Source organism: Epilithonimonas sp. JDS (assembly GCF_021261315.1).
Taxonomy (GTDB): Bacteria; Bacteroidota; Bacteroidia; order Flavobacteriales; family Weeksellaceae; genus Epilithonimonas.
In genome coordinates this window covers 1-115,343 of sequence record NZ_JAJSAX010000005.1, presented here as the reverse complement: position 1 = coordinate 115,343, position 115,343 = coordinate 1, and the positions used below count along the sequence as shown (strand labels likewise).

The 115,343-nt window shown below is 36.8% G+C and carries 114 protein-coding genes (1 of these 114 running past the window's edge); 64 read left to right on the top strand and 50 right to left on the bottom strand.

What is annotated here, in order from left to right; translation table 11 throughout:
• Positions 1-791 carry the 3' portion of a hypothetical protein gene (locus tag LUD75_RS14345; RefSeq protein ID WP_232706478.1) on the top strand. 265 nt of this gene lie to the left of the window's left edge, so the window shows 791 of its 1,056 coding nt (coding positions 266-1,056); the start codon falls outside the window, past its left edge; it ends in the stop codon at positions 789-791.
• Positions 792-813: 22 nt separating this feature from the next.
• Here LUD75_RS14345 and dgt read toward each other — a convergent pair whose 3' ends face one another.
• Entirely contained in the window at positions 814-2,172 is a 1,359-nt protein-coding gene (gene dgt, locus LUD75_RS14340) for a dGTP triphosphohydrolase (RefSeq protein ID WP_232706476.1), read from the bottom strand.
• Between the two features lie 71 nt (positions 2,173-2,243).
• Here dgt and LUD75_RS14335 point away from each other — a divergent pair, with 71 nt between their 5' ends.
• From LUD75_RS14335 to LUD75_RS14275, 13 genes are all read left to right on the top strand, one after another.
• A complete protein-coding gene (locus LUD75_RS14335; protein WP_232706474.1) occupies positions 2,244-2,978 on the top strand; it encodes a DNA-formamidopyrimidine glycosylase family protein in 735 nt (244 codons plus the stop codon).
• A 98-nt stretch (positions 2,979-3,076) separates the two neighbouring features.
• The gene (locus LUD75_RS14330; RefSeq protein WP_232706473.1) at positions 3,077-3,994 is read left to right on the top strand and encodes a T9SS type A sorting domain-containing protein; all 918 of its coding nucleotides are present in this window, start codon (positions 3,077-3,079) and stop codon (positions 3,992-3,994) included.
• A 91-nt stretch (positions 3,995-4,085) separates the two neighbouring features.
• A complete protein-coding gene (locus LUD75_RS14325; protein ID WP_232706471.1) occupies positions 4,086-4,754 on the top strand; it encodes a DUF2461 domain-containing protein in 669 nt (222 codons plus the stop codon).
• Positions 4,755-4,784: 30 nt separating this feature from the next.
• Positions 4,785-5,639, top strand: coding sequence for an AraC family transcriptional regulator (locus LUD75_RS14320; protein ID WP_232706470.1), 855 nt, complete (start codon positions 4,785-4,787; stop codon positions 5,637-5,639).
• A gap of 87 nt (positions 5,640-5,726) precedes the next feature.
• Positions 5,727-6,485 (top strand): alpha/beta hydrolase, encoded by a 759-nt coding sequence (locus LUD75_RS14315; protein ID WP_232706468.1) that lies wholly within the window; start codon positions 5,727-5,729, stop codon positions 6,483-6,485.
• A 566-nt stretch (positions 6,486-7,051) separates the two neighbouring features.
• Positions 7,052-7,834 carry an abortive infection family protein gene (locus LUD75_RS14310; RefSeq protein ID WP_232706467.1) on the top strand — a complete coding sequence of 261 codons (783 nt, stop codon included), beginning with the start codon at positions 7,052-7,054 and terminating at the stop codon, positions 7,832-7,834.
• Between the two features lie 57 nt (positions 7,835-7,891).
• The gene (locus tag LUD75_RS14305; RefSeq protein ID WP_232706466.1) at positions 7,892-8,911 is read left to right on the top strand and encodes a CHAT domain-containing protein; all 1,020 of its coding nucleotides are present in this window, start codon (positions 7,892-7,894) and stop codon (positions 8,909-8,911) included.
• A gap of 82 nt (positions 8,912-8,993) precedes the next feature.
• On the top strand, positions 8,994-9,647 hold the full coding sequence (locus LUD75_RS14300) for a DUF1080 domain-containing protein (RefSeq protein WP_232706465.1): 654 nt from the start codon (positions 8,994-8,996) through the stop codon (positions 9,645-9,647).
• 51 nt (positions 9,648-9,698) lie between these two features.
• A complete protein-coding gene (locus LUD75_RS14295; protein ID WP_232706464.1) occupies positions 9,699-9,995 on the top strand; it encodes a hypothetical protein in 297 nt (98 codons plus the stop codon).
• 105 nt (positions 9,996-10,100) lie between these two features.
• Entirely contained in the window at positions 10,101-10,847 is a 747-nt protein-coding gene (locus LUD75_RS14290; RefSeq protein WP_232706463.1) for a hypothetical protein, read from the top strand.
• Between the two features lie 173 nt (positions 10,848-11,020).
• Positions 11,021-11,785: a hypothetical protein gene (locus LUD75_RS14285; RefSeq protein WP_232706462.1), complete on the top strand. Its 765-nt coding sequence runs from the start codon at positions 11,021-11,023 to the stop codon at positions 11,783-11,785.
• A gap of 18 nt (positions 11,786-11,803) precedes the next feature.
• Positions 11,804-12,535 carry a hypothetical protein gene (locus LUD75_RS14280; protein WP_232706461.1) on the top strand — a complete coding sequence of 244 codons (732 nt, stop codon included), beginning with the start codon at positions 11,804-11,806 and terminating at the stop codon, positions 12,533-12,535.
• Positions 12,536-12,543: 8 nt separating this feature from the next.
• On the top strand, positions 12,544-13,107 hold the full coding sequence (locus LUD75_RS14275) for a hypothetical protein (protein ID WP_232706460.1): 564 nt from the start codon (positions 12,544-12,546) through the stop codon (positions 13,105-13,107).
• Between the two features lie 61 nt (positions 13,108-13,168).
• Here LUD75_RS14275 and LUD75_RS14270 read toward each other — a convergent pair whose 3' ends face one another.
• Entirely contained in the window at positions 13,169-13,942 is a 774-nt protein-coding gene (locus LUD75_RS14270; RefSeq protein WP_232706458.1) for a glycosyltransferase, read from the bottom strand.
• A gap of 204 nt (positions 13,943-14,146) precedes the next feature.
• Here LUD75_RS14270 and LUD75_RS14265 point away from each other — a divergent pair, with 204 nt between their 5' ends.
• From LUD75_RS14265 to LUD75_RS14205, 13 genes are all read left to right on the top strand, one after another.
• The gene (locus tag LUD75_RS14265; RefSeq protein WP_232706456.1) at positions 14,147-15,484 is read left to right on the top strand and encodes an alpha-amylase family glycosyl hydrolase; all 1,338 of its coding nucleotides are present in this window, start codon (positions 14,147-14,149) and stop codon (positions 15,482-15,484) included.
• Between the two features lie 64 nt (positions 15,485-15,548).
• The gene (locus LUD75_RS14260; RefSeq protein ID WP_232706454.1) at positions 15,549-16,079 is read left to right on the top strand and encodes a hypothetical protein; all 531 of its coding nucleotides are present in this window, start codon (positions 15,549-15,551) and stop codon (positions 16,077-16,079) included.
• Positions 16,080-16,099: 20 nt separating this feature from the next.
• Entirely contained in the window at positions 16,100-16,558 is a 459-nt protein-coding gene (locus LUD75_RS14255; protein WP_232706453.1) for a hypothetical protein, read from the top strand.
• Positions 16,559-16,608: 50 nt separating this feature from the next.
• On the top strand, positions 16,609-17,376 hold the full coding sequence (locus LUD75_RS14250) for a hypothetical protein (RefSeq protein ID WP_232706451.1): 768 nt from the start codon (positions 16,609-16,611) through the stop codon (positions 17,374-17,376).
• Positions 17,377-17,464: 88 nt separating this feature from the next.
• Positions 17,465-18,064, top strand: a complete 600-nt coding sequence (locus LUD75_RS14245) for a DUF6624 domain-containing protein (RefSeq protein ID WP_232706450.1) — start codon at positions 17,465-17,467, stop codon at positions 18,062-18,064.
• Positions 18,065-18,071: 7 nt separating this feature from the next.
• Entirely contained in the window at positions 18,072-18,623 is a 552-nt protein-coding gene (locus LUD75_RS14240; protein WP_232706449.1) for a hypothetical protein, read from the top strand.
• A 4-nt stretch (positions 18,624-18,627) separates the two neighbouring features.
• Complete coding sequence (locus LUD75_RS14235; protein WP_232706448.1) at positions 18,628-19,209, top strand: TIGR00730 family Rossman fold protein; 582 nt, start codon at positions 18,628-18,630, stop codon at positions 19,207-19,209.
• A 12-nt stretch (positions 19,210-19,221) separates the two neighbouring features.
• The gene (locus tag LUD75_RS14230; protein ID WP_232706447.1) at positions 19,222-19,785 is read left to right on the top strand and encodes a Crp/Fnr family transcriptional regulator; all 564 of its coding nucleotides are present in this window, start codon (positions 19,222-19,224) and stop codon (positions 19,783-19,785) included.
• A gap of 124 nt (positions 19,786-19,909) precedes the next feature.
• Positions 19,910-20,587: a type 1 glutamine amidotransferase domain-containing protein gene (locus LUD75_RS14225; RefSeq protein WP_232706446.1), complete on the top strand. Its 678-nt coding sequence runs from the start codon at positions 19,910-19,912 to the stop codon at positions 20,585-20,587.
• Positions 20,588-20,589: 2 nt separating this feature from the next.
• Positions 20,590-20,898, top strand: coding sequence for a putative quinol monooxygenase (locus LUD75_RS14220; RefSeq protein WP_232706445.1), 309 nt, complete (start codon positions 20,590-20,592; stop codon positions 20,896-20,898).
• Between the two features lie 119 nt (positions 20,899-21,017).
• Positions 21,018-21,272, top strand: coding sequence for a hypothetical protein (locus LUD75_RS14215; protein WP_232706444.1), 255 nt, complete (start codon positions 21,018-21,020; stop codon positions 21,270-21,272).
• 341 nt (positions 21,273-21,613) lie between these two features.
• The gene (locus LUD75_RS14210) at positions 21,614-22,201 is read left to right on the top strand and encodes a YdeI/OmpD-associated family protein (protein ID WP_232706443.1); all 588 of its coding nucleotides are present in this window, start codon (positions 21,614-21,616) and stop codon (positions 22,199-22,201) included.
• Between the two features lie 260 nt (positions 22,202-22,461).
• Positions 22,462-23,058: a Crp/Fnr family transcriptional regulator gene (locus LUD75_RS14205; protein ID WP_232706441.1), complete on the top strand. Its 597-nt coding sequence runs from the start codon at positions 22,462-22,464 to the stop codon at positions 23,056-23,058.
• 5 nt (positions 23,059-23,063) lie between these two features.
• Here the strand turns inward: LUD75_RS14205 and LUD75_RS14200 are convergent, their stop codons facing one another.
• Entirely contained in the window at positions 23,064-23,660 is a 597-nt protein-coding gene (locus LUD75_RS14200; protein ID WP_232706439.1) for a Crp/Fnr family transcriptional regulator, read from the bottom strand.
• 229 nt (positions 23,661-23,889) lie between these two features.
• Here LUD75_RS14200 and LUD75_RS14195 point away from each other — a divergent pair, with 229 nt between their 5' ends.
• From LUD75_RS14195 to LUD75_RS14185, 3 genes are all read left to right on the top strand, one after another.
• Complete coding sequence (locus LUD75_RS14195; RefSeq protein ID WP_232706437.1) at positions 23,890-24,270, top strand: response regulator; 381 nt, start codon at positions 23,890-23,892, stop codon at positions 24,268-24,270.
• A 106-nt stretch (positions 24,271-24,376) separates the two neighbouring features.
• The gene (locus tag LUD75_RS14190; protein WP_232706435.1) at positions 24,377-25,219 is read left to right on the top strand and encodes a transporter; all 843 of its coding nucleotides are present in this window, start codon (positions 24,377-24,379) and stop codon (positions 25,217-25,219) included.
• 200 nt (positions 25,220-25,419) lie between these two features.
• A complete protein-coding gene (locus LUD75_RS14185; RefSeq protein WP_232706433.1) occupies positions 25,420-27,402 on the top strand; it encodes an AAA family ATPase in 1,983 nt (660 codons plus the stop codon).
• Between the two features lie 788 nt (positions 27,403-28,190).
• Here LUD75_RS14185 and LUD75_RS14180 read toward each other — a convergent pair.
• The 12 genes from LUD75_RS14180 to LUD75_RS14125 all read right to left on the bottom strand — a co-directional run bounded on the left by LUD75_RS14180 (position 28,191) and on the right by LUD75_RS14125 (position 41,853).
• Entirely contained in the window at positions 28,191-28,640 is a 450-nt protein-coding gene (locus tag LUD75_RS14180; RefSeq protein WP_232706431.1) for a PA2169 family four-helix-bundle protein, read from the bottom strand.
• A gap of 220 nt (positions 28,641-28,860) precedes the next feature.
• Positions 28,861-29,547 (bottom strand): YetF domain-containing protein, encoded by a 687-nt coding sequence (locus LUD75_RS14175; RefSeq protein ID WP_232706430.1) that lies wholly within the window; start codon positions 29,545-29,547, stop codon positions 28,861-28,863.
• Between the two features lie 152 nt (positions 29,548-29,699).
• A complete protein-coding gene (locus tag LUD75_RS14170) occupies positions 29,700-31,136 on the bottom strand; it encodes an OmpA family protein (RefSeq protein ID WP_232706428.1) in 1,437 nt (478 codons plus the stop codon).
• A gap of 325 nt (positions 31,137-31,461) precedes the next feature.
• Positions 31,462-34,320, bottom strand: a complete 2,859-nt coding sequence (gene gcvP / locus LUD75_RS14165) for an aminomethyl-transferring glycine dehydrogenase (RefSeq protein ID WP_232706427.1) — start codon at positions 34,318-34,320, stop codon at positions 31,462-31,464.
• A gap of 134 nt (positions 34,321-34,454) precedes the next feature.
• Positions 34,455-36,215, bottom strand: a complete 1,761-nt coding sequence (locus LUD75_RS14160; protein WP_232706425.1) for a long-chain fatty acid--CoA ligase — start codon at positions 36,213-36,215, stop codon at positions 34,455-34,457.
• Positions 36,215-37,225 carry an NAD-dependent epimerase/dehydratase family protein gene (locus LUD75_RS14155; protein ID WP_232706424.1) on the bottom strand — a complete coding sequence of 337 codons (1,011 nt, stop codon included), beginning with the start codon at positions 37,223-37,225 and terminating at the stop codon, positions 36,215-36,217. The genes LUD75_RS14160 and LUD75_RS14155 overlap by 1 nt, the downstream gene beginning before the upstream one ends.
• Positions 37,222-37,476, bottom strand: coding sequence for a hypothetical protein (locus tag LUD75_RS14150; protein ID WP_232706423.1), 255 nt, complete (start codon positions 37,474-37,476; stop codon positions 37,222-37,224). Before LUD75_RS14150 ends, LUD75_RS14155 begins: the two co-directional genes overlap by 4 nt.
• 71 nt (positions 37,477-37,547) lie before the next feature.
• Positions 37,548-38,489 carry an alpha/beta hydrolase gene (locus LUD75_RS14145; RefSeq protein WP_232706422.1) on the bottom strand — a complete coding sequence of 314 codons (942 nt, stop codon included), beginning with the start codon at positions 38,487-38,489 and terminating at the stop codon, positions 37,548-37,550.
• 79 nt (positions 38,490-38,568) lie between these two features.
• Entirely contained in the window at positions 38,569-39,339 is a 771-nt protein-coding gene (locus LUD75_RS14140; protein WP_232706421.1) for an alpha/beta fold hydrolase, read from the bottom strand.
• Between the two features lies 1 nt (position 39,340).
• A complete protein-coding gene (locus LUD75_RS14135) occupies positions 39,341-39,778 on the bottom strand; it encodes a hypothetical protein (protein ID WP_232706420.1) in 438 nt (145 codons plus the stop codon).
• Between the two features lie 64 nt (positions 39,779-39,842).
• The gene (locus LUD75_RS14130; protein ID WP_232706419.1) at positions 39,843-40,562 is read right to left on the bottom strand and encodes a pyridoxine 5'-phosphate synthase; all 720 of its coding nucleotides are present in this window, start codon (positions 40,560-40,562) and stop codon (positions 39,843-39,845) included.
• Between the two features lie 37 nt (positions 40,563-40,599).
• Positions 40,600-41,853, bottom strand: a complete 1,254-nt coding sequence (locus LUD75_RS14125) for a mechanosensitive ion channel domain-containing protein (RefSeq protein WP_232706418.1) — start codon at positions 41,851-41,853, stop codon at positions 40,600-40,602.
• 82 nt (positions 41,854-41,935) lie between these two features.
• Between LUD75_RS14125 and LUD75_RS14120 the strand changes: the two genes are divergently transcribed.
• Together LUD75_RS14120 and LUD75_RS14115 are read left to right on the top strand one after the other, a co-directional pair.
• Entirely contained in the window at positions 41,936-42,421 is a 486-nt protein-coding gene (locus LUD75_RS14120) for a DUF456 domain-containing protein (protein ID WP_232706417.1), read from the top strand.
• A gap of 8 nt (positions 42,422-42,429) precedes the next feature.
• Complete coding sequence (locus tag LUD75_RS14115) at positions 42,430-42,852, top strand: hypothetical protein (RefSeq protein ID WP_232706415.1); 423 nt, start codon at positions 42,430-42,432, stop codon at positions 42,850-42,852.
• 34 nt (positions 42,853-42,886) lie between these two features.
• Here LUD75_RS14115 and LUD75_RS14110 read toward each other — a convergent pair whose 3' ends face one another.
• Complete coding sequence (locus LUD75_RS14110; protein ID WP_232706414.1) at positions 42,887-43,531, bottom strand: uracil-DNA glycosylase; 645 nt, start codon at positions 43,529-43,531, stop codon at positions 42,887-42,889.
• A 155-nt stretch (positions 43,532-43,686) separates the two neighbouring features.
• Here LUD75_RS14110 and LUD75_RS14105 point away from each other — a divergent pair, with 155 nt between their 5' ends.
• The 7 genes from LUD75_RS14105 to LUD75_RS14075 all read left to right on the top strand — a co-directional run bounded on the left by LUD75_RS14105 (position 43,687) and on the right by LUD75_RS14075 (position 51,333).
• Complete coding sequence (locus LUD75_RS14105) at positions 43,687-44,799, top strand: lactonase family protein (protein WP_232706413.1); 1,113 nt, start codon at positions 43,687-43,689, stop codon at positions 44,797-44,799.
• A 65-nt stretch (positions 44,800-44,864) separates the two neighbouring features.
• On the top strand, positions 44,865-47,168 hold the full coding sequence (locus LUD75_RS14100; RefSeq protein WP_232706411.1) for a DUF5686 family protein: 2,304 nt from the start codon (positions 44,865-44,867) through the stop codon (positions 47,166-47,168).
• Between the two features lie 64 nt (positions 47,169-47,232).
• Positions 47,233-48,357, top strand: a complete 1,125-nt coding sequence (locus tag LUD75_RS14095; protein WP_232706410.1) for a lactonase family protein — start codon at positions 47,233-47,235, stop codon at positions 48,355-48,357.
• A 180-nt stretch (positions 48,358-48,537) separates the two neighbouring features.
• The gene (rsmA, locus tag LUD75_RS14090; protein WP_232706408.1) at positions 48,538-49,311 is read left to right on the top strand and encodes a 16S rRNA (adenine(1518)-N(6)/adenine(1519)-N(6))-dimethyltransferase RsmA; all 774 of its coding nucleotides are present in this window, start codon (positions 48,538-48,540) and stop codon (positions 49,309-49,311) included.
• A gap of 16 nt (positions 49,312-49,327) precedes the next feature.
• A complete protein-coding gene (locus LUD75_RS14085) occupies positions 49,328-49,804 on the top strand; it encodes a hypothetical protein (RefSeq protein WP_232706406.1) in 477 nt (158 codons plus the stop codon).
• A 166-nt stretch (positions 49,805-49,970) separates the two neighbouring features.
• Complete coding sequence (gene idi, locus LUD75_RS14080) at positions 49,971-50,480, top strand: isopentenyl-diphosphate Delta-isomerase (RefSeq protein ID WP_232706405.1); 510 nt, start codon at positions 49,971-49,973, stop codon at positions 50,478-50,480.
• Between the two features lie 199 nt (positions 50,481-50,679).
• Positions 50,680-51,333 (top strand): NAD(P)H-binding protein, encoded by a 654-nt coding sequence (locus LUD75_RS14075; RefSeq protein WP_034964387.1) that lies wholly within the window; start codon positions 50,680-50,682, stop codon positions 51,331-51,333.
• A 34-nt stretch (positions 51,334-51,367) separates the two neighbouring features.
• On the opposite strand, the gene galE is transcribed toward LUD75_RS14075, so the two are convergent.
• The 3 genes from galE to LUD75_RS14060 are packed head-to-tail and all read right to left on the bottom strand — an operon-like array spanning position 51,368 to position 53,955.
• Positions 51,368-52,387: a UDP-glucose 4-epimerase GalE gene (gene galE, locus LUD75_RS14070; protein WP_232706404.1), complete on the bottom strand. Its 1,020-nt coding sequence runs from the start codon at positions 52,385-52,387 to the stop codon at positions 51,368-51,370.
• A gap of 15 nt (positions 52,388-52,402) precedes the next feature.
• Positions 52,403-52,828 carry a hypothetical protein gene (locus LUD75_RS14065; protein ID WP_232706402.1) on the bottom strand — a complete coding sequence of 142 codons (426 nt, stop codon included), beginning with the start codon at positions 52,826-52,828 and terminating at the stop codon, positions 52,403-52,405.
• The gene (locus LUD75_RS14060; protein WP_232706401.1) at positions 52,828-53,955 is read right to left on the bottom strand and encodes a DegT/DnrJ/EryC1/StrS family aminotransferase; all 1,128 of its coding nucleotides are present in this window, start codon (positions 53,953-53,955) and stop codon (positions 52,828-52,830) included. The genes LUD75_RS14065 and LUD75_RS14060 overlap by 1 nt, the downstream gene beginning before the upstream one ends.
• A gap of 143 nt (positions 53,956-54,098) precedes the next feature.
• Here LUD75_RS14060 and LUD75_RS14055 point away from each other — a divergent pair, with 143 nt between their 5' ends.
• Positions 54,099-55,706 (top strand): S8/S53 family peptidase, encoded by a 1,608-nt coding sequence (locus LUD75_RS14055; protein WP_232706400.1) that lies wholly within the window; start codon positions 54,099-54,101, stop codon positions 55,704-55,706.
• Between the two features lie 494 nt (positions 55,707-56,200).
• On the top strand, positions 56,201-56,572 hold the full coding sequence (locus LUD75_RS14050) for a prevent-host-death protein (protein ID WP_232706399.1): 372 nt from the start codon (positions 56,201-56,203) through the stop codon (positions 56,570-56,572).
• 37 nt (positions 56,573-56,609) lie between these two features.
• On the opposite strand, the gene LUD75_RS14045 is transcribed toward LUD75_RS14050, so the two are convergent.
• The 3 genes from LUD75_RS14045 to LUD75_RS14035 all read right to left on the bottom strand — a co-directional run bounded on the left by LUD75_RS14045 (position 56,610) and on the right by LUD75_RS14035 (position 57,847).
• A complete protein-coding gene (locus LUD75_RS14045; RefSeq protein WP_232706398.1) occupies positions 56,610-57,020 on the bottom strand; it encodes a hypothetical protein in 411 nt (136 codons plus the stop codon).
• Between the two features lie 65 nt (positions 57,021-57,085).
• Entirely contained in the window at positions 57,086-57,349 is a 264-nt protein-coding gene (locus tag LUD75_RS14040) for an SWEET family sugar transporter (RefSeq protein ID WP_232706397.1), read from the bottom strand.
• Positions 57,350-57,439: 90 nt separating this feature from the next.
• The gene (locus tag LUD75_RS14035; RefSeq protein WP_232706396.1) at positions 57,440-57,847 is read right to left on the bottom strand and encodes a hypothetical protein; all 408 of its coding nucleotides are present in this window, start codon (positions 57,845-57,847) and stop codon (positions 57,440-57,442) included.
• Between the two features lie 570 nt (positions 57,848-58,417).
• Here LUD75_RS14035 and LUD75_RS14030 point away from each other — a divergent pair.
• The 3 genes from LUD75_RS14030 (at position 58,418) to LUD75_RS14020 (ending at position 61,300) form a co-directional block, all read left to right on the top strand.
• The gene (locus LUD75_RS14030; RefSeq protein ID WP_232706395.1) at positions 58,418-59,488 is read left to right on the top strand and encodes a type I restriction endonuclease; all 1,071 of its coding nucleotides are present in this window, start codon (positions 58,418-58,420) and stop codon (positions 59,486-59,488) included.
• Between the two features lie 67 nt (positions 59,489-59,555).
• Positions 59,556-60,404: a TIR domain-containing protein gene (locus LUD75_RS14025; RefSeq protein ID WP_232706394.1), complete on the top strand. Its 849-nt coding sequence runs from the start codon at positions 59,556-59,558 to the stop codon at positions 60,402-60,404.
• 167 nt (positions 60,405-60,571) lie between these two features.
• The gene (locus LUD75_RS14020) at positions 60,572-61,300 is read left to right on the top strand and encodes a hypothetical protein (protein ID WP_232706393.1); all 729 of its coding nucleotides are present in this window, start codon (positions 60,572-60,574) and stop codon (positions 61,298-61,300) included.
• A gap of 505 nt (positions 61,301-61,805) precedes the next feature.
• Here LUD75_RS14020 and LUD75_RS14015 read toward each other — a convergent pair.
• The 3 genes from LUD75_RS14015 to ssb all read right to left on the bottom strand — a co-directional run bounded on the left by LUD75_RS14015 (position 61,806) and on the right by ssb (position 65,306).
• Entirely contained in the window at positions 61,806-64,352 is a 2,547-nt protein-coding gene (locus LUD75_RS14015; RefSeq protein WP_232706391.1) for a phosphoenolpyruvate carboxylase, read from the bottom strand.
• Between the two features lie 113 nt (positions 64,353-64,465).
• Entirely contained in the window at positions 64,466-64,906 is a 441-nt protein-coding gene (locus LUD75_RS14010; RefSeq protein ID WP_232706390.1) for an HRDC domain-containing protein, read from the bottom strand.
• 67 nt (positions 64,907-64,973) lie between these two features.
• Positions 64,974-65,306 carry a single-stranded DNA-binding protein gene (ssb, locus tag LUD75_RS14005; protein ID WP_232706388.1) on the bottom strand — a complete coding sequence of 111 codons (333 nt, stop codon included), beginning with the start codon at positions 65,304-65,306 and terminating at the stop codon, positions 64,974-64,976.
• Positions 65,307-65,489: 183 nt separating this feature from the next.
• On the opposite strand from ssb, the gene LUD75_RS14000 reads away from it, so the two are divergent.
• The 5 genes from LUD75_RS14000 to LUD75_RS13980 all read left to right on the top strand — a co-directional run bounded on the left by LUD75_RS14000 (position 65,490) and on the right by LUD75_RS13980 (position 68,664).
• Positions 65,490-66,014 carry a hypothetical protein gene (locus LUD75_RS14000; protein ID WP_232706387.1) on the top strand — a complete coding sequence of 175 codons (525 nt, stop codon included), beginning with the start codon at positions 65,490-65,492 and terminating at the stop codon, positions 66,012-66,014.
• A 22-nt stretch (positions 66,015-66,036) separates the two neighbouring features.
• A complete protein-coding gene (locus LUD75_RS13995; RefSeq protein ID WP_232706386.1) occupies positions 66,037-66,786 on the top strand; it encodes a hypothetical protein in 750 nt (249 codons plus the stop codon).
• Positions 66,787-66,807: 21 nt separating this feature from the next.
• The gene (locus tag LUD75_RS13990; protein WP_232706384.1) at positions 66,808-67,161 is read left to right on the top strand and encodes a DUF2116 family Zn-ribbon domain-containing protein; all 354 of its coding nucleotides are present in this window, start codon (positions 66,808-66,810) and stop codon (positions 67,159-67,161) included.
• 3 nt (positions 67,162-67,164) lie between these two features.
• Positions 67,165-68,250: an MBL fold metallo-hydrolase gene (locus LUD75_RS13985; RefSeq protein ID WP_232706383.1), complete on the top strand. Its 1,086-nt coding sequence runs from the start codon at positions 67,165-67,167 to the stop codon at positions 68,248-68,250.
• 75 nt (positions 68,251-68,325) lie between these two features.
• Complete coding sequence (locus tag LUD75_RS13980) at positions 68,326-68,664, top strand: hypothetical protein (protein ID WP_232706382.1); 339 nt, start codon at positions 68,326-68,328, stop codon at positions 68,662-68,664.
• A 71-nt stretch (positions 68,665-68,735) separates the two neighbouring features.
• Here LUD75_RS13980 and LUD75_RS13975 read toward each other — a convergent pair whose 3' ends face one another.
• From LUD75_RS13975 to gldD, 4 genes are all read right to left on the bottom strand, one after another.
• Positions 68,736-70,076: a peptidylprolyl isomerase gene (locus LUD75_RS13975; protein ID WP_232706381.1), complete on the bottom strand. Its 1,341-nt coding sequence runs from the start codon at positions 70,074-70,076 to the stop codon at positions 68,736-68,738.
• A gap of 104 nt (positions 70,077-70,180) precedes the next feature.
• Entirely contained in the window at positions 70,181-72,016 is a 1,836-nt protein-coding gene (locus LUD75_RS13970; RefSeq protein WP_232706380.1) for a hypothetical protein, read from the bottom strand.
• Positions 72,017-72,069: 53 nt separating this feature from the next.
• Positions 72,070-72,990 carry a PfkB family carbohydrate kinase gene (locus LUD75_RS13965; RefSeq protein ID WP_232706378.1) on the bottom strand — a complete coding sequence of 307 codons (921 nt, stop codon included), beginning with the start codon at positions 72,988-72,990 and terminating at the stop codon, positions 72,070-72,072.
• A gap of 97 nt (positions 72,991-73,087) precedes the next feature.
• On the bottom strand, positions 73,088-73,648 hold the full coding sequence (gldD, locus tag LUD75_RS13960) for a gliding motility lipoprotein GldD (protein WP_232706376.1): 561 nt from the start codon (positions 73,646-73,648) through the stop codon (positions 73,088-73,090).
• A 460-nt stretch (positions 73,649-74,108) separates the two neighbouring features.
• On the opposite strand from gldD, the gene LUD75_RS13955 reads away from it, so the two are divergent.
• The 3 genes from LUD75_RS13955 (at position 74,109) to LUD75_RS13945 (ending at position 76,645) form a co-directional block, all read left to right on the top strand.
• The gene (locus LUD75_RS13955) at positions 74,109-74,975 is read left to right on the top strand and encodes an RNA polymerase sigma factor RpoD/SigA (RefSeq protein ID WP_027383822.1); all 867 of its coding nucleotides are present in this window, start codon (positions 74,109-74,111) and stop codon (positions 74,973-74,975) included.
• A gap of 66 nt (positions 74,976-75,041) precedes the next feature.
• Complete coding sequence (locus LUD75_RS13950; protein WP_232706375.1) at positions 75,042-75,533, top strand: hypothetical protein; 492 nt, start codon at positions 75,042-75,044, stop codon at positions 75,531-75,533.
• A complete protein-coding gene (locus LUD75_RS13945; RefSeq protein WP_232706374.1) occupies positions 75,533-76,645 on the top strand; it encodes an FAD-dependent monooxygenase in 1,113 nt (370 codons plus the stop codon). The genes LUD75_RS13950 and LUD75_RS13945 overlap by 1 nt, the downstream gene beginning before the upstream one ends.
• Positions 76,646-76,648: 3 nt before the next feature.
• Here the strand turns inward: LUD75_RS13945 and LUD75_RS13940 are convergent, their stop codons facing one another.
• The 6 genes from LUD75_RS13940 to LUD75_RS13915 form a co-directional block, all read right to left on the bottom strand.
• Complete coding sequence (locus tag LUD75_RS13940; protein WP_232706372.1) at positions 76,649-77,191, bottom strand: DUF1003 domain-containing protein; 543 nt, start codon at positions 77,189-77,191, stop codon at positions 76,649-76,651.
• 10 nt (positions 77,192-77,201) lie between these two features.
• A complete protein-coding gene (locus LUD75_RS13935; protein WP_232706371.1) occupies positions 77,202-77,816 on the bottom strand; it encodes a hypothetical protein in 615 nt (204 codons plus the stop codon).
• 56 nt (positions 77,817-77,872) lie between these two features.
• Complete coding sequence (locus LUD75_RS13930; protein WP_232706370.1) at positions 77,873-78,775, bottom strand: TIGR01777 family oxidoreductase; 903 nt, start codon at positions 78,773-78,775, stop codon at positions 77,873-77,875.
• A 92-nt stretch (positions 78,776-78,867) separates the two neighbouring features.
• Entirely contained in the window at positions 78,868-79,692 is an 825-nt protein-coding gene (locus LUD75_RS13925; protein WP_232706369.1) for a S1-like domain-containing RNA-binding protein, read from the bottom strand.
• A gap of 145 nt (positions 79,693-79,837) precedes the next feature.
• A complete protein-coding gene (locus LUD75_RS13920) occupies positions 79,838-80,662 on the bottom strand; it encodes a hypothetical protein (RefSeq protein ID WP_232706368.1) in 825 nt (274 codons plus the stop codon).
• A gap of 187 nt (positions 80,663-80,849) precedes the next feature.
• Positions 80,850-81,065 carry a hypothetical protein gene (locus LUD75_RS13915; RefSeq protein WP_232706367.1) on the bottom strand — a complete coding sequence of 72 codons (216 nt, stop codon included), beginning with the start codon at positions 81,063-81,065 and terminating at the stop codon, positions 80,850-80,852.
• Between the two features lie 283 nt (positions 81,066-81,348).
• Here LUD75_RS13915 and LUD75_RS13910 point away from each other — a divergent pair, with 283 nt between their 5' ends.
• Positions 81,349-83,124: an AraC family transcriptional regulator gene (locus LUD75_RS13910; protein ID WP_232706366.1), complete on the top strand. Its 1,776-nt coding sequence runs from the start codon at positions 81,349-81,351 to the stop codon at positions 83,122-83,124.
• Here LUD75_RS13910 and hisS read toward each other — a convergent pair.
• Positions 83,116-84,465 (bottom strand): histidine--tRNA ligase, encoded by a 1,350-nt coding sequence (gene hisS, locus LUD75_RS13905; protein WP_232706365.1) that lies wholly within the window; start codon positions 84,463-84,465, stop codon positions 83,116-83,118. The two genes, LUD75_RS13910 and hisS, sit on opposite strands and share 9 nt — an antisense overlap.
• A 195-nt stretch (positions 84,466-84,660) precedes the next feature.
• On the opposite strand from hisS, the gene LUD75_RS13900 reads away from it, so the two are divergent.
• Positions 84,661-85,296 carry a hemolysin III family protein gene (locus LUD75_RS13900; RefSeq protein ID WP_232706364.1) on the top strand — a complete coding sequence of 212 codons (636 nt, stop codon included), beginning with the start codon at positions 84,661-84,663 and terminating at the stop codon, positions 85,294-85,296.
• Between the two features lie 64 nt (positions 85,297-85,360).
• Here the strand turns inward: LUD75_RS13900 and LUD75_RS19180 are convergent, their stop codons facing one another.
• Entirely contained in the window at positions 85,361-86,179 is an 819-nt protein-coding gene (locus LUD75_RS19180) for a choice-of-anchor J domain-containing protein (RefSeq protein ID WP_317207325.1), read from the bottom strand.
• 187 nt (positions 86,180-86,366) lie between these two features.
• On the opposite strand from LUD75_RS19180, the gene pruA reads away from it, so the two are divergent.
• A complete protein-coding gene (gene pruA, locus LUD75_RS13890; protein ID WP_232706362.1) occupies positions 86,367-87,992 on the top strand; it encodes an L-glutamate gamma-semialdehyde dehydrogenase in 1,626 nt (541 codons plus the stop codon).
• Positions 87,993-88,076: 84 nt separating this feature from the next.
• Entirely contained in the window at positions 88,077-88,682 is a 606-nt protein-coding gene (pncA, locus tag LUD75_RS13885; RefSeq protein WP_232706361.1) for a bifunctional nicotinamidase/pyrazinamidase, read from the top strand.
• 115 nt (positions 88,683-88,797) lie between these two features.
• Here the strand turns inward: pncA and LUD75_RS13880 are convergent, their stop codons facing one another.
• Positions 88,798-89,313 (bottom strand): YetF domain-containing protein, encoded by a 516-nt coding sequence (locus LUD75_RS13880; protein ID WP_232706359.1) that lies wholly within the window; start codon positions 89,311-89,313, stop codon positions 88,798-88,800.
• A gap of 160 nt (positions 89,314-89,473) precedes the next feature.
• Between LUD75_RS13880 and LUD75_RS13875 the strand changes: the two genes are divergently transcribed.
• The 3 genes from LUD75_RS13875 to LUD75_RS13865 are packed head-to-tail and all read left to right on the top strand — an operon-like array spanning position 89,474 to position 91,595.
• Positions 89,474-90,514, top strand: a complete 1,041-nt coding sequence (locus LUD75_RS13875) for a hypothetical protein (RefSeq protein WP_232706357.1) — start codon at positions 89,474-89,476, stop codon at positions 90,512-90,514.
• A gap of 42 nt (positions 90,515-90,556) precedes the next feature.
• A complete protein-coding gene (locus LUD75_RS13870) occupies positions 90,557-90,997 on the top strand; it encodes a nuclear transport factor 2 family protein (RefSeq protein WP_232706355.1) in 441 nt (146 codons plus the stop codon).
• Between the two features lie 13 nt (positions 90,998-91,010).
• Positions 91,011-91,595 carry a hypothetical protein gene (locus tag LUD75_RS13865; RefSeq protein WP_232706354.1) on the top strand — a complete coding sequence of 195 codons (585 nt, stop codon included), beginning with the start codon at positions 91,011-91,013 and terminating at the stop codon, positions 91,593-91,595.
• A gap of 39 nt (positions 91,596-91,634) precedes the next feature.
• Here the strand turns inward: LUD75_RS13865 and LUD75_RS13860 are convergent, their stop codons facing one another.
• The 5 genes from LUD75_RS13860 to LUD75_RS13840 form a co-directional block, all read right to left on the bottom strand.
• Complete coding sequence (locus LUD75_RS13860) at positions 91,635-92,804, bottom strand: proline dehydrogenase family protein (protein WP_232706353.1); 1,170 nt, start codon at positions 92,802-92,804, stop codon at positions 91,635-91,637.
• A 466-nt stretch (positions 92,805-93,270) separates the two neighbouring features.
• Positions 93,271-94,788: a bifunctional phosphoribosylaminoimidazolecarboxamide formyltransferase/IMP cyclohydrolase gene (purH, locus tag LUD75_RS13855; protein ID WP_232706352.1), complete on the bottom strand. Its 1,518-nt coding sequence runs from the start codon at positions 94,786-94,788 to the stop codon at positions 93,271-93,273.
• A 209-nt stretch (positions 94,789-94,997) separates the two neighbouring features.
• Entirely contained in the window at positions 94,998-95,561 is a 564-nt protein-coding gene (purN, locus tag LUD75_RS13850) for a phosphoribosylglycinamide formyltransferase (RefSeq protein WP_232706351.1), read from the bottom strand.
• 75 nt (positions 95,562-95,636) lie between these two features.
• A complete protein-coding gene (purM, locus tag LUD75_RS13845) occupies positions 95,637-96,629 on the bottom strand; it encodes a phosphoribosylformylglycinamidine cyclo-ligase (RefSeq protein ID WP_232706350.1) in 993 nt (330 codons plus the stop codon).
• Positions 96,630-96,989: 360 nt separating this feature from the next.
• The gene (locus LUD75_RS13840) at positions 96,990-97,526 is read right to left on the bottom strand and encodes an NAD(P)H-dependent oxidoreductase (protein WP_232706349.1); all 537 of its coding nucleotides are present in this window, start codon (positions 97,524-97,526) and stop codon (positions 96,990-96,992) included.
• Positions 97,527-97,750: 224 nt separating this feature from the next.
• Between LUD75_RS13840 and LUD75_RS13835 the strand changes: the two genes are divergently transcribed.
• Both LUD75_RS13835 and LUD75_RS13830 read left to right on the top strand, forming a co-directional pair.
• Positions 97,751-98,134, top strand: coding sequence for a hypothetical protein (locus LUD75_RS13835; protein ID WP_232706348.1), 384 nt, complete (start codon positions 97,751-97,753; stop codon positions 98,132-98,134).
• Between the two features lie 219 nt (positions 98,135-98,353).
• Entirely contained in the window at positions 98,354-100,615 is a 2,262-nt protein-coding gene (locus LUD75_RS13830) for a glycoside hydrolase family 3 C-terminal domain-containing protein (protein WP_232706347.1), read from the top strand.
• A 327-nt stretch (positions 100,616-100,942) separates the two neighbouring features.
• On the opposite strand, the gene LUD75_RS13825 is transcribed toward LUD75_RS13830, so the two are convergent.
• The 3 genes from LUD75_RS13825 to LUD75_RS13815 form a co-directional block, all read right to left on the bottom strand.
• Complete coding sequence (locus LUD75_RS13825; protein WP_232706346.1) at positions 100,943-102,700, bottom strand: endonuclease; 1,758 nt, start codon at positions 102,698-102,700, stop codon at positions 100,943-100,945.
• A gap of 12 nt (positions 102,701-102,712) precedes the next feature.
• Positions 102,713-103,261 (bottom strand): tRNA methyl transferase PRC-barrel domain-containing protein, encoded by a 549-nt coding sequence (locus tag LUD75_RS13820; protein ID WP_232706345.1) that lies wholly within the window; start codon positions 103,259-103,261, stop codon positions 102,713-102,715.
• A gap of 533 nt (positions 103,262-103,794) precedes the next feature.
• Positions 103,795-104,343 (bottom strand): type 1 glutamine amidotransferase domain-containing protein, encoded by a 549-nt coding sequence (locus tag LUD75_RS13815; RefSeq protein ID WP_232706344.1) that lies wholly within the window; start codon positions 104,341-104,343, stop codon positions 103,795-103,797.
• 235 nt (positions 104,344-104,578) lie between these two features.
• Here LUD75_RS13815 and LUD75_RS13810 point away from each other — a divergent pair, with 235 nt between their 5' ends.
• From LUD75_RS13810 to LUD75_RS13800, 3 genes are all read left to right on the top strand, one after another.
• Positions 104,579-104,932 (top strand): hypothetical protein, encoded by a 354-nt coding sequence (locus LUD75_RS13810; protein ID WP_232706343.1) that lies wholly within the window; start codon positions 104,579-104,581, stop codon positions 104,930-104,932.
• 367 nt (positions 104,933-105,299) lie between these two features.
• Positions 105,300-105,608 carry a hypothetical protein gene (locus LUD75_RS13805; protein WP_232706342.1) on the top strand — a complete coding sequence of 103 codons (309 nt, stop codon included), beginning with the start codon at positions 105,300-105,302 and terminating at the stop codon, positions 105,606-105,608.
• A gap of 365 nt (positions 105,609-105,973) precedes the next feature.
• Entirely contained in the window at positions 105,974-106,618 is a 645-nt protein-coding gene (locus LUD75_RS13800; RefSeq protein ID WP_262908214.1) for a DUF6266 family protein, read from the top strand.
• Positions 106,619-107,200: 582 nt separating this feature from the next.
• On the opposite strand, the gene LUD75_RS13795 is transcribed toward LUD75_RS13800, so the two are convergent.
• The 4 genes from LUD75_RS13795 to LUD75_RS13780 all read right to left on the bottom strand — a co-directional run bounded on the left by LUD75_RS13795 (position 107,201) and on the right by LUD75_RS13780 (position 115,251).
• Positions 107,201-108,475: an McrC family protein gene (locus tag LUD75_RS13795; RefSeq protein WP_232706340.1), complete on the bottom strand. Its 1,275-nt coding sequence runs from the start codon at positions 108,473-108,475 to the stop codon at positions 107,201-107,203.
• Positions 108,468-111,344, bottom strand: a complete 2,877-nt coding sequence (locus LUD75_RS13790; RefSeq protein WP_232706339.1) for an AAA family ATPase — start codon at positions 111,342-111,344, stop codon at positions 108,468-108,470. Before LUD75_RS13790 ends, LUD75_RS13795 begins: the two co-directional genes overlap by 8 nt.
• Before the next feature lie 15 nt (positions 111,345-111,359).
• A complete protein-coding gene (locus LUD75_RS13785; protein WP_232706337.1) occupies positions 111,360-114,218 on the bottom strand; it encodes a type I restriction endonuclease subunit R in 2,859 nt (952 codons plus the stop codon).
• Between the two features lie 106 nt (positions 114,219-114,324).
• Positions 114,325-115,251: a site-specific integrase gene (locus tag LUD75_RS13780; RefSeq protein WP_232706334.1), complete on the bottom strand. Its 927-nt coding sequence runs from the start codon at positions 115,249-115,251 to the stop codon at positions 114,325-114,327.
• Positions 115,252-115,343 lie beyond the last annotated feature (92 nt).

The window sequence follows — 115,343 nt, the reverse complement described above, 5'->3', positions numbered from 1 at the left end:
ATGGCTTAGCGATCAGTCCAATAGGCTTTTGGCTGATGATCCACGAAAATAATAAAACAATTCCTTATTTTATCGGTATTGCTCAAGATCAATTCATTCATATCAAAATACCATCAAAAGTTCCGATGATTAAAAATGATAAGCTTCAACTTGAATGCTCTATCATTATGCAGACTCGGCTAGGAAGTCGTCCTGTAATCTCCAACGAAGACCTGCCAGCTTATAAAGTACTGAAAGACAATTTATTACTATCAATCGATCTTGATTTGATTAAGAAAGATTCTGACGGTGACGGTTACAATGATCTATTTGAGAAATATATTGGCCTAAATCCCAAATCAAAAGATTCTGACAATGATGGAATTAATGATAACGAAGACTTTAATCCTTTGTACAAATCAATCAATAATGAATACACGACTGCTTTTAACAAGACTATAAACGGTGGTTATATTCACAAATTCGAAAATGCAAAAACTGTGATCGAACCAATCTTTGTCAAAGAATTTCAGGTTGATCCAGATTCTGATCCTTTCAAATTTGATATTTACACTGTAGAAAATAATGTTCTTAAAAATATTGACCCAAAAACAAAAAGGATATTAATATTTAATAGGAATTATGAAAAAACCAATTTCAATATCACACATAGCACTTATAAAGACATTAAAAAGACTAATGATAATGAATTTAAGATCATATCTGCATTCGAAAGCGGAAGTTCAAGTTCTAATATAAGCAAAGAAGGCAATGATTGGATATTACATTTGATAAGTGCTGCCGTGTATTAACTTTATTTAGAAAAGAATTCTTTTACATCGTCATTCCAATATCAATTCCTTTGATTTTCCTATAGAGATCAGTGGCGAAATTATCCGTCATTCCGGTTACAAAATCCAAAACGCCCAGTGTTTTCTGATAGATTGTCGCATCATCATAGATAAATTGTTGAGGAATGAGTTTCAAAGCCATTTTATCATAAGATTTACGCTCATCTTTTGTTTTGATAATGGATGGAACAAAATGATTCAGAAGTTCGTACATCACATTGTAGCCCGCATTTTCTATCTCAATAACAGCTTTGTGGTTGTAGATTTTTTCTATGGAAAAACGCTCGATTTCGGTCAGTGAAGAACTTTCTGTTTTGAAGATATCCAAAATACCTTTGTCCAGACTTCCATCCAGGATTTTATCGAAATTAGCTTTATAAAGTTCAATGGTTTTATTGATGAGAGAATTGATGACTTTCGCTCTCAGATATGAGATTCTTTCGTTTTTATTGGTAATGATTTTCAGCTTGTCTCCTACTCTTTTGATATCGTCGGGATTTACGGATTTAATCAAATCAAGGAAGAGATTTTCACAGTCATCAGTGTTCACAATTCCCAGTCTGTGCGCATCTTCCATATCGATGATGTTGTAGCAGATGTCGTCGGCCGCTTCTACAAGCCACACGAATGGATGTCTTTTAAAAATCACAGGTTCTTCATTCTCCAAAATCATTCCTGTAGATTTGGCGATATCCAGAAACTGCTGCTTTTCGTTTTGAAAGAATCCAAACTTTTTACGATTGATCACCCCTTTTTTCTTGGCAATTGATTCACAAGGATATTTCGCAATGCTCGCCAAAGTGGTGTAAGTCAGCTGTGCGCCACCTTGGTCTTTCCCTTGCTGCTGATGCGTGAGAACTCTGATGGCATTGGCGTTTCCTTCAAAATTTAACAAGTCACCCCACTCTTTTTCACTGAATTTGGATTTTAACTGATTTTCATTCTTCTCAAAATAACTCGCAATCGCATCTTCTCCGGAATGTCCGAAAGCCGGATTCCCGATGTCGTGGCAAAGACACGCCGACGCAATTACATTGTGCAACTGGTGCTGATAAAAATCCTTAGACAAATCATTAATATCACTTTTGTAATGTTCAGAAACAAATTCGCCGGCAAGACTTCCCAAACTGCGCCCTACAGAAGCTACTTCCAAAGAATGCGTCAATCTGTTATGCACAAAAACACTTCCCGGCAAAGGGAAAACCTGCGTCTTGTTTTGAAGTCTTCGGAAAGCTGAGGAGAAAATAATGCGGTCAAAATCTCTCTGAAAATCTGTTCGCGAAACCACATTTTGCTGATGATTTCCCGTGCGCTGATTGGTAAAAATTGAATTAAGATCCATATTGGTTTCAAAAATAAGTCATTTTTATTTTTAACGGAATAATATTTGAGTTTTTATGGAAAAAAGTCATTATGCCAGAAGGTCCAACGATTGTTTTGATGAAAGAAGATCTCCGGAAATATGTTGGAGAAAAAGTCGTTTCTGCAGCCGGAAAAGCAAAGATCGATAAAGATGAACTTGTAGGAAAAATCCTTAAAGAAATCAGGCTCTACGGCAAACAAACCTATTTGATTTTTGATGACGTAAGTGTCAGAATTCATCTGCTGATGTTCGGATCTTACGAAGTAGATGAACAGACTAAACCGGATAAATCCCTGCAGTTGGGTTTAACATTCAAAAAAGGAAAAATGTTTTTCTACACCTGCTCTGTCAAAATGATTGATAATGAGATCTTGAAAACCATAGACTGGACTGCCGATGTGATGAGTGATGACTGGGATCCGAAAAATGCCAAAAAGAAAATGAAAGCAGAGCCGGCAATGATGGTTTGCGATGCGCTGATGGATCAGGATCTTTTCTCCGGCGTCGGGAATATTATCAAAAATGAAGTGCTTTTCAGAATCGGTGTTCATCCGGAAAGTCTGGTTTCAAATCTCCCAACGAAGAAATTAAATGATTTATTAAAAGAAGCCAGAAACTACAGCTTCGATTTTCTGAAATGGAAAAGAACAGATGAGTTGAAGAAACACTGGCAGATCTATTACAAAAAAAAATGTCCCAAATGCGGCGAAGATGTCATCCGGAAAGATACAGGAAAAGGAAAACGCTCCAGTTTCTTCTGCGAAAAAGATCAGAAATTATATTGATTCTTAAACTTTCTCATTCTTAAATGATTGCGGATCATTAACTTTTCAAAGGTTTGATTTCAATTTAAATTTACTTATCATTGGCAAAATTTTACTTTATGAAGAATAAATACTTATTGATTTTATCTCTGGTTTCATCGTTTGCCTTTGCTCAGAACACTATTTCCTTTGAAAGTTCGGAGGCTTACAATCTTGGAACTGTTCAGGGACAAAACGGCTGGGAAGTAACGCTTAACAATGATGAACAGCCAATCGCCAATCAAACAATCTCAAACGAGCAAGCTTCTGCAGGAACACAATCTCTTAAAATAAGTGTAGATCCTGCGGAAGATTTTGGATGGTTCCCAATTTTCGGAGCGGCAAAATTGTTTGACAATCCTTACAATTACCAGACTACTACGGTAGAATTTGATGTTTTCATCACAGAATTGGAAGGTTCTACTTTTGAGTTCGGGACTTTTGGAATTGTGGAGACAGACGAGTTTATGCCGATTTCCATCTATTCTTTTAATTATACAGGAAATCTTGAAGTTGTTAAAAATGAAGATTATGATTACGAAAATGCAGATTTCACTTGGGAAGCTAATAGATGGTACAAACTGAAAACTGTAACTTCAGAAAGCAAAATCGATTTCTATATTGATGGCGTTCTGATTCATTCGATGGAGAATTTTGCTAAAACTAATATTACAGGAATCAACTTTGTTCACGACAATTTCGGAGGCAGTGCGTACATCGACAATCTGAAGATCAATGATGAAGTGATGGCAGTAAGTGAGGTGACAAAAGGTTATATCAAGCTTTATCCAAATCCAGTGAAAGATGTTTTGAAACTTAATCTTCCAAATGGCGAAAAAGTTGCCAACATCGAAGTTTACAATACAGTTGGACAAAAGGTAGCTGACTTCAAAAATGTGGAGGAAGTTAACCTGAGCCAATTGAAATCTGGTAATTACATTATCAATCTGAAAAATACAGCAGGCAAAACTTACAGTTCTAAAATTATTAAACAGTAAGATTACAAATATCAAATCCCATTCATTGAGCGGGATTTTTTTATGGAATTAACCTTAGAATTAAATATCTTTATCCTAAATTATCAAAGCAATGCCAGCAACAGTTAACAAAGAAACCCTCAACTTTCTCTCAACCCTTGAAATCAATAACAACAGAGAATGGTTTAATGAAAACAAACAACTTTATCTGGATGCCAAAGCGAATGTTGAAAATGTCGTGAATGAAATCATCTCCGAAGTTGCAGAATTTGATGCAAGTGTTGAGCGATTAGAAGCTAAGAACTGTATCTTCAGAATTTATAAAGACACCCGATTTTCAAAAGATAAAACGCCTTATAAAACCAATCTCGGTGCTTCACTCGTAGAGAAAGGTCCAAAAACGCTGAACCACGCCGGCTATTACATTCATTTTGAACCAGGGAAATCTTTTCTTGCAGGCGGTGTTTATAAGACCGAACCCAAGAACCTGAAAGCCATCCGCGAAGCCATCAGTTCTGATGGTGAAACATTCCTCAAAATCCTCAATAAAAAATCCTTCAAAGACATTTTGGAATTACAGGGAACCAAACTTGTGAAAGTCCCGCAAGGCTTTGATAAGGAAGATCAAATGGGCGATTATCTGAAGTTCAAGCAGTTTACCGTTTTCCATCCTTTGTCTGATGCTGATGTTTTGGATAAGAACTTTGTAAAGAATACCGTGAAGGTTCTGAAAGAGATCTATCCATTCAATTCGTTTTTGAATGAAGCGATTGGGAGATAGTTTTACAATTAACAATAATATAGATCCAGAATGAAAACAGACTATAAAATAATTGAGTTATTCGGTAAAACTTTGATTCAGAAGTTGGTGTTGGAGGCGCCATTCAAGGTGGATATTAAAGTGGCTGAGCAAGCTTGTTTCTTTTTCGTTAAGGAAGGCGAATTTGAATATAAAGTTGATGATGAGAAAGTCAATATCCCTACCAATTATGCTTTATTTTTAAACTGCGTCAACTTTGGAAAACAACTGCACAATTCTGGTTCGGGCAGTAACTGCGAAATCGTGATTGTGACTTTCCATCCTGAGATTTTGAAGAAAATCTACGACCGGGAATTGCCTGTCATCCTTCAAAAACCTAAAGTTGCAATTTCTAATAAATCAAGCGAGAAGATTAACAATGATTTTCTGATCCAAAAATACATTGAAGGTCTGTTGTTCTATTTTGAAAATCCAACGCTTGTGAATGAAGATATTCTGATCCTGAAATTAAAGGAGATTGTGCTCCTGCTTTCGCAAACACAAAATGCCGAAGCCATACAGGTCATCCTTTCGCAATTGTTTTCGCCGGCAACTTACACTTTCAAACAAATCATAGAGGCACACTTGTATTCACAGTCCTCGATTGAAGAATTGGCGAGCGAGAATAATCTAAGTCTGTCATCATTCAAAAGGGAGTTTGCCAAATTGTACAACGATACGCCTGCCAATTACATCAAAACCAAAAAACTGGAGAAAGCTGCCGAATTGCTGTTGGTTTCCAATGAGCGCATCAGCGATATTGCTTTTGATTGCGGCTTCAATGATCTTGCTAATTTCACCAAGAGTTTCGGAGAAAAATACCACACTACGCCAACCAATTACCGTTTGAACCAAATTGCCAAGTAATTGGACGAATCCACAAAAGCTTTCACATTTATCAGTCGCATCTTTGTACTGTCAATAACGACAAACAATTTAATACCAAAAATTAAGATGAAACTATTAAAATCAATGATTGCTTTTGTAATCCTGTTTGTAGCAGCAAACGTAAATGCTCAAAACAAAAACAACTCTCAGAAGCCAACCATCATTTTCGTACACGGTCTGTTTGCAGACGGCTCCAGCTGGAGTGAAGTGATCCCTACTCTGTTATCAAGTGGTTATGATGTGATTTCCGTACAAAATCCTACATCATCCTTAGCAGAAGATGTCGCTTACACAAAAAGAGCAATTGACAAAGCTGCGGGTCCTGTGATATTGGTCGGACATTCTTGGGGTGGATTCGTGATTACCGAAGCAGGTAACGATCCCAAAGTGAAAGGTTTGGTTTATGTAGCAGCGTTAGCGCCTGACAAGGGTGAAACACTTCCTGGCTTGTCTGCAACAGCACCAGCCACAGAATTGGGGAAATATTTTGCTCAAAGTAATGGCTATATGACATTAACCAGAGAAGGCGTGCAAAGAGTATTTGCCGAAGATCTGTCTCCAAGTCAGCAGGATGTAGTCTATGCTACACAGAATGCTGCCAACGGAAAAGTGTTCGCAGATACGGTGACTGAGGCTGCCTGGAAGACAAAACCAAGCTGGTTTGTAGTAGCAAAAAGCGACAAATCCCTACACCCGGACTTACAGCGTTTCTTTGTCAAAAGAATGAAAGCAAAAAGCATTGAAGTAGATGCCAGCCACGTGGTAATGATCTCTAAACCGAAAGAAGTATTGAAACTGATATTGGAGGCAGCGAATAGTAAATAGTATGATGCTACCATAAGATAGATTACTCATAACACCTTAAATAAATTCAATAAAAAAGCCATCCGTTTTGGGTGGCTTTTGTCATTTTGACAGTTATTTTTGGAGGCTATCTGTATAGGGTCGGTATACGCATTGTATACGCAAAGCTTGGTTTTAGTTTTTTAGGATTTGGGGCATTTCTGTCATATTGGCAGGATGGTCGATTGCTGTTAAATTGGTAGGTTTTGCCTTCTCTTTGGCTGAATACGATAAGATCTCCTATTTTTCCGCTAAGGCCATGGGTGATGATGGATGATGTTGTTTTTGCTTTCTGCCATCTTTGTGTTTTTCATGTTGATATTATTGAGTTTCTAAAATAAATATTTTATTGATGTATGATCAGATTTTTGAGCAATTAATTTTGCAAAAGATATGTTAAATTAATTTCCATTTTCTTAATAAGTGAAGATTAGATCAGATTAAAGCTTACTAGTTTGAAAATCAATACTGTTGAAAAGTATTTCTTTTTTAATTGAGTTATATTTTAGATATTTGAAATAAATCAGGAGCTAAATTTCTAGACAATTATGGAAGAGTTAATATCCCCAAAATATCAAATTGAGTTGATGAAAAATGTTGAAGAGAAAATATGGGAGCATTTCAAATCATATAAAACAGTTTTAGCATATATTAAAAAATGGCATCAGTCTGAAGACGGGTATAATTTCAACAATTGGGAAAATTTTAATATAGTTTTATATAACAATGGAAATATTGATTTACAATCAACTTTAGCATCTATGAATGGTTCAGATTTGCTAAAAGTAGCTATTGATATGGGAGTTGATACACCCGATTTTATTCCATCAATTCCAACTTTTAAGAATGCTATAAAAGAAGAATATGAAAATGTTTATGAAACTTTTATCAAGGCAATAAAAAATATTGAGTCTGATCCTAGTCTAGCAATTGGTCTTGCAAATTCAGCTTTTGAGAGTTTGATAAAAGAAATTATTAAAGATGACAGGATTAGTGTAAAATTAAGTGGAAACGAAACACTTTTTAAATTAGTACAAATTATACTTAAAGAATTTAAAATTAGTGATCAAAATTTTCCTATTGAAATTAAGACTATAAACACTTCTCTAATTGCAATAAGTCAATCTATTGAAAAAATGAGAAGTGAAAAAACAATATTTCACGGTAAAGTGAAAGAAGATTTATTAATAGAAGATTCTATGTATGTTTATTTAACGATAAACGCATTTACAAGCGTTGGATTATTTTTGAATTCTTTCTATAAAAAGAAGTTCCCGAAGATTGAAGTTGAGGATGATCGAAATAATGATTATGATGATTTACCTTTCTAAACTTTAATTGGTTAAGATTACAATCCATTATAACAAGAAATTACAAAATAAATAATAATGATGATAAAGATTCCGAAGAATCGCGCTATTGAATTACTGGAGGCAAGATTGAATGATTTAAATAATCCGAAAACAGATCTAATTGCCTTAAAGAGTAGAATAAAAATGGATGTTGAATCAATATTTGGATTTACAAGTACGCAAGCAATGTCTATAATTGGTTTAAGCACTTTACATTTTGATGATCCGGTTAAGATTACTAAGATAAAAACAACATTTCAGCAAACATTAGAGAGTTTTATAGCATTCATTAACGATTTTAATATTATTGATCAAGAAAAGATCGTAATATCTGAAGAGAAATTCAAAGAATTATATACTGATTTACTAGATAGATGGAATTCTTTAGTTCCTGATTACAATAAACTTCTAGAAGATTATCAAGTTTTACATAAAAAATATGATATTTCTTTATCAGAAATCAAAATTTTAGAAGATAAATTAGATGAAAAACCAATTTTATTAGATGTTATAAAAATTTTATTTCTTGGAGCAAGTCCAATTGACGAAGTTAGATTAAGAATCGATCAGGAAGTAAGAGATATAGAGGCTCGTCTCAAAATGGCAACATTAAGAGATAGCTTCGATCTTAAATCTGAATGGGCTGTAACTGCTCAAACTTTACAACAAGCAATGTTAGAAAGACAGCCAAACATTGTTCATTTCTCAGGACATGGAGATATTGATGGAATTGCAATTGAGGATACTTTAGGTAATTCAAAACTCTTAGATAATGATGCATTAGGAAGTTTATTTGAATTATTTTCTGACAAAGTGGAATGTGTATTTTTAAATTCTTGCTATTCTGAATCGCAAGCATCAGAAATTGCAAAACACATTCCGTATGTTATAGGCATGAGAAGTTCAGTACCTGATGAAGCTGCTATTGCATTTTCTACGGGATTTTATTCTGCTTTAGGTGCTGGAAAAGATTTTCATTTTGCATATAAAATGGGTGTTGTAAGTATTAAACTTGAAGGTGTTACTGGAAGTGACATTCCTGTTTTCATAGGATAATATAAAATTCAATTACTCTTAAAATGTCATACAGTTCAGATACAATTCCTTTATTATCCATACAATCATATAAACTAACTCCATGCTAAAAAAAATAACTCTAATCCTCGCCTTCCTCCTCCTCCTATCCGCCTGCACCACCCAGCAAAAAACCTGGACAGAGAATGACTGGTATGCCTACATCAAAACAAGTTCTGAAAAACTGGAGCCTGCCAAAATATACGAATTCTCGGATGGCATCATAAGAATGCACGGCGAAAATGTGGGCTATCTGATGTCTAAAAAAAGCTATTCCAACTTCGAACTGACGCTGGACTACCGATGGAATCTGGATGAGCAATACAAAGGAAAAGGTAAGAAAAACAGCGGCGTGATGTACAATATTCCGACCGACTCGCCGGACAAGGTTTGGCCAAAAGGGATCCAGTTTCAGATCAAAGAGAATACGACCGGGGATTTTGTCTTTCTGGATCAGGTGACGGCAAAAGTCAATGGCAAATTGGTAGAGCCCGGCGCAAGCGTGACGTCTCCCAAATTCCTGGAGAACGAAAAACCTTACGGCGAATGGAATTCTATTGTCATCAAATCTCTCAACGGCAAGATCACCCAATATCTAAACGGAAAGCTGGTGAACGAAGCGACAGAAGCTACTTCTGTGGAAGGCAGAATCTCTTTAAACTATGAAGGTTCTGCGATTGATTTCAGGAATGTGAAAGTGAAACAGATTCGGAAATAACGATAAGGCAAGGGTTGTAAAGGAAAGCCATCAAAAGTTAATAAAATAATTATGAAAAAATACAGTATTCTTTTTCTGTTGACAATCCTGATTTTTGGAGCGCTTAACTTTTTAACAACTAAGGATCAAAGACCCGTTGATGGTAATTATTTTCTGGGTTTTCCATTGACTTTTCATACAGAATCCAGTGGAATGGTTTATCCGGCTCCCAAAAGCGCAGAGGATCTGGTAAGAACAAATTATCTGTTTTTGGTGATTGATGTTTTATTTGCGTTTGTGATAAGTTATATTCTGTGGACACTTTACCAACGATTTGGAAATAGAAAGCGAAGTGGAAATGAAGTGTAGAAACAGGTTGCTTCGAAGATTTTCGAAATAAAGATGGATTAATATTTGCTGCCCTATTTTTTAAAAATATGATGGCAATTTGCACATCAACCAAAACATAAAGGAATGAAATCAAAATCTGCCATTGCAATTCTCTGCATTATCTGTCTAATCTTTTCCTGTAAAAAAAACAAAACCACAACCCGAACTAAAACTGCAATTGACTCAACTTATAAAATTATTATTGACACTGTGAATCAGCAGCCGGAAGCTCATATTTCTGATGATTCTGGAGATACAGAATTTCCCGCTATTGGGAAAAGCGTTGAAGATTTCATTCCAAAAAATTACGAGACGGATCTGGAAACAGAAGGCGATCTGAATCTTGACGGATTGACGGATAAAGTCATTATTCTCATAAAAACTAAGGACAGTACGGCTCAGAGAACAGCAATCGTTCTCCTAAAACAAAAGAATAACAGTTATGCACTAGACGCAAAATCCATCGGTATTGTTGAACCCAAATACAGAGAAGACGGCTTTCTGAATTACGATTATGAAGATATTAAAATTGAAAAAAATGGTCAGCTCGTCATCACACAACAGGCATTAGGTCCGCTTGGAAACATAGAAAGCATTTACAAATACGTTGGCAATGATCTTGTCCTGAGTCATATTTCGACTTTTAATATGGGAGCAGGCGGTCAGATTGAATTAAATTTAGATCTGATAAAAGGCATCGCTGAACAAACCGATATCGACACAATGGATGAAAATATGCCCAGCGAAACTCACCGGAAACCGTACAAACCCAGAAAAATTCTTTTTGAAAACAGTGATCCTAGAGCCATTATTAACGAAACCTTCAGGTAACTAAAATACAAGAATGTAGAGAGCGTTTATTAGTGGTTGGCAGCAAAGTTGATACCTCTTTATTAAAAGCAAAAATATCACGAAATTGTTCCGATAACTGTATATAGTGTCAATATCCATATTATAATTATTAACAGCATTCCGGAATAAGTCACTCAAAACTGCTACTACATATGAGAAAAATTACTATAATTTCTTTTCTTACCTTACAGAATTTGCTTTATTCTCAGGAAAAAATCAACCTGTCACACGTTATCAAGTCATCTGATTTTATAGAGGTTAGTCTGGAATTGGACAACAAACCAAATGATAAATTTCATCTGATAAAAATTGAGACCATCACAGCCAATTCCAATCAAAGTGAAATTATGAAAAATAATCAGCAGGCTGACAATATTTACCGGCGTGCCAATGTTTTAACAAGATTTGAAATACCTTCTAAAGACGTGAAATCAATTACTCTTAAAGGGACTCTGAAATATTTTAGACCTACAGAAAAAAATAAATCCTACCTGAAAATAGGAAAAGTGGGAGCCATAAAGAAGAACATTAATCTCATCTCATCAAACGATATGACTTACTTTGGCATTGTCGACAATTCACTGGTGGAAAAGACTTTTCCCGATTTGAAATTACGATCCGGCAGTAATGGGGAATTAAAACCAGTTGATTACAAAACATACGACCTGATGTACGCCTACAGAAATAGTAGAACTCAAGATATTACACCTATTGTGAACGATGAGCTGGAATTCGGTTTTAATACTTTGACTTTGAATGACAAAAAAACAGGTACGATCTACAAACTTGTGAAATTAAAACGAGAAATGTCACAATCAGAAAAAGATGCTGTTAATATCGATTTGTTGATAGAAAATGAAAACGCAGTTACGAAAATTCCTTTTGAATTTAAAAATGTGAAAATTAGAGAATTATAAACTTAATACCGTCAACATATGAAAAAGTATATTAACCTTCTGTTCACTCTGTTTCTGATAACATTTACCAGTTGTGACGGACAGGTAAAACCTATTGGAGAAGCCCCTTTGGATTTGGAAAAATTTAGTTTTACAACAAAATTGTCAGATCTCATTCCTGAAAAGTACAAAAGCAAAACCTACGAAAACGTTTATGAAATAGAGATTAATGGCGACAGACGTAAAACAATAATGTTTCAAAAAGACAGTACTTTTTCTCATCAATTTACAAGTGAACGAAAAGCCATTGGCCTGGAATACAGACAGGGAAATTGGGGAATGGATGATCGAATTGGTGTTTTCAAAAAGCAATATTTCCAAAAAGTAAATCTGGCGACGACATTCGACGGTAAAATCAAAGCGCTGGGATGTGTTGCAGATGAGCTCACAAAAAGCCAAGCCGAAAATCTGTTAAAAATGCTGACAGCCGAATTCGGAGCTTCCAAAACGATGAAAAGCAGCTGGAACGACAAACTGACCATCCACGAATGGACTAAAAAAGACCGCATTATCCGCTATGTGACATCATTTACCAATGAGGAAAATACAATGAAAATCGTCATTGATAAGAATGAAGGCACTATTTCTAACGGCCCAAAAGAACCGCATTATCTCGGTTATCTATTCATTGTCAATGCCGCTTTGAAGTCTGAAGTTTTGGGCAAAATGAACACCGGAGATTTTGTTTACCTCAGTAATGATTCAGAATAAAAAAAACAATGACCAAAACAATAACTGCGCTTTTGATTTCCAGCCTCACGTTTATCAGCTGTCAAAAGGAAAAAACTCAAAAATTTAACGGTTCTAATTTAGCTGAACCGGCGAAGGACACTACTCAACTATCAAATCAGAAACAGGCTCCGAAAGCAAATGACCATATTATCATCTCAAAAAAGCACAAGCCAAACACAATTTCTTTAGATTTGGACGGTGATGGATTGATGGATATTGTGAATATCGTTCAGGATCTTGAAAATCAGAAATACGGATTGGAAATTCTATTCGGAAACAAAAAAATGGATATTCTTGGAGTGGGAAAAGACATTGCAGGACAGGGAATAGATGATATTGAGTGGGTTGGCATCTTTGAAGTAGCACCAAAAAATGAAGTCTATTACAACAACGTCAGCGACGATGGCGAAATCCTTTCAGAAGATCAGGTAAAAGAATCAGACAAGATTAAACTTCCGAATGATGGTATTTTCATTCATAATGCAGAATCCTGCGGCGGCGGCGTGATTTATCTCAAGAATGGAAAATATGAATGGATTCAGCAGGAATAATTCGGATTTTCATTAAGATTAAATTTAAGAAAGGAGTGAATTAATTTTCACTCCTTTCTTACTAATTGGATGCTAGATATTCTTTGATTTTATCTTTTGGAATCAAATCCAGAATGTCATTCACATCAATGATTTTATGTTCATTGATAATACTCTCAACGGATTTTTCCGCACCTGGCTGATTGACTAATCTTTCCAATAGTCCGTAAATATTAACCATTTTCTTGTGTGTATTTTCTTCATCACCTCCAAACCACGAACCGCTGAAATGATGGCTCACATAATTCTTCGGCAGATCCTGAGAAAAATAAACTGATGGATAAAGCGTGACGCCGTGTTTCAATTTTTGAATCGTGTCGCTGTATCGGTCTGCGCCATATTCTTTCTCCAGCATTTCAGAGAAAATATCAGTGTTGATGCGTTCTACAAAACCGTCCTGCTTCTGGTAATAATCCACAAAATCTTTTGACAGCTGGTGATTTGGCTCAGCCATCCAGAAAGCTGAGTAAGGAACACCTTTTACTTCGAAACCGCAAATTGCCTGCTCATTCAGAAATTCATCCAACGGAAGTTTCAGCTCCATATCCGTATCCATATAGATTCCACCGTGATCGTACATTACTTTTGACCGCACATAATCCGAAACAAAAGCCCATTTTTTCTGAGCAAAAGCTTCTTTTACATAATTGTTGTCTTCCAGCGGCGAGTTGCTCTCGTTCCACTCTACCAACTCAAAATCGGGATGGATCTTTTTCCAGGAATCAATGCAGTGCGTTGCCAATTGATTTTTAGGTTGTCCGCCAAACCAGCAGTAGTGTATTTTTTTAGGAATCATATTAGAATATTTTTAATTTATATGGCAGAGAATGTAGTACCAATCGCTATTTTCCTTGCAAACATCAAACCTTTATTGAAGATTTCAGAAAAAAAATCTAACATCATCATTTTAAGAATTTGGAAAGTTTAATATTTCATTGGAAGTAAATTAAATAATAGGTATGATATTCGTTGCGATTTTCATTAATGATCAAATCAACTTATGGAAGAGCAAACTGACAAGCGATACGAGCCGAAAGCATACGTGCAGATTACAACGCCGGAATGGGTGAAAAATGCAACACTTTACGAACTGAATGTGCGTCAGTTTTCTGAAGAAGGAAATTTCAAAGCTGTGGAAAAGCAACTTCCCAGACTTAAGAAGATGGGCATTGATATCATCTGGCTGATGCCGATCCAGCCAATTGGAGAGCTGCATCGGAAAGGAACGCTTGGAAGTTATTATTCGGTCAAAGATTATTTGGGAATCAATGCAGAATTTGGAACGGAGGAAGATTTCAGAAGTCTTGTCACAGCCATTCACGATTTTGGAATGTACGTAATTTTGGATTGGGTTGCCAATCATACTAGCTGGGACAATGCGATGGTAAATGATCATCCCGATTGGTATATGAAATCCAGGAAAGGAACTTTTCAGTCCACAAGATGGCGCGATTACGACGACATTATTGAGCTGGATTATAGAAATGCCGAATTGCGAAAGTATATGACCGATGCGATGAAATTCTGGATCGAAAAGTACGATATTGATGGTTACCGCTGCGACATTGCGAGTTTTGTCCCGATTGATTTCTGGGAAAATGTAAGAGCTGAACTGGATGTCATTAAACCAATTTTCATGCTGGCAGAAGCAGAAGATAAGGAACTTCACAGAAAGGCTTTTGACTCCACTTACAACTGGACACTTTGGAATATTCTGCACCTGATCGCTACTAATAATTTGAGTGTAAAAACGCTGACAGAAGCTTACATTGCAGAGCACGTCTCTATTTTTCCGAAAGCAGGAATTAGAATGAACTTCATTGATAATCACGACAAAAATTCCTGGGAAGGCAACCAGTACAGCAACTTTGGAGAAGCATTGAAAGCAGTCACCATCTTTACTTTTTTGATGGACGGAATTCCATTAGTCTACAGCGGACAAGAAGTAGGACTCGACCGCTCGCTGGAATTTTTTGAGAAAGATCCGATTGAATGGAAATCCCACGAAAACGAAGCTCTCTACACTACCCTTTTTGAATTAAAACACAACAACCAGGCACTTTGGAATGGCAGTTACGGCGGCGAAATGGTGAGGCTGATGAATGACAAAATGGATCAGGCAATTTCTTTCGTTCGGGAAAAGAACGGCGACAAGGTTTTAACTTTTATCAATCTAAGCAAAGAATCGATCCTTGTGCAATTTGATACGTCTTATGACACCGGGATTTATATGAATCTGTTTACAGATCAGCTGCAGACGGTTTCCGAAACTTTGATTCTGACATTGCAGCCGTGGGAATATTTGGTTTTGCATCAGACAACCTCAAAGCCTGAATAACAACTAACTACATCTAAAATATTGGCAGTAATGTTGCTGATTTAACTTTAAAATCATCAAAACTATGAAAAACGTATTTATTATCTTCCTTTTGATGCTCAGTTGCTTGGCATTCGGACAAAAGAAAAAGACTAAAAAACCAGCCATTACCAAATCGCCAACGCTACTTCCGCCACCAAGGGTAGACAGATCCGAAAATCTTTCTTCAGAAGATTCTAAAAAATGCTTTGTTTATAAAACTGAGGAACAAAAGGACTCCTCCGTTTATGTGACGGAAAATCTTCTGGAATACAACTTGTCAGGAAGCAATGCACGCTTTATAATCACAACCTATAATTATGATGCTTCAAAAAAAAGTCAGACCGAAAAAGATTCTCAAATCTACGCACAGTCACAAAGGCTGCGTTACATTGACGGCACATACACAATTCAAAAAAATACACTGAACTTCATCCCGGATAAGGCAGAAAATTACCAAAACAGAACGTTTAAATTGATATACAAACCTAATACGCAAAAAGTTCAGTCTTTAAAAGATGAAGCGAACCTTCAGTATAAAAAAGGAGAATGTTCTGAGCCTATGATAAGCCTTTGAAGTCAGTAGATTATCAGCGAATGAAAAAATTAATATTTAGGTATTGGATCGTTAATGCACTGATTGCTTTTGCATTATTTATCATTTACAGAGTCGTCATTTCTACTTCGGACAGTGGTGATGAAAGTTTTTTTGAATGGTTTTTAGCGATTTTAGAAATTCTGTTGAGTTTAGGGTTTTCGCTTGTTTTGCTTGGCGGAATGCTGCTTTCTTCCTTGCTTCTTTTCCTTAATCTTTTCGAAAAAGTCAGGAATAATTTTTATCTCTCGATGCTGACATTTCTGGGAATACCTATGATTGGGATTATCTATATCATTTGGATGATTTTTATGACTGTTGATTGGTCTGGTGAAAATTCAATTGGTTTCTTAACAACTTTTTTGATTTTTGCAGCTGTTTATTCCCTATTCAATTTGATACAGTTTTTAAGGTTCAGAAAAAGGATTTCTTCTGCTTTACCTAATTCAATGGATGTTTAGCGACTACTTAACTTTTTGCTGTTAAACAAATCAAAATGCCAAATCATATTATGAAAAAAACAATCATTCTATTCTCCTTGATTTGCAGCATTTTTATTTTTTCTCAAATTACTAAAAATTACAATGTTGATGGTATTACCAGAAAAGTGATCATTTATATTTCGGACAAAAAATCTGGTAAGTTACCTGTCGTTTTTGTTTTTCACGGTCACGGTGGAAATGCTGATTGTGCCAGCAGGAGAATCAATATTCAGGATTATTACAAAGATGCAGTTGTTATTTTTATGGAAGGATTACCCGGAAGAAAAGTTCCCGGAATTGCTCCAAACGGAACGATGAATGGCTGGCAGATTTTTACAGATGATCTGGAACGCCGCGATGTCAAATTCTTTGATAAAGTTTTTACTGAAATTCATGCCGATTTTAAGATAGATGATAGCAAGATCTATTTAGTTGGACATTCCAATGGTGCTAGATTTGTGAATGTACTTTGGAAAGAAAGAGGCAATAAAATTACAGCGATATGTTCTGCATCAGCACAAGGCGGCAATCTGATTTCGGGTGCAATTCCGATCTCTGTCTGGATGTATATAGGTAAAAATGACAAAATAGTTTCTTTTGACAGTCAGAAAAATTCCGTTCCAATAGTGAAAGCAAATCTCGGAATTACCACTGACGGAAAAATTGATCATGACAAAACGATTTTTGAAGGTACAAACCAAACTGAATTGGTGTTGCAGCAAAGTAGCGCCGGACACGAATTCCCAAAACAGTCCTTACCGGAAATTGTGGCATTTTTCAAAAGACATTCTAAATAATCAAAGCTGCGTTCGCCTTCCTCTTTTTTCATTAATTTAGCATTTCTGTTTTTTTATTTTAAATTTCATGTCATCAATTTTCGAACCTATGAATCACCAGGACATTCCGGAACTCATCATCACACTGCAAAATGCGGATCTTGAACTTCGTAAAAAACTGATTTCAGAAGGAAAATTGGGCGAAGGCTACAATAGTGAAATGGAAGCACTTCACAATCACAACGCAGACAAGCTAAATGAAATTATCGACATCATTGGATTTCCAACTGTTGAGAAATTAGGCAGTGCAGCCGCTTATGCAGCCTGGCTTGTGATTCAGCATTCCATCGGGAATCCTGAGTTTATGAAGAAGTGTGCACAGCTTTTGGAAATTGAAGTGAAAAACAAAAAGGCAGATTTTAGAAATCTTGCTTACCTGAAAGACCGGATTGCAACTTTTGAAAACCAGCCACAACTTTACGGAACTCAGTATGACTGGGACGAAAATGGAGAACTCAGCCCAAACGATTTTGATGATGTTGAAAAAGTCAATCAGCGAAGAAAATCTATCGGACTTAATACAGTTGAAGAACAAACGGAAATCATTCGCGCTCAGGCAAAAAATGAAAATCATTTGCCGCCAAAAGATTTGATTCTGAGAAAAAAGGAAATGGAAGATTGGAAAAAATCAACAGGCTGGATCAAATAAAGAACAAATGAAAACATTCATTTCAATCGTCTTATTTTTTCTGTCATTATCCATATCTGCACAGAATGCTGATGACGAAAAAGTCTATGCCAAGGAAAACATTTCAATTTCCCTTCAGAAAAGCAAAGACCTTGGAGAAGACGTTCCCAATTATCATTTGGTGATTGCTAAAAATAAGAAGATAATTTTTGAAGATTCGGTTTACAGCAAAGTTGGCGAAATGGAATTGCGGGATTTCAACGGCGATGGCATCAAGGATATTCTGATTCAAAACATTTCAGACGTTCGCAGCAACTGGACGTATTTCCTCTACCTTTACGACAGAAAAAGTAAGAACTTTACGAAAATTAAGGATTTCGAAACCATCAAAAATCCGGAATATAATAAAGAGTACAGACTCATCGAAAGCTACACTGTTTCGGGACGGGATTATATTCAGTTTTATAAATTTGTGGGAAACACAGTTAAAAATTTGGGAGAAACCGTGTATGATGATCATTCTGACAATGATGACTATGATGACCAGTATCAAAAAGTATTAGAAAAAATATCAAAATAAATTAATGAAAAGAGTAACAGTATTTTGCGGATCAAGCTTCGGAACCGACGATATTTTTAGAACACAAGCGTATTCACTGGGAAAAACTTTGGCTGCACAAAATATAGGATTGGTTTATGGCGGTGCAAATGTCGGTTTAATGGGCGCAGTTGCAGACGGCGTTTTGGAAAAGGGCGGCGAGGTGATCGGCGTTTTACCCAACTTTTTAAAATCGAAAGAAATTGCCCACGACCATCTTACAGAATTGATTTTGGTAGAAACAATGCACGAACGCAAAACCAAAATGAATGATCTTTGCGATGGCGTGATCGCTTTGCCAGGCGGTTTCGGAACATTGGAAGAGTTTTTCGAAATGTTGACATGGGCTCAGCTGGGTCTTCACAAAAAGCCAATTGCGATTCTGAATATCGACGGATTTTATGATGACTTAATTACATTCATCCAAACTACAGTGGACAAAGGTTTTCTTAAAAAAGTAAATCAGGATATGCTGATTGTGAGCGATAATATTGACGATTTGCTGGATCAAATGAAAAATTATCAGGCGCCAACGGTTGGAAAATGGATTACAAAAGAAAAACTTTAGAAAAGAAATCCAATGAAAAAACTGCGTCTACATCTCGAAGAAATTATCTCATTAACAGACGATGAATTTGAATTCATCAAACCATTTTTCACACCTAAAAGAACTTTGAAAAATCAATTTCTGATTAATGAAGGCGATGATGTTCAGTATGAGTTTCTGGTTTTGTCAGGTATTTTCAAAGTTTTTTATCTGGATGAACAAGGCAAGGAATTCATCCTGCAATTTGCCAAAGAAAACTGGTGGATGTCGGATTATCAGGCGTTTTTCCAATCCAAAAAAGCAACAATGTACATTGAATGTATTGAGGCCGGCGAAGTCTTAGTTTCGACATTGGAATCGAGGGAAAAACTAGCGTCGGAACTTCATAAGATGGAACATTTTTACAGAATGAAACTCACCAACGGCTACATTGCACTCCAGCAGAGAGTCAAACTTCTTCTGTCCAGCACGCCGCAACAGCGCTATGAGGAATTTTCAAAACTCTATCCTGACTTATTGCAGCGGATTCCAAAAAAGCTGATTGCAGAATATCTCGGTGTCAGCCGCGAAACGCTGAGCAGACTTTATTCAAAATAAACCAAAGTGTGATTACGATCACACTTTTTTTGTGACTTGGTTCCTTCTCTTCGGAGGTGTGTGGAGACTACTTTTGTCTTATCAATTTTAAATCATAATCAATAACAAATTAAAATTATAAGATATGAAAAAGAAAATCTTAATCATCGTTTCAAACGCCAATTCCATTGGTCCAAACAATAGAAGAACCGGAACATTTTTGCCGGAAGTCGCGCATCCTTATGCCGAATTTGAGAACGCAGGATTCCAGACGGACTTTGCATCATTGACTGGTGACACGCCTTATCTTGACGGATTGGATCTTGCAGGCGATCCCGAGAATCTGAAATTCCTGACGGGCGACGGCTGGGCAGAAATGCAGAAAGCAACAAAACTAAGCGATGTGGACACCAGCGTTTACGATGCCATTTTCACGCCGGGCGGATTGGCACCAATGGTAGATATGCCGGACGATGAATTACTGAAAAAAGTGATTGCAGAAACTTACGAGCGCGGTGCGGTTGTAGGCGCGGTTTGCCACGGTCCGGTTTCATTATTAAATGTCAAACTTAGCAACGGTGAGTATTTGATTAAAGAAAAGAATATCACTTCGTTTACTACGGAAGAAGAAGCAAATTACGCCATTGCGGATGTTCCTTTTGATCTTCAAACGGCATTGTCGGAGCAAGGTGCAATCTTCCACGCAGAAACGCCCTGGACGGATCACAGCATTGCAGACGGAAATCTGGTGACAGGACAAAATCCAGCTTCTGCGAAAAGTGTTGGCGACAAAATAGTTTCTTTACTAAACAAGACTCATTAATTATGGAAAATCAAGCAAAACCTATTTTCATTTTTGCCAAATGGCATGTGAAAAATGGCGAATTACAGACCGTTTTGGGACTTATTCCATCACTAATTGAGAAGAGTAAAAGTGAAGATGGCAATCTGTTTTACAACATTTATCAGGATAATTCTGAACCCAATACCTTAATCCTGCACGAAAGTTACCGCGATATGGCAAGTGTGGAATTTCACAAGAATTCTACACATTATCAGGAAATTGCAGCTACGCAGATCATTCCTCTTTTGGAAAACAGAGAAGTAATTTTAGCTTCCGAATTAAGTTTTTGATAAACTAAAAATGCAATTATACTAAGGCTGGAGTGAAAACTTCAGCTTTTTTTATTATATTAGCTATGAATAAATCTCTTAGAAACTCTCACAGGTTTCTAAAACTAAACACAGCAAAAATGATTAAAGAAAATAAAAAACTGAAAGAGTTGACTTTTGTCGAACTCAAGATGAGACAAAAAAAGTATACGACTGTTGTCAGTATCCTGAGCATCTTTACAATGCTGACCTTAGCATTACTCATCTACTTTGCAATCAAAAGCAACAACTACACTTTTCTGATGCTTTGCGGCGGATCCTCCTTTGCACTTCTACTTTGCGCAGTTATTCTGAAAAAGGTAGAATCTGAGATAATGGCCAGAGAAATAGAATAATTTTAAAAGCAGCCAAAAGATAATTTTTGGGTTCATCGTTTGTAATTTAGAATACGACAGCAGGAATTAGATTAGCAAAAAGATTTCAAATCCTAAATAAATTAATTTAGGGATTGTCGTTTTGGCAAAATGTTTGATATTAAAAAATCAAATAAACCTAATTCATAGTTTATTAGATTTATTGATAAGGAGGGCAGTAATGTCCTCTTTCCCAGACAATCCTACATCAATTATATTTAACCGAAGAAGAGAAGCAGCTCAAATTTGTTTCTCTTCTTTTTTTGTGCACAAAATGTTTTTTATAATTAATTATATTTACAAAAAACAACTACCTTTTTCCAATGACTTCCAAACCCACAAAATCTCTAGAAACCTTCTACCCCGAAACTCCCGAACAGTGGCGCGACTGGCTCAGAGAAAATCACAGCCGTGATAATGGAATTTGGGTCATTCAGTACAAAAAAAAATCCGGCAAACCTTCCATCAGCTGGAGCGATGCGGTGGATGAAGCGCTTTGTTTCGGATGGATAGACAGTCTGAAGAAAAAATTGGATGATGAAAGTTCCATTCAATATTTTGGGAAACGTAAACCCAAAAGCACTTGGTCTAAAATCAACAAGCAGAAAATAGAAAAACTGACCTCAGAAAACCGAATGTCACAGGCTGGTTTAGACATCATTAAACTAGCCAAAGAAAATGGATCTTGGGAAATCCTGGACAGTGTGGAAGAATTGCATATTCCGGAAGATTTGGCTCTAGAACTTGCAAATAGAAAAAACGCTGCCGAATTTTTCCAAAGCCTGAGCAAGTCCGTCAAGAAAATGATGCTGCAATGGATTGTCCTCGCCAAAAGACCCGAAACCAGACAAAAAAGAATCATCGAAATCGCAGAAGCTGCAGAGAAAAAGCTGAAACCAAAGCAATTTTAAAATATTCAATTTTTTATCATTCTGAAACACAAAACTCGCTGCCCGTGAGGTTTTTCCGATTACAACTTGTATCACAATTCTCCTTCCTTCATTATGACCCAAATCATACTGTAAATAGTAAGTTCTAATTATTTTTGACCTGAAAAATTATACTATGAATACGTTATCCTGCCCTCTAATCTCTGTTTTTGATTTCGCTTTTTCTAATGCGGAATTATTGTAAAACTTAACAAAAAACAAGAGATTATTTAGAGAGAAATATGAATATTGACGAACAGATTTTAAAATCTTCGGGCGGAAAAGTGAAGGACTACAATGCCGGCGATTTTATTTTTACCGAAGGAAGTTTACCCAACTATTACTACCAGATCATCGAAGGCGAAGTGAAGCTGAATAACCTGACAGAAGATGGCAAAGAATCCATCCAGAATATTGCAGCAAAAGGACAGAGCATCGGCGAATTCCTGCTTTTTATCAACAAAAAATATCCGGCCAATGCGGTCGCTATTTCGCCATGCAAAATACTGAGGATTTCGAAAATCAAATTTCTGAAAATGCTGGAGGACAATGCAGATCTCAAAGCCAATATGATTAAAAATCTGGCGGACTCACTGTTTTCAAAATTTGTAATGCGCCAGATTATTTCCATCAAAAATCCAGCAACAAAACTGAAAGTCTTAATGGATTACCTTAAAAGCTCACAATCCGAAACTGCCGCTTTTTCCTTTCAGATTCCGCTTACCAGACAGCAGATGGCAAGCCTCACCGGATTGCGTGTGGAAACAACGATCCGAACTCTGAAGATTATGGAAAAAGAAAATATTGTCAAAATCAAAAACCGTAAGATCTTTTACTGATCAAATTAATAGTAGATCTTTCCCTTTACAATTTTCAGGATGCCTTCTTTCTCAAAAGTTTTGATATTCCTGATCACAGTTTCTACTCTCAAGCCGGTCATTGCAGCAATCTGTTGACGTGTGAGAGGTGTGTAATAAGAATATGGTTTCTGATCCTGGCTGAAACTTTTGTGATAATCCAAAACCCCTTTTATTCTTACATTTGCATACAGGGATGAGTTGTTTTCCAGCATAATGTACTTTTGATAAAGCCTCTCTGCAAGGAAATTATTGACATCTCTTGCCACTTTTGGATGATCGTCCAGCATCTGAATGAATTTTTCTTTCGACAGTCTCAAAACCATTGCATCCTCAAAAACAACCGCATTCACAGGGAAAGTATGATCTATAAACAGCAGCATTTCGCAGACACTCAGCCCTTCGCTCAGGATAGCAAAGATCAATTCCTTGCCCTGCTCATTGTAATGGTTTAGCTTGATACTTCCGGAAATAATCTGATAATAATTCTTTGGCGTCTCGAATTCACTGAAGATGGTATCGCCTTTTTTGTAATGTTCTGTGGTTGCGCCGTAAGATTCAAGAAGCGCTTCTGGTATCAGCATAATTTGAAATTCATAGTTTGACACACCGAATTTACACAAACTATTTGTACATCGAAAATATAATAGGACATAACAACAGCATTTAATATAGATTAGGATTTTCGCATCGTGAAACCGTTATGATCCTAATCATAAACATTCTTCTACATTATTTTTAATTTTGAATATTGTTAAAATACGGCTTTACCATCTTTAAATAAAGGGAATTAACAAAACAAAAATAGCGTATATGAATAAAAAGAAAATTTTGATCTTTGATGATGATACTGCTACACTTGAGGTCGTTTCTATCATATTTCAGGAGATTGGATATGAAGTGGAGATTGCGGAGACGGCAGATCATATTCTATCTGTGGTCAGCATTTTCTTACCGGATCTGATTCTGATGGACATCAACATCCCAATGATTGGCGGCATAGAAGCTACCCGACTCCTCAAAAATCACGAGTCCTACCACTCTATTCCCGTAATATTTGTGACGGCTAAGAATGATATTGAAAAGATTTCTTCTCGGTCTTCTGCAGACGGCTATCTCTCCAAACCCTTTAATATCGATGAACTGGAAGAGATTGTTGCCAAGCTGACTTCGGGCAGACAGACACAATCCTGATAATATTTCCGAATATATTTCTCAATTCTTACTGTCGAACCATTTGCGGCACAGCTTTTAATCTACTGATTGCATAACAAAGATCTAACTTGCTAAAATAATCGGTATGAATAAAAATTACTTAGTCTATACAGTTGTCCTCGGTGGATTACTAATACCTTTCAAAGGAATGGGTCAGCAGAAGGAGCTGAAGAATTTCTCCCTTTTTAATCCTGTTCCCCGCGAGCAGATGAGGGAAATGGAAACCGACCGTCCCGATGTCACCGAATCTCCTTACACTGTTGATGCTGGTCATTTCCAGTTTGAAACTGACCTCGCAAGAAGCATCAGGGAGAAAAGCGAAACCACGAAGACCAATACCTTGCTCATCAACCAGATGAATCTGAAAATCGGGATCACGGGATCTACAGCACTTCAGATTGGTTTCCAGACTTACGGCAGACAGAGCGAAAAGGAGCTTGACGCTGATGAAAAAGAAATCACCGAAGGTCACGGCGATCTCACACTCCGAATCAAGCAGAATCTGATTGGCAACGATGGCGGGAAATTCGCACTGGCATTGCTGCCTTACGTAAAATTTCCGACTTCCAAATATGAAGACAGCCGCTTCGAAGGCGGATTGATCGTTCCGATGCAGTACCAGCTTCCCGGAGAATGGCATCTCGGATTTCAGGTAGAGGTTGACCGTCTGAAAGATCAGGATGAGCAGGCGATGCACACAGAATTTCTACAGACCCTTACCATCACGCACTCCATCATCAAAGGTCTGGATGGCATTGCCGAAACTTATTACACCTACGATTTCAAAGCGCACCATTTCTCCAACTACATCAACGCCGCCATCCAGATGGATGTTGCCAGAGACTTCAAACTGGATGCAGGACTGAATCTCGGAATCCAACATACTGCTGCGAAACATTTTTTTGTGGGAGCTTCTGTGAGGCTGTGATGGTTTTAATATTTTCTAGTATAAATTAAACCTTGCTGAAAAGTAAGGTTTTTTATTTTATTTATTAACATTATACAAATTTTATGATGAAATATCAAAAATATTAACAATTTAACTTTTTATTTATCTTAAAGTTGTTGTATTCTTACAAAAAACATTCATTTACAATTGAGAAAAATTCTCAATTATAAACTATTACCATGAGACTAATTGAAAGAATTGAAATTAGATATTTCAGATCATTTGGCGAGAAAATTGTAAAAATAACAGATTTAAAAGATCTTAACATACTTTCTGGTTCAAATGATGTAGGAAAATCCAATGTTTTAAAAGTACTAAATCTGTTTTTCAATAATGAAATTAATATCGGAGAACCATTTGATTTACGCAAAGACCTATCGTTTTTACAAAGAGAGCGAAGTGAAAGGGATTTAGAGAACAAAAAGAGAACTCGAACTAAGGATGATCCCTATGCCTCCCAAAGAGATTTATTTGTCAAAGTAAAAATTTATTTTGATCGAGCTATACCTTCTGAGAAGTCAACAACTCCTGAAAAATTTTGGGTAGAAAAAACTTGGGATAAAAATGGATTTAACAAACAGTCTAGCAATATTCAAACTGCTTATATTAAGAAAAACAAAAAAGAGCCAACACAAAATCAGGCTGCTGCATTACAGGGTCAACTTACTCAATTTTTAAATTCAATACATTTTGATTATGTCCCAGCTGTGAAAGATCGACAGTTTATCCAGTATCTATTTAAAAAATTGCAAACAGCACTTTTTGAAAGAGATAATACATTTCAAAAAACTTCTCAAGAAATTAATTTTAAGATTACAGGAACCACTAAAGATTTATTTGATGAATTTAGAGAAAAAACTGGTATTGATGCAGAATTTTCAATACCTGAATCACTTATTGACTTTTTCACGACTATAAATGTTTCAACTGAAAAGGGCATCTCACTTTACTCACGCGGTGATGGTATTCAAGCGCGTTTTATACCAGCAATTTTAAATGAAATTTCAAAAGAAAAAAAGAATGTTATATGGGGTTTTGAAGAACCTGAAAATTCCTATGAATATCGAAATGCGGAAAGTTTAGCAAAAGACTTTTTAAATATTTATTCTTTAAAAAAACAGATTTTTATAACTAGTCACACTAAAGAATTCCTTTCTCTGATAAAAGGAAACGAAGATAGAGTATCTCTTCATAGAGTATATAAGACTGCCGAAAATGGCTCGCTCATTGATACCTATCAAAAAGATAAAGGTTTTGATAAAAAAGCAATACAACAAACATTTTGGGAAGGTTTTGACGAAAAAGAAAAGACTGCAGAACAGAAAGATATACTAAGTAAAATATTTCAAGACATTGGTTTTCTTGAAACTGATCAATATCTTATTGAAGACTTACAAAATCAGCTACGTACTCAACGAAAAATAGTTGAAGAGTCAGGATTAAAAATTGATGACAGAATAAAAGTTATTAATCATCTAAACAAGAGATTGCAAGATGCCATTTTAAGTAAGGACTCATTGGAAAAGGAAATTGAAGAATTTAGAAAACCAATCTTATATGTTGAAGATACCTATGATCAAATATACAAAATAGCCTTTTTGAAAATTAATGGTCTTGTCTTCGATAAAACAAATTTTGAGGAAATTTTTAAGAATGCTGCTCCATTTACAATAAGGCGTAGTGAAGGAGCTGGCAGATTAACTGGGAGGATGCGTGTGGCAAATAATGATGGTTATGAAGATAAAAAAATAATTGGACTCTATGATTTCGATAGAGAAGGTAGGGAGCAGATTCACTTACTTAAAAAAGAAAGTTTCTGGGATGAAAATTATTATGGTAATAAGAAAGAAGGTTTTTACCGTAAAAGAAACGATCACAATTGTTTTTTTGCAATGCTTCTCCCGATACCTGAAGAATTAGAAAACTTTGCAAGTCTAGAGTGGGATAACTTTATTAGTTATATTGAAGTTGAAAATTTATTACCACAAAATTTTTTGCTTGAAAATCTTTTTGCTAGCGAAAACGATTACCCAGGTGGAAAGTATTTAAAAATTAATGATAAGAAAAAAAACAAAATTTGGCTAAGTTTATTTGATTTGGAACCACAAGATTTTAAAAATTTCAAACCCCTGTTTACGTCAATCATAAATTTATTTAGTTAATAGTCTCGACAGCAATGATTTAAAAAAATCCCCCTCCGCTAGCGCGAGCGTCCCGCTCGTGTTCCATAAGAAGACGAAAAGCACGAGCAAGATACTCGCACCAGCAACCTACAACCACAAAACCCTCGCTCGCTAGCCAGGGTTTCCTATTTCATCCACCATCCTATCTTTCTACCAAACATTATGGAATCCAGCAAGCACGCTGCTTCATTTCATATTAACTCAATAGCAAATTGCAAAAGCTTTACTTCACCAACGATTATCCCCAATGTGTTTACGACATCAAAAATGATCTCTACAGAAACAATTAAGCTAAAAAGTACTCTATAAGACCACTCCGGCACTCTGTAACACTACTCCGACAACCTGTAATACTACTCGGCTAATGTGTAACACTACTCCGGTAATCTGTAATACTGCTCGGGTAAGCTTTAATACCACTCCGGTAATCTGTAATACTACTCGACTAATCTCTAACACTATTTTTGACTCGTATATGAAATTAAGCGTTTTTTAGATTAGCTTGTGGTTTTACAAAGTCGATAAAATCTTTAGTCAGGAAGAGATTGTCTTTCGTACAGCGTTGATACCTGATTGCGAGGAAAATGAAAGATTGGTCGAGATGACCAGTAGGTTTCAATTTAAATAGTCAGATTGCAAAATCAGTGATCTTTCAGCATTATCAAAAACAGAAAAAAACCTCTCAATCGCTTGAGAGGTTTTGCTTTTTAATCATTGAAGTAATGTAAGTTTTCAGGTTACATAACGTTAAAGGTCATTTGCAAAGTTTACTTGATGCTTTCCAAAGTTTCGAACTTGGCATAAGATGCTTTCAGGTGATGCAACTGGTCAGAAACCAAAACTGTACTTTCCGGGCAAAGATCGCCACTTTCCAGGGCATCTTCGTAGGCATCAATGGCTGCTTTCTCTCCGAAGACTACATTTTCCAATGTCGATTCTTCTTTGTCGGAAGCGAATGTGTTTTTCACATCGATCCAGGCTCTGTGGAATGCACCGGAAACGCTGGTAGAGTTATCTGCTTCGCCACCTTTGAGATTGATCAGATTGATTAGATCATTTTTCATATCCGTAGATCTTGAAACCATATCGTCGTAAGTCGATCTAAGATCGGAATGGGTTTCCCAAACCTTGTCTTCCACTTTTGCGAAGCCCGCAATTCTGTCGTTTGTAATGTTTAAAAGATCGTTCAGTACCGGAATTGATTTGTCGTTGTTCATAATAATATTTATTTAGTGTACCAGTCATTTTGCAATAATGGTGCCCGCTGAGGCCATAAACAGACTTTGTGAAAACATTATATTTTATGGTTAATTAATTTCACAATTCACTTAAACTGATAATTATTAAGTCCAAATTTTAACATTACAACTTGAAATTGTTAGCCTTTCAAAAATTTAATGATACTGATAAAATAGAAAAATTAAGAGCAATCTGATTCTAAGTCAGTCTCAAAGTATTGATGCCAGTCACCCATTCTGTCTGATTGCAACGTTGGCAGTGGTGATTTCCGGCTTTCAGCTTCTCAGTATTTCCACAGTAAGTGCAGGCATAGATATTCTCATCTTTGATTTGCTTTGATTTTTTCTGGTAAGGCTTTGGCAGAACCGGCAATCCGTATCCTACTTCATCATCCTGATAATAGTAAAAACTGATATTTCCGGTCGTTTCCAGAATGGCAGTCTTCACTTGTCCAACGTGCTCGATAGATTCCTGGCGCATCTCGGAGAAAAACTCATCCTTGGCAAATGTGTGATCCTTATGGACACCCAAAACAAACATCCCTTCTTCTATCACATAGATTGGTTCGCCTTCGATGACATTTTCAAACTTCTCGCTCTTCATCGCAAAAAACGTGATGGTTCTGTAGAGTAAAATGATGGAAATGAAAACAATGAACGACGGAATGATGGCTACATCTTTTGTAAACATTGGGTCGCCAGCTGCAGAACCAAGTGCAATGATAATCGCCACCTCAAAAAGTGAAAGCTGCCGAACGCCTTTTTTGCCGGACAATCGCAGGATGAGTAAAACCATGCTGAACATTATGAGGGTACGAATGACGATTTCCAAAGCAAAGCTAAAATTCAGGTCGCCGATAAACAGTTTATTCCAGTCTAAATCCATAATATTTTTTGAAGTGATTAATATTTTTTAGAGGTTACAAAATTCCAGCCACGCCTTCTGATCAGTAATTTTAGCATTCAATTCCTGTGATCATTAACCAAAAAAAAGACTGCCAAAAAAATTGACAGTCTCCAGTGATAGAATTGTAAAATTTATTTTGCTTTAAAATACACTCTTCTATTAGCTTTATTTTTCCATTCAGGACATTTGGAAGCCGGGTCACATTCTGGATATTTCAAATCTGTTTTTCCGTTTCCCTGTGTTTCTAATTTTGAAGAATTAGCACCGTTGGTTACCAGATATTGTTTTACGTTATCTGCTCTTCTTTGAGAAAGCGTCTGGTTATACTCAGCAGTTCCTCTGGTATCAGTAGCTCCTACAACTACGTAAGATCCGTTGGTAGAGTTGATATAGTTGATCGCACTGTTAAGGATTGGTGTGTTGTTTGGCAAGATTCTGTCAGAATTCAAATCGAATTCGATACCGCTCATTGCAGTTTCGTCAGAAGATACCGTACCGTTTCCGGAGTTTGCGTTTGTCAAAGGACAACCAGCATTTTCAACCGGGCCTGGAACCGTTACACATTTATCATTAAGATCGATAACGCCGTCAAGATCTACATCCAATGCTACACCAGCACCGTCAACTCTTGCACCTGCAGGCGTATCAAGCTGTCTGTCCCAATCGTCGCAAACACCGTCATTGTCAACATCTCCTGTTTTACACAATTTAATGTTATCAACTTTAGTATTCAGCTCATCGATTTTAGAATAGATATCCTGCAATGGATCGTGCCACATTACGCTGTTAGAATTTTTACCTAAATGAACTGTAAGACCCAATGTTGTGTTGAAGAAATTATCAGAAGTGTGTGCACTGATTCTGTTTACAGCACTGTACTGATCGTTTCCACCACCGTCGAATTGCTCGTCTCCAGTTACAACATACATCAATCTTCCTTCGATGTCTACTCTGTTGCTGATTTTATATTTCAAACCTGCACCAGCCTGTCCGAATAATGAATTAAATTTGAAAGGCTTTCTCTCAGTCGTCATTCTCTGACCAATTTCATCCTTTTGGTAAGCTCTGTAAGCAAGTACACCTACACCAGCATAACCGTGAAGTGCCCATCTGTAAGGAGATTTGTTATCTACTCTTCTCAAAAGGTTTGAGAAATTAACGTCTCCCAATAATGAGATCGCATCATACTGAGTTCTTCCTGCAACCTGAAGATTAGCTGCTGCGTTGGCAGGTGCTGCATCTTTAGTATTAAAATAGCCTTGTCTAGTCTCACCACGATCGTACTGCAACTTCAAACCAAATGCATGAGAAATTGCCTTATCAATACTGAAATATGCTGAATAGCCTACAAGTGTATTACCATTGCTGATAGATTTTAGGTCTGCATTCTGCATCCACGGAATACCACCACCAAAGGAAACAGACCAGCTGTTTAAACTTGGAGGAGCACTCATAGGAGTTTCCATAGAAGTTGTGTTTGTAGTTGAAGTTGTCTGCATAGTTTCTTGCGAGAACATCACTGCCGGGCACGCCAAGGCCAACGACAAAATAGCTAATTTTGATTTCATATAAAATAAATTTTAATTGTTTTACTTAATAAAAGTATAATTGAACGAATTATACTACACCTTCCTAAATACCGCGATATTTAGTGGAGTGCGTTCGTTTATCCAATTACCATACCAATAATTATAGCAGCTTATTATTTTGAATTATTCAAAATACCAAAAACCTTGATTTCATTAAGCTAAAGCCACTAAAAAACAAGTATTTAAAATTTATCTTCGACCATTAAAATCAAATAAAAAAACCTCTCAATCGCTTGAGAGGTTTCATTTTTATATTATTAATGAATTACAAAGTCATTCACAACTCATCATTCATCATTGCAAATTACATATAAGCTTCAATCGGCTCACAAGTACAAATCAAATTCCTGTCGCCATACGCTTCATCGATTCTTGCAACTGTAGCAAAGAATTTATGCGTTCTCACCCACTCCAATGGATATGCTGCCTTCTCTCTGCCGTAAGGTTTGTCCCAAGAATCTGAGATCACCAATTGCTCGGTGTGAGGCGCGTTTTTCAAGACGTTGTTTTCTTTGTCTGCATCGCCGTTTGCTATCTCGTCAATTTCTTTTTTGATGTTGATCAATGCTTCTGCAAATCTGTCGATCTCGTCTTTATTTTCAGACTCGGTTGGTTCTATCATCAATGTTCCTGCTACAGGAAAACTTACTGTTGGTGCGTGGAAACCATAATCCATCAAACGTTTTGCGATATCAGCCACCTCAATTCCTAAAGTTTTGAACTGACGGAAATCCACGATACATTCGTGTGCTACTCTGCCTTTGTCGTTCGCATAAAGGATTGGGAAATGCTCAGCTAAGATTTCTTTCAAATAATTAGCATTAAGGATTGCGTGCTCAGTTGCTTTCTTCAAACCTGAAGTTCCCAACATTTTGATGTAAGCATAAGAGATATTAAGAATTAATCCAGAACCGTAAGGTGCTGCAGAGATTCCTTCAATCGCTTCTTTTCCACCGATTGAAATGTTCGCATTGGTTGGTAGGAATGGAACCAAATGCTCCGCCACACAGATCGGGCCAACACCAGGACCACCACCACCGTGAGGAATGGCGAAGGTCTTGTGAAGATTCAGGTGACAAACGTCTGCCCCTATATTCCCAGGACTTGTGTAGCCAACCTGCGCATTCATATTTGCACCGTCCATATAGACTTGTCCTCCGTGTTCGTGTGTGAGTTTTGTAATTTCCTTAATATTTGCATCGAAGAATCCGTACGTTGATGGATAAGTGATCATAATACAAGATAAATTCTCGGAATGCTGCTCAGTTTTCGCTTTGAAATCTTCAAAATCGATTTCTCCGTTTTCAAGATTCTTGACAACCACAATCTTCATTCCTGCCATCGCTGCAGAAGCCGGATTGGTTCCGTGCGCAGATTGTGGAATCAGAACGATATTTCTGTGGCCTTCGCCTCTGTTTTTATGATATTCTCTGATGACCATTAGTCCGGCATATTCGCCTTGCGCACCAGAGTTTGGTTGAAGGGAAGTTCCAGCGAAACCAGTAATTTCAGCAAGGTCTTTTTCCAATTCTTTGATCATTTCTTGGTAACCGCCAGCCTGATCTGTTGGAACAAATGGGTGAACACTTCCCCATTCTCCCCAAGATAAAGGGATCATTTGGGTGGCAGCGTTCAGTTTCATTGTACAAGAACCCAAAGAAATCATAGAATGTGTCAAAGACAAATCTTTTCTTTCCAGACGTTTGATGTAACGCATCAATTCTGTCTCAGTATGGTATTTGTTGAAAACTTCTTCTTCAAGGATTTTATCTTCTCTCAACAATTCTGCTGGGATAGAATACTCTTCCTTCAAAGTCACTTTGTAACCTTGTTTCCCTTTGAATTGAGCAAATGCTTCGATCAATTGGTTTAACTTATCAACCGTCGTCGTTTCATTAATGGAAATACTTACGATACCTTGAGAAAAGTAATTAAGATTGATCTTCTGATCTCTCATTTTCATTCTCAAAGAAGATTTCTCTTCCTCGTGTAATCTGAATTTCACAGTATCGAAAACTGGCTCATCTACAATGTCATAACCCAAAACTTTGAGCGCATCGCCTAAAGCATTGGTTTTATAATGGATCTGGTCAGCAATAAAATTCAAACCTTTAGGTCCGTGATAAACAGCGTACATACCAGCCATCACTGCAAGCAAAACTTGAGCTGTACAAATATTGGAAGTTGCTCTTTCTCTTTTGATGTGCTGCTCTCTGGTTTGAAGCGCCATTCTGAGTGCACGTTTGCCATACATATCCTGAGAAACCCCAATGATCCTTCCTGGAATATCTCTTTTATAATCTTCCTTACAAGTGAAAAATGCTGCGTGAGGACCACCATAACCCATCGGAATACCGAATCGTTGCGAAGTTCCAACCGCACAATCTGCGCCCATATCAGCCGGAGATTTTAGCTTAACCAAAGCCATTGGGTCACAAGCAACAACTACCTGAAGATTGAATTCTTTATAGTAAGTAATATTTTCTGTGTAATCTAAAACGATTCCATTCTTCCCCGGATATTGCAATAGAATACCGTAGTAAGAATCATTGAACTGATGGTTGCTGTGATTCCCTACAATAATATCAATACCAAGACCTTCCGCTTTTGTTTTAAGAACAGAAACTGTTTGTGGAAGAACTAGATCTGAGATGAAAAACTTAGTTGCATTGGCTTTTTTCTGATCCTTGGTTCTATTGTTGAAGAACATATGCATTGCTTCTGCAGCAGCGGTCGATTCGTCAAGAAGAGAGGCATTTGCCAACGGAAAACCAGTCAGATCAGAAACTACAGTTTGGAAATTCAACAAAGCTTCTAATCTTCCTTGTGCAATCTCTGCTTGGTAAGGCGTGTAAGCGGTGTACCAGCTTGGATTCTCCAGGATATTTCTCTGGATCGGAGAAGGCAAAATGGTATTGTGGTATCCAAAACCGATATAGTTGTCGAAATTCAGGTTTTTAGATGCCAATTCTTTGGAATGTAAAAGCATCTCATACTCCGAAAGTGGTTCCGAGATGTCCAGATCTTTCTCCAGTCTGATGGCATCCGGAATGGTTTGTGAGATCAGTTCTTCAATACTCGCTGCTCCTACTTTCTTTAGCATTTCCGCTTTATCAGACTCATTAAGGCTGATGTGGCGATTTACGAATTGTTGTGTATTCATTTATAAAACTTCAAATTAGATTCTTATTATAAGGCTTGTAAATTTAATCAATTCTAAAAATATTTGTAACGTCAAGAATTTGATAAAAACTATCATAACAATATTATTTATTACACAGGATTTGGTTTTTGATTCTATTTATTATAAATCATATTGATTTTCTCTGCATATTTTTCGAGAACAATATTTCTTTTAATTTTTAAGGTGGGTGTGATCTCTCCACTTTGGATCTCAAAATCGGCCGGCATCAAGATAAACTTTTTAATTTTCTCAAAACCAGAGAGATTCACTTGGATGTCATCAATTAGTTTTTGGTAGAAAGTCTGTACTTTTTCGTTTTCCACAACTTCTTTCCAGTTGGTGAATGTGATACCAAGACTTTTTACCTTCTCTTCCAAAGTTTCAAAATTCGGAACGATCAAAGCAGAAACAAAAGGTTTGTCATCCGCAATCAATAGAATTTGGTTGATGTAACTGTTGTTAGAAAACATATTTTCAATGGGTTGCGGCGCGATGTATTTTCCGTTGGAAGTTTTCATTAGATCTTTTATCCTGTCCGTGATGGTCAGATTTCCTTCATTATCCAAAACGCCTGCATCACCAGTTTTCATCCAACCATCTTCGGTAAAAATCTTCGCTGTTTCTTCTGGATTTTTGTAGTAACCTTGCATTATACCACTTCCTTTCACCAAAATTTCATCATTCTCTCCTATTTTGATTTGAGAATCGCCAATTAGTTTTCCTGCCGTTCCGTATTTGTATTTTGTAAAAGGAAAAGCCGTGATGGTCGCGGTCGTTTCCGTCATCCCATAACCAACGGTGATATGAATTCCCATCGCATCGAAAAATTGCGTTACTTCTTTAGAAATAGATGCGCCACCGCAAGGCATAAACCAAAGTCGTCCACCTAATTTTGTTTTGATTTTATTGAAAACCAAAGCGTTCGCGATCTTATATTTTTGATTTAATAAAAAAGGAACGTTTCGCTGATCTCTTTTTCTTTCCGAAACTTGAGTTCCTGTTTCAATCGCCCAAGCGAATATTTTTTTCTTGGTTGGAGAAGCAGTCACAAGCATTTCGTTGATGCCAGCATAGATTTTCTGATAGAATCTTGGAACAGAACACATCGTCGTAGGTTTCACTTCCTGCAAAGCGTTTGCAATCAATTTTGGATTCTCCAGAAAGCTGACTTTAGCTCCTACTGAAAAACAGAATAAGGTCCAACATCTTTCGAAAACGTGGCTGAGTGGTAAAAATGCCAATGATTGTTCTTTCTCAAAATCCTTGAAATCAAAAAAGTCAATGTGCGCGTCAAATGCTTTTTGGAAATTGCCGTGCGTCAACATCACACCTTTCGGAATTCCTGATGTTCCAGATGTATAAATGATGGTCGCCAGATCTTCATCTGACCTTTCAACGATCTTGAATTTATCTGAAGCTTTCTCTATAAAGTCTGATAGAAATATGGAATTCCCCTTTAAAGTAAAATTCTTTTTAGCAGCGATAATCTTCTCGACACCAGTAGTTCTACTTAATAGTTGATGACAGGTCTCGTACTGCTCTTGGTCGCCTGTTAAAATGATTTTGGGTTCTGCGTGGTTAATGATATATTCTACCTGATCGGCGCCGTTTGTGGAATAGACAGGAACTGTGACCGCACCAATTGCAAGCGTGGCAACATCCATAATGATCCATTCCGGAGAGTTGTCTGCGTAGATCGCCACCTTATCATTTTCCTTCACACCAGCCTCTACCAAGGCGTTGGCAGTGCGGAAAACCATCTGCTTGAATCTCATCCAAGTCAGTTCCTTCCATTCATTATCTTTTTTGAAACCCACAGCTGCTTTCTGTGGAAATCGTTTGGTGTTCTTGTTCAGAAATTCCGTAATGTTCATTAATTGGATTTTGATATGCTTTGCGCATAATTTTTAAGATGGAAATCTACACTTTCATCTATCGGAATGAATTCGTAATTCAATGTCTCACGAATTTTGTTGTTGGTGATCTTCGAATCTGACTTGATCGTTTCAACATTTGTTCTGTTTCCTAATTTCAGTATTGGAATGAACCAGCCGAAGATCACAGAGAAAAATGGAAGAATATCTAAGATCGAATTTGATATTAATTTTGCTGGCGTCTTTCCAAAAGTCTTTCGAACTTTATCCGCCATATGTTTGTATTTTACAACTTCTGAGGTCAAAATGAAACGTTGTCCGAAAATTGATCTTTCCATCAATTCAACAGCAATTTTTGCGACATCTCTCACATCAACATAAGCTGTCGACCCTGGAAAAGTAAAGCCATTCGACACCTCTTTGAAGAGTTTTCCGCTGCTGTGATTCCAGTTTCCGGAACCGATGATCAAACCTGGATTGATGATGATTGTATTCAAACCTTCTGCAGATGCGCGCCAGACTTCCATTTCGGAAAGATACTTGGAGATCGCATAATTTGAATGGTCTAACTTCTCGTTAAAATCGGAGTTTTCGTCCATTTTACCTTTGTCATTATAACCATCAAGAACTGCGATGGAACTTACGAAAAGAAACTTTTTGACCTTATCTGGATCGATCGCGAAGAGTAATTTCTCTGTTGCTTCAGAATTATTTCGGTATAATTCCTTCTCTGCATTTGGATTGAAGCTGACCTTCGCTGCGCAATGATACACTTCATCCACATCTTTCAAAGCGTTTTCCAAGGAATCTTGGTCATCAAAGTCAATATCGACCCACTCTATTTGGTCAAAATAAAAATGTGGTCGATCAGTATAGAATTTATAAGAATCTTTGACTTCCGGCAAATTACTGGAGCTGCGTTTTGTGGCGCGAACTTTCTTTCCTTTTTTGAGAAGTTCCAAAGCAATTACCCGTCCTAAAATCCCTGTTGCACCTGTGATCAATATCATTCTACGTCGGAAATTTGAGGTTGGATTTCGGAAGTTTTTTTGAAAATCTGAATTAATAAAATAGAATTTGCAATAGAATAAGCTGCGATAATCCCTACAAAATACCAAAAACTTTTTCCCTCCAAGAAGTAATCTCCTGCTCCGGAAAATGAATCCTTCAGAACAAAAAATAAAAGTCCTATCAAAAATAGATTGACAAGCGCCGAAAAAAACAAAATGACCTTGTAAATAGTCTCCTGGTATTTTTTCATTAAAGATTTTTACAAAGATAATTCAATTCTATAAAAAATCTCTTATTCGGATATTGAAATCTATCAGGAAATTAATACGTGTTCTGTTTCATAAACTCCAATGTTTTTTCCATCATCAATTGGTGTCCAGGTTCCTCATTTAGGCCGTGATTTCCCTTATCGATGGGAATGAGTTCGTTTTTGACATTATTCTCGTCCAGTTTTTTCTTCAGAATTTCGGATTGGGAATATGGAACGATTCGGTCTTTGTTACCGTGGATCATCAAGGTCGGAACCGAATTTTGGTTAATGTAAGTCACCGGCGAATAGATTTTAAGACCATCAATCGCTTCTTGTTTTTGTTCTTTGATATCTTTTGTTGTGAAACCTCTGATCATATCGTTGCGCATTGTGTAGATCTTCGGAAAGATCAGTTTGAAAATGAAAATTTTGAAACCAGCATCTTCGGTTCTCAGAAGTTTGTTCAAGTCAGATGGACCGAAATAATCGATCACATAATTGACCTTCGCAGATTGACCAGGAAAATTGCTGTGTTCCGAAAACTGACTGTCATCCGAATAGGCCGCAACCATCCCGATCTGTGCGCCTGCGGAAGCGCCCCAAAGTCCTATATTCTTCTCATCAAAATTATATTTGTCAGCATTCGCCCGGATCCATCGTACTGCTTCTTTGGAATCTTCAATGGGTTTTGGAAAATTTGTATTCTTATCTAATAACGTATAGTTGACGCTGACTACGGCGTAACCATTTTGAACAAATTTAAGAACGAAATCATTCATATAAAACTTTTCCGGAAATGCTTTGTCTCCGCCGATCCAGCCGCCGCCGTGAAGGAAGACGAGAACGGGAAATTTTTTGTTTGATTGTGCAGGAAGGTAGATATCCAGTTTATGGTCGATGGAATCTGATGTTTTATAGGTTATATCCGGGATTTTCGAAACTTCGGAAATGGTAGTCTGAGATTTGAAAAACGTTAAACAAAGGATCAGGATGATCGATAACTTCCATTTCATAAAGATAATTTTAATTCAGATCCGATAATACAAGGCTTATACCATTATCAGATCTGAATTAATAAGTCATTATCTATGATTAAAGAAAATCTTTGACCGCTGCGTTGAAATCAAGAGGATTGTTGGCCTGCACCCAATGTTCTGCGTTGGCAATCTTGATGATTTTAGAATCCGGAAATTGCTGTCTGATCAACAGTTCATCCTGTGGCAAAATGTAATTGGAATTGGCGCCGGCAACGAACAAAGTTGACCCTTTGAAAACACCAAATTTAATCGCATTGGAAACAAACTCCGTATATTTTTCCGCCAAAGTCTTAAGGTTGAATCGCCAAGCTAACTTCTTATCCTCGGTCCAATAAAGATTCTTCATCAAAAACTGAATCACAAATTTCTCGTGAATATATTCGCCCAAAACTTTCTCAACATCCTGTCTGGAAGTTACAGTTTCGAAGTCCACCGTTTGAAGCGCTTTGATAATTCCCTGATGATGCGGCGGATACGCTTTCGGAGAAATATCGACCACGATCAGCTTGTTCAGTTTTTCTGGGAATTTGATGGCGAATTGCATCACTGCTTTTCCGCCAAGCGAATGGCCGAGAAGATTGGCTTTTTCTATTTTATGAAATTCCATATAATTCAGAATGTCATTAGCCAAATCATCGTGCGACATAGAATCTGAATGAAAACTGCGGCCGTGATTTCTAAGGTCGATTACGTGTGTTGGCATCAATTCTCCAAATTCTTTCCCGAAACTTCCCCAATTGTCCAGCATTCCGAACAATCCGTGAAATACCAAAAGTGGTGTTTCCGTTCTTTCTTCTCCGTATATTTTTGAGTGTAGGATTTCCATTTTATTTTATTAATTTTTCAACTTCTTCATTATTCAAAATTTCAAATTCACTGATTAGTCCAGCCCCATTTCCGCCTGTTAAATTCCTGTAGCCCACAACTGTACCTTTTTGCGTTTCTTCGATTTGAATAATGACGACCAATTCTTCTTGTTTAGTATCAAAATCTGTTAATTTTGCCAATTTTGGAAGATCAAGATTGTATGGTTTGTGATTTTTGTAATCTCCTTCAATATAGTAAACAGCCAGACCATTTTTAACATCATCCTCATTTGCAACACGATTATTGATTGCTGGAGTTTGATTCCAATTTTTCAGAGTGATGGGAGTCCACAAATCAATTGTTGTCGAATCGTTAGTATTTTGAGCTACAGTTTTTTCTGAACAGCTAAAAAAAACTATACTTACAATTAAAAATTTGAAGGTTTTTAGTATTTTCATAATTCTTTAGCAACCTCTATCTGATATATTAGAGTATTAGTCTGGAGAATAATGTTCGTCTAATTTACCACTTCGCCAATCGCTTCAAATAAGCCTGAACCGTATTTTCCAAACCAAGATACAATGATTCCGAAATCAAGGCGTGACCGATGGAAACTTCTAAAAGATTCGGAATGTTGTCTGAGAAATATTTTAGATTATCCAAACGCAAATCGTGTCCTGCATTGATTCCTAGTCCAAACTTCTCTGCTTCTATTGCCGTGTCAATGTATGATTTAATGGCCTGTTCTTTATCTTTAGGATAGTTGGTTGCGTACGCTTCTGTATAAAGTTCAATCCTGTCTGTGCCTGTTTCCGCCGCAAATTTCACCATTTCTGGATTTGGGTCAAGGAAAATAGACGTTCGGATTCCAGCATTTTTGAATTCGGAAATAACGGATTTTAAGAAATCAAGATTCTTCTCACAATCCCAACCAGCGTTGGATGTAATGGCATTATCAGCATCCGGAACCAATGTCACTTGCTCAGGTTTTACTTCCAAAACCATATCGATGAATGGTCTGTGCGGATTTCCTTCGATATTAAATTCCGTTTTCACCAAAGGTTTCAGGTCGTAAACGTCTTTTCTGGTGATATGTCTCTCGTCTGGTCTTGGGTGAATGGTGATTCCCTGCGCTCCAAATCTTTCCAGATCTACAGCTACTTGGGTTACACTTGGAACATCACCTCCTCTAGCATTTCTGAGCGTTGCAATTTTATTAATGTTGACACTTAATTTTGTCATGATTTTTTATAATTGATAAATAATGATTGATAATTGATTATGCTTTCTGAACCACGTCGAGTTCAAATTCTTTGGCAGCAGATAACAGATGATCAAAAATATCGGACTGGATATTCTCATATTTCTCTGTGTCAGCCTCGGTTGCGAAACAATAGATTTCCAGTGGCAAACCTTCCGGCATACTTTGGAGTTGTCTCACCAGGATGATTTCATTCTGATCGATTTGGTCGTTATTATTAAGATAATTTTGAACATATTTTCGGAAGACACCGATGTTGGTGAGCTGAGTTCCGTTGATAATTTCGTCTGGATTTTCTATTGAATTTTTCTCTTCATTGATCTCTTTTTCCTTAAGATTAAGATAAGTTTTGATGAGATTAATTTTCTTCAAACGTGCCATCAAATCGTCGTTAACGAATTTCAGAGATTTCATATTAAACATAATGGATTTCTTAATCCTTCTGGTGTTTTCGTCTGAAATAACCTGATAATTTTTGATTTCGGTGGTCAAAAGGTCATAAGTTGGAATGGTTGAAATGGTCTTATCAAAATTCTTGATCTTGGTTGTCAAAAGGTCGATGCCTTCGATGTTTCCTTCAATGTTATATTTGGGGATCGCAACCCAATCTCCAGGTTTCAGATTCTTGGAAGTGGCAACGTGAATTCCGGTGACAAAACCTAAGATTGTATCTCGGAAAATCAAAACGATTACCGCCGTAATGGCTCCTAAACTTCCCAAAACCGTGCTGCTTCCGATACCGAAGATGACACAAATTGCAATGACACTGAAAATAAAAATTCCAAAAATCTTTACCGTCTGCGTTATGGAGTTGATTGCTAATATTTTATAATAATCTTTCTTAATTTCATAATAAGTCTGCAAGACGCGGATGAAACGAAAAGCCATATTGGCAATTGTCAAAACAATGAGAAAACCGACCAATCTTTCTAAGAAAACAAAACTTTTGGGATGTCTGTAGAAAATGGAGAACAATGCATAATTCCCGAATGCCAATGCTAAAATATTAGCAACAGAGCTTGTGACTCTGGCTTTGTAAATAGACTTCATTACAGGAAACTTCTCTTTATTAAAGAAGAATTTGAAAACAAAATTGATCAGATTTTTCAGCAAAAAAGCCAGCAGAAATATTAATCCTATAAAAAATATAAATTTAAAAGTAATCTGACCAGACAAGACAAATTCATTAGGCAAAAAATCTTTGCAAAAGAAATGAATCTCATCACTGATCTGCTGTAGAAAATCTTTGTAGTCTTTGAGTTCGTCCTTCATAGTCTGATAATAAGCAGCAAATTTAAGGATAATAAATTTTCTACTTTACTCTGAATATTGTATTTTTAATAAAATTATAAAATTGGATCCAACCTTAATCAACATTGTCTCATTAGCACTTCTTTTCATAGGACTATTGGGAACTTTTCTTCCCGTATTGCCGGGATTATTACTTAGTCTTTGCGGGCTTCTAATCTTCAAATTCGGAACGGAAAACGAAATGCCGATGATCTACGTCTGGATATTTGTTTTATTAACGATCATTTCCACCGTTTTGAATTACGTCATCCCAGCAAAAACAAACAAAAAATACGGCGGAACACGGTACGGAAGTATTGGTTCCATAGTAGGAACTTTATTAGGATTATTTTTCTTTCCTCCGTTTGGATTTTTCTTTGGAATGTTAATCGGGGTTTTTGTAGGAGAGTTACTTCACGATTTCAACGACAGAAAAAAAGCATTTAACTCTATGAAAGGTGCTTTTATCGGATTCATCTACGGAACTGGATTCAATCTGATGGTTGGACTGGCAATGTTTTTGGTGGTTGGTTATTATATCTTCTTTTAAAAATCAAAATGATGAATATCAAAACCATTTTCTGCATTCCGCTTTTATTATTAATGAGCAATTGCAAAACACAAACTTCGCAAACTGAAACAGCAACTGTAGCAAACAATACAGTCACAATCGGTTTGGAACAACAAGCGAAAATCCCTAATTCTAAAGTAGCGATTCAGTTTAGAGAAGTTGTGGAAGAGAGCCGCTGTCCTGTGGATGTTACCTGTGTTTGGGAAGGCATCGCTATAATCAGTGTTGATGCGGTTTCCGGAAATCAAAAACAGAATTTTCAAGTGGCTACAAGAGATTTTCTTCAGAAAAATGTGACTAAGTCTTTTAATTTTTCAGGCTACAAATTCACATTGGTAGAATTAAAACCCCAGCCTGGCGGAAAAGAAGAGCCAGTAACAGTCAGCTTCAAGTACGAAAAGGAAAATTAAATCTTCTCTCAAACTCTTAAACTCTCTAACCTAATCATCCCCAAACAATAGTCTCTTTCCCTTTTTCCTTAAGATAATTATTGATCTTTGAAAACGGATGACTTCCAAAAAATCCTCTGTAAACAGAGAACGGTGAAGGATGTGCGGATTGTATAATAAAATGTTTGGTCTCGTCTATCAGCGAGGCCTTTTTTTGTGCAAATGCGCCCCAAAGTACGAAGACCACATTTTCTTTTTGATCTGAAATTTGCTTGATAATAAAATCCGTAAAAGTTTCCCAGCCGATATTTTTGTGAGAATTTGGTTCGTGAGCTTGCACGGTCAAAGTTGCATTCAGAAGCAGAACACCTTGCCTTGCCCAGTCTTGCAGATCATTACTTTTCCTTTCTACGCCAATATCATCTTTCAATTCGATAAAAATATTTTTGAGTGATGGTGGCGCTTTCACGTTTTCGGAAACAGAAAAACAAAGTCCGTTGGCCTGTCCATAATTATGATATGGATCTTGCCCGATGATGACCACTTTCACATCATCGAATTCCGTCAGTTCCAAAGCACGGAAAATCTGCTTCGGTGGTGGAAAGCATTTTTTAGAATTAAATTCCAGTTTCACATTCTCCCAAAGATTGGTAAAATAAGAACTTTTTTTAATCGGTTTCAGAACTTCGGTCCAAGTCATAGCAAGATTTTTGACAAAATTAAATTTACAGATCCACTAATGCAAATTTGAAGACTTTTCCCATCAAATAAAGTTAATTTATCACAAATATCGTTTGGCTTAATTTTATATATAATAAATTCGCAAAAAATATACTTTTGCCATCAATTTTTAGAATGAAACTCTGGAACACCTGTATCTTTTCAATCATTTTTATGACCAATCTTTCAGCTCAAAATACTATCATCGTAGGAACTTACACCAATAGCGATAAGTGTAACAGCGGCGGCATCTACATTTTTGATTTTGATGAGAATACTTACAAATACAATCTCAAATTCCATACAGAAAACGTCATCAATCCAAGCTTTGTAAGCTTGAGTCCGGACAAAAAATTTCTTTTCTCAGTCAACGAAGATGGCGATAAAAGTACAGTCACTTCTTTTTCGATTGATGAAACCGATGGAAAATTAATTAAAAAAGACCAAAAGAAAACCCAAGGCGAAGACCCAGCTTTCCTGATCTCTGACGACCAGAATGTCATCACAGCCAATTATTCTGGCGGAAGCATCAATGTTTTCAAACGTTATGTGGATGGTAAATTGTCAGAGGTTTTTCAGAATATTAAATTTGAAGGCGTTGGTTTGAATCCGAAACGTCAGGAAAAATCGCACATTCATCAGGTTCAGTTTTCTCCGGATCATCAATATGTTTTGGCGACCGATCTTGGATTAGACAAAATCTACATCTTTAAATATAATAAAACAGGCGAACAGGTTTTAGAAAAAGCTGGAGAATTTGACGCGAAAAAAGGCTCTGGACCAAGACATATTGCGTTTAATAAAACAGGAAAATTGATTTATCTCGTTCAGGAATTGAGCGGTGATTTATCTGTTTTAAGTTTCAATGAAGGTAAACTCGAATTGATCCAGGAAGAAACCCTGTTGTCCCGAAAAGTTAGATTTAATTTTCGCGCGGCGGATATTCATCTTTCTAATAATGAGAGGTTTGTTTACGTGACCAATCGTGATGATGCAGATGACATCACCGTTTTCAAAAGAAAAAAAGATGGAACGGTAAAAAAGATCCAGCAAACGAAAACCATTGGCCGAAATCCCAGAAACTTCACCATCAGTCCAAACAATAAATTGGTGTTGATTGCCAATCAGGACACCAACCGAATCAATATTTTCACACGTGATCTAAAAACCGGATTGCTCACCGCAACTGGAAAATCTATTCCTGTTTGCAGTCCTGTAAATGTTATATTTTATGAAAAAGGTAAATAGGTTTAACATCAAAACAATATTTAAAACAAAAAACAGTTACTAATAGTTAATGCTTGATGAAATCGATGCTTGATAAAAAATTTATTCTCTCTTTCTTTCTGATCTTCGTTACCGGTTTGCTTTTCTCGCAGACTGACAAAGAAAACGAAATCGAAAACGTCGTAATCCAGGGCGTTAAAAAATACAAAAACAAAAAGGAGAATCCTGCCTACGCCATTATGCGCGAGGTTTGGAAAAAGAAAAAATCCAACGGATTGCTTCTCCACAAAGATTACAAATACAAAACCTACGAAAAGATAGATTTCCGCCTGGATAATATCGACAGCGCTTTCACAAAGAAAAGAGCTTTCAAAGGAATGGACTCTATCATCTTCAAATACAATGATTCTTCCGAGATTGCCGGCAAAGCAGTTTTACCGGTTTTCATCACCGAAAGTATTTTTGAAACGTATGGAAAAAATGATCCGAAAAAAGAACGTAAGGATCTTTTGGCGACACGACTTTCCGGATTGAAGAACAATCAGATCGTGACGAAAACTGTCCAAGGTATGTACAAAGACATCAATATTTATGATAACACAATCAATTATCTGAATATTGGTTTTGTAAGTCCTGTTTCCACAGATGGTTTCGGCGTTTTTGATTATAATATCACAGATACGATCGAGGTCAATACCGTTAGAAGTTACGAAATCAGATTCACACCGAAAAACCCTGAAGCTCTTGCGCTGAAAGGCAGACTTTATATTTCGATGGACAAATATAATGTGATGAAGGTGGAAATGGAAACCAACAAAAAGATCAACATCAATTTCGTTAAGAAAATTTCAACTGATCTGGAGTTTGATAATCCTGATGATTCCACATTCATCCCAACAAGAAATGAAACGACGATCAATCTTGTAACAAATGATAAAGACAAAGCGAAATCCATCATAGCAAGGCGAACAGCCAATTATTCTGATTACGAATTTGATAAAGGCATTACCGACGAATTCCTGAATAAAATTGTCATAGCGGAAGACGAGATGGTGGCCAAAGACGAAAGTTACTGGCAGGCCAACAGAACCGAAGCGCTGACAGAAAGTGATCAAAACATCTATAAAATGTATGATGAGCTGCAAGAAAATCCTAAGTACAAAAAGATTGTAAAAATCGTAGAAATTGGCAATTCCGGATATTTTCACATTGGCAACGGCATTGATATTGGGAATATCTTCCAGTCTTTTGGTTATAATGATATTGAAGGTGTACGTCTAAGAGGCGGATTCAGAACCTATCACGGTAAAAATGATATGTGGAGAATACAGGCTTATACCGCGTATGGTTTCCGAGATCAGAAATGGAAATTCGGTGGTGAGGCCAAATATATGTTCAACAAGGAAAACCGATTTATGATCGGTGCTGGTTACAGAAAAGATGTCTTACAACTTGGTGTTCAATTGACAACGGATGAAGGAATTATGACCAGGTCATTCGCTTCTTCTTCGGTTTTGAACAGTGGCGAAACAACCTCTATGAGTTCCGTGAATCAAACCAACATTTTTACAAGCATCGAGCCTTGGAAAAACTTCCAGGTGAGATTGGATGCAACCACTCAGAATATTAAATCGGCTGATTCTAATCTGTTTAACATCAATTATTACAGACAAGGTGTTTTAAGAAATGATTTGAATGATACCCGATTTACCACAACATTGATATTCAGACCCGGAATCAAGTTCTCAACTTATGGTGTAGACCGTTACGAGATGACAGCTTTGGCAACTAATCCATCCATCATTTTAAAATATACAAAAGGTATGGGCGGCGTTTTCAATTCTGATTATAACTACAACAAATTACAATTTTACTATTATCAGCCGGTGATATTAGGAAATTGGGGACGATTGTTTGCCAATGTAGAAGTTGGGAAAAACTTCGATGCTCTCCCACTCGCATTGCAAAATGTAATGCCGGCCAATCAATCTTACGGTTTGGTGAGAGGTGTTTTTTCTTTGATGAATTATTATGAATTCGTGGCAGATTCTTACGCCGTGATGTTTTTGGAACATCACTTCAATGGAAAGATTTTATCTCAGATTCCCTTAATAAAAAAACTAAAATTGCGTGAAGTTGCCTTTTTCCGCTCAGGAATTGGAAGTTTGAAACCAGAAACTATTTCGATGAATGCAGGAAATCTGAACCTTAGCGCTCCAAACAAACCTTACTACGAATATGGTTTCGGGATTGAGAATATCGGTTGGGGGAATTTCAGATTGTTGAGATTGGATTTCAACTGGAGAGGAAATTACCTTAATCATAATACTTCTGCGACTTCCGAGGTTAGAAAATTTGGTATTCAGTTTGGTTTCCAGGCGAATTTTTAGGAAATTTGTTGAGTATCAGATTTGAAAAAAATATCTGAGACAGAAATCCTCTAAATCCAGCCCAATGAATTTCAAAAAAGTCAGTCTGTTTCTAAGTTTTTTAATTTTCACAAGTCTTTATTCTCAGAGAGAATTTGTCTTCTTCGGTTCTTACAATTGGGACAAAGGTTCGGAAGCGGTCTATGTTTATGAACTCGATACGGAATCCGGAAAATTGACCAAAGTAGCTTCATCTTCAGATGTTATCAATCCAGGCTACATCACAGTTTCCAATGATGGAAAATATGTTTACGCCTCATCCGACGCCAAAATGCCAAGCGGAACAGTAAGTGCTTTCGCTTTTGATGCGGACAAAAAATCATTGACTTTCCTGAATCAACAAAAAACTGGTGGTGAAAATCCAGTTTATGTGAATGTTGATAATAGTGGAAAATGGCTCATTAATGCGACTTATAACATTCCAACGATTTCAGTTTTCCCAATTCTTGAAAATGGAAAAATCGATTCGATAGCGCAACATTTTACGTTTACAGAAGGAAGCGGTGTCAACCCGAAAAGACAGGACAAAGCGCACACACATTCTGTTGTTTTTTCGCCAGATTATAAGACTTTGCTCGTTGCAGATTTGGGTGCCGACAAAATCTTGCAATATCCTTTTGATACCAATCAGAAACAACCTTTGATAGACAGCCAAAGTACATTTATCAACACAAAACCTGGAAGCGGACCAAGACATATCACGTTCAGCAAAGATGGTAAATTGGCATACTCGATTGAAGAATTGGCTGGAATGATTTCGGTTTACGATTTCTCGGAAAACAAGCTGAAAGAAATTCAAAGGATTGCGACACATCCAGACAAAATCAAAGAAGGATTTGAAAGTTCCGATGTTCACATTTCGCCAGACGGAAAATTCCTATACGCCAGCAACAGAGGCAAAGAAAACAATATTGCGATTTTCAATATCAAAGAAGATGGAACTTTGGAATCTATCGGCTATCAATCTGTGAAAGGAAAACATCCAAGAACTTTTGCGATAGATGAAACAGGAAAATTCATTATTGTAACGAATGTTAATTCAAATAGTGTAACTGTTTTCAAAAGAAATCTGGAAACCGGAATGTTGAAAAAAGTTGGGAAACCTGTAAAAATTAATCATCCGACTTGTGTGAAAATTAAGATGTATTGAGAATAAACCACAAAGGGCACAAAAGTTTTTTTTGTTTCTTAAGTTTTAAAAAGTCAACAAAAGAAAACTTCAAAGATTAACCTTTTTTGTTCTTTGCGAATATTTTTCTACATTTTCTTTTGTGACTTTTGTGGTTGAAGAATTCTACTATAATTACCTTATCTTTGCAAAAAATCGGAATTGGACGTTAGAGCAAAAAAACACCTTGGTCAGCATTTTCTTACAGACCAGAATATCGCACGTGACATTGTAGATTCGCTTTCTTTGGAAGGTTACAAAAAAGTTTTGGAAGTTGGTCCGGGAATGGGCGTTCTTACAAAATTCCTTCTGGAAAAAGACGTTGAAACCTACGTTGCGGAAATCGATAACGAGTCCATCGATTATCTAAAAAAACATTATCCAAAATTAGAAGAACGGCATTTCGTTGGCGACTTTCTGAAGACTGATATTCCAGCAGTTTTTGGTGGCGAAGAATTGGCAGTGATTGGGAATTTCCCTTATAATATTTCGTCTCAGATTTTGTTTAAAATCATTGATAATTTCCAATACGTTCCGGAAATGAGCGGAATGTTCCAGAAAGAAGTTGCCGAGCGGACTTCTGGTGTTCCAAGGACAAAAGATTACGGAATTTTGTCAGTTTTGGTTCAGGCTTATTATGATGTGGAATATCTTTTCACGGTTCACGAAAATGTGTTCAATCCACCACCAAAAGTGAAATCCGGCGTTATCCGAATGAAGCGAAATCTAAAACCTGGATTGGAAGGAAATGAAGTTCTCTTCAAACAAATCGTGAAAGCTGGATTTGGACAACGACGCAAGAAGATGAGCAATTCTCTAAAAGTTCTTGGAATTCCTGAAGCTATGAGTTCGCATCGTTTTCTTGACATCCGTGCGGAGGAATTGTCTGTTGCGGATTTTATTGATTTTACTAATGAATGGAAAAATAGTTTGTAAGTTTAAAATAAATAATTTGAAGAATCTTGTCTTTGTTTTATTATTTTTAATAACAGCATCTTGTGCATCAAAAAAAGATGTGAGCGGAATTTACAAATCTAATTTTGCTGATTTAGGATTTTTTATAACTACGATTGAACTAAAAAAGGATTCAACTTTTGAATACAATTTTGCAGGCGATTTAGTTAATACAGATTTAACCGGAAAATATAGAATTAAGGATAAAAATATTTATTTAAAATTCACTAAAAACAAAGGTGATATTGAAAGTAAATCTGACAGTCTTAGTATATCAGAAATGCTGAGTGGAAATTATCACAATTACAATTTAAAGAATGAATCTGGCTTTGCATATCATCTTAAATATCTAATTAAAGGCAACAGACTTTTTAGTTATAGAATTGATAATGGAAAACTTGTGAAATTTGGCAAGTATTATTCTGATAGAAAAAAATGGGAAAAGAAAAGAGTTTATCTTTATAAAAAATCTTAAAATCCCTACTTCCGACAAATCCCATAGCCCCGATTGCAACGGCATCCTTTTTTGTTTTTATGCAAATCCTAATTTGGATGACAAAACATTCTAAAAACAAAAAAGATATAGTGGAAAGCGGGAAACAGCTCCAAATAATTACATTTAAAATCCTTATTTTTGTGCTATGGAAAAAGTGGTATTGGTAAATCCGAACGATGATGTTTTGGGGCAAATGGAAAAAATGCAGGCACACGAAAATGGGCTTTTGCATCGTGCATTTTCTGTTTTTTTGTTCAATGACCAAGGCGAAATGCTTTTGCAGAAACGTGCCAACAAAAAATACCACTCGCCAAACCAATGGACGAACGCTTGTTGCTCGCATCCACGCCTAAACGAATCTTATCTGGACGGCGCGAAAAGACGTACAAAAGAGGAATTGGGAATCGATTGTGAGCTGACGGAGAAATTCCATTTTATCTACAAAGCGGATGTTGGTGAAGGACTTTGGGAGCACGAGTTGGATCACGTTTTCACGGGAAATTTCTCGGGAGAATTTGATTTGAATTTGGATGAAGTTTCTGAGATCCGCTATGTTTCTATCCAAGACCTTGAAAAGGAAATCACTGAGAATCCTGAGCATTTTACGGAGTGGTTCAAGATCATTTGGGCGGAATATCGCAATCAGTTGAATTAAAAAAAAGTTCAACCACAAAAGTCACAAAAGTAACTGATTTCTTTTTTTTTATAATCTTAAAATGAAGTAAAACTTTCGCGACTTTTGTGGTTATAAAAAGATTGCAAAAGTCAAAAATCTTTGTTCTTCTCTTTTCCTAAAATCTTCTCAAACGTAAATCCGAAAATATTGCTTAACTTTATTATCAAATCTTAAAATTATGAAGGCTTTGGTAATTGGCGCAACTGGCGCAACGGGGAAAGATCTTGTGGATCAACTTTCGCACGACCCTGAATTTGAGCAGATCGATATTTTTGTTCGACGCCGTTCCGATTTTCATAATGATAAAATTACTGCACACATCGTAGATTTTGACCGACCGGAAGAATGGAAACATCTTGTGAAAGGTGATGTGGCGTTTGCCTGTCTGGGAACGACTTTGAAGTCTGCAGGAAGCAAGGATAACCAGTGGAAAATCGACTACGACTATCAATATAATTTCGCGAAAGCGGCAAAGGAAAATCAGGTGGAGGATTTTGTTTTGGTGTCTTCTTATGGCGCAAGTCCGGATTCTAAAATCTTTTATTCCAGAATGAAAGGTGAATTGGAGGAAGCCATCAAGAATCTGAAATTTGAGAAAACGACCTTCTTCAAACCGGGAATGCTGGAGCGTAAAAACTCTGACAGAAGTGGCGAGGTTTTCGGGTTGAAGGCTTTGAAGTTTGTCAACAAATTGGGACTTTTCAAAAGTCAGCAACCTTTGCCAACGTCGGTTTTGGCAAAAGCGATGATCAATGCTTCTAAGATCAAATCCAAGAGTTTTTCTGAGGTTAGTTTGCACAGTATTTTCAGTTTTGCTGAGAAATGTAAATAAAAAAAACCAATCGTAATGATTGGTTTTGATTGTATTAATGTGTTCTTTCTTTCAAATATTTTTGCCATTCCCAAGTGGTCCTGAGTGCTTCTTCCAAAGTGGTTTCGGATTTCCAGCCTAATTCCTTTTCGGCTTTGTCAGCATTAGCATAAGCTACCGTGATATCACCTTCCCTCCTTGGACAGATCTGGTATGGAACGGCAACATCATTAGCCAATTCGAAAGCTTTTACTACTTCCAAAACTGATGAGCCTTTTCCTGTTCCTAAGTTATAAATATCAAGAACAGTTTCTTCTTCGGAATTCAATAATTTTTTAAGGGCAGCAACGTGTGCTTTTGCCAAATCGACAACATAGATGTAATCACGAACTGCCGTTCCATCTTCCGTTGGATAATCGTCTCCCCAAATGCTCAATTTTTCTCTGATTCCTGCGGCAGTCTGCATTACATATGGAACGAGATTATTGGGAATCCCAATTGGTAATTCTCCTAACAAAGCCGATGGATGCGCACCAATTGGATTGAAATATCTGAGTAAAGTGACTCTTTTCTGATAAGCCCTTGAGAAATCTTTCAAGATATCCTCACCCATTTGCTTGGTTTTCCCGTAGGAAGATTCGGCTTCTTTCAAAGGTGTATTTTCGTCAATCGGCATTTCGTCTGCTTGCCCATAAACAGTACAAGAAGAGCTGAAAATAAAGTTTGAAATATCTCTTTTTCTGAATTCCTGAAGAACATTTACCAATGAAAACAAATTGTTCTCATAATAATCCAATGGTTCCACCATACTCTCTCCTACTGCTTTTGAGGCGGCAAAGTTAATACAACCATCAATCTGATGAGCATCAAAAACCTGAGTCAACAATTCTTTTCTTCTGAGATCGAATGGATAGAAAATCGGACGTCTGCCAGTTATTTCTTCAATATTATTAAGAATAAATTTTTCTGAATTTGAAAGGTCATCCACAATGATGACTTCAAAATTATTATTGATCAATTCCACAACTGTGTGAGAACCGATGTAGCCGAGGCCGCCTGTTACGAGTATGGACATAGTTTAACTTTATTTTTAATTTGTTCCAATATCTTCTATTTCTTGGTAGGATTGTTTAATAAATTTAAATCTATTAATTAAAAAAAACATTAATAGAGGCAGAATTATAAGTAGAAAGACAGGTATTAAAGAATTATTTATTTGTAAACTTTGGTTGCGAAAGACTTTGTTTACTGATACAATTAAAAATGTTGCGCTGAAGCCCAAGTATAAAAATGATAATATTCTGATAGCAAATACTGACTTTTTAATAAGTAATATTAAACCTAGTAAATTAACAGAAAATACTGCAATAGCAAATATTAAAAATCCAATACGAGGATTAGCTTCTAAGTGTTTTATTTCTCTAATCAGTCCATAACCAAAAAATAAAAATATAAAAGAACTAACTGCTATTACTATTACATAAACAAATAGATTCTTGAAGAGTTTTTTTTCCATTATTTATCAAAAAACTCCAAAACAGAATCCGCAATATACTTCAACTGCTCTTCATCGAGTTCTGTGTGCATCGGCAGCGAAATCACTTCATCCAACAATTTATCTGTATTCACAAAATCTGCCGGATCACTTTCCTGATAATAGGCTTTCTGTTTTCTAAGCGCCACAGGATAATAAATCATTGCAGGAATTTCTTTTTCAGTAAGATATTTTTGAAGTTCGTTGCGTTTTCCGTTGGTAATTCTCAATGTATATTGATGAAAAACGTGCGTAGAATAATCTGCTCTTTTCGGCGTCAGGATGTTTTCGTTTCCGGCAAAAGCTTCGTCATAATAATCGGCGGCTTTTCTTCTTGCTTCGTTGTAAGAATCCAGGTTTGGGAGTTTTTTTCTCAAAACTGCTGCCTGAACGCTGTCCAATCTGGAATTAACGCCCACTTCATCGTGATAATAACGCTCGTACATTCCGTGGTTTACAATTCCTCTGAGTCTGTGAGCCAACGCATCATCGTCTGTGAAAATTGCGCCACCATCGCCGTAGCAGCCAAGATTTTTGGAAGGAAAAAATGATGTCGTTCCAATTGTTCCCATCGTTCCGGATTTTTTCTCCGTTCCATTTGAGAAAATAAAGTCGGAGCCAATTGCCTGTGCATTATCTTCTACAACGAAAAGATTATGTTCTTTAGCGATTTTCAGAATTTCTTCCATATTGGCACATTGTCCAAAAATATGAACCGGAATAATTGCCTTAGTTTTTGGCGTGATTGCTTTTTTGATTGCCTCAGTATCAATCGTGAAAGTATCATAATCAACATCAACTAAAACTGATTTTAATTTTAATAAATGAATCACTTCTACGGTTGCTGCAAAGGTAAAATCTGCTGTAATAACTTCATCACCTTCCTGAAGATCCAAAGCCATCAAAGCAATTTGAAGTGCATCTGTCCCGTTTGCACAGGGAATCACATGTTTTACATCCAAATAATTTTCCAGATCTGCCTGGAAAGATTTGACTTCCGGACCATTTATAAAAGCCGCAGAATCCATCACATTCAGAACTGCATTGTCAACTTCACTTTTTATTTTATAGTACTGGCTTTGTAAATCAACCATCTGGATTTTCTTCATAATCAAATATTTATTATTAAAAGGCTTTTAAAACCGTTATGAATATTAGCAAAAATATTTCTTGAAACCGATTTCAAAAGCAAAAACATTATTTTGTAAATTTACATTTATTTATCAGTTTAAAAAATCAAATTTCCCGAAACGTGAGAAAAATCTTTACAATTTTATCGGTTAGCTTTTCTTTGATAGCCACAGCTCAAACCGAATTAGTTTTTGTTTTCTTCAAGGACAAACCCAACAAAGCGGCTTTTTATTCTAATCCATTATCGGAGCTGACACAGAAATCACTGGACAGAAGAACAAATTTGGGAATTGCGCTCTCAGACCAGGATGCGCCCATTGAACAAAGTTATATTGCTAATATTCAGAATCTTGGATTTGATGTGACTGACTATTCAAAATGGCTCAATGGTGTGGCGGTAAATGCTACTTCATCTCAGATTCAAACTTTAGCTGAACAAAGTTTTGTGGATCACGTGGAAAGTTTTGTTAAAAATCCAAACGGTGGAAAACGACAGGAAAAAATTGAGAAATTCAAAGAGTTTAATCAGGAATTCGCTGGCAAAGATGGCTTAACCACTTTTAATTATGGTAGTGGACTCAATCAGATTAATCAGGTTAATATCCGTGCACTTCACGTGGCTGGTTTTACAGGAGCTGGAATGACGATTGCCGTAATTGACACCGGATTTCCTACTGTCAATACAGGAAATGCTTATAAAAGACTACGTGATAACGGACAAATCAAAGGCGGTTTCAATTTCATTGATAAAAGCACAGACATTTATAATACTTCTTTAAATACACACGGATCAATCTGTCTTGGAACCATTGGTGGATTTCTCGATAATCAATTTGTGGGAAGTGCTCCGGATGCCGATTTCTATCTGTACGCCAGCGAAGATGGCGCCAATGAAATCCCAGAAGAAGAACTTTATTGGATAGAAGCAGCAGAGGAAGCTGACAGAAAAGGTGTAGATGTCATTTCTACTTCTTTGGGTTACACAGATTTTGATGACAGCCGGTATGATTACACCTATGCTGATATGAACGGAACAACTTCATTCATCGCAAGAGGTGCACAAATTGCCGCTGAAAAAGGCATTTTCCTGACTGTTTCAGCAGGTAATAGCGGAGCAGCAGCATGGCATTATATCTCAACACCTGCAGATAATGCGAAAGTTTTCACAATTGGTGCGGTGACAAATCAGGGTAATGTTTCAACTTTTTCTTCTTACGGTCCCAACTCTGCAGGCGTCGTAAAACCTGATGGAAGCGCCAGAGGAACTGATACTTACACCGTATTTGGGAATCAGGTAACGCAAGCTTCCGGAACCTCGCTTTCCAATCCTTTGGCCGCGGGTGGCGTTGCATGCTTGCTGCAATCATTGCTCAAAACAACATCAAGAGAAGAGATCAAAAATAAACTGAGACAAAATGCATCTCTTTACCCAAACACCTCTCCACAAATGGGTTATGGTATTTTTAATTTTTACAAAACTTACCAGACTCTTGCGGTAAAAGACCTTCAAAAAACCCAGATGAAAATATATCCCAATCCAACAAAGGATGTCCTTAGTATTTCATCTGACAAGCCTATAAAATCTGTTGAAATTTATGATGTTTTAGGAAGATTAATCAAAACTGAAACTAAAAAAAACATCAATGTTTCTCAACTTGCAAAAGGAAATTACCTGGTAAAAGTTAAGACCGGAGATCAGGAATTGATAGAGAAATTTATTAAAGAATAATTTTTAGTCTTCTAAAAATCAAACCTTGTTTCAAATAGTTGGAGCGAGGTTTTTTATTGAAATGCAGGAAACGGCGGTAACGAATTCCTCATGCTCAAAGATCTTCCAATCGTCAACATTATCACTTCAAAAGCTTACAACAAACGTTACGGACATCCGCAAGCCGAGAGAATTGTAAAGGATTTTATCTTGCCCTCAATTCTGAAATAGTGGAAAACGAACTGAGGTTTAATTTCATCGACTTGAAGCAACTTCTTTCTCAAATTCAATTCTATTAATATACATGAGAAGAAAATTTTTAAAATACTGAAAAGCCATAATTGCAAATTTCATTACCAATTTCCAACAAATAAAAGATTTCTGATACGATTTCCACATTCATATCAAACTTTTGCCAAAACTGTTATAAATTAATTGAATAATATTCATAATTTATTAATCTAGACTTTTTTTTAGCGTTTCCTTTTTATAGATTTGCAGAACAATTAAAATTCATGAATTACTCGCTTGAGCTCAACACCCAGGAAGCAGGCTCTAACATCGTCTTTAACAACATTGTACTGGACGCATTCAAAATTAATATCGTAGAAAGATACTCGGTTAAAAACGGCGTCAATCACAAATTATGTGAAGTTCTTTTCAAAGTTCGTACACTGGACGACCAACTGATCAAAAAGAAAGATGGCAACATCAATATGTATCTGAGAGGAGAAAATTTGTTTAAATACCAAAAATTAATTAAAGTATTTTCCTCCTATCATTACAGGAAAAAGCTCATCAACAGGAAAGAAGTAGAACATGATTTTGTTCATTTCATTCTGATGTTTGCGGTATTGAATTACGACCTTATCGAATCCATAAAATAAAAAAATCTCTGGTGCCTGCCAGAGATTTTTTGATCTTCTATTTTATTTTGTCATAAATCAGTTTTGTGACGACGGCCCCGAAGAGATAATAGCCAACGGTCATCAGCTTCTTCTGAGTGGTCTCCGCAACAGGCGAGTCATCCAGTCCCATATTTTTCGGGAGCATCACCGCGCCTACTCCGGCCGCCACACCCGAAACAAGATTGAAACCACTCGTCGCAGTACTAGCGTAATAGATGCCATTGCTGATGACGTCTCCCGCAAGTGTCGCGGCGTAAAGCTGATCGTGATCTGTGATTTTCATATCCACTGTATCCAGAGCTTTGTTCAGAGCTTCCTCTCCCACTTTATTTACTTCCGGAACGTTGTCGAAGTTGTGCCTCACGATTTCGTGTAAAAGGTTCAGGGCAATTGCGCCGCCCAGACCTGCAAGTATTTTCTTGTACATATTGATTTCATTTTTGGTATTAGCCTTATTACACAAATTGAGCCACTACAAAAGATTTCCCGAAATTAAATCGCCGTGGCAAAAGCGAACAAGCCAAAAAAGATTCCGGGAGAATTCGCCACCACAATCGGCCAGTCCCGCTTCGGCTTTTTCATAAAACCGTAAGTCACCCACAGACTGCAGTTGATGGCTGCCACCAGCGGCTGCAGCCAGTCGCCTTTGTCGCCATCGAGGTTGTGAGAGATCTGCGGGATGTACGAGAAGTACATCGCCATTGCCGTCACCGTTGCTACCCATCCCAGGATTTGCATAAATTTTCCTTCCTCCATATCCGCTTTTAAAGTTGAATCAAACTTTGAAATTATCATACCAACCCGCCGCTGATGATAATTTGGAAGTACTTTCTGCAAATATCATTGCTAGATGGCCTGCCTTGTCGGGATGTCCTGATGAAAATTATTGGAAGTGATGTACAGATCATAGAAATAAATATCCTGATCAATATATTCTTTGATTGCTTTCTTCTGTGTGTTCAGATTCGGAGTCAGATGATAGAGATAATCTTTTCTCGACTTCGCTTTGTGGGCGCACGTGCAATAGCTTTGATCATCTTTGATGTGCTCCTCAAAATCCACAATCCGCACGTTATCCTCCTGATGATCCACCGAATGGTCAAACGTCTTTTTATCCAGCGTAAACCACGGTTCGCCGTGATAGAAGTAATGATCGATAATATCAGGATGGTTGAGATCTCTCGGATTTAGTACTGTAGAAGAATAGTATCCGTTGCAAGCATCGCAATGTGCCAATTGTAATTCTAGTGCCATAGTTTTGTAATTTGATACCGTCTACCTATCAGAATTTGTGCCATCGCAAACCAATTTATGAATGATCATCGGCATTTTGAAGAATCAAGACTTGTTCTAATTTCTTTTTTCCGGTATTAGTTTATTTAAACCCAATCAGTTATATTCGAAAAAACAAACAACCAATGACACTTCGCGATTTCTGCAGAATACACAGATTCAAACTGCAATTCTTATAACCAACTTTCACAATTCAACTCCCAAAGTAACGGTGGCTGAAATTTGCCGCAACCAACCTTTGCCATACTCTCTTAAACGAAATCAGCCCAGTAGCTCAAGCACTGTCACGCTGAGCGGAGTCGAAGCGTTTCAGCATCGAACCAATTACATATTTTCAACAATACGGATATCCGTAAAATAATTTGAAATATTTAGGATAGATTTGACATTATTAAAACCATATTTATTAAATAATTAGGAATTTAATACAACATAAATAAAATAATTAGGATTTGGTTGTTAAATATTTATATTTACCGAAAATAAATTTAGATTTATTTAAAACTAAATTCACATTAAACTAATCAAACTATGGAAGCAGACTTAAAATTAAAGCTGGAACAATTACATCAGAGAGTTGACTCGCTGAAAGACCAAATCAACACCGAAGAAGCTACAAAAAACGCTTTCGTAATGCCGTTCATTCAGATAATGGGTTACGATATTTTCAATCCGACAGAAGTCATTCCCGAATTCATTTGCGATATCGGAACAAAGAAAGGAGAGAAAATAGATTACGTGATCAAAAGAGATGGCGAACCAATTTTAATCATTGAATGCAAACATTGGAAAGAAAAAGTGGATGCCCACAATTCCCAGCTTCACAGATATTATCACGTTTCGAAATCCCGTTTTGGTGTCTTGACAAACGGGCATCAATATAATTTCTATGCAGATCTGGAGAAGCCAAACATAATGGACGAAAAACCATTCTTCACTTTGGACTTATCTAACTTGAAAGATTCGAGCCTAAAAATATTAGAAAAGTTTTCCAAAACAGGTTACAACTTAGAAGAAATCCTGGATTCGGCAGAAGCGTTGAAATACATCAAAGCCATCAGAAACGAATTTGAAAAAGAACTTCAGGAACCATCTGATGAGATTGTAAAACTTCTGGTAAACAGATTTTTTGACAAACCTCTCACAGCATCCAGAATGGTAGCTTTCCGAGAATACACCAAGAAAGCATTCTCAAATTCTATCAATGAATCGATTAGTTTCAGATTGAAAAATGCCTTGAACATTAACGAAAGTATTCCAAAGTCAGTTGAGCAAACACAGCCAATCGACGAAAATGTAGAAACTCCCAAATTCATAACAACTGAAGAAGAAATCGAAGGTTCTCAAATCATAAAAGCAATTTTAAGAGAAGTATTACCAGCGTCGCGCATTGCTTTCAGAGACACGCAATCTTACTTTGGGATTTTGTTAGATGATAACAACCGCAAGCCAATCTGCCGTTTACATTTTAATTCGTCAAACAAATATGTTGAAGTCTTTAACAACGGAAAAGACAACGGCGAGAAAAAACTGATTACGTCTTTGGATGATATTTATAATTTCAAAACTGAGTTGTTGGCGACTGTTAATAATTATGAATAGTTTACTATAAATTTTAGAATTGAATTTTACTTACTATTAATCCATAAAATTAAAAAAAATAATAACAATGAAAGTATTTTTAAGTTGGTCTGGTGAATTAAGCCATAAAGTAGCCTTAGAATTAAGGGAATGGTTACCATTCGTAATTCAGTCAGTTGAACCATATGTTTCATCGGAAGATATTGATAAAGGGGTGAGATGGAGTATTGATATAGCAAAAGAATTAGAAGATTCTTCATTTGGAATTCTTTGTGTTACACCTCAAAACATTGATGCTCCGTGGTTAAATTTTGAGGCAGGAGCGCTATCAAAAGCATTCAGCACATCAAATGTCTCCCCCTTTCTATTCGGTCTAAAACCATCCGATCTTAAAAAAAGCCCTTTACTACAATTCCAATCTACTTTATATGAAAAAAAGGATTTGTTAAAATTGGTTTTAAGTATTAATAATGCTTTAGGCAAAGAAAAGTTAGATGATAATAAATTAAAGCCAACTTTCGATGTTTGGTATGAAAAATTAAAGACTAAACTTGATCCTCTATTAAGTGAATCATCGATCAGAACTGATACAAATAGTAGTGAAGTAAATGAAAATAAGGCAAATGAAGCAATGGAAGAAATTCTAGAATTGACTAGAGAGCAATTTAAAATTCTCCGTAACCCTGAAATGATACTTCCACCACAATATATTTCAATTATTTTGAAAGAAATGAATCAAAACAATTCAATTGATGGTAGGGTAATGAGAGATTTAGAGTTTGGTTTTAGAAATTTGAAAATGGTAATATCTTCAATTCCGGAAGAAGCAACTTTTGAAAATAAAGACTTAGAATCTGCTATAACAAGACTAGAAAGGGCTATAATATATATTAAAGAAAATTATAAAAGGAATCGTCCTACAAATCCATACGGCTAATTTAGATATTTCCAATCCGAACTCACAATAACCAAACCCTCGCCCCCAGCGAGGGTTAAGTATTTTATTTAACATAATATCTTTTCCACAAAAAATTTTATCGAACAATCATTTGTATTCAATATTAATTTTATATTTGTTTCAATAAACAATTAAAAACAATACAAATGAGTTCAACATCCGAAACAGGTCACGCAAAAAATGTGGCCAACGCAAACCTATTCAATTCCTACGTTACAGATCTCGGCGCCCTCTACAAACCAAGCAATCCCGATCTGGAATTGAAAAAACTTCAGACCCTTTACACCGAAGCATTTACACAACAGGAAGAGATCAATGCCGCACTGCCACCCTACACTTCCGCAGTCAATGCCAGAGAAGCAGTCTTCTCTCCCATCAACAAAAAACTGACTAAACTTCAAAAAGCCTACAAAACAACCAAAGGCGTAACCGAGGCACAGATGGAAGATTTCATGACCATCTCAAGAAAACTAAAAGGCGGCAGAAAAAACCCACCTGCAGCACCCATCCCACCGGCAACAGAGCCAAACAGCCATTCCGTTTCCCAGTTGAGTTATGACCAGCGCACCAACAATTTTGCCCAGTTGATAGAGCTGCTTCAGAACACGCCAGACTATGCGCCCAACGAAACAGAATATCAGATTGCGACCCTTCAGGGCGAGAAAGACCAGATGATGCAGACCACCCAGCAGGTAGCTGACACCTACTTCCCCCTCAACATGGCAAGAGGCAGACGCAACACAATAATGTACACCTCCGGAAACAATCTGGTAGACACCTTCAACCTCGCCAAAACCTACATCTCCACAATCCTGGACAAAAACACCCCGGAGTACAAAGCCTTCGCAAAACTAAAATTCACAATGCCTCGCTAATTAGGCTAAAATCGGTAACAAATAATACGAATTCCGAAAAAAAAGATGCTCAGCACTAAAAAAGCACAGTTCATTTTTCATAGAATTATTCAGCACACACTTTTGTCATCCCGTAGGGATCTAAACTCTATAGGTTTGGATCCCTACAAATGACAATCTTAATTGACTTCCTTAGCACCTTAACAACAAGACTACTCTAATTTACAACAAGACTACTCCAAACTTCAACAAGACTACTCCAAATTACAATAAGGCCACTCCAAATTACAACAAGACTACTCCAAACTTCAATAAGGCTACTTCAAATTACAACAAGACTACTCCAAACTTCAACAAGGCTACTCCAAAATTCAACAAGACTACTCCAAATTACAACAAGACTACTCTAAATTTCGGCAAGAATACTTTAGAATATTAAAACCAAAAAAAACCTCTCAATCACTTGAGAGGTTTCATTTATACCAAAATCAAAACTTGATTCTTTTTACTTTTATCTTGTATCTTCCTATGCGGAATTTCTACTCGCATTAATATTCCCAAACAAAGAACGCATTACCAGTTTCTCATAACTCTCCCTGTTCCCTTCCCCTTTCTGAATCTTAATCAAAGCATACTGCTGAATACTCAACAGCGGAAGCACAATCTTCTCACGGATCTTCACAGACTTACGGTTCAGCGGCTCCTCCTGCATCAGGATATTGTAGCCTGTCAGTTCCAGCATCATCTCTTTAGACAGAGAAAATTCAGCAAAAAGAATATTCCAGAACTCCCCAAACTTAGGATTGTTTCTCATATAATAAGTCAGCGGAAAATAAGTCTTATTCATACTCATCATAGAGTTCAGCACCAATGTTTTAAAGAAATCCGAACCTTTATACAATTCTTTGATCTCCTCAAATCTTCCAGCATCCATTAAAGTTTTAAGCGCAAACCCAAACCCAAAGAACCCGGGAACATTCTGCTTCAACTGTGCCCAGGATCCCACAAACGGAATCGCTCTCAAGTCTTCAAACTTCAGTTCTGCGCCTGCTCCACGTTTGCTTGGTCGACTGCCTATATTCGTTCTTCCGTAATATTCCAGCGTACTCATCTCCTGCAGGTAAGGCACAAACATCGGGTGCGCCTTCAGGTCAGAATATTTCTGGTAGCTGATATCCGCTAATTCCGAGATTAATGATCTTTCCTTTTCGTTAAGATCTTTCTTCGTACTCTTGAAAACATCATTCTCAATCCCCGCCGTCAGCAGCTGTTCAAAGTTAAACTTCGCCTGATCCTTATTCCCGAACACACTCGTAATTGTCTGCCCCTGGATCGTCAACTCGATTTGGTTGTTCGCAATGGTTTTCCCTTGCGATGCGTAGAAATCGTGGGTCTTTCCACCACCTCTCGCTGGCGGTCCGCCTCTGCCGTCAAAGAACACGACTTTAACGTCGTTATCTTCAGAGATCTTAGTCAGTTTCTCTTTGGAAGTATAGATCTGCCAGTTCGCTTTCAGGTAGCCGCCATCTTTGGTACCATCTGAGAAACCTAGCATAATGATTTGCTTGTTATTTCGTCTTGCCAAATGTTTTTTATAAACCGGATGATCGTACAAAGTTTTCATCACACTTTCGGATTTATCCAACCCTTCCATCGTTTCAAACAGCGGAACAATATCAATATGAATATCTTCGTCTGCATAGCCGCAAAGCTTCATCATCACATAGACGTTCATCACATCCTTCACTTCATCAGAATTGGAAATAATGTATCGGTGCATCCCGCGCTCGCCATTATTCTCCTGAATGGTTTTTATGTTGTAAACACTTTTCAAAGTCTCGCAAGTCATCTCATCATCAAAATCCTGAGGATTCAGAACCGCTCCGGAATTTAATAGAAGATCAATCTTCTCATCATTCGTTTTCGAATCCACATCTTCATTAATGACTTTTTTAAAGATATCATCAATTACATTCTGATGAACTCTGCTGTCTTGACGGATATCCAACGTTGCAAAGTGCGTCCCGAAAATCTTCACACGATCTCTGAAATCATCTAGAACATGGAAGAAAAGTCCGTTGTGTTCTTCCTTAAGAATCTTCTCCGCTTTATCCAGTTCAGCAATGATTTCCTGTGCAGAAACCCTAACATCCTCCTGGAAAATTGAATCATAAATTCTTTTGCTCACAGCTTTCAAAACGTCAGAAACACCACGGAAACTCAAGCGTCTTCTCACGATTTTCAAATGTCCGTAATAATCTTTCAGGATTGATATTCTCAGTTCCTCCGCTACTTTCATCGTAATATCAGCCGTCACGAAAGGATTTCCATCTCTGTCACCTCCAGGCCAGAATCCCAACTGAATAATATCCGGACTCGGCGTGTAGTTGGAAGTTCCGAAAACCTGTTTTACTTTTCTGTAAAGCTCTCCAATACTTTGATAATAGACATATCTCAGATAATAAATAATACTCAAAGCTTCATCAAGCGGCGTTGGTTTTTCTTTATTAACAAAAGGCGTTTTACCCAACTGCTGTAGCAAAGTATCGATCTGCGTCACAGAATCGTTGATGATGGCATCACGCAAATCGTGGATAATTCTCTGAACGGCATTCGGATAAAACTGCGTTGGGTGCGCCGTGAAAACAATCTTGATCGCAAAATCATCCATCTTCTTTCTGATAGCTGCGAGGTCATGATCCTGATTGGCGCGGTCATACATATTCATCACAGTCCCTGCATCCGTCTCGGAATGCAATTGCTGGAAAGCCGCATCCTCGATACTGTCGAACAATACAACCTGTCTTTCTATATATTGAATGATTTTGAAAAGTAGTTCCAGTTTCTGATCTTCAGTTTCCAGTTCGGTGTGTTTCTGGAAAAACTCTTCCACGATTTCTTCCGGAGATTTCCCGACATTGTAACCTTCTCTGCTTTCTTCGGCAAGGAATGGGAGCAACATCCCGATATTTGTCATTTTATCATACGGCAGACTCATAAAGAGTGAATTGTAGATTTGAAATTTATTCTCTACAATCTGCCGGAATTTTTCAATTTTCTGATCGTTTAGCATTTAACAAAAATAACAGATAAATTGTAAAATCGGTAGTCTGAAATGTTATTTTTATCTTAATATCTTGCATTGATTAAAACTAAATTTATGCATTACGAACAGATTAACGAGAATCAGGCATTTTCCAAAACTTCAATAATTTCTGCACCGTATTTTTCAATTTTAGTTTTTCCTATACCATTCACCTGTTCCAAATCTTCCAAATTGCTGGGTTTGTTTTTGGCAATAGTCATCAAATGTGCATTATGAAAAATAATGTAAGAGGGCAGCTGAGATTCCTTAGCCTTTTCTGATCTCCAGTCTTTCAATTTGTTATAAATGATGACTTCCTCCTCAGTAAGCTCTTCCTCGGAAATAGAAGTGATTTTATTGACAGGCTCTTTTGCTTTCTTCTCCTGATATGAAACCAAGACAGACCAATAATTTGTTTCATCCTCAATCAATTGTGAATTTGTGTGCAACACTTCAAATTTTGCCAAAAAATCATTTATCAAAAATTGATCTTCTTCCAGAAACTCTTCCGAAATCCTGATTTTAAAAACTTTAATTTTCATAATCGTATTATTTAAAATGAAAAAACCTTGTCAGGTTTTGAAAGTCTGACAAGGTTTCCGATGTAAATTATTTGGATCCCAAAAGCACCAGCTCTTCCACTCGGATTTCCGTAATCATTCTTTTCACGCCGTCTTTGTCATCATAAGATCTGTAAGTCAGCTTGCCTTCGACGGCGATTTCTTTACCTTTCGGCATATACTTTTCCATAACTTCCGCCGTTTTTCCGTACGCCACCAGATTGTGCCATTGCGTTTCTTCCACTTTCTCGCCATTGGCTTTGGTGTAGTAGTCGTGTGTTGCAATGGATACAGTTGCCTGTTTGTTTCCATTTTCGAAATTGAATATTTCAACTTCCTTTCCTGTGTGACCAATCAATGTCACTTTGTTTCTTAAAGACATAGCATTAAATTTTTTATTATTAAACTTTTAAAATCGGAACGTTCAAATTGTCTGTTTCCCGATTTCCTTGCTGCAAATTTTCAACAAAAACAAAACCCGAATCGGTAGAAAAGTATTTATATCCGTTTGTAATCGTTTGTAAATGGAAAAGTTTTTATAATTTTAATTTTAAACAAAAAGCAAATGAAACTGATACCAATCCTTTTACTAATTAATACTGTAGCTTTCGCACAGACTTCTCAAAAGAAAAAAATCGGTGAAGAGATTGAAGGCCATTTTTTGGGAAACGGAAAAGCAATCGTTGCAACGGCAACTAAAACTAAGGAAGCAAAAGGAAATCCCATTGAAAACGGAACGCCTGCCGAATATGAAATTCGGTTTTCCGACAAAAAATTAAAACCCATAAAAATCGGCTGCTGCGAAATGACTCTCATCAATGAAGGTGATCTGGATAATAACGGCGCTGATGATCTGTCAGTTTTTCAGGCTCCAATGAATGGCTGTACTTATTCTATGACAACGTATTCTTTCATTAATGGAAACTGGAGAAAGATTGTCGATACATTTTTGATTCCAACAGGTTGTGAGAGTATTAATCACAATGATTTACAGAAAATGATTTTCCGGGAGAATAAAAATATTTATTATTTAGAAAAAGATCTGATTGATGAGAATGGAAAATTAATAAAGAAAAAGGCTACTAAATAGCTTAAAATTTCAAAGCACAATTATGAAAAAACACATATTCATCTCAGGCATTATTTCACTACTACTTAATTTGAGTTGCGAAAATTCTAAAAAAGAATCTGTCAGCACCAATGATGACACTGTTGCCATCAAGCCAAACTTAACTGAAAAATCTGTTTCCACCACCGAAATTAAAAATTATCCAACTGATTTTGTCCCAAAAGCTTATGTGGTTTTTGATAAAATTTTTGGCGATCTGAACAAAGATGGTGTTGAAGATTGTGTTTTGATCATCAAAGGAACAGACAAAAGTAAGTTTGTAAATGATGAATATCAAGGTGTTTTGGATAGAAACAGACGAGGAATTATCGTTTTATTCAACAAAAACGGCCACTACGAACTGGCGACCAAAAACTACGATTGCTTCTCTTCTGAACACGAAGAAGGCGGCGTTTATTATGCACCGGAATTAGGTTTTGAAATTAAAAAAGGAAATCTCTACATCAATTATGCACACGGCAGATATGGCTATTGGGAATATACTTTCCGATATCAAAATTCTGATTTGGAACTTATCGGATATGACGATAGTGATAACAGAGGTCCGGTCATCAACTCAGAAACCAGCATTAATTATTTGACGAGAACGAAAATCGTTAATGTAAATACAAATGTTAATGCAGAAAGCGGTGAGGAAGTTTTTAAGAAAAGTGTGAGTAAAATCAGTAGAACCAGATTGATAAAATTGTCGGAGATTAAAAATTTTGATGAGCTTTTAAGTGATGAAGATTAATTAAAAATAAAAAACACACAAATGGAAACACAAACCTGCCCGCAATGCGGTGACAAAATTATCGGAAGATCTGACAAGAAATTCTGCTCCGACGCCTGCCGAAACGCCTTCAACAACAAGCAAAATAAAAACTCAACCAACTACATGCGGAATGTGAACAACAGGCTCCGCAAAAATTACAGAATCCTCGCAGAAAATAATTTTGAAGGAAAAACAAAAGTCAATCGTCTTAAGTTACAGAACGCCGGTTTTGATTTTGATCACATCACACAAATAGTGACTTACAAAAACGGCTCGCAATACTTTTTCGTTTATGATCAGGGCTACAAAATCCTCGACAGCGACTGGGTATTAATCGTAAAAAAGACCGATTAAACTATGATTCTTACTATTCTGATTCTCTTGGCAGCTGTTGCTGTTTATCTTTACAATCTTCCCGTTTTTGGCGGCGAATTCTCCGGAAAAAGACTGGTCCGGATGAAGCAATCTCCAAACTACAAAAACGGAACATTTCAAAACCTGAGTTTCACGCCATCACTGGCAGAAGGTTTCACGATGCGAAAAGTACTTTGGGATTTCCTGACCGACAAAACTGAAAACAAAATTCCGAAAATACAATTGCCAACTCAAAAAATCAATCTGAAGGAACAGCCGATTACTGATAATTTTTTGGTTTGGATGGGACATTCATCTTATTATTTTCAGATCGATGGGAAAAGATTCTTGGTAGATCCGGTTTTCAGTGGAAATGCATCTCCAATTCCCGGGACAACAAAAGCGTTTGCAGGAACGGATATCTACATGCCAGAAGATTTCCCGGAAATTGATTTTTTGATTATTTCGCACGATCATTATGACCATTTGGATTTTAAAACGGTTAAAAGTCTGAGACCAAAAATCAGCCAGGTCATTTGTGGATTGGGTGTAGGTTCTCATTTCGAAAAATGGGGTTTTGATGAGGACAAAATCACAGAGCTGGATTGGTATGAAGACGAAATCATATCACAAGGATTCAAAATTACTTCTACTCCAGCGCGGCATTTTTCCGGTCGAAGATTTAAGAGAAACAACACACTTTGGTCCTCGTATGTTTTGGAAACTCCTACCAAGAAAATATTTCTGGGCGGCGATAGTGGTTATGATTTTCATTTTAAAGAAATTGGAGACAAGTTTGGTCCCTTTGACTGGGCAATTCTGGAAAACGGACAGTACAACGAAAAGTGGCGCTATATCCATACATTACCTGATGAGTTCATAAAAGTTGCAGAAGAACTTAATGTAAAAAATGTTTTGCCGGTACATTCGGGGAAATTTGCTTTGGCTCAACATACATGGGATGAGCCTTTGCAGAAAGTCTTTGAAAACAGCAAAGGCAAAAATTTTAAAATTTCGACACCAATCATCGGTTCAAAACTGAATCTGGATGATGATTCGCAGACATTTACAGAATGGTGGAAATCATAAAAGTTATTAATCACAATTAATATTATTTAAAATACATTTGTAAATCAAACCTGACAAGAATTAAAAAAACATTGTATGCAAGAATTACACGAGCTGGAACTTACATTACTGGAAAATCTCACTGCAAAATATCCACAATTCAAATCTCATCTTCCATTTCTGAAAGTTGCCGAACGAAAATTGACTGCATCAGGATTGGATGTTAACCTTGAATATGTTGATTTTAATGGTGAATTTGATGAAACAAACGCGCTGTTCAGCAATGGTGGTAATATTCAGATTAAAGGGCTGAAAGAAGGTCTCAGCTATGTCATCGATATTACAGTGGGACAAATAACATCAATTGAATTTTCAACTTATAATGAGAAATGGGACGGAAAATTTACTGATTTTAAAATCTTAGAAAAGGAATAATCATTAGTATAATTTAAAACAAAAAAGGATGAGCAAACAACTCATCCTTTTTTTATTCTTAATATCAAAGATTATTTAGCAGCTGTTACCACTGTACTTTTCAGCCAGTTGCTGTGGAATTTGCAATCCTTGTATTTGTTATCTACAGAGATGAAGATTGATGGGATCTTGTTATTAACCCATTTCTCAACAATCTCGTTTTTCTTTTTGTTAAGTGCCATTTCCTTGATTCTTTCATAGTCGGTAGCAAGATCCAATTGGTGCGCATCGATGATATCATTCACCTGGATGATGCTCATCATTTTTCTCTTCTGCTGATCTTCCTGCTGGAAAGGTTCTGTGATGTCGTTTTTCTTAAGACCTGCGATCTGATAAGAAATTGTAGGATCAAGACCTAATTTTTCTAGTTTATCCGATCCATCCTGATTATTGGTCATAATTCCTGCAGAAAACTTGTTGCTTTTGTCATCAGAGAACTTGTAGGCTGCATCTTTAAACGTCATCTTCTTGTCCATAATCAACGTTCTGATGCTGTCCAATTCTTTTCTTGTTGCGGCAATCTCCTCAGCATTCGGAGTACTTTTGATCAGGATATGTCTTGCATCGTATTTCTTTCCGTTTCTTTTTACAAGCTGAATCAAGTGATATCCAAATTCTGACTCTACAGGATCGGACATTTCGCCTTCCTGAAGGTTAAGCGCCGCTGCTTCAAATGGCTTTACCATCTGCCCCATATTGATATTTTTGTAAATACCGCCAAGTGCTGCAGAACCTTCATCTTCGGAATAAATTCTGGCCTGGCTTTCGAAGCTTTCACCTTTTTTGATATCGTCTTTTATCTTATTGAGTTTAGCAATAATCTCCTGTTTGTGAGCAGCAGAAATTTTTGGAAACATACTGATTTTTGACAGTGCAACTTCATCCTTTACGTTTGGTAACTGGAATTTGAACTGGTTGTAAAAATCCGTCACTTCATTTGGCGTCACATCTGCTTTCTCAGTGATTCTGCCATATTTTGCCTGCCCGTAATAATTGTCTGCATCAATTTTCTCGATTGCGGTTTTCATCTCGTAAGACGTACGGAATTTGTAAGCTGCCAACATCGCTTTCTCGTCTGGAAACTGCGAAAGAATCTGAGTATATTTTGTACCCGCCATTTCTTTAATAGCCGCAGATCTGTTTTCTACCAATGTATCCTTTTTTGCTTCGTAGATGAGCAATTTGTTGTTCAGGATACTCTCCATAAAATCACATTTATCTCCCACATTTGCGCCTTGCTGTTTTGCATAGTTCGCTTGATCCTCTATGTCAGACTCCAGTACAATCTCATCGCCTATCACGGCTGCAATCCCATCTATGAGCTGACCTTTTTTTATTTGAGCAGATAAGTTTGTATTAAATAAACAAAGCATTACTGACAATAAAAAAAGACATTTCGTGTATTTCAACATTATTTATATTTATTAAGCTGCAAAATTAAGATTATCAACCAATTCTGCTTCATTTTTTGTTATAATTATTTCTTAAAATTTTTATTCAGTTCTGCCATAAAAGCAGGCTGAATTTCAACTTTGGTTTTAGCACGCTGCTCGGCAATTGTTTTTTGAAGCAGTTTCTCTGTCACTGCATCCGTCATATCTTCCTGAGCTTCCACCTGTGTCATCTGCTGTTCCGGCAAAAGTCCATCGATGGAAACAACCACATCTCTGTTGGAAATCTTAGTCGTAAACGTTCCTTTTTTGAAAGGCACATTATTTTTCTTGAAAATATCAGAAGATTCCTGGATCTTGCCTTCTTCAAAATGAACCAAAACCTGGTTTTTATCGTTGACCTGATTTTTGTATTTCGTTTTCAGAGCTTCCCATTTCTTCGGATCTTTCATTTCTTTTTCAATTTCCTTCAGAAGTTTGGGATCGGAAATGACAGCTGCTCTGGAGTCTGCTCTTTTTTCCCAGACAAATTTCGACTTGTTTTCGTTGTAATAATCGGTGTAAAGTTTCGGATTATTTTTCACTTCGTCTTTCAGATATTCGGAAAAGATGTATTCAGAATACAGATTTTTTTTGACATCATCAATTTCTGGTTTCACATCCGGAAGATTCGGGAAATTCTTAGCATAAACGCCAACCATATACTGCTGCGCCTGATAATTGACAAGCTCGGACCATTGATTGGTTGGGATCTGTTCTAAGTTTTTGTATTGCGCATCAATCGCTTTTTTGAAATCCTCGTAGTTCACGCTGTTTTTTCCGTAAGAGAAAAGGACAGCTTTAGGATTTTTTGGATTAAGATAAGCCTGATAAGACTTTTTAATTTCCAAAAACTCTGGCGTTTCTGTAAATTTATCCTGCGTCTTCAGCCAATCGATTAATTTTGAAGTCACTTCTTCACCATAACTTGTTGCCAGCATTTCTTTCTGGAAAAAGCTTCTATTGGCGTCTGTAAAAACGTAAGGCTCAATATTATAAATATTAAAAATAAAATATTTATCACCAAAAAGAATTGGTGTTTTTGTATAGAAATCTTTCAACTGACCTTTCAAAGCATTGTAAACATCATCCGGCAAGATAGGTGAACCCATCACAGCGCCACCTGAATTTTTCTCATCTTCTGTGGCTCCATATTCCTTCACCACAGCCTGGAATTTCTTTCCTGATTCTAATTCCTTGTAGATTTTTGCTTTGTTAGCTTCATAATTCGCATCATTTGGAATTGTCAAGACACCAAAAATCATATAACCTAAGCTTGGTCTTGTTGCAACAACTTTTGCAAAACCTACAACATTTGGTTTGTCGATGAATGTGGTGTAAGAATTAACCGGTGCATTTTTTACCTGCTGATACAGTTCGTAATCCAACATTCCGGGCTTGACGTAAAATGCTTTGGAAGCTTCCGGATTTGCATTCTTTGCAAGGAAATCTTCCATCTTCATTTTTCCTGCTTTTACCTGATTATAAAGTGCCTTGTAATCGGTTTTATCGTCAGCCTTTTTTTCTTTGATGAAAAGGAGAACCTGCGTTTCCGTTTTGCTGGAGTTTACAAAATCCTGAAGCAAAGGATCGATAATCGGTTTTGGATAGAACTTCTGCTCTCTCAGCTCCGTCATTTTCTGATTGACAGAATTCACGAAGAAATTAAGCGTATCTGCTTTTTTCTCTTTTGCCAACTGCTGTAACAAAAGGAATTCTACCGTCGAATTGACGGATTTATCCGGTCCGTTGTTTTCCAGACCATATTTATTTTCTTTGATGTAATCTTTTACAGAGATGCTGTCTTTGCCAACGATCAAATATTGTGAAAAAGCCGTTTGAGACACGAATGCCAAAACTGCAGGAAACAAAATTTTCTTCATTTGAAATATTTAATAACACCCTTTTGAGTGATAAATTTGTGTAAGGTTAAATTTTAGATGACAGATTCGAATGCTGTCAATTCTTTGAACTGATTGATTCTGTCGCTCAATTCTTCTTTCGTAACATTTTCTATTCTTTCTGTCCCGAATTTCTCTACCGTGAAAGATGCCATTGCACTTCCAACGATGATCGCTGTTTTCATACTTTCAAAACTGAAATCTTCTTTCTTGGTAAGATAAGATGCAAATCCGCCTGCGAAAGTGTCTCCAGCGCCGGTTGGATCAAAAACTTCTTCCAAAGGCAACGCAGGAATTGCAAAGATTTTTCCGTCGTGGAAAAGCAATGCGCCGTGTTCTCCTTTTTTGATGATCACATATTTTGGTCCTAATGTGTGGATTTTCTTAGCCGCTTTTACCAAAGAATATTCTCCGGAAAGTTGTCTTGCTTCCTCATCATTAATAGTGATAACGTCTGTTTTTGCAATGACTTTCATCAAGTTGTCCCAAGCGATGTCCATCCAGAAATTCATTGTATCAAGGATCACCAATTTCGGCTGCGTTTTCATTTTTTCCAAAACAGAAAGCTGAACTACAGGATCAAGATTTCCTAACAAAAGAACTTCTGCTTCCGAAGAATGCTCAGGAACTTTTGGGTCAAAATCTGCCAAAACATTCAGTTCTGTAACCAAAGTATCTCTGGAGTTTAGGTCATTGTGGTATTTTCCGCTCCAGAAGAAAGTTTTCCCGTCTTTCACCATTTCCACACCGTCTACATTGATGTTTTTTGAAGTCATCATATCAAGGTATTCCTGTGGGAAATCGCCGCCGATTACGGAAACCAAACTAACGTCTGTGTCCAAAGCTGCTGCTGCAAGTCCAATGTATGTGGCTGCACCACCAAGAATTTTATCTGTTTTTCCAAAAGGTGTTTCGATGGCATCAAATGCTACAGTTCCTACTGCTAGTAATTTCATAATTTAAGTTTTTGCTAATGGCAATTGGCTTTTCGCTGATTACCTATATATTGTTATTTTTTTTATTCTTGTTGTCTTTTGCCTTTATTCTTGTTTCTTATTTAGTTTTCCATTCAAACGAATCTATCAGATGCAAAAGGTCTTTTTTGATATAATCTACCGCCGGCGCCAAAGAATCGGGACGTGGACGTGAATTGAAATACAAATTTCCGGTCACAAAATGTCTCGTGCTGTCTGTTACATAAAACTGAATGTTGGAAGCAGTTTGACCATTCAGTTCGTAGAAATTTCCGTAAACGTGTTTTTCAGGATACGCAAAAGATTTAGTATCAATCGAGCTTGCTTTGATGGTATGTTCGTACACCATTTTCTCAACTTCCTTCACGTGAAGCGGAAAATCACTTTTGATTGGAAAATAAGTGATGAAAACATTGGCTTTCATCCCAGGATACGAGAGATTGTACCAGCACGCTTGTTTTGCATCTTTGATCTTTGCAAAATCCGAGTAATCAAATGAGTAATCGCAAGGTGCAGAAAAGTTCAGATATTTCGGGGCCGGATATTCCAAACGCAGGTCGCCTTTTGGTTTTGGAACCGGTTCTTTGGCGCAGGAGAAAAGTGATAAGCCGATGAAAACTCTGATCAGATTTTTAAACATTCGGCAAAAATAACAATTAGAATCGATACAGAGAATTTTGAATACTTAATTTTTGTTAAGAATAATTGATTTACAGAGAAATAATCATATATTAATGAGTGATATTTTTAACTCTATTGCCTATTTTGGCGATTTTGCGGATTTTTTTTAAAACATTTTTGTCATTCCGTAGGAATCTCAGCAGTTTAGATTCCTACGGAATGACAAAATCGTGTTTTTTTACTGTGTTTTGTTTTTATACCGCATCTGCAGCCCGACTTGAACGGAAATCCTTTTTTGAACCTGGTAAAGCGAAGGCAAAAAGATTGGGAGTGGAAGGCGGAAAAAGCTGCCCAAATATTATTAATTTGTTTTAAAATACGTTAAAATTGAAGATTAATCTGATGAAAATAAAATATTTGTAACCTTTTTGGGTTTCTGATCGTATAATATAATGCAACCTAAAGAATGAGGTTTTTATATGAGACAATTAAAAATTACAAAACAGGTTACCAACAGGGAAACCGCATCACTAGACAAGTATCTGCAAGAAATCGGAAAAGTGGAATTGATCACGGCCGATGAAGAGGTAGATTTAGCACAAAGAATCCGCGCTGGCGACAGAGCTGCGTTGGAAAAATTGATCAAAGCTAACTTACGTTTCGTGGTTTCCGTTTCCAAGCAGTATCAGAATCAGGGACTTTCTCTTCCCGATCTGATCAACGAAGGAAATCTTGGTCTAATGAAAGCGGCGAAAAGATATGATGAGACGAGAGGTTTCAAATTTATCTCCTACGCTGTTTGGTGGATTCGTCAGTCGATTTTGCAGGCTTTGGCCGAGCAGTCGAGAATTGTGAGATTACCATTGAATAAGATTGGTTCTATCAACAAGATCAACAAAGCTTATGCTCACCTGGAGCAAGAGAACGAAAGACCACCTTCTCCGGAAGAGTTGGCAGAAGTTCTTGATATGAGCGAGGAAGACATCAAGGAATCTATGAAAAACAGTGGTCGTCACCTATCGATGGATGCGCCGCTTGTGGAAGGTGAAGATTCTAACCTTTATGACGTTTTGCGTTCGGGAGAATCGCCTAGTCCGGATAAGGATTTGATGTTGGAATCCCTGCAAATCGAAATCGAAAGAGCGCTTCAAACTTTGACTCCTAGAGAGGCTGACTTGGTAAGATTGTATTTCGGATTGAACGGAAAGCATCCAATGACGCTTGAAGAAATCGGTGAAACTTTTGACCTTACGAGAGAAAGAGTTCGTCAGATCAAAGAAAAAGCGATCAAAAGATTGAAACACAACACAAGAAGTAAGATTTTGAAATCTTACCTTGGAAAATAAGAATTCCTTTTTCGGAATGAAATTGAAGCAAGACTTTTTGGTCTTGCTTTTTTTGTATTTTTGAAGATGATTGAAATTAAAAAATTCAAATTTGCTTCTAACTTAGAATACGTTCATTTAATTCTAAATGAGCAAGAGATTCCACATTCTATAGATATTGAAAATTTAATTTTATTTTCCGAAGACATACAGAAAGCGAATATATTGCGAATCATCAATAATCTAAACTTAGATGAGAATGAGGTTGACGTAGATGAAAATTTTCAGAAAGATTTTGAAGATTGGCATAACAATAGCCTAAATCCGGGACATTTCACTGGAGGAAAAATACCTTTTTTCTATTGGAATGTTAAGAATTACCCATTCCTGTTGTTTACAATATTGTTCGTTCCTATCATTTCTATCATCATAATATTGTTCGTTCAAGGAGGTGATGACTTAAATTTAAATTTTGATTTTTTTGGTAACCTCATATTTCTATTTTATTTGTTTGTAGTTATTTCAATGCTTGTTCAATGGATAAAATATAAGAAGCGTAAAAAACAAAACGTTAAATAATGAAAATCTCAATCATCGGTGGCGGAATTGGCGGATTGACTTTGGGAAATGTTCTAAAGCAACACAACATCGATTTCAAAATCTATGAAAGCGCGCCGGAAATAAAACCTGTAGGCGCTGGAATAGCAATGGCAGGAAATGCAATGCAGATCTTCGATAAACTCGGTTTGAAAGAAAAGATTGAAAATGCAGGAACCAAAATGCACGCTTTGATAATCACTGATGAAAAGCTGAAAACCATTTCAAAAACCGACGTTCTGAAGCTTGAAAGCAAATACAAGGTTTGCAATATTGCGATTCACCGAGCTGAACTTCAAAGAGTCTTGAGTGAGAATATATCAGAACATATCATCCTTGATAAACGTCTTTCAACAATTGAGAAGAAGGAAAATTACCATTTGATTTTTGAAGACAAAACAGAAATCGAAAGTGAGATTGTCTTTGGAGCTGATGGTGTAAAATCTTTGGTTCGAAATGAAATTCTTAAATCTGGAAAAATTCGGGAAGCGAAACAAAAATGTTGGCGCGGAATCCTGACCACCGAAATCCCAGAAAAATACAGCCACAACGCCTATGAAATGTGGGGAAAAGGAAAACGTTTCGGCTTTGTGAAGATCAAGGAAAATACATTGTATTGGTATGCTTTGGTGAATGAAAAATTCTATTCTGATGATATTGACCTAATGGAAACCTTCACGGAATTTCATCCTGATGTGTTGCAAATGATCTCTAAAACTTCGAAAGAAAACATCATTCTGAATGACATCATCGACCTAAAACCAATGGAAAAATGGTCTGCAGAAAATCTTTGTTTGATTGGAGACGCAGCACACGCCACAACACCTAATATGGGACAAGGTGGTTGCCAAGCAGTCGAGGATGCGTACATCATCGGAAAACTTCTAGAAACTGAAAAAGACTGGAACAAAATCTTTCATCAATTCGAAAAGATCAGAAGATCAAAAGTGAATCACATTGTAGAAACCAGTTGGACGCTTGGGAAAGTGGCGCAGTGGGAGAATTTCACAAGACTTCGGAATTTTGTTTTTAGAAATATGCCGGAAAGTGTGAATCAGAGGCAGATGGAGAAAATTGTGAAATTGGAATTATAAAAATTACTCTTTTTTCTTCAGACTTTCAATCAAACCTTCCAGTTCTTTGATCTTGTCTTTGAGGTTTTTGATATCATTTTTGTTATTGGAAACTTTGCTCTTCAACATTACCGTTCTGGCGCGTTCGCTGTGGTCTTCTTCGTCGTCATCCTCGTTGATTTCCTCTACATCTTCCTGGATCTCGTCAATGTCTTCCTGAATCTCCTCTACATCTTCCTGGATTTCCTCGATGTCTTCTTGGATTTCATCAATATCTTCCTGGATTTCATTTACATCTTCCTTCAGATCCTCGATATGTTCTGTACTTTTGTTGACAGACATTTGAATGAAAATCGCTAAATAAATAGCCTCCAAAGATACAACTGTTGTGAGAACCAACAACATATGTTCGAACTCAACGATTTTAAAAATAGGTAATGCAAAACACACGATAAAGAAAATCGTATGGAAAACTAATGACTGGATAGATCCTACCCACCAGATGATTCCATTGGCGATCTTCTCTAAAATAGTCAGTCTTTCCTGAGTTTCTTCTGTGATTTTCATTGCTGATTTTTTAAACTGTTTGATTGTCTTTCAGAATTTTTCTAGAAAATATAATGATTAGAATAAAATTAATAAAGATTAAATAATAACCAATTTTGATTTGATCCAATTCTTCTAAAGCTTCGCAAAAGTAAAGTAAAATTGTAGAACTACTTAATAAAATCAAATTAATTGACGATAAAATTTGTACTGTTTTTATTTTGTTTAAGAATGATGAAATCCACATTATTATGGTTGATATCAAAACTAAAAAATAGCCTGATAAATAATAAAACGACGATTCAAAAAAAGAACTCTTATGCAATTTGTCCGTAAACAATGTCTTCACCAAAAGTGTATAAAAATTAAATGTAAATTCCCTTTTAGCATTATTAATTCTTACTATTCTATTCTCTTTTTCTTGTTGTAAAAATTTTGTTTCTTTTTGTTTTGATGGAGCCTTGAAGGTTCTAATTGTATCATTTCCTTCGATAACCTTATTTGCAGAATCTACAATTAAAACTGCGGTTACTTCTTCTGAATGTAAATTTTCAATCGATTTCTCCGAGCAAGTCCTCAAAAACGGAAGAAAAAAAAGTAGAAAACTTAAGGATACTAAACTTCTTAAAGTAATTATGTATTTCATTGATTCAATTAGTTTAATTTCAAAATTACTAATTTTAAAATCAAACTGAAATCAAATTAATTGATTACATCACTCAAAGCTTTTTCAAGATTGTTATACTGGAATTTGAAACCAGCATTTTCAATCTTTTTTGATGAAATTCTACTTCCTTCCAAAGCCAAAACTGACATTTCGCCTAAAACTGTTTTGATGATAAATTTTGGGATATTTGGCAGCCAGATTTTCTTATCAAGATGAGAAGCTATTTTTTTTGTCAGTTCTCTGTTGTTTACAAAATCTGGTGCAACTGCGTTGTAAGCGCCATTCATAGAGACATCTTCCACCGCTTTGAAATAAATATTAAGCAAATCATCGATATGAATCCATGGAAAATATTGATCGCCGCTTCCTAAAACTGCTCCGAAATTCATTTCGATTGGTTTTTTGAGAACTTCCAAAGCGCCGCCTGTTTCGGAAAGAACTGTAGAAGTTCTGATGCAGACTACTCTGCTTCCTAACTTTCCAAACTGATGCGCTTTCTGCTCCCAATCTTTACAGACTTTGCCAAGAAAATCTTCTGCCGGCGGATCAGTTTCAGAAAAAATCTGTTGAGACGTTGTCTGTCCGTAGATTCCGACCGCAGATGAGGAAATAAATGCTTCCGGATGGATTCCCCGTTTCTGCATTTCTTCGTAAATGAACTGTGCAGAATTGATGCGGCTGCTATAGATCTCTTTTTTATAAGATTCTGTCCAACGCTTGTTGATGGATGCGCCTGCAAGATGGATGAAGATGTAGGTGCCGTTCAAAGCACCTTCTTCCAGGAAGCCGTTTTCGTAATCCCAGATGTAAGATTTGAAGTCAGAATTTTCCGGTTTGGAACGGACGAGAATCTCGACCTGATAACCTCTTTCGTGTAATTTTCGTGAGAGTTTTCTCCCTACAAGTCCTGTTGCGCCGCTTATTAGAATCTTTTTCATTGAGGAATTTCCTTTCTCAAATCAAAAACGAGTCCAAGTAAAACCGAAATTGTATTAAGTTCCTGAAAACTGATAATTGACATTAACTAAGATTAAACCAGTTTGATTCTGTCTTCTGTGATTTCAATTATCTTGTCTTTATAAAGACTGCCGATGGCTTTTTTGAAATTCTTCTTGCTCATCTGCAATTCGTCTTTGATCTCTTCCGGAGAAGATTTGTCGGAAAGGTAAAGCAGACCGTAATTATCATTAAGCTTGTCGATTATTTTTTGTTTGAATTCGTCTACATTTTCGAAACCCTGCGGCTGAAGAGTGACATCAATTTTACCGTCTTCACGGATCGTTTTGATATAACCTGTTTCTTCGGAAAGCGGATATAGTTTTTTGAAAACATCTGTGGCGTAGATAAGTCCGATATATTCTTTATTAATGACAACATTCCATCCCAATTCGGATTCGTTCATCATAATAAGATCCACTTTGTCGCCATTTCTTAGTGGCAGATCTTCGTATTGAGGATTACGTTTGAATTTGGTAGTTCCCGTCGTCAAGCCGGTAAAGTCATCTGTATAAACATAGACGATATAGCGCTTTCCTTCTAGGATTTTAGATTTCTGCTGTTTGTACGGAATGAAAAGATCCTTGATAATTCCCCAATCCATAAAAGCGCCGGTTGGCAAACTCTGCACACAAGTCATTACAGCAAACTGTCCGACTTCTGCATTGGCTTTCTCTGTAGTTGCTTTTAAACTTCCGTCGTCCTGATAAACAAAAACTTCTACTTCACTTCCAATTTCCCAGGATTCGTCCGCAAAAATTTTCTGTATGAATGCTTTTTCACCATCTTCGTCATTGAGGATAAAGCCAGATGAGATTTTTTCAGCGATTTTTAAAGTTTGCGTTTGACCGGGTTTCATAAATTGAATTTGGTGCAAAAATAGAGAAACTTTTCTTTAATCCAGCTTGTTGCGGAAAATTCCGTCGCCGAAAAACATTCTTAATACCGACAAAATGATGGCAGCTAATTTTACGACTATTAAATTATTTAATTTGTTCATTGATTTATCTGATTTTATAAACTGCAATGTCTGCAGAAATATCTCCAAGAAGATTGAGGTTGACACCTCCCGTGATAACTCCGAAATTTAGTTTTTCGCCCGCTTTCAAATTATAAATATGATTGACACTAGCCTGCGAAAGTGATACACTTAATGTTCCTCCCAACAAAGACAAACCGCCAAATAATGAATAATCCAAAAGAGAAACAGTGTTTGAAGTGGAAGTTTTGGCAATCACACCAGCCGGTCTGTTATTAGAAAGCAGCTGAGCTGAAAGGCCTTGTCCAAATCTTATTGAATAATTGATAGAATACAATCCAGTCTCTGGAACGACATATTGGTTGCCTGTAATAAATTCTGAACCCATCTCTTTTGTGATAGCAGAGTTTAAAACAATTGTCCGGAATTCTGAACCAAACAGATCAATTCCTAAAGAAAGCAGCGTGATTCCAGAAGTTCCTTTTGCTGCAAAAGCACTTGGATCACTGAACATCTTACGCCAAACCCCTTTGGAATTATCAGAATGTGTGTAATTCGCATCATAGATATAATATCCTGAGCTTGTGACATTTTCCGTTTTGAGACTTGTTGTCGTCACAGGATTTGTGATATGAACGAAAGCGCCATTCTGTGCCGGTCCGTAAACATTGTCTTTCAACCTTAGAGAGTCTGCTGTCATCCTTGGTGGGATAATACCGTCCGGAACAGCAGAGGATTCTGATTTACGCACTTCAAAGGTAGAGCGAGGCGTGCTGGTGTTTATTCCTACCTGGGCATTAACATCAAGAGACATTAAGCCAAAAATAAAAAGATACATTAAGTTTTTCATAGCTTTAGTTTTTATGGTTTGCAAATAATGGTTTGTAGAACTAATAATCTCAATTCCAGATGCCACTTTAAGCTGCATTCAACTAAATCCCCAGTTGTATTTCTTTTTATTTTTACACTACCCCAATCTAATTAAAGATTGAGGCTAATGTAAAGTGCAGAGAATGAATGTATTTTTTTTCTGTCAATTACCAACTTGTTCCGTCTTTTACTGGTGGATCTGGATCTACTGGTCTGGCGTTAACTTTTACAGTATCGGTTTTTACAGAGTCTGAATTTTTAGCAAATGTGCTGCTCTCCTTTTGAGTATTGCTGTTGAAATCTGCAGTTTCATCGTCTTGTCTGCAAGATGTAAAACTTAATGATACAACTGCCACCGCTACGATAGTAAATAGTTTTTTCATGAGATTGATTGTTATATTTTTTTGTTAAATTTTTAAGATTAAAATTTTATTTCACAGCTCGAAAGTATAAGCAAAAAACGAGTTTTGAAAATTATTGTGGTCATTATTGGGAAATTGTTACGTCCTAATTCACGAATTGCTACATTTTGATTAATTTGATTATCAGTTATTTATCTTTATTTTTCAATGTTTGATGGTCATAATCTTTTTCTATTAAATAATTCTCATTCATAATTAAGATTTGCGTACTTTTGGCAAACAAATGGTAAGGAATAATATTACAATGACGCGTTTTTTATTTTTCATATTTGTACTCTCTATAAGTTTTGTTTTTTCTAAAGACAAAGCACCAAAAGACTATGAATTTTTACGAAAGAAATATGAAAATTATTCAGAAAACGACACCAGGGCATTCTCCTATCTCAATGGATATATAGCAAAAGCGAAAAAAGAAAACAAAGATTCTGAACTTTTTCAGGGTTATCGGGATGCAGTTTACTTTTCAAAGTCCATCAGTCAAAAATTAAAATATGCAGACAGCTGCATCGATGCGGCTTACAAAACCGCCAGTGATGATAAAATCTCCACAGCTTACGTCCTGAAAGGTAGTATTTTCTATGCAAAACTGAAAAAGTACAAACCTGCTTTAGACGAATATTTGATGGCCTATAAATATTCCAAAAATACAGGCGACCTTTATCTAAAGTATAAGATTTCCTATCACTTGGGTGTGGTGAAAAATTATTTGGGCTATCACGAGGAAGCTTTGGAACTTTTCAAAGAATGCGTCAAATATTTCGAAGCGGGCGCAAACGATCCCAGCCTGCATAAAAATCAAATTTTCAATGATCAAAAGGGATATCTCAACAGTTTGCATCAGATGATTGTCTGCTACAGAGGTCTAAAAGATTTTCGGGCACTGGATTCCCTCACCAATATTGGACTGCTGAAAACCTTCAACAACGAAAATTTTTTACAGGAACGCAGTTATTTTCTTAAGTCTAAAGGAATCTCAGAATTTAACAACAGCAAGTATCAAGCGGCCATTACTAATTTTGAAGAATCTCTAGGCATAATGAAAGATGATTTTGCCTGGGCTTCCGTCGATTATTTTTACATTGGAAAAAGTTATCTTGCGCTGAATAAGAAGGATTTGGCAATTTCTAATTTTAAGAAAATTGATTCTATCTTCACCAAACACGAATTCATCCTTCCTGAACTGAGGGAAAATTATGAACTTCTGATCAATCATTACAAAGCTAACAAAGATGCCCAAAATCAACTTTTTTACACGACTCAACTGTTGAAAGCAGACAGTATTATTTCCAGAGATTTCGCATCATTATCCCTGAAAATCCATAGGGAATATGACACAAACACTTTGATGGAAGAAAAAGGAAGATTGCAGACAGCAAATACTTGGGGCGGATTTCTGCTGCTTGGTCTGGCAATAGTAGCGGGCATTCTTGTATATGTATTATTCAAAAGACATAAAAAAGAAAAAAGTACCCTTGATAAATATCTTTCTTTGCAGGAAAGGATGAGAACCCACAGCTATGTTGGTTTAGAAAGTTCAATTTCCGCCGTCAATCCAGCTCCCGAAGTTTGCGATGATAAAAAAACACACATTACAGAAGTTATAAAAGAAGATATATTGCGTAAACTCAAAAGATTTGAGGATAAAAAACAATTTACCCAAAAAGGACTCACCATTCAAAAACTGGCAATACAGCTGGAAACCAATACCAACTATCTCTCACACGTCATCAATGAGCAGAAAGGTATGAATTTCAACAAATATCTTGGAGACCTTAGAATCAGATATATAACCCGTATGCTTTTCGAAAAGAATATTTATCTTAATTACACAATTGACAGCCTGGCAAAAGAATGTGGAATCGCATCCAGACAGAATTTTTCCGATCTCTTTTTTGAAATTAACGGCATCAGACCCACAGATTTTATCAGAAATAGAAAAAAAGAAATCGACAATGTCGACTTCTCTTCTATTGGAAATATTCGAGGCCTATTTTCAGAGAATAATGTAAAATCAATTTAGAAACGCGTCAATTTTCATAGTCTGCTGCTCTCCTGAAACCAGATTCTTAACTGTAATAGTTTCGTCTTTGATCTCCTGTTCGCCAAGGAAAACCAGATTTTCGATGCCTTTTTTCTCAGCATAAGTGAATTGCTTTTTTAGCTTTGAAGCTTCCGGATACAGCTCTGCAGAAATATTTTTCGCTCTCAATTTTGAGATTAATTTTAAAGCCTCGATGGATTCGGACTCTCCATAGTTCGCAAAAAGATATTTTACTTTTACGTCAGAATCTTCCGGGAAAATTCCCAGTTCTTCCATTACGAGATAAATTCTGTCCAGACCAAACGAAATTCCAATTCCAGGAACGTCTTTCACTCCAAAAACTTCTGTCAGATTATCATAACGCCCGCCGCCGCCGATGGAGCCCATTGCGACATCCTTCGCTTTCACTTCGAAAATTGCACCTGTGTAATAATCCAAACCTCTGGCTAGAGTGATGTCAAAAACAAGATCCTGAGAATTAATTCCAAGCTCTAAAGCATTTTTGATGACAAATTCTAATTCTTCAACGCCTTTCAATCCGGTTTCGTTGCCTTCAAATTTTTCTTTTAAGTTCGAGAGATTTTCTAGCGCATCATTAGTTTGATTAAAAAGAAAATCCAGTTTAGAAATCGCTTCTTCAGAAATTCCTTTCTCCAGCATTTCTTTTGTCACGCCGTCTTTTCCTATTTTGTCCAATTTATCAAGCGCAACGGTAAAATCAATCAATTGATCTGCAATGCCGGCGTATTCTGCAATTCCGGAAAGAATTTTTCTATTATTAATATGAACCGAAACTGCTAAATTCAAATTATCGAAAGATTTGAAATACAGTTGAAGCAACTCCACTTCCTGCCAGAGACTCGTACTTCCCACGATATCTGCATCGCATTGGTAAAACTCTCTAAATCTACCTTTCTGAGGACGATCTGCGCGCCAAACCGGCTGAATTTGATAACGTTTGTAAGGAAAAGCCAATTGTCCTTGATTCATTGCTACGAAACGCGCAAATGGAACTGTAAGATCGTAGCGAAGGGCTTTTTCGGAGATTTGAGAAATCAATTTTTGAGAATTTTTGTTTCCCCAATCTTCATCATTTGTTTTTGAAGCGTAGTCTCCGGAATTTAGAATTTTAAAAATCAATCGGTCGCCTTCTTCACCATATTTTCCTGTTAGTGTAGACAGGTTTTCAAAACTTGGCGTTTCCAAAGGCTGAAATCCAAACAGTTCGAAATTGTTCTGTAAAACATTGATGATGTATTTCCTTCTGGAAACTTCTTTGGCGGTGAAATCTCTGGTTCCTTTTGCTAAACTCGGCTTCATTATAATTGATAAATGATGATTGATAAATGATAATCGACTGCAAAAATAAGGATTATAAGCGAAAAAAGGATTTTTAAAATCGGATCTTATATCATTATCAAATTTTGGTCATTCAACCATTAAACTTTTGTTAAAAATTAAAACAGTCAGAGTGGCAAAAACTTTAATAATTAACTTTACCTAAAAATTAGGGAAATGCCGAAGAAGAACCGCAAAAAAGAAGAATTTTATAATGTCATCACGCACGGTTTGGGCGTAGTTTTGTCATTTGTGGCTTTGGCTGTGATGATTTATTATTCAGTTATCAGCGAAAATTCTATTGCGATTGCCTGCTCTTTGGTTTTCGGGATCAGTCTGATTCTGCTCTACTCCGCTTCTACTGTTTATCACGCGGTTTATAGATTAAAATGGAAAAAGATCTGCCAGAAAATAGATCATCTCAGCATCTACGTTTTGATTGCTGGAACTTACACACCGGTTGCTCTGTTAGGTTTGAAAGGCGTTTGGGGCTGGAGTATGTTTGGTCTGATCTGGGGAATGGCTTTGATTGGATTTATCTTCAAATTTTCTCCGCTTAGAAACAATGAGAAGATTTCACTTTCGCTTTACGCTTTGATGGGTTGGGCATCTATAATTGCAATTAAACCAATGATCGAAAATCTTTCTACAGGTGCGTTGTCACTCATTATTCTTGGCGGACTGTGTTATACTTTTGGAATCTATTTTTATGCTAAAGACAAGAAGCCATTTTACCATCCCATCTGGCATTTGTTTGTTTTAGGCGGAAGTATTCTTCACTTTTGTGCTATCTTCTTTTTTATTCTGCCTTAGATTCTAATCATAAAAAAAACCTTTCAAATGAATGAAAGGTTTCTTGTTTAATATTTAAGAATTATTATTCTTTAATGAATTTCTGAACGTTAACTTCGGCACCAAATTTAAGTTTAACCAAATAAGTTCCTTTTGGTAATGATCTTACATCTAGAGATGTTCCGTCATATTTAACCGGAATATTTTTACCGGTTACATCAAACACTTCTGCTGAAATGACTTTATCAGAAGAGTTTATTTTCAAATAATCGGAAGTTGGATTTGGGTACACTGACAATTTTGTTTTAGAAACATCAGAAACAGCCATTACAGGTCTGGTTACTGAAAAGGTATCTACACCGATATTATCCGAAAAATCTCCAGTAGTACCACCACCTGTAACATAATATCTGAATGCAATTCTTGAAGCAACCTCACCAGTCAATCCAGTTACTGTATAATCATATTTGGTATAAGAAAACGGATAACCAGTGGATGTCAGTGCGGAATTAATTGTAAGAGCCAACGTAGTAAAAGAACCTACGCTAGTTGCACCTGTCGTTCCTGTACCGGTAGGTAAAACCGTAGTTGCTGCTGTACTTAGTCTTAATTCCATCCTGTCAGGATAAGTTCCATCTCCCCCACTCATTGAATAAAATGAGATAATGTCTCCATTCTTAATGGTTACAGCTGGTGTAATCAGCCAATTGCTAATTGTTCCCGTTCCTGTAGCACTACTGTAATTACAAAAAGCATAAGAGGTATCACCTCCTGCTTGTGACCCAATGTGGTCAGCTGGACCTTGTCTCCAAACTCCGGTTGTTGTGCTTCCCAATGGTGTACTCTTGTTTAGAGCTGTCCAAGTTGTCAATCCTGCAAAATTATCAAAACCTTCGGCAAGAATTGTTGTCTGTGCATTTGCAAACCCAAATGCTAAAGCTGCAATAAAAAATAATTTTTTAGTGATAATTGATAAATTTTTGTTGTTATTATTTTCAAATATATAACATAATATTTAAAAATGCAAATTATTATCAATTTATCTGTTATTATTTTTGGTTGTAAATTTGTGAAAATTAAAAATTAAATTTATGTCTAAAGCCATTTCTCAAGTTCCTTTTGCACAAAACGAACCCGTAAACTCTTATGTACCAGGTTCTGACGAGGTAAAAAGCCTTATTTCTACCTACAAAAAAATGTGGAAGGAAAAAACCGAAATCCCAATGGTAATCGGTGGAAAAGATATCAAAACAGACAAAAAAATACAATTGAGCTCGCCTCAGGATCATCAGCACGATTTCGGATTCTATTACGAAGGCGATATGTCTCACGTAGATCAGGCGATTGAATCTGCACTGGCAGCAAAAACCAAATGGAACGCCTTAGGTTGGGAGCACAGAGCAGCCATCTTCTTGAAAGCCGCCGATCTTCTAGCCGGACCTTACAGAGATGTGATCAACGCGGCAACGATGATCGGGCAATCCAAAAACGTTCATCAGGCAGAGATCGACGCAGCTTGTGAATTCATAGATTTTTTGCGTTTCAATGTGGAGTTTATGACAGATCTTTATTCCGAGCAGCCAGTTTCTGATGCTGGAATCTGGAATCGCGTAGAGTACAGACCGTTGGAAGGTTTCTGTTTTGCGGTGACGCCTTTCAACTTTACAGCGATCTCCGGAAACTTGCCAGCTTGTATGGCGATGATGGGAAATGTGGTTGTTTGGAAACCTTCTGACAAACAAATTTACTCTGCAAAAGTCATTATGGATGTATTGAAAGAAGCCGGACTTCCTGATGGCGTTATCAATATGATCTTCACAGACGGAAAAGAAACGGCTGAAAAAGTTTTGGCTCATAAAGAATTTGCCGGATTACATTTTACAGGTTCTACAAAAGTATTCCAGGGAATGTGGAAAATGATTGGCGACAATATCCACAACTATAAATCTTACCCAAGAATTGTTGGAGAAACTGGCGGAAAAGATTTCGTAATGGTTCATCCGTCTGCAAATATCGAGGCGGTTGCAACTGGTTTGGTAAGAGGCGCTTTCGAATATCAAGGCCAGAAATGTTCCGCAGCCTCTAGAGCTTATGTTCCAAAATCCCTTTGGAATGAAGTAAAAGCAGTGATGGAAGCTCAAATGAAAACCATCAAAATCGGTTCACCAGAAGATCCTTCAAACTTTGTGAATGCCGTCATCGACAAAAATTCTTTTGAAAAATGCAAAGGCTACATCGACAGAGCTGAGTTGGCAAGTGATGCAACTGTTGTAATCGGTGGAAAATATGATGATAAAAAAGGCTGGTTTGTTCACCCAACTGTGATTGAAACCATCAATCCTTATTACGAAAGTATTGTTGAGGAAATCTTCGGACCAATTCTTACCGTTTTTGTTTACGAAGACGAAAATTGGGAAGATACTCTAAAACTGGTTGACACTTCTACGCAATATTCTTTGACAGGTTCCATTTTCGCACAAGACAGATATGCTATCGACGAGGCTTACAAGGCTTTGGAAAACGCTTCCGGAAACTTCTACATCAACGACAAACCTACGGGTGCGGTGGTTGGTCAACAGCCTTTCGGTGGTTCTAGAGCATCTGGAACCAATGACAAAGCAGGTTCCAAAATGAATTTGACGCGTTGGGTTTCTGTAAGAAGCATCAAGGAAACTTTTGTTTCTCCAAAAGATTACAAATATCCTTATTTAGGATAGAAGATGGAAGATGGGTGATGGATGATTTTCAAATCGAAAAAAACTTCCATCATCCATCATCTGACTTCCAACAAAATTTAACAAATGAAAAAAGCACTTATTATAGTTGATGTTCAGAATGATTTCTGTGAAGGAGGAGCGTTGGCAGTTCCAGATGCGGACAGCATCATTACCTACATCAATATGTTGACCACGGAAAACGAATACGACGAAATAATCCTGACTCAGGATTGGCATCCCGCGGATCACAAAAGTTTCGCTTCCAACAATGGAAAAAATGTTGGCGAGACGATCACACTTGGCGGCGTTTCACAATTTATGTGGCCAGATCATTGTGTTCAGGGAACTTTCGGGGCAGAATTCCATCCGGATTTGAATCGTGAAAAAATAACGCACATCATCCAAAAAGGAAAAAATGTTGAGATTGACAGCTACAGCGGTTTCCAGGACAACAATCATTTTATGAAAACCGGATTGGAAGATTATCTGAAATACCACGATATTCAATTGGTGGAGATTGTTGGTCTGGCTTTGGACTACTGTGTTAAATTTACCGCGATTGACGCGTTCAATGCGGGATTTATCACTTGTCTTCATTTCAATGGAACGAAAGCTGTGAATGTGAAACCGGATAGTGCGAAGAATACGATTTATGATCTTGTGGAAAAAGGAATTACGATCTTAGCTTAAAAATACTCCTATAAAATCTTCGACTCCGCTCAGACTGACAATGTTAAAATTTGTCACACTGAGCGGAGTCGAAGTCTTTTTATGACTTTAATTCAATCACGAATTCTTCAAATCATTATGGATTTAATTTCCTCTTAATCCTGGTTTTATGCCTGGAATAATGCGTCTGATGACTGTCTTTATCAATCGACATTACACTGATATTTCCATCAACTTCCAGAATTGCAAGTTTTACATCAGATATATTTTCCATTCCGTGTTCGTGAACCGATTCCAGGATTTCGTCCTCCGAAATCTGTACTTTTTTCAGATTATATGAAACCAATTTACCATCTTTAACTAAAATGTAAGGCTGATCTTCTATCAATTCTTTGACAAACTTACTTTTGAAGATAAACCTCTTCACAATAAAATTCGCAACGAACAAAACCAAAGCTGCCACAATCCCGCCAATCAAAGTATTATTTGGACCAACCATCGCATTTTGAACCGCATTACTGATCAGTAATAGCAAAATCACATCGCCTGCATTGAGCTGTGACAATTGATTTTTTCCGAAAACCCGTACGGCAATGACCATAAAAAAGTAAACGGCAAGCGAGCGGATAACGATATCAAGAATTGGATTCAAAGTCTGAAAATTAAGAGATTAAAGATAGACAGTTTTGCTTACGATCAAAAATATATTTGAAAATTAATTGGTCTGCGAAAGGGATTTTTCATTAATTTAGAAATCAATAACGAAAATTTGTAATGATTTATAAATTTAGTTAGTGATAAAAACTGAATACATGAAAAAAATGATCCTTCTATTGCTTCTGTTCCCGCTGCTGGCTTTCGCAAATATGGCAAAACCCTGGATAGACGGCTCGGAACATTCTGTACTGTTCGGAGCAGAAAATGCTTCTGTAACGAATGAAACCATTGACATCCATTTGAAATATGAACCTGTAGACCATTATTATTTTGCGACCTACAAGATCAGGTATCTTATCAATTCACAACAAAAACAGACACTTCCTTTACTCTTCATAGCGATCAATCTGTTGGATAAAAAAGCCATCACGGTCAATAGCCGGTCAGTTGCATTTCGACCTTTAGATTTTGAAAAAGAAAATTATTCATTCATCAAAAAGACTGTTGTCGGAACATTTGTGAAGTTTGATGTGGCCAATGAAATACCTGTGAATCCGAATGATCTGATCTATTTCTCTGCCGATCTGGAAAAAGGCGACAACATTATCGAGGTTGAATATGATGCACTAATGAGGTTCAATACTTACGGATTTGTTACAAACTACAAACTGGAATATTCAATCGCGCCATCCAAATTTTGGAAATCCTTTGGACCAATTGAAGTGAGCGTCACCTTTGATGACAAATTAGAGTTCAAAAAGTCAAATCTGGGCAAGGAAAAGGGAGGCAAAAATACTTTGAAATGGACCATCACACCACAAAACAGGGAGGATCTCAAGATTGAAGTCAGCGAGAAAACCTCATTTATTTCAAAAGTTCTACTGGCGCTTGGTCCCTTCGGAATTTCTGTCATTGCATTAGTAGGCATGTTTTTTTTCCATTTGAAATTGATGAAAAAACACCAAAAAAAATATGTGATGATTCTAGGGATCATTTTGGTTCCAATACTTTATTACGTCATTTATTTTCTCTCTTTTGACTTGATTAACTTTAGTTTGGGAAAAAAGCACACCAAACATGGCTATGTAATTCTTTACGCATTTACCTTTCCGTTTTTACTACTGATATACGGACTTTTGGTATGGTTTATCAACAAACGAAGAAAGGCAAAATCAGAAAACTTAAGCAAAACCTAACTGAACTTCATTATCTTTGAAGTAGAAATTAATATTATAATTATGATCAAGAAATTATTAGTAGCATTAAGCTTCATCACAGTATCAATGATGTTTGCGCAGAAAAACAACGACCAACAAAGCGTTGCGAGCGCTTCAGAAAAATTGAGACTAGCAATGATAAGTGGCGACAAAACCGTTTTAGAATCTCTAATTCTCCCTGAACTTACTTACGGACATTCTAATGGTCACATTGATGATGCGAAAGAATTTGTAGAAAAATTGGTCAGCAAACAATCCAATTTCCTGAATATAGAAAACACGAATCAATCCATCCAGATTGTTGATAAAACAGCGATTGTACGCAATCATCTTTATGGAAAAACGGCAGACCTTGGAAAAGAACCAGGCGAAGTGAATCTGGATATTTTATACGTTTGGTCAAAGACTAAAAATGGTTGGAAACTTTTGGCGAGACAGGCTGTGAAGGCGGAGAAGAAATAATAAAATCATTAATATGAAAAAAATAATCATACTTTTTATCATTTCCATATCATTTCTAACTGTTTATGGACAGAAGTATAATTATCCTGGACAGTTAGAAATTAGAGGTTATAGAATTGGACAAAAAGTTGATACTACTAATTTTAAAAAGTATGGTAATCTTTATTTTCCGAATTACCTAGACGGATGGACAGTGAATAATGTAAATAAACTTCCTAAAAAATATGCCAAATTACCCATTTCGATATGGCAACTAAAAAGTGACTCCAGTGTTGCTTTGACCTTATTGGATAATGTTATTATGAATATCACTATCTCATACATTAAAAAAGAAGAAAAGGAAAAATTATCAAAGATGCTTACGGAAAAATTTGGAGCAGATGGACAACAAAAAGCCTATGAACAAAGCCATCCTTTACAATCTTGGATTACTTATTGGGATTTAACAACCTGGGAAACAAAAGATGTAATATTCCAAATTGGAAATAGTGATATGAGAATGCCAAACGACCCAGTTCCAAAAGACATTCGATGGAACCTAGTGTATACTGATTTTATTATAGAAAATAAAATTATTAATGCATACAGGGAAAGATGATTTTTATAAGACAAAAAATCCGCCTCACAGCGGATTTTTCTATTTCGATTTTCTTCTTTTCAATTCTTTATCAATCAGTCCCAATTCCCGACCGGTTTGTCCGGCAACAGAAGTGTTTTCCTGCGCTCGTCTCGTAAGATACGGAACAACGTCTTTCACAGGGCCGTAAGGTAGATATTTGGCAACATTGTAATGTTTGTCCGCCAAGTAATATGTAATGTTGTCACTCATACCGTAAAGCTGTCCAAAATAGATGTGCGGATTGTTGTGCTCCAGATTGTTGGCCTGCATTTTATCCATAACTAATTCGGAGGATTTCTCGTTGTGTGTTCCGAAGAAGGCTGAAACTTTATCGAGATTGGCCATCACAAAATCAATTCCTGCGTTGTAATTATCGTCGGAAGCTTGTTTGGTTGGTTGGATTGGATCCAGGTAATTTTGTTCCTCGGCGCGTTTTCTTTCCTTCTCCATATAAGCGCCACGAACAATCTTATAACCAATGAAATAGCCTTTTCCTTTCGCTCTTTCAAGATGTGCGTTCATATATTCCAAACGGCCGGTTCTGTACATTTGAATGGTGTTCCAAACGATGGGTTTTTCCTGATTGTATTTTTCCATCATTTCCTCACAAAGTTGGTCGGCCGCGTCTTGCATCCAGGATTCTTCGGCGTCAACCATTACTTTTTTGTTGTTCTCGAAACAGAGTTTGCAGACTTCGTCGAAACGGGTCACTACTCTACTCCATTCTTCTTTTTGGCTGGTCGTGAGTTCTTTGCCTTTCCCAACTTCTTCATAAATATCAATTCTTCCAAAAGCCGTCGGTTTGAAGACGATAAATGGAATCGCCGGATTACCAACAGAAAATCTGATGATATCTTTTATTTCCTTGCAAACCGCATCAAAAACTTCCTCTTCTTCTTTTCCTTCAATGGAGTAATCGAAAATGCTTCCAACGCCACGTTTGAACATCTGTTTTACGACAGACATACTTTCCTCGCGGGTCTCGCCACCACAAAATTGCTCGAACAAAGTTTGCTTCACGATGCCGTCCACAAACGGGAAATTATTCTTAACTGTAAAATTAAGCAGTGAAACGCCAATATTCGTCAATGCAGGCTGTTCGATTGCCTTGAACATCCAATACGCTTTTCTCAGCTGAGCATCCGTTTTATCCGCAAATGCGAGCTTTGTATCATTGAAAATACTCATATCCAGAATTTGTCCCAAAAGTAAATATTATTTCGATTTCAAAATGAATTTTTCGCCGAAATTTTATCATTAATTTAAAATTAATTGACAAGAAAATCAATATCTCAACATAATCATAAATCCATCAAACGAACGATAATTTTTGAGACTAATTTTTATTAATTATTAAAAAGAAAACCCTTTCGAAGTCAAACTTGAAAGGGTTAATTTTATTTGAAAAGGCTTCGACTCCGCTCAGCCTGACAATTTTATAAATGTTACAATTAATCGATGTCATCCTGAACGGAGTCGAAGGACTTTTATATTTTACTCATCTTTATATCTTGTACAGAACGTTGATTTACGTTGAATCTGCAGCCCGACTTGAGCGGAAATCCTTTTTTGCGTAGACTAAAGTTCTATTTAGAATGAAATCGTCTGCAAAAAAGATTGGGAGCGGAAGGCGGAAATAGCTGCCCAAACAAAATCAATGCAAGAAATGTCTCATTCCTGTAAACAACATTGGGATTTGATGCTCATTCGCCGCTTCGATGGAATCATTGTCTCTCATACTTCCACCTGGTTGAATAATCGCCTTAATGCCTTCCTGCGCGCAGAAATCCACCACATCTCGGAAAGGGAAAAATGCATCCGAAGCCAAAACCAACTCGCCATCGAACTTCTCTTTGGCTCTTTCAATCGCTTGTTGTGTTGCCCAAATCCTATTCACTTGTCCACCGCCGATTCCAATGGCTTGAACACCGTTTGAAACCACGATTGCGTTGGATTTTACATATTTCACCACCCTTTGAGAGAACAGTAATGCTTTTCTTTGTTCGTCTGTTGGAGCGGTTTCTGTCACTAATTTAATATCGTCTGAGAATTGGTCATCGGCACTTTGAACCAACATTCCGCCATCGATTTTCACCCAAGCTTGTTTGTCTGTCACTTGGTTTTTGATTTTTATGATTCTAAGGTTTTTCTTTTTTCTAAGGATTTCCAAAGCATCTTCGTCAAAGTCAGTTGCCATCGCGATTTCGAGGAAAGTCTTGTTGAGTTCCTCAGCGGTTGCCGCATCTACTTTATAATTCATTCCGATGATACCGCCGAAGATAGAAACAGGGTCGCATTCGAATGTTTTGGTGTAAGTTTCCAAAGCTGAAGTTCCGACCGCAACACCACAAGGCGTAGAATGTTTTACGGCACAACAAGCCAATTCATCCTTGAACTCATTCACCACTTTCCAACACAAATCCATATCTCTCAAATTATTGAAAGACAATTCCTTGCCTCCCAAAATTTCGAAATCTTTCATTGCGCCGTTTTCGAAAGTCGAAGTGTAATAAGCGGCTGACTGATGCGGATTTTCGCCGTAACGCAGGTCGGAAACCTTTTTGTAAGAAGCGTTCAGGTAAGTTGGATATTCTTCATCCAAAAGCATTCTGGAAATCGCGGCGTCATAAGCAGAAGTCAGATTGAACACTTTTCCAGCCAATTTCTTTCTGGTTTCGATGGTCGAATCACCATTTTCTGACATTTCATTTTTGATGATTTCGTAATCGTTCACATCTGTAAGCACCACAACTGAATTAAAATTCTTAGCCGCAGAACGCAACATAGAAGGTCCGCCAATGTCGATGAATTCTACTTTGTCGTCAAGAGAAATTTCTTTGTTCACGTTCTCGAAAAACGGATAAAGATTGACAATGACCATATCAATCAGTCCGATTTCGTACTCTTGAACGGTTTTCATATGTTCCTCGTTGGAACGAACCGCCAACAATCCGCCGTGAACTTTCGGGTGCAGGGTTTTCACTCTGCCGTCCAGCATTTCCGGAAAATCTGTGACTTCATCGATTTGAATTGGGTTCAATCCGGCGTCTTTCAAATGTTTGAATGTTCCGCCCGTGGAAATCAATTCGTAGTTCTGTTCTTCGAGAAATCTTGCGAAATCCACCAAACCGCTTTTATCAGATACGCTGATAAGTGCTCTCTTTTTACTCATACCTTCTCTTTCAAATTTTACTTTTTACAGTTTTATCCAAACTGTGATTTACCGGTTCTTTCACCTCCGGATTTCTATTAATTGGTCGCTCCGACGGAGCTATTAGATTTCATTTCTTTATTTAAAGTTAATTATAAATAAAATTCATAAGATATTATATTTAAATATTTTATGAAGTAAATTAAACTTTTAACTTTAACTCAATACTTTCACTTATTCAAAACCAAATCAATGGCTTTTGGAAAAATATCGTACTCAACAAGATGAACTTTTTCAGCAACATTTTCCGCTGTATCATATTCATCAATCGCAAATTTTCCCTGCAAAATCACTTCGCCTTCATCGATTCCTGAGGTCACATAATGAACAGTCGCTCCACTTTCTTTCTCGCCTGCTTCAATGACCGCATTGTGAACGTGATGTCCCCACATTCCTTTTCCACCAAATTTTGGTAATAATGCCGGATGGATATTAATGATTTTGCCTTCCCATTTTTCACAGAATTCCGGCTTTAAGATGGATAGAAAACCTGCCAAAACAATCAAGTCTGAATTCTCAGGAATGGCTTGTTCAAGATTCTCGGCAAAGTCTTTTCCGCGTTTGATTAATTCATTAGGGATTTGATGTTTCTGAGCTCTTTCCAGTCCGTAGCATTCTCTGTCTGCAATGACTTGGATGATTCTTGCATTTCGGATTTCTCCGCTATCAATACAATCAATAATCCGTTGAAGATTGGTTCCTGAACCTGAAATTAAAATGGTGATGTTTTTCATTTATAAATGTAACAATGTATCAGTTTAATAATTGAACAATTGAACAAATTGGTAAACTGGTACATTATTAAATTGCTAGATTGATAATTTTATTTTCTCGCTTCCTTCCGTGATTTCGCCCATTAAATAAGCATCTTCCAAAAGGTCAAGGATTTTATCAACGTGATTTTCGTCGGTTACGAGAACCATTCCAACGCCCATATTGAACGTTCCAAACATCTCTTCTCTCGCAATATTGCCACGTTTTTCCAATTCCTGCATTACGGTTGGAATTTGGATTTTCGAAGCATCGATTGTTGCACAAAGTCCTTCCGGAATAATTCTTGGAACATTCTCGTACAATCCGCCTCCTGTGATGTGCGCGATGCCGTAAAGTGGCGCTTCTTCCAACACTTTATGAATGTCTTGATAATATAATCTCGTAGGAACCAAAAGTGTTTCGTACAAAGGTTTTCCTTCGAATTCCTCTTCGAAATCCGGGAAGATTTTTCTCACCAATGAAAATCCATTGGAATGAAATCCAGAACTTGGAATCACAATGATTTTATTCCCTGCTCTGATTTTGGAACCGTCGATGATCTGGTCTTTTTCTACAATTCCGACGCAGAATCCAGCAACGTCGTAATCGCCTGGCTGGTACATTCCCGGCATCTCGGCAGTTTCGCCGCCAATCAATGCGCAGTTGTTGTCTTTACAAGCTTTTACCATTCCAAGAACGATTTCTGCTGCAATCTCAGAATCGAGTTTTCCACAAGCCAGATAATCAAGAAAGAATAATGGTTTTGCACCGTGGCAAAGAATATCGTTTGCGCACATTGCGAAACAGTCGATGCCGATAGAAGCGTATTGTTTAGTGTCCAAAGCAATTTTCAGCTTGGTTCCAACGCCATCGGTTCCGGAGACCAAAACTGGATTTTTGTAGCCCGCAATCTCATAGAAAGCACCAAAGCTTCCAAGATTGTTGAGAACGTTTTTGTTGTGGGTTTCGGCAACAGCAGATTTGATCTTATCTACTGTTTTGTAGCCTTCTTCTTTATCGACTCCGGCGGATTTATAGGTATTGCTCATTTTTAGATTTTTAATTTCATTTATTCTTATTCATTAGATTGAAATCCAATGCTGATAAATCGGTCGCCACGCTGTGGCTAGTTTGATTTTTTTTCTCTTCATCAACTCTTTCAGGTTTTTGAGGCCTGAAAGAATATCAGAATTTACTAGATTTATTTCAAACTTACTTTTTCAAATTTTTAAAATAAAAAAGCCGACAATCTTTTAGATTATCGGCCGTTATTTTAGTCCACAAGTTCGGAGGTGTTTATGTAATTCTCTTTGCAAGAATTAGGATACTTCTCAAAATGAACTTGTTGAATTTTCATTGTCCTTATTTGATGACAAAGTTAAGCATTCTTAATATCAATTTCCAAAATCTTATCCAAAAAAGTTTTTAACAATAGATAATTTTTCTTCGAACTCCGCCTTTTTCTCCTCATTCACAATCCCTTGTTCTGCATCAAAACTCTCTTTGAATTTTGGTAATGTAAAGCTTTGTAAAATATTAGCGCCGCTGAAAGGTGCTCTTGCTTCAAAGGCTGCTACCACATTCTTGCCACCTCCAGGGCCAGGCGCAGTTGCCAAAAGGAAAACCGGTTTTTCGCCAAAATGCTTTCTATCCTTGATTCTTGAAACCCAGTCAAATATATTTTTAAAAGCAACTGTATAAGTACTGTTATGCTCAGCTAAAGAAATGATCAGCAAGTCCGCAGAATCTACTTTTTCAGCAAATCTCAAAGCTAAAGTTGGAATTCCGTCGTGCTTTTCTCTGTCTGTGCTGAAGAGTGGCATCTCGAAATCATTCAGGTCAAGGACTTCCACTTCTGCTCCTGCAAATTGTTTTGCTGCGTATTCAGCTAATTTTTTATTGATTGAATCTTTGGCGTTGCTTCCGCCAAATGCTAGTATTTTCATTGGGTTTGAATTTATTTGAATTTTAAAGACGCAAATGTATCGACTTTCAAATTCAAATGTGTTGATTTATGATATGATTTAAAAATTTGGGCACTTATCCTCAATTATATAATCGAAAATAAAATTCGCAAAGTACAGATATGAAGTTGAAATTGGTCTTAAAATTGATAATGAAAATTCAAACAAACTTCATTATTGATTCACAATTCTAAATCCGTAACGCTATGATCTTCGACAAAAACTTTCTTACGCCAAGCAACGAAAACACATACCATGTTTATCAGGAAGAATCTGGAAATGCAGATTTTGTGAATCCCTACAACGACAGTCCTTATTTGATCAGTTCTCTTAAGAAATTGAAAAGTAAAGTCATTTGCAAAAGAAAGAAGAAAGCGATAGAAGATTGCCTGGCTAATTATAAGGACGACACGGTAGAGAATCCGGAAATTAATGTCTTCAAAAATGTTGATGATATGAACACCACAGCCTCTTTCGCAGACTATGCACGATCATCATATCAGAAAGTTTTGAAGGATTTGGAAAACATTCAGAAACTGATTGACAAACTGGATATCAATGAGCCAGACACGATCAGAATCATCCAGTAACAATGAATTAACTTAAATTCAAATCGATATTTTACATACTTAGGCCTGAATCATTCAGGTCTTTTTTTGCGGTTTTAAATGAATTTAATATGAACAAATCTTACTTTTGCACAAGTAAGAAACTCTGCAAAGTTTTGATTTAATTAAAAAATCTTTATTTTCCCATAGTGAGATAATAAAGATTTTATTACATTTGTCAACAACCACTAAATATATTTTATGTTAAAGAAAATTGTCTTTCTTAGTCTTATAACACTGACATATACAGCCTCAACGGCACAAAGCAAAACAACTCCTATTTACCTTGATGATTCAAAACCTGTGGAACAGCGGGTAAAAGATGCGCTTTCCAGAATGACTTTGGAAGAAAAAGTGGCAATGCTGCACGCACAATCCAAATTCAGTTCCTCTGGCGTTCCAAGATTGGGAATCCCGGAATTCTGGACAACTGACGGTCCTCACGGTGTGCGTGCTGAAGTGAAATGGGACGAATGGGACCAGGCTGGCTGGACAAATGATTCCATCATCGCCTACCCTGCGTTGACAGCGCTTTCTGCAACCTGGAACAAAAAAATGTCTTGGAATTATGGGAAAGCACTTGGCGAAGAGGCGCGATACAGAAAAAAAGATATTTTGCTTGGACCTGGTGTTAATATTTACAGGACACCTCTCAACGGAAGAAACTTCGAATATATGGGTGAAGATCCTTTCCTAACTTCCAAAATGGTGGTTCCTTACATACAAGGTGTACAATCTAATGGCGTTGCGACTTCGGTTAAACATTATGCATTGAACAACCAAGAGATGTTCCGTCATACGAGTAATGTGAAAGTAGATGACCGCGCTTTGTACGAGCTCTATCTTCCACCTTTCAAAGCTGCAGTTACGGAAGGTGACTCGTGGACGATTATGGGTGCTTATGATATGTACAAAGGCCAGTACGCCAGCCAGAATCAGTATTTATTGAATGATATTCTGAAAGGCGAATGGAACTATAAAGGCGTTGTAGTCTCAGACTGGGGCGCAGTTAATAATACGGAACAGGCAATCAAAAACGGATTGGATCTGGAATTTGGAAGCTGGACCAACGGACTTTCTGCCGGAACCAAAAATGCTTACGACAATTATTATCTGGCTCAGCCTTATCTTAATCTGATTAAATCCGGAAAAGTAGGTACCAAAGAGCTTGACGACAAAGTTACGAGACTTCTGAATCTGGCCTATAAAACCACAATGAACAAAAACAAGCCTCTTGGAAATGTAGGTTCGGAAGATCATAAAGCGGTTGCAAAGCAAGTGGGTGAAGAAGGAATTGTATTATTAAAAAATCAAAACAACATACTACCGATTGACCTTAATAAAGTTAAAACCATTGCTGTCATTGGTGAAAATGCCATCAAAATGATGACTGTCGGCGGCGGTTCTTCTTCTTTGAAAGCTAAATACGAAACATTGCCTTTGGATGGAATCAAATCCCGATTTGGAAAACAGGCTGAAGTGAAATTTGCAAGAGGTTACGTTGGCGATCCTGGCGGTGAATATAACGGTGTCAAATCTGGACAGGATCTGAAAGACGACCGTTCTGCCGAGGTGATTCTGAATGAAGCGGTAGAATTAGCCAAAAAATCAGACTTTGTGATCTTCGTCGGCGGATTGAACAAAGCAGATCATCAGGATGCAGAAGGTGTTGACAGAAAAAGCTACGGCTTACCGTACAATCAGGATAATGTGATTGCGGCTTTGGCAAAGGCGAATAAGAATTTTGCTGTGGTTTTGGTTTCCGGGAATGCGGTGGCCATGCCGTGGATCAAGGATGTTCCTGCGATTGTAGAATCTTGGTATCTGGGTTCAGAAGCTGGTAATTCGTTAGCTTCAGTTCTTGCCGGTGACGCAAATCCTTCCGGGAAACTGCCGTTTACTTTCCCTGTGAAATTGGAAGATAACTCAGCGCACCAGTTGGGTGAATATCCCGGGAATAAAGAAGAGCTGGCTGCCGGAAAAGGTGCAGATCAGAAAAATCCGATTAACATTACTTATAACGAAGGTATTTTTGTGGGCTACCGCTGGCACGATACGAAGAAGATCAAACCGCTTTTCAGTTTTGGTCACGGGTTGAGTTATACCACATTTGAGTTTGGAAAAGCTAAGGCTGATAAAACAACAATTGGTCAGGATGATAAAATCACTTTCACATTTACAGTTAAAAATACCGGTAAAAAAGCAGGTGCCGAAGTGGCTCAGCTTTATATTTCGGATTTAAAATCTTCTCTTCCAAGACCAACTAAGGAACTGAAAGGTTTCGAGAAAGTATTCCTGAATCCTGGAGAAGAGAAAGAAGTAAGCATTATTATTGACAAAGCCGCTTTAAGTTTTTTCGATGCGGACAAACATGCCTGGGTTGCTGAACCTGGCGATTTTGAAGCTTTGATTGGCAACGCTTCTGACAATATCAAAACTAAAGTGAAGTTTACTTTGAAGTAGAAATCATTTTTAATTAAATCATAACAAAAAGCCTGAGAGATTCTCAGGCTTTTGTTGTGTGTAAAGAACCTGTCAGCGGCAATAAATAATTAACAAAGCAGTGAGTAACTTATCCCTTTAATCTTTACAGTGGCTTCAATTTTAAGATAAAACGTTATCAATGTAGAATCTGCAGCCTGACCAATGTATCCCGATGTAAAATCGGGAGGGAATGGAGCGCGGAAACAGCTGCCTAAATCATCTTAATAACAATCTCTATTAATGCCAACAAAAAACCCGGAAGACAAATCTTCCGGGTTTTAATATTTCAATTGTTATTGCTGCAAATTATTCAACAATAATCTTTGAAGACTGGTTTTTAGTTTTCACAACATAAACACCTTTTGGTAATTTATGCAATGTTACTTTTCCTTTATCCTCAACTTTGTCGATGGTTTGTACCAATTGACCATTCAGGCTGTAGATCTTCACTGTTTCGTTTTTATCGATGCCGCTGATGTAGAACTGGTTGTTCTTCACAGGGTTTGGATAGACAGACAATTTCTGATTTTTAGCTGCTGCGTCTTCTGTTGCCAGTTTTGTGTAACAAGTCCAGGATAGGTTGTCAAATGATACGCGGTTGCTTGTAGTATCATCCACCAGTTCGATCACGATATTTCCTTCTACATTGATGTTGCTAATGGTAACATTTGTTGCAGTTTTGGAGTAAGGAATCTGACCTTTCACCACACCGTTTACTTTCAAAGTATAGCTTCCGTTTGAATCGGCAAAAGGAAGATAGGTTTTCACAGTTAATGATCCGATTCCGCCAGAGATCGTTGAGGATTTAAGGCTTCCTTTTCTGATGCAGATCGCTTTGTTAGCATCTCCGTCTATATAGATTTGCTTGTCTGTTCTTGCAGAAGTTGCTGTCCACACGATACCTTTGTTAGACCATTCTCTGTCTAAGTAAGAAGAGTTGGTTGCCGGTATATTTTCGAAATCTTCTGTTCCACAAGTCGTTTCCGCCTCTCCCGGGTTTCCAGGTCCTGGGGTTTTTACCACTATTGTGTTGCTGTTTCCGGATCTGTTGCCTGCTGCATCTTTTGCAACGACGTAGAAACTGTATTCAGTGCCTTGCGTCAATCCTGTTACCGTTCCGCTATTTGTAGAAACAGAGGTTTTAAGGACATTGTCCACATAGATATCGTATCCAGCAACGCCAATATTATCTGAAGAGGCGCTCCAAGCCAACGAAACTGTTGTTGCACTAGCAGTTGTAGAGACTAAATTAAGAGGCGTTGACGGCACTTCCGTATCCACAGTTGTTCCGCCATTGAAGGTATCCGGCCACGTATTCTGTGCAGCTGGGCCACCCCAGATTACAGTTGCCAGATAAGGATTGTCTATAAATGGATTTCTGTTTTTCTGAATTCCTGCAACCACATTATTTCTTTGAATTTCGAATGCTGAAACCGGATCTTCTACATTCCATTTCAAAAGGATATCCGGGAAGTCGGAAGAGTAAGTGGCAGGATTCATAGTGATGTTCAAAGGAAGACATCTTGAGTTGTATCTCACGTACATATACATCAGGATTCTTGCGACATCGCCTTTCCACTCCTCACCTGGGTACCAGCCGCCACGGCTTGTTTTGTAAGCAGTTGCGCCCGTTCCGTCATCAAAAAGAAGGCTTCCTCTTGTACTGTTCAGCGTGTTGTCTGCCGGACGAAGGTGGTGACCATCCGAACCCGGACCTGACTCACCCAAGTTAGGTGTTCCTTTAGATTTAGCATAAACGTGCTCACGATTCCACTGTCCTGTGTACGGACGGCTTCTCTGATGTGTTCCGGAAGCTTGTGAACCATAGATCAAAAGCAGATTGGAAGGATTTGCAGGATCTGCATCACTTGTCTTGAACAGATTTTTCAAACCTTCAGAATAACTGATGGTCTGCGTGTGCGTTGTTGTAATAAGTGTTGCAAGGTCATTTTTCAGTTCGTTTTTTGTTTTGCTGAAGTTGACGCCGGAATAGTAAGACGGAGCCGACTGTGCAAAAGATACAAATGAAATAACACTTGCGAAAAATGAAAATTTTAATTTCATACTTAATTCTATTTAATTAATTATTTTAATTGTGGGTGCAGAATGATCGTCAAAATAGATCTCCAGCGGATGATCCTGAATGGCGATTGAAACCGGCGCTTCAAATTCCAGAAACAAAGTTGAATCAAAGAGATAAAGTGTAGCGATGATATCAATGTCTGCAATTGGGGAATGGATGCTGACTGCGATTCCCAGTTCAGATTCCTCAGGACTTGGATTTAAGCCATTCAGCTCAATCCGATCTGTGGAAAATGAAAGAACATCGGTCCAAAGTCCGGGATGGTCTTCGCCCTCTCCTACGAAAAGCTGATTGGTAGCGGCATTAATTCCAATGACGTAAAGCGGTGCTGCTTTTCCACCGACATTGATGCCCTTCCGCTGTCCGAGTTTAAATTGCGCAACACCCTGATGCTCGCCAACCAGAAAACCGTCAAAGAGACCGTAATTTCTTTTGGCTGTTTTGCGGATCAGTTGATCTTTCTTTGATGAAAAGACGCCCTCATCATCATTATAAATTGAAGATGTAGCTGGTATTTCTACGATTTGACCTTTATTAATCACAGATAATGGATTATTTGTTATGTCCGGTTAAAAAATAGTTCAATATTATTAACTAATAATCAACGGGGGCGCTAAAGTAATTAATTTAATTGAAATAGAAGTGCATTGCATAAAGTTTAACAGAATTCCTGGCTTTAAGTACCTTATACTTCGAAATTCAAATAAGTCATTGAAACTTTAGAAATAACCGATTTTTAAAAGTTTAACAAGAGTTTTGACTTCAGCCCTCATCCACCAGAGTGGCATTCACTAGTTGGAATAACGAGTTGTTTTAAAGATTCTTTAAATACCCCAAAACTTACCAAAACCCTCTAAACCCTAAAACGCTCTAACTCTCCAACTCTCCAACCCACCTGTCATGCTGAGGCTCTCGAAGCACCTCAAACCTGACCACAATCCAAACCCTCCAACCCTAAAACCCTAAAACCCTCCCACTCTCCCACTCACCTGTCATGCTGAGGCTCTCGAAGCAATCCAACAAAAAAGACCCAGGCAAAAACCCAGGTCTTAATATGATTAAATCAGAAAAACGTTTAGAGGTTTTGATCCTCGTGTTTACCTTCGTTGATTTCCTCTACCATTTTGGCGTTGAAGGCCGGCAGATCTTCCGGTGTACGGCTGGTTACCAAACCATTGTCTACCACTACTTCACTGTCTTCCCAGATGGCTCCGGCATTTTTAAGGTCGATGCTAATGGAATCTACAGAGGTTAATTTTCTGCCCTCGACAGCGCCCGCACTGATCAGAATCTGAGGACCATGACAAATGGCAGCCACCGGCTTGTGCTGTGTGAAGAAATCCTGTACAAAAGACAAAGCAGCTTGGTTTGTTCTCAGCTGATCGGGATTGATCACGCCGCCTGGCAATACCAATGCATCATAATCAGAAGCTGACACCTCATCCAGGGTTTTGTCCACGTCGTATTCTTTTCCCCAGTCCTTTTCTGCCCAGGCTTTTATGGTTCCTACTTTCGGGCTGATGATGTGAGTTGTCCAGCCTTGTTTTTCAAGATGTTCTTTTGGAGAACTTAATTCGCTTTCTTCGAAGCCGTTGGTTGCGAGTATTGCAATTTGCTTTGACATAATATTTTATTTTGGTGTTAATATGTCAACAGTTAAGAAAATATAATGCCGATCGGGGTTTCGGAAATTATAAAAGTTTGTTAAAGGTGGCATTCTGGGTAGCAGGTTTTAGGTTTTAGATTATAGTGATGAGATTGTTTTAAATTTTGTTAGCGCAAACTTTAAACGGAGCAAAAATTTCCTGGTAAATCATAAAGTTGAGATTGTTTAATTTTGCAGCATTAAAATAGCGGGAATGATAGTACAGGATTTGGTGGGGAGTTTTGCGGTGGAAGGCAGCAATCAGGAAGTGAGCGGTGCGCCCTATTACGGGATATTGACTTTAAGCCTTGATGAAAACAACCGGATCATTGCCCAATGGACGATTGGTGATCATATTCAGAATGGGACAGGCTTTTTTAAAGATCAGATTCTGGTGGTTAATTTTAGTTATGAAAGAGATGACCACCAAATCTACAAAGGTGTGGCAGTTTACCGCTGTATTAACAAGGATACTCTAGATGGCTTCTGGTCGGAGAAGCATGGGAATCCGCTTTACTTGGGGAGTGAGAGTTGTGTGAGGATCCGGGGGAATGCGTTTTTGAATTGATGGTTTAGGCTTTCTAGCGTAACTTCGGGATTCTCAGTCAACAGTTGTTTAAGGACTTGCTGGGTAATTCGCCTTGTCAGTCTGAGGCTCTCGAAGACTTCTGTAAGCTGACTGGCTCAACCAGTGCCAACAAACAACCTACCACATAATTAACTTTTCTATTTTTTAAAACTATTACTTACTTCTAATTTATATTGTATCATTATAATGAGATGTGTAATTTAACTACACTTAAACTTGATCAAAGTTTTGGTTGATTTTCTACTAGTAAAAGCGTACTATCAAGTTATTTTAAAATCCCTAACTATCTAGTTGTACAACAGTTAATAATTTCATTATATTTACATTAAAACAAAAATACATCTAAATGAAAACAATTTTTCCTCTTTCAGAAGCCGACGCTAGGGCTTTTGAAAATGCATTAAACTGTTTTAATGCTTCAGCCAAACCTTTTAAAATCGAGCACAGCCTGGATCTCTTCATAACCGATGAAGAACTGATAACCCGATTGAAAATCTGTAAAAAAAGTCTGTACAACTGCAGAGAAGATGGCTATCTGTCATTTATTCCATTCAAAGGACGGTATTTAACGTTTATTCCTTATTTACTCAAGGATCTCCTGGAACTTAATCAAAAGAAAGAACTGAAAGTCAGAAAACAAAGAACTAGGAAGTGAGGTAAGCTCTAATAATTATTAGTTAGGTATTATGAATTTTTATAGGCAGGCGGTGAGTCTGTCTTTTTTTTTCAGGTGGAAGGTTTTAGGTTGGAGATGATGGGTGATAAATGATGGATGATAGGTGATGGGTGGAGGTTTAATTTGTAAATGGAGTTTAGGGTATTGATACCGGAAGGATGCGGGAGGAATGCGGAATGGATACGGTGGGGATACAGAACGGATACAGAATTGATACAGCGGGGATACGGAAAGTGGCAATGTACGGTAAGGTTTGGTAAAATGAAGTAAAAGGCGGTAAATAAAAATTTCGGGTTGGTATTTTTTTCAACTTTACATCAATAAACAAAAAAAATCTATTTATCATGGGAAAAGTTACTGACTCCATTTTAGGCGGTACCAAAGGGCGTACCGGCCGTATCGTGATTGCTAATGTCTTCGGAACCGAGATCTCCAGAATCCGCCCGAAGAAGAATGATAAGCCTGCAACTCCGAAGCAGGCTTTGGTTAAAGAACGTATGAGTTTATCTGCTCTTTTCATCTCCGGTTACAAATCGTTTGCCAGCCAATATTTTGGAGAGCGTTCCGGAATGCGGTCGCGCTACAACCTTGCGATGACCAATATTATGAATGCCTATCAAATTGATTTCACAAAGCTGACCATTACCCGCATGAATGAGGACATTCTGTTCTCGAAAGGTGACCTGCCGGAAGTTCCGCTAAACAATCTTACTTCTGCAACCACTTCTACTTTTACTGTAACGTGGGAAGACAACAGCGATGGCACCGATGCACAGCCGACCGATGAAATCTGCATCCTCTATTGTGCTGATGATGAAAACCGTCCGAAACTGATGCGCAACATTGCGACCAGAGCTGACACAACCGCCACAGTGAACCTGCTCAATAAATTTGTCGGGAAGACGGTGCATGTATGGCTTTGTCTGCTAAATGCTGATGGGACGAGGGTTTCTATCTCTGAGTATGTTGGGAGTGTGGTGGTGAGTTAGGTGGAGTTTTGAGGGTTGGAAAGTTTGAGGATTGGGGAGTTGGAGGCTACTCTGTTTTTTGAAAAGTGCAATGTCTGGATGATGTTGCGCTTTTTGTTTACACGAGGGTATGGGTTCTTTTTTTTTAAAGGCTGGCGTTTTAGGTTTGACTTTGTCAAAAATGGTGTGTTATAAAGTTGGGATTTTTGATGGGATTAATGGAGTTGTTGGGATAAGTTTGGGTTGTTGGAAAATTTTGTTGCCCCGACCCTAAAGGGAGCAAAATTTTTAGGGTTTCAAAGGATATTGTGGGATTTGGTTTGCTAATTGACCACCCCGCCCTTTGGGCACCCCTCCGGAGGAGGGGAATGTTCTTAAGCGATTGATTAATTTAAATTTAGGGCGAACAACATTTGTCAATATGCTCATCAAAACATCCTTATTAAAAAATAGTTTTGGGGTTGTTGGAAAATTTTTATTTCTGCAACTTTAAAAAGGGAGCAAAATTTTTGAGTGTTTAAAGGATATTGTGGGATTGGTTTGCTAATTGACCACCTCGCCCTTTGGGCATCCCTCCGGAGGAGGGGAATGTTTGTAGCGAGATTATAGGTAGTCTTGTGGGAGCTGCGGAGGAGCGGGATGTTTTTGGTTGCCGAGGGCTTGTGATATTATCATCGCACCTATGTTTGCATCCAATTTGTTTTCTTCATTAAAAATAGAGATTTTACCTAAGGCACATTGGTGATGTTCCTCCTCTTCTATTTTTTCAAAACATTTGAAATCTTTTAAACTAATATCATTGGAAGGATACAACAAAAGCGACTTTGTACTTTTCCAATACTCATTGTAGATGTACATCTGCCTCAGGTCGTGGGTGGAAGGTAGCGATTGATCGATATTCTTCCACTTTGTATCAATAATTAAAACAACCTCATCATTCTTCTTCACTACAATATCCGGACGTATTGTAATTCCATTCCAAAAATTTTTTGAATCTTGTCCATATACTGTGATTTCAGTATTCTGATAAGCTTGTTTTAATCTAGCCAAAATATATTCTTCCCAAAGACTGTTCATATCAAAAAGCAAAGCCAGCATCTTTTCTGAACCGCTGGAAACATTCGGAGCATAATTGAGAATAATCAATCTTGCGATTGCTAAAGCATTTTCATAAGGTGCGGTCTTTCTTGACTTGGGAATTTGCGAAAACGTATTTTCGTTGGCTTTGATTGGTTTCACCTCAGGAAAATCAAGTTGTACCTTTTTACACTTGCTGTAGAGGTAACTTCCTTTCGATAACGTAGCAATAATTTCCAAAGCCTGTCCTAAAACCTGGTGTATCAAGTGGTCTTTATCATAAACTTGATGCGTGGTGTAGAATTTTTCTTTGTGAACAAGATTCTTCTGAATGTGACCTGCAAATTCAAGTTTGCCTTTCAGTGCTTTTACATTTCCAGTTTCTTTGTAATATTGTTTGATTAATCCCTGACGAATGAGCAATTGCACTTCATTCAGAAACCATTCAAAATAAATATCGAGTAAATGGATAGATTGCTTTGCCACATTAGCCTGACCAACTTGCTGAATTTTAAGTTTCCTGGTTATACGAAGCATTTCAATTAAGACAGACTGCCATTTCTTTTTTGAGGCTTCACTGTCATCTTCATTTTTATCTACTTTTGGTAAGATCTCAATAGTCAATCCATCAATTTGAATCACACCCACAAATTGTTTAAACACTACCCCATTATGTTTCAGATCAAAATATTGGTAATTGTGTAAAGCGTTAAGCTTCGACAACGCTACAAAATGACGCTGTTCAAACTTACCTCTCTCAATGGGTAAAAAGCTATGTTCAAAAACCTGAATTCTATTCATTAGTCGCTTTTTCTTTTTTCAAAAGAATTTCCAAAGCCGTGATGATATTAAAACTTTCATTAATGGTTCTCAGCCTGATTAGATTTCCTGCATCAGGATAATTCTGTGTAGCAAAACTGGCAAATAAGCTTTTATCATATTTCTCTGAGTCTTCAAAAAAGCCATTTCCAAGGATCATTCCTATTTTTTCATAATCGCCATAGAAATACTCCTGTAGCAGAGGAATAATATTATTTTTAAAAGTATTCTTCAGATCGTCTTCAGATTTGATATTGATGAAATAAGAATGTCCAATGGTATGATCTCTGTCCAGTAATATCTCTACCCTTTTGTTGATGGTTTCCAATAATTCTCTTAGAAATATGCCACTAATTTCCTTTCCATTCAAAACTTCAAGATCCGGCAACATTTCTTCGAAGCAAAAACGTCTTCGTAATGCTGTATCCAAAGACTCTACGCTGCGATCAGCGGTATTCATTGTTCCGATAATGTAAAGATTGGATGGTACGCCAAACTTTTCTTTGCTGTAAGGCAGGGTTACTTCTAGACTTTCTTCCTTTCCTAGTCTTTTGCTGTCCTCTATTAACGTGATGAGTTCTCCGAAGATTTGGGAGACGTTGCCTCTGTTGATTTCGTCAATGATAAGTACAAAATTCTTATTTATTTGATTTTGGGTTTTAAAAGATTCAGTAGTGTGATTATATTCAGAAAGCTTAAAATTGGTTTTCATATATCTTACGATGTCTTCCATATCTTTTTGAAATGCTCCAGAAGGTCTTGCTTGTTTATTCTGATAGGCATCAAGGATATTTTGCTTGGTAATCGTAAAAGTATATTGAGAAGGTGAATTCAAAGATGAATACTTGAGTGAGTCCTTAGATGACAAACCATATTCCCAGGAACCAATTTTTAGTAATTTTTTATCTGCTATTTGTCTTTTTACTTCTTCAATGAGTTTTTGCCAAGTTTCCTCAAAATTATCGATTACTGCAATTTCATTCCTTTTTGCAGCGCTGATGCATATATCTTTGAAGATTCCGCTTTGTATTTCGTAGCTCAATTCTCCCTCGTCCTCTTTCATTATAGGTTTTATACCCTCAATAAAATCCTCATAACTCATACTTTGATGAAAAGTGGTGAAAATGATTTGACCTTCTTTGACCAAACGATCATACTCATCCTTGACAATTTCTCTTTTCTGATCGAGATTAAAATTGGGATTGGCAATAGCAATGGCCTTTGAAATCGTATGATAAGTTTTTCCGGTTCCTGGTGGGCCGTAGAGAATTTGGTTGAGAGGATAATTCATACCTAAAATAATATTCTCAGTTTTTAAATCATTATTAATTAGATCCAATATATTATTATAATGTTCTTCAGAAGAGGTAAAATTGGTACCTTGAAAACCCACGTTCATATCAGCAAACCATGATTGATTTTCTAGTTCTGTTTTTAGGATTGGAGCCTGATAAAGATTATACTCTATTTCAATCGCAACTCTATCATCTTTTGCTTTTGGTGTTTTTTTATAATATTTCGGATCATCTTCGATATCTGCTCTTATGTCTGAAGTTACATTTGCTAAAGCATAAACGCCAGCATTCTTGCCACCCAACCAAATGATAATTTTATCTCCAATCTTTATTTTTTTCTTGTGAGCATTGACTTTCCAAGAGTTTAAAGCATCATCTCTCAAAGCTGTTGACAAATAATATTCGTTAGGATTGCATTGGAAAATCCAATAGTTGATATCGCTCATTGGTTTTAATAATTTATCAAAAACTAAACTTCTAAAATCTTTATCAAAAGCTAATCTTTCATAAAAATCATCATTGTATTTATAATAACCTGATTTTTCAGTTCTTTGTAATTCATTTTCAATTGCATTAAACACATTTTCTCTTTCATTTGACAGCATATTTATTAAACTAAAATCATTTAAAAACTTACCTGTATCTGAATTGAAAATATCGATTTGCTGAGAAAACTGGTCATTTGTAAGAACTCTAAAAGGGTTGTTTTTTGTTTTACTTTTTAAACACCAAGCATACTTTTGCCCAACAGTAAAATTTAGTTGCTTTTCTGCTACATTATAAACCACTCTGTTGTCTCCTTTTTTTAAGTGAAATTTAGAAATAATTTCATCTAAAAAAAGATAATAATTTTCTAAATTACTTCGATCAAAATGATCAAAACTACCATTGTAAATTCCAGCTAATCCTTTATTATAGACAATATAGAGAACATTTTGAATAATTAAATTAGTATCGTCCCAATCAGGTTCTGTATAAAAAATTCTATACTTTTCTATAAAATCACTCCGCAATTCTATGGCTTTTTTAAAGGACGGCAGAATATCTAATAATTTTGAATAATTCTTTTTTGTTTCGTCTCTAAAAATATCAAACTCTTTAACCAAAGGATTAAAAAATGTGGCCATATACAAAATATACTTTTCAGGAAATCTGAAAGCAAGATAAGCACTTATTGTTCTTTCGTCTTGTTGAGAGTTTAGGTTTTCTCTTTTGAGAATATCTTTTAGTTTGGTCAACAGTTTTTCAACTGATACTTGAAAACTCAAAACACGAACTTCAAGATTTTCATCTTCATTGAATAGTTTTTTAAACATTTCTCTTACTTCATCAGGAAAATGAAATGAACACTTATCAATAAATCCCCAAGAGTTTTGATAAAAAAGATTTTCTCTCTTTGCAAAAGACTCCTTTAACATTTTATGAAAATTTACAGCGTCAATATTCCAATTATCTTGAAAATGCTGAATTGCCTGATATTTATATCCTTCATTAGGATTACCAATTGTGTCAATTATTTTCAAAAACCTGTCTATCAGTAAATTAAAATCTATCATAATTAAAAATGCTTTTTAACTCGCCACCCCATCAATAAAAACCTCCACAAAATCCTGAACTTTTTGAATAATTCTTTTTCCAATATTATTTCGTTCGGTCAGTTTTGGTTTTATTTCTAAGAGTTTTAAGGCATCACTCATTTTGGGTATTTTGGAAGTGAAAAGAAAGCTATCAATCGTTTCTTGAAATTTTTCTTTATTAAGAGATTCTTCTTCTGCAATTTTCTCAAAAGCATCAGTTCTTTCTTTATTCCAGAAATTATCAAATTCGTCGCTTACAGAATCGCCATCCGGAATATGTGGCAAGTTCTCGTCTATGAATTTTTCAATTAATTCTTTTTTGCTTCTTAATTGGGCATCGCCGGATAGGATTTCACGAATTTCTTTTATTTTCGCTTCTCGTTTAATTCCTTTTATATCTGCAATATTTGCTAATAGTGAAAGTATATAGCTCACATTGATTTCATCACGATGGATGAGCTCCAATTCAAAATCAACATCATCTAAAATACTGACTTTGTCGCCACCATCTTTATTTCCCTTAATTGTAGTCCAAATATCAAGATACTTACTTTTATATCCATCAAATTCAAATTCTGTCATCTCTAATTGCTCAAAACTAAAATCTGTAAAGGATTTTAAAACATTTAGAATACGCATCAATTCTCGGAATGCTGTAACGAATTCAAATTTTTCCTGCTCGGTTTGATAAGTGTCTACACTTTGAATTTCTGGCGCAACCAACTTTAATTTTTCTAAACAATTTTTGAAAAGTTCAATGTAATCTTCAATGGGTTGAATGATAATTTCCTGTATAGCTTCTTTATTAGAAAATAAAGTAACAGCATCATCTGTAGCAGATTTTAAATTGCGGAAACAAACAATATTTCCCTGCGACTTCTTCTCTCCGATAATTCTATTAGTTCTTGAAAATGCCTGAATCAATCCGTGATATTTCAGGTTTTTATCTACAAATAAAGTATTAAGTTGTGGACTGTCAAATCCTGTCAAAAACATATTGACCACAATAATCAAATCAACTTCTTTGTTTCTGACTCTTTTCGCAATGTCATTGTAATAATTATAAAAAGTCTGACTGTCTTTGGTAGAAAAATTGGTCCCAAACATTTCATTATAATGACCAATATATCGATCTAAAACAGTCCTGCTATGTGAATCACCATATTTTGCAGGTGGCTCCGCAACCATTGACAAAACATCTTCTTCCTGATAATTTCCGTCTGCATCATTATTCTCTTCATTAGTTCCATAACTGAAGATGGTTGCAATTTTCAAATTGTGTTTTCCCTCTTCTTTTTTCTTTTGAAAGAGGTCACAATATTTCTGCAAAACATCTATGCTACTGACACAGAACATCGCATTGAAAGTTTTCTGATGGGTTTTTCTATCGTGTTCCGTTATAATGTAATCAGTGATTTTCTCCAGACGCTTTGGACTTGCAAGTAACTCTTGAGTATCAATAGCTTCAACTTCCATATCTATGTAAGTATTACTACCTTCCTTTTCTTTGTATCTGCCGACATATTCTACAGAGAATTTCAAAACATTTTCATCTCTGATAGCATCTGTAATGACGTATTTATGCAAACATTCTTTGAAAAGCATATTTGTAGTGGCAGAAATTCCATTTATTTTTCCAACTGAATTCACTTCCGAAATTGGAGTTCCAGTAAAGCCAATCATCTGTGCTTTTTGGAAATATTTCTTAATATTTTGATGTGTTTCCCCGAATTGGCTTCTGTGGCATTCATCAAAAATGAATACGACTTTTTTGTCTTTTAAACGGTCTATTTTTCTACCGTGCTTTTCTTTGGTAATGGCGGTATTCAGCTTTTGTAAAGTTGTTACAATGAGTTTTGTATTGTCAGAAAGTTGCTTTACAAGATGTGCCGTATTTTCTGTAGCATCTACGCTGTCTTTTTCAAAAGCATCAAATTCTTTTTGCGTTTGATAATCCAAATCTTTCCTATCCACCACAAAAACAACCTTTTCAACTTTAGGAATTTCTTTGAGAATCTGACTTGCCTTGAACGAAGTCAATGTTTTACCCGAACCCGTTGCATGCCAAATAAATCCATTGTTATCGGTATTTCTAACCCTTTCAACGATTTTTTCTACCGCATAATATTGGTACGGTCGAAGAACCATTAAAATTTTATACGTTTGATTCAACACAATATATTTTGTAATCATCTTGGCAATGTGACAAGGCTCCAAAAATGCCTGTGCAAAATCTTCAAGTTGTGTGATATTATTATTGTGCTCGTCTGACCAGAAGAAAGTTTGTTTAAAACTCTGCTTGGCGTTATTGGAATAATACTTTGTATTGACGCCATTACTGATAACAAACAACTGAACGTAGTTGAATAAACCTTTTCCAGCATTGAAGGACTGATGGTGATAACGGTTGATTTGATTGAAAGCCTCTTTCATTTCCAAACCACGACGTTTTAGCTCTATCTGAACCAAAGGCAAACCGTTGACTAGAATCGTGACATCGTAACGGTTTTTATAATCTCCTTCCTGAGCAATTTGATTTGTGACTTGGAATTGATTCTGACACCAGCTATCCTGATTGATGAATTCAATCCATTCCGAATTCCCGTCGTCTTTGGTAAACTGAAATTGGTCACGCAATATTTTAGCTTTTTCAAAAACATTTCCTTTAGCAAGATGATTTAAAATCTTCTCAAATTCTTTATTGGAAAATTGTTTTTTATTATGAATTTCGAGCTGGGTTTTTAGATTGATAATCAAATCTGCTTCGTTGCAAATCCTGACTGGCTTATGACCTAACTGCTGTAATTGTTCTACTAATTTTTGTTCAAGAATATATTCGGGCTGGCTGGACATTTTTGCGTTTACAAGTTTTATGGTTAAAAAACATTGTCAGAGTTTGAAACTCTGACAATGTTGTTAATAGTTTTATCAAATCTAACAAAAAATATCATAACTAAAACTATTTTAATGCTTTAAACATTTGATCTATTGCTTTTTTCTTCTGTTCTAGATTTGGATGGACATAAAGATTCAATGTTGTACTGATATTGGAATGTCCTAGCAGGACACTCACAGTTTTATAATCACATTTGCTTTCAATACATCGGGTTGCAAAACTATGACGCAATCCGTGGAATTTAATTTCCGGGATTTCCAGCTGTTTCATCAGATTTTTATAATAACTCCGGTAAGTTCTTGGCTCGGTAGGTTTAGCATCATTTGTTAAAACAAAAAACAAAGGATTCACAATTTTTTTAAAAGGCTTTAACATTCGCAAAAGGTCTCTGCTCATTGGAACTTCACGTATTGAATTCTTGGTTTTTGGTGTATCGAGAAGCAATTCTGTTCTGCGTTTTCCATCTTCGATAATGTAGATTCGCTGAATGGTTTTTCTGATGTTGATAATCCCGTTGTCCGTATCAATATCTTCCCAAGTAAGTGCGCAGATTTCCCCAATCCGCATTCCCGAACAAAGACAAATGTAAACGCCCAGATTCCGGAATGTAAAATGTTCCTGAATATAGTTCATCACTTTTTTCTGATGCGTTCTCGTCAAAACTTCAATACTCTGATTTTCTCGAACGGTTGGATATTGAATATCGAATGGCGTGTATTGAATCCATTTATATTTTGCCCCAAATTTCATTACCATTTTCAAAACGATAAGAACATCTTTGATGCTTTTCTGGCTCAATCCCTGTTCCAATTTTTGAAAAACAAATTGCTGAACTTCCTCTTCTTCTATACTACTAACTTCCGCAAATTTAGGTAACAAATGGTTTTCCAGCAAAAGGACGTAAGCCGAAAAGCTAGACTTTTTCACATAAAGTTGTTTGTCTTTTTTCCATAGTTCCACGATTTGAGCAAATGTTTTTTGTGTCGTCATAATTTTTTTGATTTTTAAATTAATTATTGAAAATCTTAAAAGTTATGAATTAGAGATTGAGGATTACAAATCTTTTACATTTGAAAGCATTT

What these genes read in the sequence shown, in the direction of transcription:
- dgt (WP_232706476.1), bottom strand. Translation starts at nt 2,172, where the DNA reads ATGGATCTTAATTCAATTTTTACCAATCAGCGCACGGGAAATCATCAG.
- LUD75_RS14335 (WP_232706474.1), top strand. Translation starts at nt 2,244, where the DNA reads ATGCCAGAAGGTCCAACGATTGTTTTGATGAAAGAAGATCTCCGGAAA.
- LUD75_RS14330 (WP_232706473.1), top strand. Translation starts at nt 3,077, where the DNA reads ATGAAGAATAAATACTTATTGATTTTATCTCTGGTTTCATCGTTTGCC.
- LUD75_RS14325 (WP_232706471.1), top strand. Translation starts at nt 4,086, where the DNA reads ATGCCAGCAACAGTTAACAAAGAAACCCTCAACTTTCTCTCAACCCTT.
- LUD75_RS14320 (WP_232706470.1), top strand. Translation starts at nt 4,785, where the DNA reads ATGAAAACAGACTATAAAATAATTGAGTTATTCGGTAAAACTTTGATT.
- LUD75_RS14315 (WP_232706468.1), top strand. Translation starts at nt 5,727, where the DNA reads ATGAAACTATTAAAATCAATGATTGCTTTTGTAATCCTGTTTGTAGCA.
- LUD75_RS14310 (WP_232706467.1), top strand. Translation starts at nt 7,052, where the DNA reads ATGGAAGAGTTAATATCCCCAAAATATCAAATTGAGTTGATGAAAAAT.
- LUD75_RS14305 (WP_232706466.1), top strand. Translation starts at nt 7,892, where the DNA reads ATGATGATAAAGATTCCGAAGAATCGCGCTATTGAATTACTGGAGGCA.
- LUD75_RS14300 (WP_232706465.1), top strand. Translation starts at nt 8,994, where the DNA reads ATGCTAAAAAAAATAACTCTAATCCTCGCCTTCCTCCTCCTCCTATCC.
- LUD75_RS14295 (WP_232706464.1), top strand. Translation starts at nt 9,699, where the DNA reads ATGAAAAAATACAGTATTCTTTTTCTGTTGACAATCCTGATTTTTGGA.
- LUD75_RS14290 (WP_232706463.1), top strand. Translation starts at nt 10,101, where the DNA reads ATGAAATCAAAATCTGCCATTGCAATTCTCTGCATTATCTGTCTAATC.
- LUD75_RS14285 (WP_232706462.1), top strand. Translation starts at nt 11,021, where the DNA reads ATGAGAAAAATTACTATAATTTCTTTTCTTACCTTACAGAATTTGCTT.
- LUD75_RS14280 (WP_232706461.1), top strand. Translation starts at nt 11,804, where the DNA reads ATGAAAAAGTATATTAACCTTCTGTTCACTCTGTTTCTGATAACATTT.
- LUD75_RS14275 (WP_232706460.1), top strand. Translation starts at nt 12,544, where the DNA reads ATGACCAAAACAATAACTGCGCTTTTGATTTCCAGCCTCACGTTTATC.
- LUD75_RS14270 (WP_232706458.1), bottom strand. Translation starts at nt 13,942, where the DNA reads ATGATTCCTAAAAAAATACACTACTGCTGGTTTGGCGGACAACCTAAA.
- LUD75_RS14265 (WP_232706456.1), top strand. Translation starts at nt 14,147, where the DNA reads ATGGAAGAGCAAACTGACAAGCGATACGAGCCGAAAGCATACGTGCAG.
- LUD75_RS14260 (WP_232706454.1), top strand. Translation starts at nt 15,549, where the DNA reads ATGAAAAACGTATTTATTATCTTCCTTTTGATGCTCAGTTGCTTGGCA.
- LUD75_RS14255 (WP_232706453.1), top strand. Translation starts at nt 16,100, where the DNA reads ATGAAAAAATTAATATTTAGGTATTGGATCGTTAATGCACTGATTGCT.
- LUD75_RS14250 (WP_232706451.1), top strand. Translation starts at nt 16,609, where the DNA reads ATGAAAAAAACAATCATTCTATTCTCCTTGATTTGCAGCATTTTTATT.
- LUD75_RS14245 (WP_232706450.1), top strand. Translation starts at nt 17,465, where the DNA reads ATGAATCACCAGGACATTCCGGAACTCATCATCACACTGCAAAATGCG.
- LUD75_RS14240 (WP_232706449.1), top strand. Translation starts at nt 18,072, where the DNA reads ATGAAAACATTCATTTCAATCGTCTTATTTTTTCTGTCATTATCCATA.
- LUD75_RS14235 (WP_232706448.1), top strand. Translation starts at nt 18,628, where the DNA reads ATGAAAAGAGTAACAGTATTTTGCGGATCAAGCTTCGGAACCGACGAT.
- LUD75_RS14230 (WP_232706447.1), top strand. Translation starts at nt 19,222, where the DNA reads ATGAAAAAACTGCGTCTACATCTCGAAGAAATTATCTCATTAACAGAC.
- LUD75_RS14225 (WP_232706446.1), top strand. Translation starts at nt 19,910, where the DNA reads ATGAAAAAGAAAATCTTAATCATCGTTTCAAACGCCAATTCCATTGGT.
- LUD75_RS14220 (WP_232706445.1), top strand. Translation starts at nt 20,590, where the DNA reads ATGGAAAATCAAGCAAAACCTATTTTCATTTTTGCCAAATGGCATGTG.
- LUD75_RS14215 (WP_232706444.1), top strand. Translation starts at nt 21,018, where the DNA reads ATGATTAAAGAAAATAAAAAACTGAAAGAGTTGACTTTTGTCGAACTC.
- LUD75_RS14210 (WP_232706443.1), top strand. Translation starts at nt 21,614, where the DNA reads ATGACTTCCAAACCCACAAAATCTCTAGAAACCTTCTACCCCGAAACT.
- LUD75_RS14205 (WP_232706441.1), top strand. Translation starts at nt 22,462, where the DNA reads ATGAATATTGACGAACAGATTTTAAAATCTTCGGGCGGAAAAGTGAAG.
- LUD75_RS14200 (WP_232706439.1), bottom strand. Translation starts at nt 23,660, where the DNA reads ATGCTGATACCAGAAGCGCTTCTTGAATCTTACGGCGCAACCACAGAA.
- LUD75_RS14195 (WP_232706437.1), top strand. Translation starts at nt 23,890, where the DNA reads ATGAATAAAAAGAAAATTTTGATCTTTGATGATGATACTGCTACACTT.
- LUD75_RS14190 (WP_232706435.1), top strand. Translation starts at nt 24,377, where the DNA reads ATGAATAAAAATTACTTAGTCTATACAGTTGTCCTCGGTGGATTACTA.
- LUD75_RS14185 (WP_232706433.1), top strand. Translation starts at nt 25,420, where the DNA reads ATGAGACTAATTGAAAGAATTGAAATTAGATATTTCAGATCATTTGGC.
- LUD75_RS14180 (WP_232706431.1), bottom strand. Translation starts at nt 28,640, where the DNA reads ATGAACAACGACAAATCAATTCCGGTACTGAACGATCTTTTAAACATT.
- LUD75_RS14175 (WP_232706430.1), bottom strand. Translation starts at nt 29,547, where the DNA reads ATGGATTTAGACTGGAATAAACTGTTTATCGGCGACCTGAATTTTAGC.
- LUD75_RS14170 (WP_232706428.1), bottom strand. Translation starts at nt 31,136, where the DNA reads ATGAAATCAAAATTAGCTATTTTGTCGTTGGCCTTGGCGTGCCCGGCA.
- gcvP (WP_232706427.1), bottom strand. Translation starts at nt 34,320, where the DNA reads ATGAATACACAACAATTCGTAAATCGCCACATCAGCCTTAATGAGTCT.
- LUD75_RS14160 (WP_232706425.1), bottom strand. Translation starts at nt 36,215, where the DNA reads ATGAACATTACGGAATTTCTGAACAAGAACACCAAACGATTTCCACAG.
- LUD75_RS14155 (WP_232706424.1), bottom strand. Translation starts at nt 37,225, where the DNA reads ATGATATTGATCACAGGTGCAACAGGGATTTTAGGACGGGTAATTGCT.
- LUD75_RS14150 (WP_232706423.1), bottom strand. Translation starts at nt 37,476, where the DNA reads ATGAAAAAATACCAGGAGACTATTTACAAGGTCATTTTGTTTTTTTCG.
- LUD75_RS14145 (WP_232706422.1), bottom strand. Translation starts at nt 38,489, where the DNA reads ATGAAATGGAAGTTATCGATCATCCTGATCCTTTGTTTAACGTTTTTC.
- LUD75_RS14140 (WP_232706421.1), bottom strand. Translation starts at nt 39,339, where the DNA reads ATGGAAATCCTACACTCAAAAATATACGGAGAAGAAAGAACGGAAACA.
- LUD75_RS14135 (WP_232706420.1), bottom strand. Translation starts at nt 39,778, where the DNA reads ATGAAAATACTAAAAACCTTCAAATTTTTAATTGTAAGTATAGTTTTT.
- LUD75_RS14130 (WP_232706419.1), bottom strand. Translation starts at nt 40,562, where the DNA reads ATGACAAAATTAAGTGTCAACATTAATAAAATTGCAACGCTCAGAAAT.
- LUD75_RS14125 (WP_232706418.1), bottom strand. Translation starts at nt 41,853, where the DNA reads ATGAAGGACGAACTCAAAGACTACAAAGATTTTCTACAGCAGATCAGT.
- LUD75_RS14115 (WP_232706415.1), top strand. Translation starts at nt 42,430, where the DNA reads ATGATGAATATCAAAACCATTTTCTGCATTCCGCTTTTATTATTAATG.
- LUD75_RS14110 (WP_232706414.1), bottom strand. Translation starts at nt 43,531, where the DNA reads ATGACTTGGACCGAAGTTCTGAAACCGATTAAAAAAAGTTCTTATTTT.
- LUD75_RS14105 (WP_232706413.1), top strand. Translation starts at nt 43,687, where the DNA reads ATGAAACTCTGGAACACCTGTATCTTTTCAATCATTTTTATGACCAAT.
- LUD75_RS14100 (WP_232706411.1), top strand. Translation starts at nt 44,865, where the DNA reads ATGCTTGATAAAAAATTTATTCTCTCTTTCTTTCTGATCTTCGTTACC.
- LUD75_RS14095 (WP_232706410.1), top strand. Translation starts at nt 47,233, where the DNA reads ATGAATTTCAAAAAAGTCAGTCTGTTTCTAAGTTTTTTAATTTTCACA.
- idi (WP_232706405.1), top strand. Translation starts at nt 49,971, where the DNA reads ATGGAAAAAGTGGTATTGGTAAATCCGAACGATGATGTTTTGGGGCAA.
- LUD75_RS14075 (WP_034964387.1), top strand. Translation starts at nt 50,680, where the DNA reads ATGAAGGCTTTGGTAATTGGCGCAACTGGCGCAACGGGGAAAGATCTT.
- galE (WP_232706404.1), bottom strand. Translation starts at nt 52,387, where the DNA reads ATGTCCATACTCGTAACAGGCGGCCTCGGCTACATCGGTTCTCACACA.
- LUD75_RS14065 (WP_232706402.1), bottom strand. Translation starts at nt 52,828, where the DNA reads ATGGAAAAAAAACTCTTCAAGAATCTATTTGTTTATGTAATAGTAATA.
- LUD75_RS14060 (WP_232706401.1), bottom strand. Translation starts at nt 53,955, where the DNA reads ATGAAGAAAATCCAGATGGTTGATTTACAAAGCCAGTACTATAAAATA.
- LUD75_RS14050 (WP_232706399.1), top strand. Translation starts at nt 56,201, where the DNA reads ATGAATTACTCGCTTGAGCTCAACACCCAGGAAGCAGGCTCTAACATC.
- LUD75_RS14045 (WP_232706398.1), bottom strand. Translation starts at nt 57,020, where the DNA reads ATGTACAAGAAAATACTTGCAGGTCTGGGCGGCGCAATTGCCCTGAAC.
- LUD75_RS14040 (WP_232706397.1), bottom strand. Translation starts at nt 57,349, where the DNA reads ATGGAGGAAGGAAAATTTATGCAAATCCTGGGATGGGTAGCAACGGTG.
- LUD75_RS14035 (WP_232706396.1), bottom strand. Translation starts at nt 57,847, where the DNA reads ATGGCACTAGAATTACAATTGGCACATTGCGATGCTTGCAACGGATAC.
- LUD75_RS14030 (WP_232706395.1), top strand. Translation starts at nt 58,418, where the DNA reads ATGGAAGCAGACTTAAAATTAAAGCTGGAACAATTACATCAGAGAGTT.
- LUD75_RS14025 (WP_232706394.1), top strand. Translation starts at nt 59,556, where the DNA reads ATGAAAGTATTTTTAAGTTGGTCTGGTGAATTAAGCCATAAAGTAGCC.
- LUD75_RS14020 (WP_232706393.1), top strand. Translation starts at nt 60,572, where the DNA reads ATGAGTTCAACATCCGAAACAGGTCACGCAAAAAATGTGGCCAACGCA.
- LUD75_RS14015 (WP_232706391.1), bottom strand. Translation starts at nt 64,352, where the DNA reads ATGCTAAACGATCAGAAAATTGAAAAATTCCGGCAGATTGTAGAGAAT.
- LUD75_RS14010 (WP_232706390.1), bottom strand. Translation starts at nt 64,906, where the DNA reads ATGAAAATTAAAGTTTTTAAAATCAGGATTTCGGAAGAGTTTCTGGAA.
- ssb (WP_232706388.1), bottom strand. Translation starts at nt 65,306, where the DNA reads ATGTCTTTAAGAAACAAAGTGACATTGATTGGTCACACAGGAAAGGAA.
- LUD75_RS14000 (WP_232706387.1), top strand. Translation starts at nt 65,490, where the DNA reads ATGAAACTGATACCAATCCTTTTACTAATTAATACTGTAGCTTTCGCA.
- LUD75_RS13995 (WP_232706386.1), top strand. Translation starts at nt 66,037, where the DNA reads ATGAAAAAACACATATTCATCTCAGGCATTATTTCACTACTACTTAAT.
- LUD75_RS13990 (WP_232706384.1), top strand. Translation starts at nt 66,808, where the DNA reads ATGGAAACACAAACCTGCCCGCAATGCGGTGACAAAATTATCGGAAGA.
- LUD75_RS13985 (WP_232706383.1), top strand. Translation starts at nt 67,165, where the DNA reads ATGATTCTTACTATTCTGATTCTCTTGGCAGCTGTTGCTGTTTATCTT.
- LUD75_RS13980 (WP_232706382.1), top strand. Translation starts at nt 68,326, where the DNA reads ATGCAAGAATTACACGAGCTGGAACTTACATTACTGGAAAATCTCACT.
- LUD75_RS13975 (WP_232706381.1), bottom strand. Translation starts at nt 70,076, where the DNA reads ATGCTTTGTTTATTTAATACAAACTTATCTGCTCAAATAAAAAAAGGT.
- LUD75_RS13970 (WP_232706380.1), bottom strand. Translation starts at nt 72,016, where the DNA reads ATGAAGAAAATTTTGTTTCCTGCAGTTTTGGCATTCGTGTCTCAAACG.
- LUD75_RS13965 (WP_232706378.1), bottom strand. Translation starts at nt 72,990, where the DNA reads ATGAAATTACTAGCAGTAGGAACTGTAGCATTTGATGCCATCGAAACA.
- gldD (WP_232706376.1), bottom strand. Translation starts at nt 73,648, where the DNA reads ATGTTTAAAAATCTGATCAGAGTTTTCATCGGCTTATCACTTTTCTCC.
- LUD75_RS13955 (WP_027383822.1), top strand. Translation starts at nt 74,109, where the DNA reads ATGAGACAATTAAAAATTACAAAACAGGTTACCAACAGGGAAACCGCA.
- LUD75_RS13950 (WP_232706375.1), top strand. Translation starts at nt 75,042, where the DNA reads ATGATTGAAATTAAAAAATTCAAATTTGCTTCTAACTTAGAATACGTT.
- LUD75_RS13945 (WP_232706374.1), top strand. Translation starts at nt 75,533, where the DNA reads ATGAAAATCTCAATCATCGGTGGCGGAATTGGCGGATTGACTTTGGGA.
- LUD75_RS13940 (WP_232706372.1), bottom strand. Translation starts at nt 77,191, where the DNA reads ATGAAAATCACAGAAGAAACTCAGGAAAGACTGACTATTTTAGAGAAG.
- LUD75_RS13935 (WP_232706371.1), bottom strand. Translation starts at nt 77,816, where the DNA reads ATGAAATACATAATTACTTTAAGAAGTTTAGTATCCTTAAGTTTTCTA.
- LUD75_RS13930 (WP_232706370.1), bottom strand. Translation starts at nt 78,775, where the DNA reads ATGAAAAAGATTCTAATAAGCGGCGCAACAGGACTTGTAGGGAGAAAA.
- LUD75_RS13925 (WP_232706369.1), bottom strand. Translation starts at nt 79,692, where the DNA reads ATGAAACCCGGTCAAACGCAAACTTTAAAAATCGCTGAAAAAATCTCA.
- LUD75_RS13920 (WP_232706368.1), bottom strand. Translation starts at nt 80,662, where the DNA reads ATGAAAAACTTAATGTATCTTTTTATTTTTGGCTTAATGTCTCTTGAT.
- LUD75_RS13915 (WP_232706367.1), bottom strand. Translation starts at nt 81,065, where the DNA reads ATGAAAAAACTATTTACTATCGTAGCGGTGGCAGTTGTATCATTAAGT.
- LUD75_RS13910 (WP_232706366.1), top strand. Translation starts at nt 81,349, where the DNA reads ATGACGCGTTTTTTATTTTTCATATTTGTACTCTCTATAAGTTTTGTT.
- hisS (WP_232706365.1), bottom strand. Translation starts at nt 84,465, where the DNA reads ATGAAGCCGAGTTTAGCAAAAGGAACCAGAGATTTCACCGCCAAAGAA.
- LUD75_RS13900 (WP_232706364.1), top strand. Translation starts at nt 84,661, where the DNA reads ATGCCGAAGAAGAACCGCAAAAAAGAAGAATTTTATAATGTCATCACG.
- pruA (WP_232706362.1), top strand. Translation starts at nt 86,367, where the DNA reads ATGTCTAAAGCCATTTCTCAAGTTCCTTTTGCACAAAACGAACCCGTA.
- pncA (WP_232706361.1), top strand. Translation starts at nt 88,077, where the DNA reads ATGAAAAAAGCACTTATTATAGTTGATGTTCAGAATGATTTCTGTGAA.
- LUD75_RS13875 (WP_232706357.1), top strand. Translation starts at nt 89,474, where the DNA reads ATGAAAAAAATGATCCTTCTATTGCTTCTGTTCCCGCTGCTGGCTTTC.
- LUD75_RS13870 (WP_232706355.1), top strand. Translation starts at nt 90,557, where the DNA reads ATGATCAAGAAATTATTAGTAGCATTAAGCTTCATCACAGTATCAATG.
- LUD75_RS13865 (WP_232706354.1), top strand. Translation starts at nt 91,011, where the DNA reads ATGAAAAAAATAATCATACTTTTTATCATTTCCATATCATTTCTAACT.
- LUD75_RS13860 (WP_232706353.1), bottom strand. Translation starts at nt 92,804, where the DNA reads ATGAGTATTTTCAATGATACAAAGCTCGCATTTGCGGATAAAACGGAT.
- purH (WP_232706352.1), bottom strand. Translation starts at nt 94,788, where the DNA reads ATGAGTAAAAAGAGAGCACTTATCAGCGTATCTGATAAAAGCGGTTTG.
- purN (WP_232706351.1), bottom strand. Translation starts at nt 95,561, where the DNA reads ATGAAAAACATCACCATTTTAATTTCAGGTTCAGGAACCAATCTTCAA.
- purM (WP_232706350.1), bottom strand. Translation starts at nt 96,629, where the DNA reads ATGAGCAATACCTATAAATCCGCCGGAGTCGATAAAGAAGAAGGCTAC.
- LUD75_RS13840 (WP_232706349.1), bottom strand. Translation starts at nt 97,526, where the DNA reads ATGAAAATACTAGCATTTGGCGGAAGCAACGCCAAAGATTCAATCAAT.
- LUD75_RS13835 (WP_232706348.1), top strand. Translation starts at nt 97,751, where the DNA reads ATGATCTTCGACAAAAACTTTCTTACGCCAAGCAACGAAAACACATAC.
- LUD75_RS13830 (WP_232706347.1), top strand. Translation starts at nt 98,354, where the DNA reads ATGTTAAAGAAAATTGTCTTTCTTAGTCTTATAACACTGACATATACA.
- LUD75_RS13825 (WP_232706346.1), bottom strand. Translation starts at nt 102,700, where the DNA reads ATGAAATTAAAATTTTCATTTTTCGCAAGTGTTATTTCATTTGTATCT.
- LUD75_RS13815 (WP_232706344.1), bottom strand. Translation starts at nt 104,343, where the DNA reads ATGTCAAAGCAAATTGCAATACTCGCAACCAACGGCTTCGAAGAAAGC.
- LUD75_RS13810 (WP_232706343.1), top strand. Translation starts at nt 104,579, where the DNA reads ATGATAGTACAGGATTTGGTGGGGAGTTTTGCGGTGGAAGGCAGCAAT.
- LUD75_RS13805 (WP_232706342.1), top strand. Translation starts at nt 105,300, where the DNA reads ATGAAAACAATTTTTCCTCTTTCAGAAGCCGACGCTAGGGCTTTTGAA.
- LUD75_RS13800 (WP_262908214.1), top strand. Translation starts at nt 105,974, where the DNA reads ATGGGAAAAGTTACTGACTCCATTTTAGGCGGTACCAAAGGGCGTACC.
- LUD75_RS13795 (WP_232706340.1), bottom strand. Translation starts at nt 108,475, where the DNA reads ATGAATAGAATTCAGGTTTTTGAACATAGCTTTTTACCCATTGAGAGA.
- LUD75_RS13790 (WP_232706339.1), bottom strand. Translation starts at nt 111,344, where the DNA reads ATGATAGATTTTAATTTACTGATAGACAGGTTTTTGAAAATAATTGAC.
- LUD75_RS13785 (WP_232706337.1), bottom strand. Translation starts at nt 114,218, where the DNA reads ATGTCCAGCCAGCCCGAATATATTCTTGAACAAAAATTAGTAGAACAA.
- LUD75_RS13780 (WP_232706334.1), bottom strand. Translation starts at nt 115,251, where the DNA reads ATGACGACACAAAAAACATTTGCTCAAATCGTGGAACTATGGAAAAAA.